This is a genomic window from Arthrobacter sp. BG3 (assembly GCF_056680185.1).
Window position 1 is genome coordinate 1,376,496 of record NZ_CM155270.1, and the last position, 115,343, is coordinate 1,491,838.

Sequence of the window (115,343 nt, forward strand, 5' to 3'; positions counted from 1 at the left end):
CCGGACCTCATTTCCCCCGGCGTGCCGGACTTCGCCGCCCTAGCCGCCCGGGCCAGCGGCCGCGTCAGCGTGCAGCGGGCCCTGGAGCGGCTCAACCGCCCGGAAATGCAGGTCCTTGAAACCCTGCACCTGTGCACCAACACGGACACCGGGCACAGCGCCTCCGCCCCCATGCTGAAGAAACTCATCAACGGCGCCACGCTGGGCTCCATTGAGAAGATGCTGCACTCGCTGCAGGAACTGGCCCTCGTCCACCGGGCGGAGCCTCCGCACGGCGCCGCGCCGGCTGCCGGCACGAAGCTGCGGTATTACCTGCCGGTGGGCAGCCTCAAGGACGTGATCGGGATCTACCCGGCCGGTCTGGGGCGCAGCTACACCGAACTCGTGCGGCTCCAGCCTGCCTTCGCGCAGCGCGTGGTCCAGCTGGTCGGTGAACTGCACCGGAACGGGGCGGCGCTCTCCCCCGCGGCCACGCCAATGGAGGCCGCCCTGTCGCTGCAGCACTGGACCGCCACGCCGGAGTCCCTCCGGCAGATCCTGGCCGGGGCTCCGGAACGCACCACGGCGCTGCTCGCACGCTTCGGCAACTGGGCCATGGGCGCCGTGCCGCAGGCGCAACGGCGCGCCTCCGTCCTGCACGAGGCCGCCGACGTCGGGCCCGTGGACTGGCTCCTGGCCCGCGGGCTGCTCGTGCCGCTGGATGCCGCCCACGTGGAACTTCCGCACAGCGTCGGGGTGTCCCTGCGCGGCGGCTTCGTCATTGAAAAGTTTGCACTGACGCCCCCGGTCCCGCGGCTGGGGTCCACGTCGGCGGCACTGCGCCGCAATGCCGCCCTGGGCGCGATCGCCGAGACCCTGCGGCTGGTCGGTGAGCTGCTCTATGCCGTCCGCGAGCAGCCCCTGGTCACCCTGCGCAGCGGCGGCGTGGGGGTCAGGGAGCTGAAGCGCCTGGCGGACGCCCTGCGGGTTGAGATGCACGACGCCGGGGTTCTGGCGGAGCTGTGCGCCCTGTCCGGTCTCATCCGGCTGGACGTGGACAGTTCCGCCTGGGTCCAGCCGCCGCAGCTGGAATGGCTGGCGCTTCCCCGGCAGGAGCAGTGGCTCTGGCTCGTCAACGCCTGGCTCGCCAGCGAACGGGCGCCCTCGCTCGTCGGACAGCCCGTCAACGGCCAGGCCACGGTCCCGGCCCTCCACCGCGGCGCAACCGGCAGCACCATCAACGCGCTCTCGGCCGAGGCCCAGCGCCCGGACGCCCCGGTGGTCCGGAAACGGATCCTGGAAATCCTTGCCGAGCTGACCGAGGAGGCCGCGGCGCCGGACGGGCAGGCCCCCGTGCTGGACGCGGCGGCAGTGCTGGAGCGGGCCGACTGGACCCAGCCCCGGATGGCACGGCGTTTCAGCTCGCTGATCCGGGGGGTCCTGGCCGAGGCGGAGCTGCTGGGTCTCATCGGCTCGGGCGCGCTCAGCCAGATCGGGGCGGCCATCGCCGCCGAACAGCCCGACGCGGCGATGGGCATCCTGGGCGAACACCTGCCGGCCGCACTGAACCACGTCCTGCTCCAGGCCGACCTCACCGCCGTGGCGCCCGGCTACCTCGCCCCGGAACTGACCGAAAAGCTCCTCACCATGGCCGACGCCGAAGGCCAGGGCCCCGCCACCATCTACCGCTTCTCAGCCTCCTCCGTCCGCCGCGCGCTCGACGCGGGCCAGGATGCCCAGGCGATGCTCGATTTCCTGGACCTGCATTCGGCCACGGCAATCCCTCAGCCGCTGAAGTACCTGATCGAGGACACCGCCGCGCGCCATGCCAGGCTCCGGGTGGGGACCGCCGCGAGCTTCATCCAGAGCGACGACGAGACCGCGCTCCTGGAGCTGCTCCACACCTCCGGCGCCGCCGGCCTCGGTCTGGTCCGGATCGCACCCACCGTGCTGATCACCCACGCGGGTGCCCGGGAAACCGCGCAGGTCCTCCGCAACCTGGGGCTGTCCCCGGCCGTCGAGGAATCCGAGGCAGGCGGGATCCGGCTGCGGCGCACCACCGCGGCGGCCGGCAGCGTGCGGCCGGTCTACAGCGCCCCGCGCACCGCCCCGCCGGATGCCGACGTCGACGCCCAGCTGGCCGTGCTGCGCAGCGAACGCCCCACCGCGGGCGGCACCGACGGGCATCCCGCGGTGGCCCCCGGCAGCGAGGAGGCAACCCAGCTGGGGCTGGAAACCCTGCAGAGGGCGATCCGGCTCAAACAGCGCGTGGTGATGAACGTCGTCGACAGCATGGGGAATGCCGTGCGGGAAACGGTTGTTCCGGTAGCTGTGAACGGTGGGCGGGTCCGGGTGTTCGATCCGGACAAGGAAACCGAACGTGTTCTGTCCATCCACCGGATTATTGACGTAGAGGCCGCAGAGGAATTGCTCCAGTGAACGATGGACCGCTGATCGTCCAGAGTGACAAAACCATCCTGCTCGAAGTCGACCACGAACTGGCCACCGAGGCACGGCACGCGATCGCCTCCTTCGCGGAGCTGGAACGCGCCCCGGAGCACATGCACAGCTACCGGCTCACCCCGCTGGGCCTCTGGAACGCCCGGGCCGCCGGCCTGGACGCCGAAAAAGTGCTGGACACCCTGCTGAAGTACTCCCGCTTCCCGGTGCCGCACTCCCTGCTGATCGACGTCGAAGAGACCATGTCCCGGTACGGCCGGCTGCGGCTCGAAAAGGATCCCCAGCACGGCCTGGTCATGCGCACCTCCGACTACCCGGTGCTGGAGGAGGTCAGCCGCGCCAAGAAGATCGCCCCGTTGCTGGGGCCGAGGATCGATGGTGAAACCGTCGTCGTGCATTCCTCCCAGCGCGGGCAGCTCAAGCAGCTGCTGCTCAAGATCGGCTGGCCGGCCGAGGACCTGGCCGGCTACGTCGACGGAACGCCGCACCCCATCATGCTCAACGAGTCCGGCTGGAAGCTCCGCCCCTACCAGCAACTGGCGATGGAGAACTTCTGGGCCGGCGGCAGCGGCGTCGTCGTGCTCCCCTGCGGAGCCGGCAAGACGCTGGTCGGTGCCGCCGCGATGGCCACCAGCTCCACCACGACGCTGATCCTGGTGACCAACACGGTCTCCGCCCGCCAGTGGAAGGATGAGCTGCTCAAGCGGACCTCCCTCACCGAGGAGGAAATCGGCGAATACTCCGGCTCCGTCAAGGAGGTCCGCCCCGTCACGATCGCCACGTACCAGGTCCTGACCACCAAGCGGGGCGGCCTCTACCCCCACCTGGAGCTGGTGGACGGCAACGACTGGGGACTCATCATCTACGACGAGGTCCACCTCCTGCCCGCCCCGATCTTCCGGATGACGGCGGACCTGCAGGCGCGACGCCGGCTGGGCCTGACCGCCACCCTGGTCCGCGAAGATGGCCGCGAGGGCGAAGTGTTCAGTCTGATCGGCCCGAAGCGCTACGACGCGCCGTGGAAGGACATCGAGGCGCAGGGCTACATCGCGCCCGCCGACTGCGTCGAGGTCAGGATCGACCTGCCCCGCGACGAACGCGTGGCCTACGCCATGGCGGAGGACGCGGACAAGTACCGGCTGTGCGCCACGTCGGAGTCCAAGACCCTGGTGGTGGAACAGCTTGTGGCCGGGCACGCCGGCGAGCAGCTGCTGGTGATCGGACAGTACATCGACCAGCTGGACGAGATCGGCGAGCGCCTGCAGGCGCCGGTGATCAAGGGCGACACCTCCGTCAAGGACCGCCAGCGGCTCTTTGACGCCTTCCGCGCCGGCGACGTGCAGACCCTGGTCGTGTCCAAGGTCGCCAACTTCTCCATCGACCTGCCCGAGGCCTCCGTCGCGATCCAGGTCTCCGGTTCCTTCGGATCGCGGCAGGAAGAGGCCCAGCGCCTTGGCCGGCTGCTGCGCCCCAAGAAGGACGGCCGCGCCGCACGCTTCTACTCCCTGGTGGCCAGGGACACCCTGGACCAGGACTTCGCGGCCAAACGGCAGCGGTTCCTGGCCGAGCAGGGCTACGCCTACCGGATCATGGACGCCAAGGACGTCGGCACCAGCTCCCCCACCGACTGATCCGCACCCCTCGCCCGGGCAGGGCGCCCCGGGGCTTCAGACTTCTGGCGATCAGTGACGGGTCCGCCGCAACCGCGGGGCGCGACCATAGGTCCTTGCCCAGGATCCCCGGGATGAAGGCGGAAGCCGCAACGCTGTCCAGGTAGAACCGCAAACCCTCGCTTGCGCGCACCGCACCTCCTGCGGGGCCGCGGTCCCGGACCTCGGGACTTCCTGCCAGCCGGCCCAGGAACCGGGCCGCGTCAACAAAGCGCTGCTCCGTCCAGGCAGCCGGCGGGGCCTCGGGCATGTCTTCCCTCCAATCGCCGTCCGCTGGGTATCGAACGCGTCCAGCCTCTCCGGCATGCGGCCGCCCGCCGGGAGCACCGAGGACAGCCCCGAAGCGTAGACCTGGGCTTCCGTTTCCCACGGAAAGTTCGCCGCCAGTTCCGCCCTCTGCCGTTCCGGAACCTGGCCGATGGCGGGCCACAGCAACGGTGACTGGATCACCTTCACGACGGTGCTGAAAGTCGCCGTGCCCACCGTCCGAAACGGAACGCAAGTGGGAAGCCGCCTTGGGCCGGAGCGCTACCGGGACTTTCGGAGCGCACTGCGTGAGGTCAGCCCGCTCGCGCCGTGAGGGACGTTCATCCAACACACATCCGCCATTCAGAAAACTCCCAGAGTCTGGGAGGATTATGGGAACCATGAAAAAGAACGGTCCCGAAGCCAAGCTGCTGGTCGTCGATGATGAACCGAACATCCGCGAGCTGCTGTCCACTTCCCTGCGCTTTGCCGGTTTTGAAGTCGTCTCCGCGTCCAACGGGCGCGAAGCCCTGGCGGCGGCCGATCTCCACGCCCCCGACCTGGCTGTCCTGGACGTCATGTTGCCGGATATGGACGGGTTCACCGTCACCCGCCGGCTGCGCGCCGCAGGCAAGCACTTCCCCGTGCTGTTCCTGACCGCCAAGGATGACACAGAGGACAAGGTCATGGGCCTGACCGTGGGCGGCGACGACTATGTCACGAAGCCGTTCAGCCTCGACGAGGTCGTGGCACGCATCCGCGCCGTACTGCGCCGCACGCAGCCCCTGCAGGATGACGATGCGGTCATCCGCGTCGATGACCTCGAGCTCGACGACGACGCCCATGAGGTGCGCCGCGGCGGCAACGTGGTCGAGCTGTCCCCCACCGAATTCAAGCTCCTGCGCTACCTCATGCTGAACCCCAACCGCGTGCTGTCCAAGGCGCAGATCCTGGACCACGTCTGGGAGTACGACTTCAACGGGGACGCCTCGATTGTGGAGTCCTACATCTCCTATCTGCGCCGCAAGGTGGACATTGATCCGGATGCCCCGGCCCTGATCCAGACCAAACGGGGCGTCGGCTACGTGCTGCGGACGGCCGAGAAGCGCTGACGTTGCTGCTGCACCGGTGGAAGTCGGCGTCGCTGCGGTCGCAGCTCGTCGCCATCATGACCGCGCTGATGCTGGTGGCCCTCACTGCCACCGGCGCCGGTACCCTTACCCTCCTGCACAGCTATCTGCAGGGGCAGGTCGACGACAAGCTCCGGGCCGCGGTCGCCTCGGTCCGCCAGCAGCAGTCCTTCAGCCAGCTGCAGGACCAGAACCAGAGCATTCCCACCGACTACTCGCTGATGCTCTTCGCCCCGGGGCAGCCTCCGTTGACGTTCGGCGGCAACAAGGAACTCCACCCGGACATCACCAGCATCACCTCGGCGGACGCCGCCGACCGCCAGCAGATCCCGTTCCAGGTCCGCGGCACGGACGGGCGCAACTGGCGGGTGGTCGCCCTCAACGTCGTGGACAGCAACGAGCGCAGCTCCGTGGTGGTCATCGGGCTCCCGCTGTGGCCGGTGGATTCGGTGATGGAACACGCCGTCCTGGTGGTGGTCGGCGTCGGGCTGCTGACCCTTGTCCTGGCCTTCTTCATCGCCACGTGGAGCATTTCCCGGTCTTTCCGGCCGCTGGCCCGGGTCGAGAAGACCGCCGCGGCAATCGCCGCGGGCGATCTTTCCCGGCGCGTCGAAATCGAAAACCCCAATACCGAGGTCGGCCGGCTGGGCAGTTCCCTGAACGCCATGCTGGCCCACATCGAGACGGCCTTCGCCGCCCGGATGGCCTCCGAGGCGCGGATGCGCCGCTTCGCGGCCGACGCCTCGCATGAACTGCGCACCCCGCTCGTGACGATCCGCGGCTTCTCGGAGCTGTACCGGCACGGCGCCCTGTCCACCCCGGAGGATGTGGCGACCGCCATGGGCCGGATCGAAAGCGAGGCGAAGCGGATGGGGACCATGGTGGAGGACCTGCTGCTGCTCGCCAGGATCGATGAGCAGCGGCCGCTCCAGCAGAAGCCTGCCGATCTGTTGCTGATTGCCAACGACGCCGTGGTGGACACCCAGGCCAGCGACCGCGGCCGCACCGTCTCGCTGACCGGGCTGGACGGCCGGCCCCCCGGACCCGCCCCGGTGCTCGGCGACGAAGCCAAGCTGCGGCAGGTCGTGGGGAATCTCGTGGGCAACGCCCTGCGCTACACCCCCGACGGCACGCCCATCGAACTGGCCGTCGGCGTCCGGACCTCCGGGGACGGCACCCGGCAGTCCATCATCGAGGTCCGTGACCACGGCCCCGGGGTCCCGGAGGAAGAAGCGGCGCGGATCTTCGAGCGGTTCTACCGCGCGGACACGTCCCGGACCCGGGAAACCGGCGGCAGCGGGCTGGGGCTGGCGATCGTCGCGGCCATCGTCGGGTCGCATTCGGGCACTGTCAGGGTTGCGAAAACCGACGGCGGCGGCGCCACCCTGGTGGTCAGCCTGCCGTTCCTGGATGAGGCCGCCGAGGACGCAGGGTCGCGTGCCGGCTCCGGCGCCGGGTCAGGAACACGTGCCGGCGCCGTCTCGGGCCACGGCCCCGGCTCGGGCTCCGGCTCGGGCTCCGGCTCGGGCTCGGGCTCGGGCTCGGGCTCGGGCTCGGGCGACACCGCCGGGGAGTAGCCTGCCGGGTCTCCCGCGGCTTTTCCACATACCGTTGACCGGCCGTTCCCCGGCTTCACCGGCCTGCCTACGCTCGGAGGGTCCGGAGATTCCGGACCAGGCACTGTCGAGAGGTCATCCCATGAGCATCATTTCCGTCGATACGGAACTTCTCCAGCTCAAGTCAGCGAACGTCAAGGCCACGGTCGACCGCATCAGCGCCGACGTCCAGTCCATGAAGCGCGGCCTGGACGAGCTGCAGGCCAGCTGGCGCGGCTCGGCCGCCACCAACTTCCAGGCGCTCGTCGCGGAGTGGGCCCTGACCCAGGGCAAGGTCGAGGCTTCCCTTGCCTCGATCAACCTGGCGCTCAACTCCGCGGCGGCGAGCTATGCCCAGGCCGAACTGAACAACACCCAGCGTTTCAGCTGACCGCCTCTCAAGGCCCCGCAGGCGGTCTCAGGCTTCGGGGGTGCCCTGGTGGAAGCGGAGCCGCCATTGGGCGCCGTCATGGACCCACAGGGAGCTGCGCAGGGCTGTTCCGGACCGGGTGTGGCTGCGGTACGTCAGGAGGACAGTGCCCGCGTCCAGCCGGTCCGCCCCAAGCATTTCCAGCTCGGTCGGCCCGCCCGGCGTCTCTTCCAGGGACATCATCACGGCATCCCGGGTCCAGATCCGGCCCGAGGTCCCGATTTCGGTGAAGTCCGGGTGCAGCAGCACCCCGGTACGTCCGAAGTCCCCACGCGTTTCCGGAAGGAGGAGTTCGCGCTCAAGTGACTCAACGATCGCTTCCGGGCTCGCGTCGGTCCCCGGCACAGGGGTGGTGTCCTCGTCGAGCTCACTGAAGAGGTCGGGTTCGTCGAAGAGTGTCGGCTCCCCGAACATCTCCTGCTGGCCGGACGGCACCGGCACCTGCGGCGCCGGATGCGCGGCGGCGGGTGCTGCCTGGGCTGCGGGAGCAAGGACGCCGGCAGCGGCGCCGAACCCGGGACCCTGGCGCACGGCAACACCCTGCTGGTAGGCCGTGGCGGCAGCCCTGGCGCGGTCATCGGCCGCCTCGTTCAGGTCATGCCCGGCGTGGCCGCGCACCCATTCGAATTTATATTTGCGCCCCACCAGCGCCTGGTCGATCTCCTTTAGGAGCTCAACGTTCATGACGGGTTTGCCGTCGGACTTGCGCCAGCCTTTACGCTTCCAGCCCGGCATCCACTTGGTGACGGAGTTGATGACGTACTGGCTGTCGCACAGGATGTGCAGGTCCTCGCCCGGCATGTGTGCGGTGGAGCGGAACAGGTCCAGCACGGCCATCAGCTCGCCCATGTTGTTGGTGCCGTGCGGCCATCCGCCGGCCCGCCAGCAGTCATCGTTCACGTACCAGGCCCATCCGGCCGGGCCGGGATTTCCTAAAGCCGAACCGTCGGCTGCTGCTGTAATCGTCACTGCACCATCCTGCCAGACCCCCGCCGCCGTTGACGCCCGTGCGGACGGTGACCGGGGGTGCCGGTGGTCTGGTGTGCGCCGGACGGAGCCCGGACAGGGGCTGGGCGGAGGGGGTTAACGCCGACGGCGGCCCCACCCGAAGGAGGGACCGCCGTCGTTGAACTGTACGTTCAGGGCTGGACTATTCAGCGCCGGAAGCCGGGTGGTTAGAAACCGCCCATGCCTCCCATGCCGCCCATGTCGTCGCCGCCGCCCATGGCCGGGGAGTTCTTCTCCGGCTTGTCGGCCACAACGGCCTCGGTGGTGAGGAACAGGCCGGCAATGGACGCCGCGTTCTGCAGGGCAGAGCGGGTGACCTTGACCGGGTCGTTGATGCCGGCAGCCAGCAGGTCGACGTATTCGCCGGTGGCTGCGTTCAGGCCGTGGCCTGCAGGCAGGCCGCGGACCTTGTCGACGACGACGCCCGGCTCGAGGCCGGCGTTGAAGGCGATCTGCTTCAGCGGGGCGTCGATGGCAACGCGGACGATGTTCGCACCGGTTGCCTCGTCGCCTTCGAGCTGCAGGTTGGCGAATGCCTTGGCACCGGCCTGGATCAGGGCAACGCCACCGCCGGCGACGATGCCCTCTTCGACAGCAGCCTTGGCGTTGCGGACAGCGTCCTCAATGCGGTGCTTGCGTTCCTTGAGCTCAACTTCGGTTGCGGCACCGGCCTTGATGACTGCAACGCCGCCGGCCAGCTTGGCCAGGCGCTCCTGCAGCTTCTCGCGGTCGTAGTCCGAATCGGAGTTTTCGATCTCGGCGCGGATCTGGGAAACGCGGCCGGCAATCTGGTCAGCGTCACCTGCACCCTCGACGATGGTGGTCTCATCCTTGGTGACAACGACCTTGCGGGCGCGGCCCAGGAGTTCAAGTCCGGCGGTCTCAAGCTTGAGGCCGACTTCCTCGGAGATGACCTGGCCACCGGTCAGGATGGCGATGTCAGCGAGCTGCGCCTTGCGGCGGTCGCCGAAGCCCGGGGCCTTGACGGCGACGGACTTGAAGGTGCCACGGATCTTGTTGACGATCAGGGTGGCCAGGGCCTCGCCCTCGATGTCTTCGGCGATGATCAGCAGCGGCTTGGACGACTGCATGACCTTCTCGAGGACCGCAACCAGTTCCTTGACGTTGGAGATCTTGGAGTTGACGATCAGGATGTACGGATCCTCAAGGACCGTTTCCTGGCGCTCGGCGTCGGTGACGAAGTAAGCGGAGATGTAGCCCTTGTCGAAGCGCATGCCTTCGGTGAGTTCCAGCTCCAGGCCGAAGGTGTTCGACTCCTCGACGGTGATGACGCCTTCCTTGCCGACCTTATCCAGGGCCTCGGCAATCAGTGCGCCAATCTCGTTGTCACCGGCAGAGATGGACGCGGTGGCGGCAATCTCTTCCTTGGTTTCGATTTCCTTGGCGGAGGCCAGGAGCTCGCGGGTGACGGCTTCGACAGCCTTCTCGATGCCGCGCTTGAGGGACAGGGGATCAGCGCCGGCCGCGACGTTGCGCAGGCCTTCCTTGACCAGGGCCTGAGCCAGCACGGTAGCGGTGGTGGTTCCGTCGCCAGCGACGTCGTCCGTCTTCTTGGCAACTTCCTTGACCAGCTCGGCGCCGATCTTCTCGTAAGGATCGTCCAGCTCGATCTCCTTGGCGATGGAAACACCATCGTTGGTGATCGTGGGGGCGCCCCACTTCTTTTCGAGGACGACGTTGCGTCCACGCGGGCCGAGGGTGACCTTGACGGCGTCGGCGAGGATGTTCAGGCCCCGCTCAAGACCGCGGCGTGCCTCTTCATCAAATGCAATGATCTTGGCCATAACGGCAGTAGTCCTTTCGGGACAGTCGTTAAGAATGAACCTTTGCTGCGGTGCCCGCGACGGACGATCCTTGCCCGGCGGCCTCTGTATGCCGCTGGGCCAGGGATCTCACCCCAGCCAGGTGTTTCTTCGCTCCCGGATCGGCTGCTGCAACTTCGCGGCCGGGCGAACCGGGCGTCGTTTTAGCAGTCAATACGCGGGAGTGCTAACTCAATAATTAGCACTCCCCCGGGGAGAGTGCAAGCAGCGGGCGTACCGGGATGCGCCGCACCGGCCTGCTGGCGGCCCGCCGGAGGACGCAATACGCTACGGGCGATTAACTGCCGCCGCTGCTGGCCGTTTCGCTGCCGCTCATGGTTGCCCGGTTGTCCGCCCCGTAGGTATAGACAACGTAGTTTGCGGCGCTGACGTCACCGTTGGAATCGAAGCCGATCCGCCCGGACTCGCCGTCGTAGTCAGGGCGCTTGCCCGCCCGGATGGCGTCGAGGCACTCCTGGTAGCTCTTGCAAACTGCGGCTTCGCCGGCGGCTCCGGCACCCCCGGACGACTGGGCCTTGCCGCCCGAGACGGCAATCAGGCCCGCCGCAACCGAGGTTCCGGCGTCGTCCTGGGCTGCGGCGGCGGCAATGGCTGCGAGGTTGACGGCGTCGTACGTCTCGGCGGCGAAGGTCATGTCCTTCAGTCCCGGATCGACGGAGACCAGCCCGGACTGGAATGCTGCGGAGGCAAAGGTTCCGGGAAGGATCCCGCGTGCACCGTCGAGGGCACTGGAGCCCAAGCCGGAACCGTACTGGCTGACCGCGCCGTCGCTGAGGATGAGCTTCTTTCCGGCAAGGCCCGCGTTGTTCAGCTCGGCGATGGCGCCTTGGGCGCCAGTGCGGGAGACCAGCACGACGGCGTCCGGGGCTGCCGCCTTCGCAGCAGCGGCCGCCTGCTGTGCCTGTCCCGGGGCGAAACCGGCGACGGTGACGGGTCCGAGGCCGGAGGCCTTGGCCGCCGCGGCGACCGCGTTGGACACGTCCTTGCCGTAGCTGCCCTCCTCGTAGACGACGGCGACGGTTGCCGCACCGTTGTCCCTGGCGAGTTTGACGAGGACGGAGGCCTGCGCGATATCCGCTGCCGAGGTACGGAAGTAGTAGCCGTTGCTCTGGTAGCTGCTGAGCCCGCTGGCGGTGTTTGCGGGGGAAATCATGGCGATTCTGGCGGCGGCGAGGACATCAATGGCGGCGGGGGCCCGGCTGGAATCCGTCGGGCCGATGACGACGTCGGCTTTGGCCGCCACGAGTGCCTTCGCCTGCGCGGCGGTGTCTGTGCTGATGGTCTCGGGGAGCAACTCCACCGGTTTGCCCTTGTGGCCGCCCGCCGCGTTGATTTCCTTGACGGCGAGCTTCGCTGCGGCCAGCTGGGGGGCATTGAGGAAGTTCTGCGGGCCGGTGTTGTCGAGGATCAGCCCGATCCTCAGGGTGCCGTCGCCGCTGGCGTCGGCCGTCTCCACGCGGGCGCCGCCTGTCGGTCCCAGGCACGCAGTCATGGTCAGCGTCGCCACAGCTGCCACTGCTGCGGCGCGGCCCAGCCGCAAAGCACCGGCCCGGCGTCCGGCGGCGCTGACGGCGGCCTGCTGGACGCAGTCAGTTTCAGCGGCATCGTTCTTGGCAGCGTTGTTCTTGGAAGGGGCCTGCGACCCAGCGGCGGCAAAGGTCACGGGGCGGGCCGGACGCTTTCGGCCTGCGGGCCCTTTTCGCCTTCGCCGACTTCGAGTTCAACGCGCTGGCCCTCGTCCAGGGCGCGGTAGCCCTCCCCTGCGATGGCCGACCAGTGCACAAAGACGTCCGCCCCGGAATCGTCCACGGTGATGAAGCCGTAGCCCTTTTCGGCGTTGAACCATTTGACGGTTCCCAATGCCATTGGTGTCCACACTTTCAGTCGGCTTACGGGGCGGCGCACCACAGCGTGCGCCGCGGACTGCAAAATGCACACGCAGTCCGCAAAATACTGTACCCACAGCCTCCGGCCGGAGCGCAGGGCGCAGGCGGCTTGGACGGTTTGGGCGGCTAATAGTTACTCAGGCGTAACCGGGAGGGACTACCGGAAGCCCGGCGCCAGCACTACGACCAGCGGCAGCTGGAATTCGGCCGAGTCAACCACCGTCGGAATGCCCAGGAGTTTTCCGAGGGCTTCAGCGTTGCCCTTTTGCACCGCGCCGCTGTAGAAAACGACGGAACGCTGCTGGGGCGCGCCGCCCCAGTTTCCGGTCGAGCCTACCGTCCAGCCGGCGGTAGTGACGGTCCCGCCCACCCGGTTCGCCAGGCCCGCGGTTGAGGTGGCGTTGAAGACCGCCACGGGCTGTGTCTTGTCGACAGCGGCGGCCGCGGCGGGGGTGGTGGCCGTGGCGGGCGTCTCGCTGGCTACCGGGACGGCTGCCGGGCTTGTTGTCGGGCTGGCCGACGCCGGGCTGGAGGCTGCGGGGCTCGAGGCTGTCGGGGCGGAGGATGCGGCGGCGCTGCTGCCGCCCTGTTCGGCCGATACCGCCTGGGTGGTTCCGGCGGAGGCGAACCCGAGCTTCGGCAGGAACAGGAAGGCCACGAGGCCGACGGCCAGGGCTGCAGCGCCAACGGCAAGGATGGGACCCAGACGGCGCCGTCGCCCGGATTCGGCGGCTGCGCGGTGGACACCCTGACGTGTGGAGGTCTCCGGGACCCGATCAAATTCATCCCGAGCGTATTTGGTCATGGTAAAACGACGTCCTTGCATATTTCTGACGATTGCCTACGCCGGCATCCGCGCGGGAGTCCGCGCGTCCGGTTGTGCTTTACGCGTCTGAGCCCAAGCGGCGGGCGGTGCGCGCACGTTGGCGTGACGTACGTAGTCTACGCAATCTCTTCACCAACATGGGATCGTGGGCCAGCGCATCCTCGGTGTCGATGAGGGCGTTGAGAATCTGGTAGTAGTGCGTCGCGGAGAGGTCGAAGAGCTCCCGGATGGCCTGTTCCTTGGCTCCGGCGTACTTCCACCACTGCCGTTCCAGCGCCAGCATTTGCTGGTCCCGGCTGCCCAGCGGCGACTCGGGGCTCGTCCCGGCGGAAACTGATTCCGCCGAAGAAAGGTGTTCTTGCGCTTGTTCGGCCACGACACACTCCCTGGCTGGATCCGGTGAAAAGTCTTCCCCCATGCTACGGGCGAATAACAGGGTTGTCATTTGGCACCCTGCGAGAATGGGCCCTGTGCACACCTCCGACCCGCCTGATTCCGATGCCCTGTTCGAGCTGGAGCCCTCACCCGCCGAAGCGGTCGGCTTCGCTGAGCTGGCACTGCGGCCCTTGCCTGAACTTGTGGCCCCCGACTGGGCCGAGGCGCTGGTCCCGGTGGAAGGGCAGCTGCGCGATGTCCTGGCGTTCCTGGGCCGGGAAGTCGCGGAGGGCAACGCGATCCTGCCGGCGCCGTCGAACGTCCTCCGGGCGTTCCGGCAACCGCTGTCCGCAGTCAGGATACTGATAGTGGGCCAGGACCCCTATCCGACGCCCGGCCATGCCGTCGGGCTGTCCTTCGCCGTGGACGGCGCCACGCGTCCCATTCCGCGCAGCCTCGCGAACATCTACAAGGAACTCGACGCCGATCTGGGTCTTCCGCCTCGGGTCCACGGGGATCTCAGCCGTTGGGCTGACCAGGGGGTACTGCTGCTCAACCGGGTCCTCAGCGTCCGGGCAGGGGAGGCAGGTTCGCACCGGAACAAGGGATGGGAGCCCATTACGGCGGCGGCTATCAGCGCCGTGGCGAACCGCGTCAGAGCCGACGGCACCCCCGCGCCGCTGGTGGCAATCCTCTGGGGCAAGGATGCGGGGGCCGTGCAGCCGTTGCTGGGCTCCACGCCGGTGATCGCCAGCGCCCATCCGAGTCCGCTGTCGGCCGCGCGCGGGTTCTTCGGCTCCCGGCCCTTCAGCCGCGCCAATACGCTGCTCCGAGAGCAGGGGGACGGCACGGTGGATTGGGAACTGCCGCCGCTTCCCTAACCGGCTTCACAGTCGGGGTCCCGCCCAGGCTTCTTGGCTAGGCTTAGCTCCATGACCTCAGTTCCCGCCGCCACCTCGGCCACCCGGAAATCACGCCCGCAGACCACCCTCACGGTGCTGCGCCGCGAGCAGCTCTCGCCCCATATGGTCCGGATCGTTGCCGGCGGCCCGGGCTTCGCCGGCTACGTCAACAACGCCTTCGTGGACCGGTACGTCAAGATCGTGTTCCCCCAGCCCGGTGTCAGCTACGGGGAGCCGCTGGATCTCTGGGAGATCCGCGAGTCCATGCCGCGGGATCAGTGGCCGCACACCCGGACTTACACCGTGCGCTGGGTCGACGAGGCAGCGGCAGAGCTTGCCATCGACTTCGTGATCCACGGCGACGAAGGCCTCGCCGGGCCCTGGGCCGCGTCCGCCCGACCCGGGGACACTCTGATCTTCACCGGCCCTGGGGGCGGCTACAACCCCGATCCGGCGGCGGACTGGTACCTGTTTGCGGGCGACGAGTCCGCGCTGCCGGCCATCGGCGCCGCCATCGAGTCCCTGCCCGCGGACGCCCGCGGCCTGGCCTTCCTCGAGGTGGACGGCTCCGCCGACATCCAGGGCATCGTCGCGCCGGCCGGTGTGGAGCTGCGCTGGATCTTCCGCGACGGGGTGCCGGCCGGGGACAGCGGGCTGCTGGTCACGGCAGTGCGCGACGCCTCCTGGCCGGACGGCCGGGTGCAGGTCTTTGCGCACGGCGAGCGTGGCTACATGAAGGGCCTGCGGGAGGTGCTTTACGCGCAGCGGAGGCTGGAGCGCTCCCAGGTCTCCCTGTCCGGATACTGGGCGAAGGGCCGCGTGGAGGACGATTTCCAGGCCGAGAAGAAGCTCCCGATCGGGACGATCTAACGGCGCACGGTCCAACGAGCCCACGAACTAGCGGTCCAACGGCCCCGCGGCGCACGAGCCAAAGGTCCACGAGCTATCGGCCTATCGGCGCCGCGCCCGCCGTCGTTCGTTGCTGGCCAGGCCGTGCGTCAGGGGACGGGCGAGCGTGTCACCGAGCACGATGCCTGCCGCGACCCCCATCACGATGGCCCCGGCATTCAGCATGCCCCCGGCTCCCAGCAGGATCTCCGATTCCTCAATCGTCAATACATACATGGACCGGAATATGGTGAGTCCGGGGAGCAGGATCAGCGCGGCCGGGACGGCCACCACCAGCTGCGGGGCGCCCATCCGGAGAGCCACCACGCGGGCCAGCAGGCCGATGGCGACGGCAGCGACTGCGGGCGAAAAGCGCGGCCCAATGCCGAGCGCCTCTCCCCCGATCAGCACCAGATAGCCCACCACGCCCACGGCGGCGGTCGGCAGGAGCAGGTTCCACCTGGTCTGTTCAGTGATGCCGATCATCAGCACCGCGACGGCGATCAGGAGGACCACCACCCCTAAGGGATACGCCGGCGGGAATGTTTCGGTGACGTCTATGGGTTGCATCCCCGTCATATCGCCCACCACGAAACCCACGGCGATTCCGGCGACGAGTGCGCCGAAGGTCAGCATCGTGGACAGGAACCGGCCCGCCGCCGTGACCGGGAATCCGTTGATCGCATCCTGGACCGACGACACGAGGCGCCCGGTGGGCAGGAGCAGCAGGATCCCGCCCACAACCACGATGGCCGGCGGGATCTCGATCCCCGCCGGGCTTCCGAACCGCCACAGCAGCAGGGCGACGAAGGTGACCAGGAACGAGCAGGATGCCGTGATGAAGAAGTCAGGGGTGCGCCAGCGGCCCAGCTGGCGGGCCAGCAGGCTGACAAGCAGGTTGGACCCGAAAGCCACCGCGGAGGCACCGGTGCCGCCGCCCAGGACTCCGACAAAGACGGCGGAGAAAACCCCGAACGCCACGGTGACCATCCAGCGCGGGAAGGGCTTGGCGCGGTGGGTGATCTCCTCCAGCCGGCGGACGGCCTCCTCGCGGCCCACACCGCCGGCGACGATTTCCGTCACCAGCTGGTGGACCTGGGAGAGCCCGGCGTAGTTGTTGGTCCAGGACCGCACGACGCGCAGCAGCGAGATCGGCGTCTGGTCCTTGGGGGCGTAATTAATGGCCACGGACTGGTTGGTGATGTCCACTTCGATGTTCTTCAGGCCCAGCGCGGCCGTGATGGCGATGATGCTGGTTTCCACTTCGAGTGCGCCTGCACCGTAACGGAACATGGATTCGGCCAGATGCAGCGCGAAGTCGATGGTCTTGCGCGCGGAGGTGTCCACACCGCCCACCTGGATCATCGGGTTGGCATAGGGGCTGCCGGCGAGACGGTCCACGATGCTCATCGGCGCGGTGGGCGGGTTCTCCCCCTGCACCAGCCGCCGCAGCATGCGTTTGGCAGCGGCGTTCTGGCGCACCTGCGTGGCCGACATCGGCTCGGTCTTGGGCAGTCCGTCGGTTTGCGGCCTGCGGCGGCCGTCTGGTGGCGTTGTCATTCGTGCGTTTTCGATTTCCCTGGCTGCCGGTCTAGTAGAACTGCTGGCCGGTGCGGCGGGTGTAGAGCTGGCGGGCAACGCGTTCCCCGGCGGCCATCCAGGCCTTGTACTTCAGCGGGCTCAGCACCTGGTCATAGCAGCCGACAAAGTCGGTCACGGTCTTGCTGAAGCTTGTCTTGAACAGGCCCAGGCCGTGGAACGGGTTGGAGGTGTCCTTGAGCTGGTCGCTCGGCGGCGTGCCGCAGAAGTCGTATTCGGTGCAGCCGAGTTCCTTGAGCTGGTTGATCGCCGTCCACTGCACCAGGTGGGAGTCACCGTACTGGTTGCGTTTCTGCAGCGAGCCGCCGTCCTTGTAGGTCGCTTTGCGGCCGTAGTTGATGACGAAGGCGCCAACCGACGGAACATCGTTTTCGTAGACGAAAAGCAGGCGCCCCTGGCCCCGGCTGATGAAGTTGGTCCAGAACTGGCGGTAGTACTCATATTCGCGGACCCGGACCTGGGACTTGGCTTCCACGGTGTTGGTCATCAACGCGTACATGGCGCGGAAGTTCTCTTCGGCGGGTTCCATGTTGCGGACCTCCACCCCTTCGCGGATGGCGCGTCGGACCGCGTTGCGGCCGCGGGAGTGCAGGTTGCGCAGCAGCTGGTTCTCTTCCGGGGAGATGTCCAGCAGTGCCGTTGAATCGTTGGGCTGGAGGTTGTGGGTTTTGACCAGGCCGGCACCTTCGATCACGCCCCTGGCCTCATCGGAGCGCACGATGTCCGGCTCAATTTTGATCGCGAAGACTCCAAGCCGTGCCCGCTTCACGAACTCGGCGTTGGCCGCGGCGATGCCGGGGATGTCCTCAACAGCAGCCACATCCGGACCCTTGATCAGGTACCAGAGCTTCCCCAGGAGCGGGAAGGACTTCTCCAGGATGAGGTTGTAGCTCGTGTAGTCGGCCGTCTCGTAGACAAGGTGCAGGGGCTTCCAGCCAAAGTGCTGTTTGACCCCGGCAAAGGCCTCCGACTGCAGGAGATTGCCGCCATTGGGATTCGCGGTGACGTGGGCGTCCCAGTTGGCGACCTCTTCGGCAGAGGCAAAACGGGCGGTGAATTCACGCAAGGGTGCGGCATCCAATCATTGCGGTACGAGCGTCGGCGGCATGCGGACATGCAGCTTCAAGTCTATCTGCCCGGCCCCCTGCTCCCGGCCGGGGAGGAGCGGCTACGCTGGAAGCATGCCGTCTGATCAGCCATCATTGACCGCAGGATCCGGACGCCCGCGGAACGCGGCCGGACAGCGCGCGGTGGGACCCCAGCTGCTGGGGCTGCTGGCCTTTCTCGCGGCCTCTGCGCTGGTTGCGGGGCTGGGCGGACTCGCCACCGCCAACAACGTCAACGGCTGGTATGCCACCGCGGACAAAGCTCCCTGGTCGCCGCCGAACTGGCTGTTCGGGCCGGTCTGGACCGTGCTCTACACCGCGATGGCCGTGGCCGCCTGGCTGGTCTGGCGCAAGCGGACCGAGGGGACCCGGCCCGCCCTCACCGCCTACGCAGTCCAGCTCGTGCTGAACCTGCTGTGGACGCCGGTCTTCTTCGGCCTCTACCCGGCGCTCGGCACACCCGCTTTGTGGACCGCTTTCGCGATCATCGCGGCCCTGGCGGTCGCTGTGGCCGTCACCGTGCTGTACTTCGGACCGATCAGCCGCACCGCCGGGCTGCTGTTGCTGCCCTACCTCACTTGGATCGTGTTCGCCTCGTCGCTGAACCTCTGGATGGCACTCAACAACTGAGTCAGCATTCGACGACGTTCACGGCGAGGCCGCCCATGGCGGTTTCCTTGTATTTGGAGCTCATGTCCTTGCCGGTTTCGCGCATGGTGACGATGACCTCGTCGAGGGACACCCGGTGGGTGCCGTCGCCCCACAGCGCCATCTTGGCGGCATTGATGGCCTTTGCCGCGGCGATCGCGTTGCGTTCGATGCAGGGGATCTGTACGAGCCCGCCGATCGGGTCGCAGGTCAGTCCAAGGTTGTGTTCCATCGCGATTTCCGCGGCGTTCTCCACCTGTTGGGGTGTGCCGCCCATGACTTCGGCCAGCCCGGCCGCGGCCATTGAGGACGCCGAGCCGACCTCGCCCTGGCAGCCGACCTCGGCGCCGGAGATCGAGGCCTGCTCCTTGTAGAGCACCCCGATGGCTGCGGCGGTCAGCAGGAACTTGACGATCGTCTCGTCGCGGTCGGCCTGGGTGGCCTTGTCCATGCCGGGGGCGAAGTGCAGGGCGTAGTAGAGCACAGCCGGGATGATGCCCGCGGCGCCGTTGGTGGGGGCGGTGACCACCCGGCCGCCCGAGGCGTTTTCCTCGTTCACGGCCAGGGCGATCAGGTTCACCCATTCCTGCCAGTACTTCGGGTCCCGGAAGTCGGGGTCCTGATCCAGGGTTTCTTTCATGAGGCGTTCGTGCCAGTCCGGTGCCCGGCGGCGGACCTTGAGCCCGCCGGGCAGCAGCCCCACGCGCTTGAGGCTGACCTGGACACAGGATTCCATCACGGAGTAGACGTGCAGGAGGCCCTCGCGGATCTGCGCCTCGGTGCGGGAGGCACGCTCGTTGACGAACATGATCTCCCCGATCGAGAGACCCTTGGACTGGCAGCGGCCCAGCAGTTCCGCGGCGGTGCGGAACGGCAGGGGCAGTTCCTTTTTGGATTCGTCGAGTTCCTTCAGGGCCGCGTCCTCCTCGCCCTCGCGGACGATGAAGCCGCCGCCGACCGAGAAGAACGTGGCCTCGTGCAGGACGGCGCCGTCGGCGTCGAACACGGTGAAGGTCATGCCGTTGGTGTGCCGCGGAAGGATGGTCAGCGGGCGCAGGACCATGTCCTGCACCCCGTACGGCAGCGCCACCCCAGTCCCTTCCCCGCCGAGCTGCAGGGTGCCGGTATCGGCGATCGCGGCGAGGCGTTCCTCCACTTCCTCGGGGAGGATCAGCTCCGGATGGAAACCTTCCAGGCCGAGCAGGATCGCGGTCATGGTGCCGTGGCCGTGACCGGTCGCGGCGAGGGACCCGTACAGGTCCACCCGCAGCGACGCCACCCGCTCCAGCACGCCGGAGGCCTGGAGCTCCCCGGCGAACACCGCCGCGGCCCGCATCGGGCCCACGGTGTGCGAACTGGAGGGCCCTATCCCGATGGAAAAAAGGTCAAAGACTCCAACAGCCATGGTTGTTCCTAACTAGCTCAAACTGTGGCCCGGCAGATGGTCCTGCCGGAGGGCGGTGCGGCCGCCGGTCTGCGGCGGTCCCGCCGGATGCACGACGCCGGGCGGCAGCATGTGGCGGCGGCCCGGCGTCGTGATCTGTGCTGCTTCTACTACCTGTAATACGGCCCCTAGGCGAGGTTGGCAACCGAGGGGTAGAGCGGGTGGGCGGCGGCGAGGGCCTCCACCCGGTGGCGCAGACCGGAGAGGTCCGCGCCGGCGTCGGCGGTCAGTGCCTCCGCGATGATATCCGCGACCTCGGCGAACGCCGCCTCGCCGAACCCGCGGGTGGCCAGGGCGGGGGTGCCGATCCGGAGCCCGGAGGTGACCATCGGCGGGCGCGGGTCGAACGGCACGGCGTTGCGGTTCACGGTGATGTCGATTTCCGCGAGGCGGTCCTCGGCTTCCTGGCCGTTGAGCTCGCAGTTGCGCAGGTCCACCAGGACCAGGTGCACATCGGTGCCGCCGGAGATCACATTGATGCCCTTGGCGGTGACGTCCGGCTGGACCAGACGCTCGGCGAGGATCCGGGCGCCGGCGAGGACACGCTCCTGGCGTTCCTTGAACTCCGGGGACGCGGCGATCTTGAAGGCAACGGCCTTGCCGGCGATCACGTGCTCCAGCGGGCCGCCCTGCTGGCCGGGGAAAACGGCGGAGTTGATCTTCTTGGCGATGTCGGCGTCGTTGCTCAGGATGATGCCGCCGCGCGGACCGGCGAGGGTCTTGTGCGTGGTGGAGGTGGTGACGTGGGCGTGCGGCACCGGTGACGGGTGCAGCCCGGCGGCGACGAGCCCGGCGAAGTGGGCCATGTCCACCATCAGGTAGGCGCCGACGGAATCGGCGATCCGGCGGAACTCGGCGAAGTCCAGCTGCCGGGCGTACGCGGACCAGCCGGCGACGATCAGCTGCGGCTTGTGCTCCTGGGCGAGGCGTTCGACCTCGGCCATGTCGATCCGGTGGTCATCCTCGCGGACCTGGTAGGGGATGACGTTGTAGAGCCGGCCGGAGAAGTTGATCTTCATGCCGTGGGTGAGGTGCCCGCCGTGCGCCAGGTTCAGGCCCATGATGGTGTCGCCCGGGCGGATCAGGGCGTGCATCACGGAGGCGTTGGCCTGCGCGCCGGAGTGCGGCTGGACGTTGGCGTATTCGGCGCCGAACAGGGCTTTGACCCGGTCGATGGCGAGCTGTTCGATCACGTCGACGTGTTCGCAGCCGCCGTAGTAGCGCTTGCCCGGGTAGCCCTCGGCGTACTTGTTCGTCAGCACCGAACCCTGCGCCTGCATCACGGCCCTGGCGGTGTGGTTCTCCGAGGCGATCATCTCCAGGCCCTCGCGCTGGCGGGTGAGCTCGTCGTCGATCTTTGCGGCGATCTCCGGGTCCAGGGCGGACAGGTCCGCGTCCAGGGATGCGGAGATAACCTGCTGGAAGCTGGTGGTTGCCTCTGCCGCGCTCACAGTTCGCCGCCGTTCTTGGATGCGTACTCCTGGGCCGAGAGCAGCGGTCCGTCGGACTCTGCGGCGACCTTGAAGAGCCAGCCGGCACCGTAGGGGTCGCTGTTGATCAGCGCGGGGTCATCGACGACGGCCGGGTTGATTTCGGTGACCTCGCCCGTGACGGGGGCGTACAGGTCGGAGACGGACTTGGTGGATTCGACCTCGCCGCAGGTCTCCCCCGCGGTCACGGTGGCGCCGACCTCGGGCAGGTCCACGTAGACGATGTCGCCCAGCGCATCCGTGGCGACGGCCGAGATGCCGATGGACACAAGGTTCCCGGCTTCCCGCGCAACCCACTCGTGCTCGTCGGAGTACTGCAGTTCAGGGGCAACTTTTGCCATGTTTTTTTCCTAAGTCTTGGAGTGGTCTTGGTGCTGAATCTTGTGGGGCACGGTTACCTGCTGGCCTTGGCCGCGGAGCCGGGACGTGCCGGGCACCGCGACGGGGCCGCCGGGCTACTTTTGGCGCTTGTAGAAAGGAAGCGCGACAACTTCGAAGGGCTCGGTCTTGCCGCGGAGGTCGATGTCCAGGGTGGTGCCGGGTTCGGTGAACTCGACGTCGACGTAGGCCATCGCGACCGGGTAGCCCAAGGTGGGGCTGGGCTGGCCGGAGGTGACTTCGCCGACGGTGTTGCCGTCCTTGAGGACCGGGTAGTGGCCGCGGCCGGCCCTGCGCCCGAGGCCCTTGAGGCCAACGAGTTTGCGTCCAGCGGTGGATCCGGCGCCAGCTTCCTTCTTGGCGGCGAGGGCCGCCTTGCCGACGAAGTCGCCCTCCTTGGAGAGCGCCACGACCGGCCCCAGCCCGGCAGCGAACGGGTCGCCGTCCACGGAGAGCTCGTTGCCGTAGAGCGGCATGCCTGCCTCGAGCCGGAGCGAGTCGCGGGACGCGAGTCCGGCGGGCGTCAGCTCGCCGTCTTCGGCGATCGCGACCAGCGCCTGCCAGAGGGCGGCGGCGTCGTCGTTGGCGACGAAGATCTCGAAGCCGTCCTCACCGGTGTAGCCGGTGCGGGCCAGCAGCAGCTCCCGGCTGGCGCCGCCGAACATCAAGGGGACGTCGACGGCGGCGTAGTACTTCAGTCCGGTGACGAGCTCGTGCTGCGCGGCCGGGACCAGGCGCAGGAGGATCTCCTGCGCCTTGGGGCCCTGCACGGCGATCAGCGAGGTGTCGGCGGAGGCGTCCTCGACGGTGACGTCGAAGCCTCCCTCCTTGCCGGACACCGCACGCTCGGCCAGGGCCGCAGCGACAACCTTGGCGTTGCCGGCATTCGGGACCACGAGGAATTTGTCCGTCCCGTCGGCCCCCGCCGGACGGCGGTAGGTGATGAGGTCATCGATGATGCCGCCGTCCTCGTTGCAGATCAGCGAGTACTTGGCCTTGCCGACCGCCATCGCCGAGATCTTGCCGACCAGGGCGTAGTCCAGGAAGGCTGCGGCGTCGGGACCGGTGACCCAGACTTCACCCATGTGGGACAGATCGTAGAGGCCCGCGGACTTGCGGACCGCGTGGTGCTCGGCCAGTTCGGAGCTGTATTTGAGCGGCATCTGCCAGCCGCCGAAGTCCGTGAAGGACGCGCCGAGCTTCTTGTGCTCTTCGTGGAGGGCCGTGTAGTTCTCAGTCATCGTTGGCTGTCCTTAGTTGGCAGAGTCGTCGGGGTGGACTGTTGTGTCTTCTTCGAAGGATTCGAGGGGAGGGCAGGAGCAGATCAGGTTGCGGTCGCCGGCCGCGCCGTCGATCCGGCCGACCGGCGGGAAGTACTTGTCCTGCTTGAGGTGGTGGACCGCGAAGACAGCCTGCTCGCGCGGGTACTCCCGCGCCCAGTCGGTGCTGATGACGGCGGCCGCGGTGTGCGGTGCGTTGCGCAGCGGGCTGTGCTCGACGGTGAAGTCGCCGTGGGCCACCTGGTCGATTTCGGCGCGGATGGAGATCATCGCGTCGATGAAGCGGTCGATCTCGCCAAGGTCCTCGGACTCGGTGGGCTCGACCATCAGGGTACCGGCCACCGGGAACGCGAGGGTGGGCGCGTGGAAGCCGTAATCGATCAGTCGCTTGGCCACATCCTCAGCGGTGACGCCGGTCTTGGCCGTGAGCTCGCGCAGGTCCAGGATGCATTCGTGCGCCACGAGCCCGCCCTCGCCGGTGTAGAGCACCGGGAAGAACTCGTTCAGGCGGGAGGCAATGTAGTTCGCCGCGAGCAGCGCGGACTTGGTGGCCTCGGTCAGTCCCTGGCCGCCCATCAGCTTCACGTAGGCCCAGGAGATCGGCAGGACACCGGCGGAGCCGTAGCGCGATGCCGAGATCGGGGTGCCGCTTTCGCCGTTGGACGGATCGGCGGCGTTGCCCGGCATGAAGGGTGCCAGGTGGGCCTTGGCCGCGACCGGGCCGACGCCGGGTCCGCCGCCGCCGTGCGGGATGCAGAAGGTCTTGTGCAGGTTCAGGTGGGAGACGTCGCCGCCGAACTGGCCCGGCTGGGCCAGTCCCACGAGCGCGTTGAGGTTGGCGCCGTCGACGTAGACCTGTCCGCCGGCAGCGTGCACGGAGTCGCAGACCTCGCGGACGTCGGCGTCGTACACGCCGTGGGTGGAGGGGTAGGTGATCATGATCGCGGACAGCGCCTCCTTGTGCAGTTCGATCTTGGCCTGCAGGTCCGCGTGGTCGATCGTGCCGTCCGCGGCGGTGGCCACGACGACGACTTTCATGCCGGCCAGCACGGCGGAGGCGGCGTTGGTGCCGTGCGCCGAGGCCGGGATCAGGCAGACGTTGCGCTGGGCGTCTCCGCGGGACAGGTGGTAGCCGCGGATTGCCAGCAGGCCGGCGAGTTCGCCCTGGGATCCGGCGTTCGGCTGGATGGACACCTGGTCGTACCCGGTGATCTCGGTCAGCTGGGCTTCGAGGTCCTCGATCAGTTCACGCCAGCCGGCGGTCTGGGATTCGGGGGCGAAGGGGTGGATGGAGGCGAACTCCGGCCAGGAGATGGCTTCCATCTCGGCTGTGGCGTTCAGCTTCATGGTGCAGGAGCCCAGCGGGATCATGGTCCGGTCCAACGCGAGGTCGCGGTCCGACAGGCGGCGGATGTATCGCAGCAGCTGGGTCTCGGAGCGGTGGGTGTTGAACACCGGGTGCTGGAGGTAGTCGGACGTGCGCTCGACGGCGGGGTCCAGGGCGAACCCTTCCGCTGAGCCGGATTCTGCGCCGGTGACGCTGGCACCGAAGGCGGCGACGACCTCGGCGACGATGGCCGCCGTCGTGGCCTCATCCGTGGAGACGCCCACGGTGTCCGCGTCGATGGAGCGCAGGTTGATGCCCTTGGCATCGGCGGCGGCGATGATCTCCGTTGCCTTGCCGGGCACCGAGACGGTGATGGTGTCGAAGAAGCTGGAGTGCAGCACGTCCAGGCCAGCGGCCTTCAGCGAGGCGGCGAGCGTCCTGGCGTGGCCGTGGGTGGTCTCCGCGATCGCCTTCAGTCCGTCCGGGCCGTGGTAGACGGCGTAGAAGGAGGACACGATCGCCAGCAGGGCCTGCGCGGTGCAGATGTTGGAGGTGGCCTTCTCGCGGCGGATGTGCTGCTCGCGGGTCTGCAGGGCAAGGCGGTAGGCCGGGACACCGGCGTTGTCCTTGGAGACGCCGACGAGACGGCCGGGCATGGACCGTTCGAGGCCCTTCTGGACGGCCATGTACGCGGCGTGCGGGCCGCCGAAGAACAGCGGCACGCCCAGGCGCTGGGTGGAGCCGACGGCGATGTCGGCGCCCTGCTCACCCGGAGGGGTGATGAGGGTCAGGGACAGCAGGTCCGCGGCGACGGTGACGAGGGCGCCGCGTTCCTTGGCGTCGGCGATCACCGCGGCGTGGTTAAACACGCGGCCGGAGACGCCGGGCTGCTGCAGCACGATGCCGTTGATGACGCCGTCGGGAAGCCCCTTGGACAGGTCGGCGACCTCGACCTCGAAGCCGAGCGCCTCGGCGCGGCCCTTGACGATCGCGATGGTCTGCGGCAGCAGGTCGGCGTCGAGGACGGTCTTGCCGTCATGGGCGGCCTTGTTCTTGTTGGCCCGGCGCATCATCAGCACGGCTTCGGCGACGGCGGTGGCTTCGTCCAGCAGGGAGGCGTTCGCAATGGGCAGGCCCACGAGGTCCTGGACCATGGTCTGGAAGTTCAGCAGTGCCTCGAGCCGGCCCTGGGAGATTTCCGGCTGGTACGGCGTGTAGGCGGTGTACCAGGCCGGGGCCTCGAGGATGTTGCGGCGGATGACGGCCGGGGTGAGGGTGTCGTAGTAGCCCTGCCCGATCATCTGGACCGCGGTCTTGTTCTTGGAGGCCAGCTTGCGCAGCTCGGTGAGGACCTCGACTTCGCTGAGGGCTTCGGCGAGCTGCAGCGGGGAATCCTGCCGGATGTCCTTCGGGACGGCCGTGTCCACGAGCGCATCGACGGTGTCGTAGCCGACAGCCTTCAGCATGGCGTCGACGTCGGCCCGGCGCCGGGCGCCGATGTGCCGGTCAACGAAGGACGTGGAGGCTGAGGTAACAGTCACAAGGAACTCCATAACTAAGGCGGCGCAGGGTACGCCGCATTGATTCGGGTTCCTCCCCGCTCTGTATTGGACCTGAGAGTTTCCGCACTGCCTTGCTCTCGCATGGCTCCGCTTGCACCGTCGGTGAGCACAGCATGTCCGGGGACAGCCTGCTACTTTCCAGAGTTGCCTTGCCGCGGCGGTACGTGGGCCTGAGAGATTCCTGGGGAGGATTTGCTCCTACGGCGCCTGCTTGTACCTACTTGCAGAACTCTCCCGCCGCAGATCAAAGGCATATTAAGTTGGCGTGACAACAGTCACAGCCTCCATTGTCCTATGTCCGGCCTGCGTCCGCAAACTAGTGACCCCGCCGTGGCCAGGGTTAAGCGCCGGCCCATTCGTCGGACGCGAATTCGCCGCAAAGCCGCGGCGTCGCGCGGACCCTCCCACGAAATCGCCGGAAAGCTGCGGCGTCGCGCGGACCCTCCCACGAAATCGCCGGAAAGCTGCGGGGTCGCGCGGACCCTCCCACGAAATCGCCGGAAAGCTGCGGCGTCGCGCGGACCCTCCCACGAAATCGCCGGAAAGCTGCGGCGTCGCCCAAACGAAACGGCGAATTCGCAGGCCTCCGGCGACTTCGGCGGCCGGGGCGGGGCGGGGCGGGGCGGCCGGGCGGGGCGGAGTGCCGCTGGGTCAGCCGCGGAGCCGCCCCAGTGCGGTGAGCAGGCTGTCGACGTCGGGGCCGACTTCCGGGAGCGGCCCGCCCGGGCCGCGTGCCAGCATGGCGTTGAAGTACAGCCCGTCCCCCATATAGAGGACGGGCTTGGCCATGGCCGGCCCGACGTCGGCGGCCAGCAGGTCCAGCCAGCTCGCCTGGACGGCGGCCATTCTCCGCAGGGTTTCCTGGTGGGCCACTTCGGCCAGCCTGGTGGCGGCAACGAAGACCCGGTCCAGCGGGGTGTCCGCCCAGACAGAGGACTTGATGAAGTACGCGGCCGCGCCCTCCGGAGCGGAGGCCATGGCCGCGAGGTCGTCGGCGAGCAGCCGGTCCAGCCGTTCCAGCAGGACCGAGATCATCGCCTCCTTGTTCGGGAAGTGGTAGAGCAATCCGCCTTTGGAGACCCCGGCCAGCCTCGCGACGGCATCCAGCGTCGCGGCACGCTCGCCCTCTTCGATCAGCAGGGATTCGAACGCGTCGAGGACGGCCTCGCGGGCGACGGGTTTTCTGGCCATGGTTCCTATCATGCCCCCAGGCGGGGGCGGGTTCTTAACGGGCAACTTCTTAACTGTACCGTCCAGACGGTACAGTTAAGCCCATGAGCAATACTTCCTTCACCCTCGGCAGCCCCGGCACTCTCTTCAGCAACGCCGCCGGAACGACGCCGAACCGGAACCCGGGCGCCCCCTGGCGCGACTGGCTGGCGCTGGCGCTGCTGATGTTTCCGGTGCTTCTGGTGGCCGTCGACAACACGGCTCTGACCTTCGCCCTGCCGGCCATCGCGCGCAGCCTCGACGCCTCCGGGGTGGAGCTGCTGTGGATCGTCGACGCCTATCCCCTGGTGCTTGCCGGCTTGCTCGTGGCAATGGGGAGCCTCGGCGACAGGATCGGCCGCCGCCGGCTGCTGTTCATCGGGAGTACGGGCTTCGCTGCCGTCTCGGCCGTCACGGCCTTCGCCCCCAGCGCCGAATGGCTTATCGCCGGACGGGCGGGGCTGGGATTCTTCGGCGCCATGCTGATGCCGTCCACACTGTCGCTGATCCGCAACATCTTCCCGGAGCCCAACCGCCGCCGGCTGGCCGTGGCCATCTGGGCCGCCGGCTTCTCCGGCGGCGCCGCGCTGGGCCCCATTGCCGGCGGCTGGCTGGTGGAGCACTTCTGGTGGGGCGCCGTCCTGCTTGTGGCTGTGCCGATCATCCTGCCGCTGCTGGCTCTGGGGCCGGCCTTGATCCCGGAATCCCGCGACCCGAACCCGGGCAAAGTGGACGTGCCCAGCATCATCATGTCCCTGCTGGTCATGGTGCCCGTGGTCTACGGCATCAAAGTCCTGGCCACGCACGGGCTGGCGCCGGAGCCGCTGGCCGCCATCGCCTTTGGCCTGCTGATGGGATATGTCTTCGTCCGGCGCCAGCGGTCCCTCCTGGCCGGAAACCTGGCACAGGCCGGCCAGGCCCCGGCCCCGGCCCCGGTCCCGGTCCAGGAAGGCCCGGCGTCGGGACACCTGGAAGAGGGCGGCCGCGGGACGGGAAACCGTGCTGCTCCCCTGCTGGACGTCAGCCTGTTCGGCAACCGGGTCTTCAGCACCGCCATCGTCGCGAACGTGCTGGCTCTGTTCTCCTTCAACGGCTTCATCCTGTTCCTGGCCCAGCACCTGCAGTTGATCGAGGGCCAGTCACCTTCGGAATCCGGCGTCGCCATGGTGCCCGCCCTCATCGCGACCGTCCTGGCGGGCCTGCTGGTAGTGCCGCTGGTGAAGAAAGTCCGTCCCGGCTTCGTGGTGGCCGGCGGGTTGCTGCTAAGCGCCGCGGGCTACTTCCTGGTGGCCTTCGGCGACCACAGCAACGGCCCCGCGCTGCTGCTGGCAGCGCTGCTGGTGCTGTGCCTGGGCGTCGGCGCCGCGGAAACCATCTCCAACGACCTGATCCTGGGCGCGGCCCCAGCGGAGAAGTCCGGGGCGGCCGCCGCCATTTCGGAGACCGGCTACGAGATCGGCTCGCTGCTGGGCACCGCCATCCTGGGGTCCATCCTCACCGCGTCCTATCAGGGCAATCTCCGGCTTCCCGCGGGGGCCGCGGAAGCGGCCCCCGCTGGGGCATCAGCACAGGCCGGCGAGACGCTCGCAGGGGCCGCCGAGCTGGCGCAGTCCCTCCCGGGACCGCTGGCGGAAGCCGTCATGGCGGCTGCCCGTACTGCCTTCGACTCGGGCGTCCACATCACGGCCACCATCGCCCTGGTGCTGATGGCCGGGACGTCGGTTCTCGCCGCCGTCGTCCTCCGGAAAGTGCCGACCGCCAAGTAATTAGGGCCGCAGAGTTAAGGCCGGGCGCCCGGCATAGTTAAAGCCGGGCGCCCGGCGCCGGGGGAACCGGAGCCGGGCGCTGAAACTGCCAGGGTAACGCTACTTGCTGTCCGGCGTGGTGACGCTGGTGTTGGCGCGCATCGTCTCCGCGTTGACCATCCAGGCGTACTGCTCAAACTTGGCGATGAAGGCGTGCAGCAGGTCCGCCGTCGTGGGGTCCTCCTCGTCCACTTCGTCGTGGACCTTGCGCATGGTGCCGACGGCCGCCTCGAGCGCCGCGACGATCCGCTCGATGGCGTCCTTGGTGTTGATCAGGCCGGCCGGGAACTCAGCGAGCGCGGTGGACTTGGACACCGTGGAGCTGCGGCCGTCCGGGAGGGCGTGGAGGGCACGCATGCGCTCGGCCAGATCATCGGCGAAGGCGCGGGCGGCATCGATAATCTCGTCCAGCTGCAGGTGCAGGTCCCGGAAATTCGTTCCGACGATGTTCCAGTGCGCCTGCTTGCCCTGAACGTGAAGTTCGATCAGGTCCACGAGCACTGCCTGCAGGTTAGTCGTGAGGGTGGGTGTTGCTTTCATGCGTCCTCCTGATTAGGTCCGGTACCGCTGCGCCCGATGCTGCCGCGTCCGGTACCGCTAGATCCGATGTCCCGACGCTACTCCAGAGCACAACGGGACCGCGACGGTCCCGCAGGAATTTCTCGGTCAGCTTACTAAGTCGGCTTACTAAGAGCGCTTTCCCTGAAAAGACGCAGGCAACCGCCGGCCGCGGATCACCAGAAATGCGCGACGTCGATCACGAGCCGTGAGCCTGCGTCCGGTCCCGCGAGGGTGAACACACGGAACGGCAGCCGGGCCCGGACCCCGAGGCCAAGGCTGGAATACCCCTCGAAGCTGCCGGCCCACGCCAGCTGCCGGAACGTCTGGTAGCCACTGACGTCGCTCAGCTCGTTCGGGTCCGCAGGGGTGTAGGTGGCGTTGCCGTTGCCGTCGTAGGCCGGGGCATTGGCCGTGACCTGGAGGAACGCCTGTCCCCGCAGCGGGACGGGCAACCCCGATCCGTCCTGCGTGACCTGCGGAACGTAGCGGACGGTGTAGCCACCCACGGGTCCGTTGAGGTCAATGACCACCCGGTCGAAGCAGTAGTGCTGCCCGGTGCGGACATTCGTCACCTGGGCCTGGCTCATCGCGGGATCCGACTTGACCAGCGACCCCCAGACCTGCCCGCAGTAGGGCGCCGCCGATGCGGGGCCGGGCGCCACCAGCCCCAATCCGACCGCCAGCAGGACCGCCATCAGCCACACCCGGAACGTTTTCATTTGGGCCGCCCCCTCACGCAATGAGATAGCTCCAGAATAGGGGTCTTTGCCGGGCGAATCGAGGGTCCGGGAGGATCGGCCCCCAACCGTTAAGGGGAGCCGCGCCCGGTTACGGGACGGTTGCACCGCCGCCGGCCGGCCGCTTGGGAAACGCGCGGGAACGGCGAAGCGCCGGCCCCTGTCGGGTTCCGGCGCTTCGTAGTGCGTTGCTGTCTGTCCAGCATGTTCTGAAGTGATGCTGCGCGGTGGAAGGTCCCCTAGCCTTCGCAGTCGCGGCAGTACTTCAGGCCGTTCTTTTCCTTGGCCACCTGGGACCGGTGGCGGACCAGGAAGCAGGAGGAGCAGGTGAATTCATCGGACTGCTCGGGTACAACGATGACGGTCAGTTCTTCGCCGGATAGATCGGCACCGGGAAGGTCAATGCCTTCAGCCGTGTCGTTCTCATCGACGTCGATGACGGCAGTCTGGGCGCCGCCGCTGCGGGACGCCTGAAGAGCCTCCAGCGATTCAGCGGGAGATTCTTCTTCTGTCTTGCGTGGTGCGTCGTAATCGGTAGCCATTTGGGGGTTCACTTTCGTTGCTGCGCAGCGCCATTTCAGGCACCTCAGTGAAGAAGTTTAGGACATTATGCAAGTTTCGAAGAATAGTGTGGTGAATCCGACAGATTGCGTCGCCCGCCCCCGCGAAGGGGACGGACCGGGTCATCGAAGTGCGTCGAAGAGCTGCTCGAAAGGTGCTCAGGCGGCAGCCGATGCGGTTGGCTGTCCGCTCAGGCGACCGGCCAAACCACGAGCGTCTTCCACTTCGCCGGGTCAGGCTCCGCGGCAGGGTCGCTGAGGTAGTACTCCCACATCGAGTTCCCCGGCGTCAGGCCTTCGGCCTGCATCTTCCCCATGATCGCCCCGTAGGTCTCGGGCAGAGTCTCGTAGGGGCCGACATGCATGGCTTCGAAGGCCTGACCGGCCGGAAGCGATCCTGCAGCCACCCCGCCTTCGACACCGCCGGGGAAGGGTGCGGCCACCGGAAAGCCAGCCTCGACGTCGACGACATCGGTGGGCATTCCCCGATACATCGCGAACGGCGGCCCGGCCACCTGGACGTGCTGTTGTTCCGCCGCGCTCATCACCGAACGATAGGCGCGGCCAAAGAACTCACGCAGTTCGTTCATCGGAACGGTTTCGCGGAGCACCGCGGTCGGTTGTTCCTGGAGTTGGTTGGACTTGATGTCCGGCGTCTTTTCCGGAGTCGTTTCGGTCATAGGGCAAGACTCCGCTGCGCGGATTTCGCGGTCTAGGGCCTAACGTCCCCCACGCCCAGGGCCCCAAGGTGCGGGGCCCGCCGACGGCGGTCAGGACGCCGGCGTGTCAGCCAGGCAAAACAAAACCGCGCCGCTGCCGGGATACTTCCCAGGCAGCGGCGCGGTTCTTTGCAGGGCCCCCTGTCGGATTCGAACCGACGACCCCCGCTTTACAAGAGCGGTGCTCTGGCCAACTGAGCTAAGGAGGCATTCCTGTGCGCGGGCCGGCACCGGACCACGATGAGGGGCCTGGCGCCTTGGCGCTAGATAAGGTTAGCCCACGGATGCCCGGTGATAAAAACAGGCCCGGCTCCGGAAGAATCCGGAACCGGGCCTGCGGTTTTGCTGTTGGGTTGTACCGCTTACTTCTTCGCGTCGATGGCGGCCTGGAGGAACTCGTTGAACGGGGTCTGGGCGCTGTCGCCCTTGCCCCACTGCTTGCCCTCAACGAGGACGGTCGGCGTCCCGGTGACCCCGATGGCCGCTGCCTGCTGCGTGGTGTATTTGACCCACGGGCGGTAGGTCTTTGAGTCCACGCAGGAATCGATGCTCTTGGCCCCGACGTCGGTGGCCATTTTCTTCAGGTCCGCATCGGAGATGCCGGCGCTGCCTTCAGCGGGCTGCTTCGCAAAAAGCAGGTTGACGAAGTCCGCGTATTTCTCCGGCGACTCGTTCACGACGCAGGCAGCCGCGTTGGCCGCGCGGGAGGAGTAGTTGGTGGTGGACCGGGAGTCCAGGAAGCCCAGCGCGCGGTATTCCACCGAGATCTTGCCCTCGTTGCGGAGGTTGGTCAGGGTCTCGTTGTACTGGGTCTCGAAGTTCTTGCACACCGGGCAGATGAAGTCGACGTAGAGGACCACCTTGACCGGCTTGCCGGCCTCAGCGTCGGCGCCGGGAGCGCTCACCTGCGCCGGCGGGGTGGCCGGAGCGGACGGAAGGTCGGCGATCTTGACGGTCGCGGGGTCGGTCTTCACCACGTCGGTGTTAGCCAGCAGGGTGACGCCGCCGTAAACGTTGCCATTGGCCGGGGTGGGTCCCTCGTCCGCGACCGGGGCGTTGTTCTGGATGTTCGAGGTCACGACCAGCGCCACCACAACAATGATGGCGACGACGGCGGCGACGATGCCCCAGCCGATGAGCAGCTTGTTGCGTTTGTCCTTCTTCAGCTGCGCCTCGCGGATTTCACGGGCTTTCTCGCGGGCCGCGGCAGTTCGCTCTGATTTGGACTGACGGGGTTCGTTTGCGGGGCTCATTAGTTCCTCGGGTCGATCGGCCTGTGGTGTCCACGGGGTGGCAATTCATCATTTTAGGCGAGAAAACTGGGAAGTTGCGCTTTCAACCTTCCTGCACACCGCCCGCCGGACGAATAGCACAGAAGATTCCGCCCCGCTAGGGTGGATACGAGCCACGAGCGAACCCCAGGGGGCACCAATGCAGGCAACCAAACACGCCGAATCGGATCCACACGCCGAGAGCGCTGCCGCACCCGGCACCAGCGACACGGATCCAGACTCACAGTATGACTTCATGGTGGTCTCCAACCGCCTGCCCGTCGACCGCTGCTCCCCGGACGAGCCCGGTTGCGAGGGCGGCTGGCGCCGCTCCCCCGGCGGCCTCGTCACCGCACTGGCACCCATGATGACCAAGACCGACGGCGCCTGGGTCGGCTGGCACGGCGCGCCGGATGAGCATGTCCAGCCTTTCAGCCACGGCGGCATCGACCTTGTTCCGGTCCAGCTGAGCACGCATGACATCGAATCCTTCTACGAGGGATTCTCCAACTCCACGCTCTGGCCGCTCTATCACGACGTGATCGCCCCGCCGGAGTTCCACCGGACCTGGTGGGACTCCTACCGCAAGGTCAACCGCCGGTTCGCGGACGCGGTCATCCACCACGCCAACCCCGGCGCCACCGTCTGGGTCCAGGACTACCAGCTCCAGCTCGTCCCCAAGATGCTCCGCGAGGCGCGTCCGGACCTGAAGATCGGCTTCTTCAACCACATCCCCTTCCCGCCGCCGGAGATCTTCGCCCAGCTGCCGTGGCGCCGCGCCATCATCGACGGGCTGCTGGGCGCCGACCTGGTCGGCTTCCAGCGCCCCAGCGACGCCGGCAACTTCATGCGCTCCGCCCGCCGCTTCCTCGGCGCCAGCGTCAAGCAGCAGCAGGTCCACGTCAAGGGCGCCACCGGCGAGACCACCCACATCGCCCGGGCCCACGCGTTCCCCATCTCAATTGATGTCCATCAGATCAGCGAACTGGCCCGGAAGCCGGAAATCATCGAGCGTTCCCGGCAGATCCGGGAGGATCTCGGCAACCCCAAGACGATCCTGCTCGGCGTCGACCGCCTCGACTACACCAAGGGCATCCGGCACCGTCTTAAGGCCTACGAGGAACTCCTGGCCGAGGGCAAGGTGACGGTGGAGGATGCCGCACTGATCCAGGTCGCCAGCCCCAGCCGGGAGCGGGTGGAGCAGTACCGCCTGCTGCGCGAAGAAGTCGAGGGCACGGTCGGCCATATTAATGGCACGTATGACACCCTGCAGAACACCGCGGTCCGCTACCTGCACCACAACTACCCGGTCGAGGAGATGGTGGCGCTTTACCTGGCGGCGGACGTTATGCTCGTCACCGCCTTGCGGGATGGCATGAACCTTGTGGCCAAGGAATACGTCACGGCCCGGACCAACAACGACGGCGCCCTCGTCCTGAGCGAGTTCGCCGGCGCCGCGGACCAGCTCAAGCAGGCCCTGCTGATGAATCCGCACGACATCGACGGCCTCAAGGACACCATCATGAGGGCAGTCAACATGCAACCTGCGGAATCCGCCCGACGCATGCGTGCGATGCGCAAGCAGATCCTGGACCACGACGTCGATCTCTGGTCCTCCGACTTCCTGAGCGCGCTGGAAGAGAAGGTGGTCCGTGATGACTCCTGAGCACGCACCCAAGCAGACACCGCTTTCGCTCTCGCCGGATCTTCTCGAGGCCCTGCGCCGCATCGCCGCCACCGAACACCTGCTGGTCGCGATGGACTTCGACGGCACCATGGCACCGCTGGTGGACCACGCCGGGGATGCCAGGGCACTGCCCCGCTCGGCAGCCGCCTTCGCCGCCCTCACCGAGCTGCCGCGGACGACGACGGCCCTCATCTCCGGGCGGGCACTGGACAGCCTGCGGGCGGTCGCTTTCCCCCCGGAGAAGACCCTGCTGATCGGAAGCCACGGCGCCGAGGTCTGGATGGGACCCGGGTCCGCGAAGCTGGAACTCGATGACGACCGACGGGAACTCCTCGCCGACGTCCGGCGCGAGCTGGAGGGCATCGTGGAGGAGGCACCGGGCACCCTGCTCGAGGACAAGCCCGCCGGCGTTGTGCTGCATACCCGGCTTGCCGCGGACGACGTCGCGGCGGACGCGGTGGCCGCCGCCCGCGCCGTCCTGCAGGACCGGCCGGGCGTCTTCCTGAAGAACGGCAACCGGGTGCTGGAGACGTCCGTGGTCCACGCTTCGAAGGGGGAAGGCATCGCCTTCCTGCGCCAGGCGGCCGGAGCCACGGCGACCATCTTCGCCGGCGATGACACCACCGACGAGGACGCCCTTGCCAGCCTGCTCCCCGGGGATCTCGGGGTCAAAGTCGGTCTCGACTTCACCCAGGCGGAGTTCCGGATCGAAGCCCCGGAGCACGTTGGCGAGCTGCTGGAGGCCCTGCTGCGGGAACGGAAGCGCGCCCTGGGCCTGTGACCCCTAGCTCATCCCATGCCGTGAGTAAGCCGAATCACGTGTGACATCCGTAACATTTTGGCCCATTAACCAAAAATCTGACATACTCTGGTTGTGATGTGGCGCACAAGAACCGTGCGGCGTCATTGGATACTCCTCGGCCTCGGCCGGGGAGTATGCGCACGATCAGGTGCGAACAACTGAATTAACAACTGAAAAATAAGACCATTCACTACGGATCGTCCGGCACGTACCTGCCGGTGAAGGGATTGATAACTGTGGCTACAGTTACTTTTGATAACGCAACACGTCTGTACCCGGGCACGGATAAGCCCGCTGTTGACAAGCTCAACATTGAAATCGCCGATGGCGAGTTTCTCGTCCTCGTTGGACCCTCTGGCTGTGGAAAGTCGACCTCCCTGCGAATGCTTGCAGGTCTTGAGGACGTAAACTCCGGCCGAATCCTGATTGGCGACCGCGACGTCACCGACGTTCCCCCCAAGGACCGCGACATCGCCATGGTTTTCCAGAACTACGCGCTCTACCCGCACATGACGGTCGCGGACAACATGGGCTTCGCCCTGAAGATTGCCGGCGTCAGCAAGGAAGAGCGCGCCGAGCGCGTCCGTGAAGCCGCCAAGCTCCTGGACCTCGAGCCGTACCTGGACCGCAAGCCGAAAGCACTCTCCGGCGGTCAGCGCCAGCGTGTTGCCATGGGCCGTGCGATCGTGCGTAACCCGCAGGTGTTCCTCATGGATGAGCCGCTGTCCAACCTTGATGCCAAGCTCCGCGTGCAGACCCGCACGCAGATTGCGTCCCTGACCCGCCGCCTGGGTGTCACCACGGTCTACGTGACCCACGACCAGGTCGAGGCCATGACCATGGGCGACCGCGTCGCCGTGCTGAAGGACGGCCTGCTGATGCAGGTCGACACCCCGCGCAACCTCTACGACAAGCCGAAGAACGTGTTCGTGGCCGGCTTCATCGGCTCCCCCGCGATGAACCTGCTCGAGCTTCCCGTCGTCGACGGCGGCGTGCAGTTCGGCGGGACCATCTACCCGGTGCCGCACGGCATCCTCGAAGAGGCCAGTGGCAAGACCGTAACGCTCGGCTCCCGGCCGGAAGACCTCGAGCAGGTCGCTGCCGGCGAAGGTCTCCAGGTTGAGGTTGACGTCGTCGAGGAACTCGGCGCCGACGCCTACGTCTACGGCCACACCACGCTGGACGGCAAGAGCCACGACATCGTCGCACGCGTCGACGGCCGCCGCCCCCCGATGAAGGGTGAGTCCATCTACGTTCGCCCGCAGTCCGGCCACGTGCACCTGTTCGACACCAAGACGGGCCTGCGCCTGGGCGACTAGTCCCCACCGGCTCCCTAGCCTCGCTCCGCGTCGGCAAGGGAACCCTGCCGGCGTGGGCCCACCCACCCACCGGCACTGCACGACTGACGGCGGTCCTCCCGACTGGAGGGCCGCCGTCGGGCTTTAACTTCCCTGGCGGCATCCTTTCGTTAGGGCCGCCAGCCTTAGTACGGAAGAATTGGTTCATGACCGAGGAAAACCCCATGATCGAGGACAACAGTGCCCGGTGGCACGACGAACCGACCGACTACGGTCAAATCGGCAAGCTGCCCCGGTTCGAAGCCGCCAGCGCTAACGACAGCAAGGGCTCTGTGGCCTCGAGCTCGCTGAGCATCACCGCCGCCGCCACCGAGCCGGAACTCCTGGACCTGCCGTGGCATATTGCCCTTGAGGACTGGCCGGCGGAAAACCTCGCCGCGCTCCCCCGCGGCATCTCCCGCCACATTGTGCGCTTTGCCCACCTCGGCGGCTCCGTCATCGCCATCAAGGAAACCTCGGAACACGTCGCCCGCCACGAGTACCACATGCTCCGCAAACTCGCCCGGCTGGACGTCCCCTGCGTGGAACCGGTCGCCGTCATCACCGGGCGCACCACGCCCGACGGCCGGCCGCTGAACCCCGTGCTGGTCACCCGGCACCTGAAGTTCTCCATGCCGTACCGCGCCCTTTTCTCCCAGATGCTGCGCAAGGACACGCTCACCCGGCTGATCGATGCCCAGGCCCTGCTGCTGGTCCGCCTGCACCTGATCGGGTTCTACTGGGGCGACGTCTCGCTGTCCAACACGCTCTTCCGCCGCGACGCAGGCGCATTCGCCGCCTACCTCGTGGACGCGGAGACCGGCGAATTGTACCCGGACCTCTCCACCGGACAGCGCGAATACGATCTGGAGATCGCCCGCGTCAACATTGCCGGTGAACTCATGGACCTGCTTGACGGCGGCCTCATCGAGGAAAAAGTGGACCCTGTGGCCACCAGCGAGCTCATCATGGACAGCTACCGGCGCCTCTGGACCGAGCTGACCGAGAAGGAATCGTTCGAGATCGGTGAGCGCTGGCGGGTGGCCGCCCGCATCCGGAAGCTCAACGAGCTGGGGTTCGACGTCGAGGAATACGCCATCAAGACAACGCAGAACGGTTCCACCATCCAGCTCCAGCCCAAGGTGGTCGACGCCGGGCACCACCAGCGCCGGCTGCTGCGCCTGACCGGCCTGGACGCCCAGGAAAACCAGGCCCGCAGGCTGCTGAACGACATGGACTCTTTCCGGGCGGACAACCACCCCGGGATGAATGAGGAATACAGCGCCCACCTGTGGGTCAGCCAGATCTTCGAACCGATTGTCCGTTCCATCCCCCGCGACCTGTCGGGGAAGCTGGAGCCGGCGGAGGTCGTGCACGAGATCCTGGAGCACCGCTGGTACATGTCCGAGAAGGAGAACCGGCACATCCCGCTGGCCGAGGCGGTGCAGTCCTACATCGACTCCGAGCTCCGCCACCGCCGCGACGAGGCAGCCATCATGCTCAACCCGGACACCGAGCTGCTCAAGATCCTCGAGGTGGAGACCGAGGAGTCCCGCTACGGCGCAGAAGAGTCCGCCGACGAATACCCGGATTCCGACGACTAGGCTTCCGACGACTAGGCTTCCGACGACCAGGCTTCCGACTGGCCAGGTCCGCGGACACCGGGTGGTGGCACAGCCGGGCTAAATAGCCTTGCCGGGGTTCAGGATGCCGGCCGGGTCGAAGAGCTCCTTGATCCGGCGCTGCAGTTCGCGCACGGGTTCCTTCTGTTCCAGCCCGAGCCAGCGCAGCTTGTACTGGCCGATCCCGTGCTCCCCCGTGATGGTGCCGCCGATCGCCAGGGCCACAGTGATGGAGTCGTCCAGCGCGGCTTCGAGGCGCGCCATGGCGTCCGCGGCCACGGTCTTGTCCACCCGGTCCACCCAGAACGTGGGGTGGAGGTTGCCGTCCCCGGCGTGCGCCACTACCTTGAGCTTGACCCGGTGCGTTGCCGCCATGGCCTCCAGGGCCTCCACATAATCGACCAGCCGGGAGCGGGGAACGGCGACGTCCTCGCCCACGCGGTATTCGTCGTCGACCTCCACCCCGCGGCTGTTGCGCCGCAGCTCCACCAGCTGTTCGGCTTCCGCGCTGGCTTCCATGGTCACCACCGCGCCGCCGGCCACGAGGACGGGCCGGATCACCGCTGCCTCCGCCGCGGCGCCGAAGCCATCGGTCTGGATCAGCAGCAGGGACCGCCCCCTGGAGGCCAGGTCCGAGCCGTGGATCTCGTCGAGCTGGGCGAGGGTGCCGCTGTCGAGCAGTTCCATGATGGCCGGCTGCACGCGCGCCTTTCCCACGGCGAGGACGCCCGCCGCGGCGCTGTGGAAGTCCGGGTAGAAGGCGGCGATCGTGTGCACGTCCTGGGGGAGGTATTTGAGCCGGACGGTGATCCCGACGACGATCCCCAACGTCCCCTCGGAGCCGACGAACAGCCCGGTGAGGTCGTAGCCGGCGACGCCCTTGAACGTCTGGTGGCCGGTGTGGATGAGCGAGCCGTCCGCCAGCACAACGTCGAGCGCCAGCACCGAGTCGCGGGTCACCCCGTACTTGGCGCAGCGCAGGCCGCCGGCATTGGTGGCCACGTTGCCGCCGATCGTTGACATCTTGAAGCTCGCCGGGTCGGGGGCGTACATGAGTCCGTGGACTGCAGCTGCTGCATTGAGATCCGCGTTGATGACCCCGGCTTCGACGGCGGCGGTCTCGTCATCGGGATTGAGGTCCAGGATGCGGTTCATCCGTTCCAGGCTCAGCACGACGCAGTCCTTGCTCGCGTGCGCACCACCGGACACGCCGGTCCCGGCTCCGCGTGCCACCAGCGGCACCCCGTGGGCGGCGCAGGCGCGGACGGCGGCCTGGACGTCTTCGACAGATTCAGCCAGAACTACGGCCTGCGGCAGCTGGAAGTCCAACACCGGCGCCTGGTCCACGGCATAGAGGGTCAGCGTGGGGGCGTCCAGTGCGACTTTCGCCCGGCCCAGGGCAGAGGTGAGCTCGTCAATGATGCTCATGCGGTCTCCAGTTCGTCGAATCCGGCCTTCAGTCTAAGGCGCGGCTGCCCCTGGCGGGCTAAGGCGGAGTGGTGCCCGGCAGCATGGCACCTGGCAGCACCCAGACAGCGGCCGCGGCGCCGCGGGTGCAGATCAGGGCGCCTGGGGCCGCGCCATCCGCCCTGATCTGCCCATCGGCGAGGTCACCCGCCCTGATCTGCCCGTTAGCGAGGTGACCTGGACTGACGTGGGCCCTGATCTGCCCGGTGCGGAACGCCGGCTCCCCTGCAAGGGCCAGCCGCTGGGAGTCGGCGAGTGTCCCCGGCGCCAGTTGTACATCCGCGGCGGCCCGGGCCACGACGACGAGAACGCAGCTACCGGCCGTTTCCCGCACAAACGCGAGGGCGTCCCCCTCCGCGTGCAGCCAGCGGATTCCGCCGCCGGTCAGCGCAGGCTGGCCCCGGCGCAGCGCAGCAAGCGCGGCGTAGTCACCCCTTAGGTCCTCAAGGACCCGTCCCGGATCGTGCCACGGCATCGGCGTGCGCGAGGCTTCCCCGTTGTGCCCCTTGAGCCCGAATTCGTCGCCTGCGAACACCACCGGGACGCCGGGCAGCGTGAACATCAGGACTGCCCCGAGCCGCTGGCCGCCGTCGATCATCACAGTCGCTGCCCGCGCGGTGTCGTGGCTGTTCAGCGCGTTCATGTTCTGTTGCCGGACGTCCCAGCTGAACGCGGCCGCCAGGTCCAGGTGGGTGGCCAGGAAGTCCTCGGCGCCGGTGCGGTTGGGCCCGGGCAACGGGGTGCCGAAGAAATTGACGTGCGGGGCGTCGCCGGCGAGCCAGGACCACAGCGGCCGGGTGAAGTTGGAGTACGTCATGGCGCCGTGCCAGTGTTCACCGCTGAAGTCCGGGGCGGCGTCGTTGGTCGCCTCGGCCAGCAGCGCCGCCTCCGGGTTGATCTCCCGGACCCGGCCGGCGATCAGCCGGGCCACGTCCTGGTTGAGGTCCGTGGCGCCGAGCCTTCCGGTCATGTTGCCGACGTCGATCCGCCAGCCGTCGAGGCTAAAGGGAGGCCTGAGCCAGCGGGCCACGGGCGAGTCGTCGGCCAGCACGAACCGCTCCTTGAGACCCTGCGAGGACCAGTTGAATTTGGGCAGCGAGGCGACCCCGTACCAGGCCTCGTACCCGGTGTGGTCGTCATTGAAGAAGTAGTAGCCCGCTTCCGCCGAATCGGCGTCGGCGAGGGCGCGCCGGAACCATTCGTGGGCGTCGCCGGAGTGGTTGGCGGTGAGGTCGCCCATCACCTTCAGACCGCGGGCGTGGGCGGCCTCCACCAGTTCCACGAGGGCCAGGTCCCCGCCGAGGAGGGGATCCACGGACGCAAACGTTGCGGCGTCATAGCGGTGGTTGGACCGCGCCGGGAAGAAGGGCGTCAGGTAGATCACGTCAGCGCCAAGCTGCTGGATGTGGTCAAGCCGTTCGGTGATGCCGCCGAGGTCACCGCCGTAAAACTGGTAGGGGGTCTGCGGGCCCGAGCCGTCCACCGGGGTGTCGTCCCAGCTGCACGGTACTGCCCAGTCGGGTGCGACGGGGTTGAGCGCCGCCGCGGTGGACAGGCGTTCTTCAGCAGCGGCGGAACGGGCAAAGCGGTCGGGAAAGATCTGGTACATCGTGCCTGACCGGAGCCATGCCGGTGCTGCCGGGAACGTGGTCAGGCGAAAGTCCGCGTAGTCGGAGACGTCCCGGCTGAACAGACCCTGCGCGTTCAGGCTCCAGTACCGGAGCTCGCCAGCCGCACCGCTCCCTGCGCCGGCCCCGTCGGACCCACCCGTGCTGTCCGCACCGCCGGGTACACCGCCGTCGGGCTCCGTCTGCACAACCGGGGCTTCCAGCAGGAATCGATACCGGGCCACCGGATTGGTGACCGCCATGGGCGCCTCCCACCAGGCCCAGCCGTCGGCCTCTCCGAGGCACGTGCCGGGCTGGTAGCGGGGCTCGCCGTCGTGGATCGAGCGGAGCCAGACCCGGGTGGCACGTCCCCAGGCGGCCGGCACCCGGACCCGCAGCACGGCCTCGTCCCCGAGCGCGGGGTGCTGCGGAGCGTGCAGGCCCGAGCCGTCGTGGTGCGGCAACGGCCCCGCGAAACCGATCCCGCCTGAGCCCAGCCTGCCTGAACCGTGCCCGCTTGAGCCACGTGCCGCCGTGCCCTGAACGGTCATGCCTAGCCCTTCACTGAGCCCTGGGTGAGGCCGCTGACGATGTAGCGCTGCAGAAACAGGAACAGCGCCATCACCGGCACCGCCGCCAGCACGGCACCGGCGGCGAAGACGCCCCAGTTCTCGGACCTCTGCTGTGCGACGAAGGAGTAAAGACCGACGGCGAGCGTCTGGCTGTCCGGATCCGTGAGCACGACGCTGGCGATCACGAATTCGCCGGAGATGCCGATGAAGGACAGCAGGCCCACGACCGCCAGGATCGGGGTGACGAGGCGCATGATGATGCCGAAGAAGATCTGGGAGTGGCTGGCGCCGTCGATCTTGGCTGCCTCGTCGAGGGACTGTGGGACGGTGTTGAAGAAGCCGTACATCAGGTAGGTGTTCACGCCCAGTGCGCCGCCGAGATACACCATGATGAGGCCCAGCTGGCTGCCGAGGCCGAGCGCCGGGATGACCTCGGAGATGCCGCTGAGCAGCAGGAAGATGGCGACGACGGCGAGCAGCTGCGGGAACATCTGCAGCAGCAGCAGGCTCAGCAGGCCGATCCGGCGGCCCTTGAACCGCATCCGGGAGAACGCGTACGCCGCCAGGGCGCCGAGGAAGACTGTCGCCGCCGACGTCACGACGCCCACCACCATGGTGTTCACAAACCAGCGGGCGTAGGGCCGGGCGGGGTTGTTGAACAGTTCGGTGAAGTTCCCGAAGTCGATCCGGCTGAACAGTGCGTTGGAGCCCACCAGCGTGCCGGTGGAGTTGAACGCCGCGGAGAGCACGTAGAGCAGCGGGAAGATCGCGAAGATGGTCACCGCGATGCCGACGAGGTGCCGCCAGCCCTTGTCCCTGAACCAGACGCCGAAGGGGCGCCGGCGCTGCAGCGCCTTGAGCTGTTCGACGTCGGTGGTGCTTCCTGTTGCGGTGTCCCCGGCGCCGGCCGGAGCCGCTGTGTTGACGGTACCTGCTGCTGAACCGTTCATGAGTTCACGTCCTCGAGTGCCTTGGTCTGCTTGAAGCTGATGGCCGAAACAGTGGCCACGATGATGAAGATGATGATGGCCAGGGCGCTGGCGAGGCCGTAGTCACGCCCCGTCCCCTGCCCGAACGCCACCTTGTAGACCAGGGTGATCAGGATGTCCGTCGCCCCGATGTCCCGATCCGTGTCCGCGAAGCGCGGGCCACCGCCGGTGAGCATGAAGATCACGTTGAAGTTGTTGAAGTTGAAGGCGAAAGAGGAGATCAGCAGCGGCGCAATCGAAACCAGCAGCAGGGGAAGCTTGATGGAACGAAAGACCCGCCACGGGCCTGCACCGTCCATCCGGGCGGCCTCGTCGAGCTCGGTCGGCAGCGACTGCAGGGCACCGGTGCAGACCAGGAACATGTACGGGAACCCGAGCCACAGGTTGACCACAAGCACGCTGACCTTGGCCAGGACCGGGTCCGTGAGCCAGCCGATGGTGGCACCGCCCAGCAGGGTCTGGTTGAGCCAGCCGAACTGCGGGTTGAGGATGCCGGACCAGACCAGTCCGGACAAGAACGCCGGGAAGGCGTAGGGAAGGATCATCAGGATCCGGTACACCTTCTTGCCGCGAAGGTCCTCGCGGTTGAACGTGATGGCCAGGAACAGGCCCATGGCGAAGGTCAGCGCAACGGAGGCGACGGCGAAGGTGAAGGTCCAGAGGATGACACCCAGCAGCGGACCGCGCAGGCTGGGATCGGTGAAGGCGCGGACGAAATTGTCCATGCCGACGTCGATTTTCCACCCGGTGGTGAGGGTCTCGCCGTTTCCTGCCGCGAAGGCACCCTTGCCGTTGTCCCGGTAGACAGCGCCGGTGTCGGTGTCGGTGAAGGTGTCTGCCGCGGCGTCGTAGGTCAGGGCCGGCTTGAACTGGTAGGCGTTGCTGCCGTCTGCGGTGCGCAACGTCCCGTCGGCCGGGTCCGCGGAAACCGGCACCGTGATGGCCAGGATGCTCTGCTGGTTCGCGACGATCTCCTGGAAGTTCAGCGTCCGGTAACCGTCCACGGCGTTGGCTTTGCCGGTGGAGTCCTTGCCGGCACCGGAGACTTCCTCCAGGGGCGCCTGCGTGTTCCCGATCGAGACCTTGCCCTGCGGATCGGTGAACAGCAGGTAGAAGGAGTTGTCCTTGGCAAGGACGGCGGCCTTGTAGGCAGGTGAATCGGGGACGCGTTTCTGCGCGGTGAGCTGGATGGCGGCGATCGCGTCATCCTTGGTGCTGTTGTGCCCGTCGCCGTAGTTGGTGAAGGCGATGTAGCCGCTGAACAGGACCACGAAGACCTGGAAGACCAGCAGGAACAGCACGCCGGGAGCGAGGTACTTCGCGGGAAGACCGCCCTTGCGCAGGTAGATCCAGTTGATCACCAGCACGACGGCGGAGGAGACTGCCAGGGCACCCCACGACTCGCTGAGGAAAAGCATCATCAGGACGTAGATGGCCAGCGCGTCCACGAGGCCCAGCAGCACGATCTTGGCAACGGTGCCCTTGGTGGTGTCCGCGCCGAAGCGGCGGCGCCCCTTGCCCGGGCCGCCTGGCCGTCCGGCGGGGCCGGAGCCGTCGGGGTCCGTTGCTGAGGCCGCGCCGGCGGCCTGGCGGAGTTCGGTATCTGTCATGGCTACAGTCCTTGGGGGCAGCTCGTGGTGGTGCAGGAACGGTCCGGGCGGCATCGCTGCCGCCCGGACCGGTGCTTACCGGCTCGTGTCCGTCCGGGAACGTCCGGAACCGGCGCGGGGACTACCCCGCGATTTTTGCCTTGATGCTGGCGGCCATCTTGGCCCAGTCGGCGGCCGGGTCGCCCTGGCCCTTGATCAGGGCAAGCTCCGTGGCTCCCCAGTCAGCCCAGACGGCGCTCATTTCCGGGATTGCCGGCATCGGGACGCCGGTGGCGCCGATCTTGCCGAAGGCTGCCACGATGGGATCGCTGGCGGCCTTCTCGAAGGATGCCTTCAGTGCCGGCGGGCGGCCTCCGGCCTTGTACATCGAGTCCTGGGCGTCCTCGGAGGTGAGGTAGTTGGTCACGAACTCGTTGGTGGCCAGCGCGTTGGCGCTCTTGGCGCTGATGAAGAAACCGTTGACGCCGATGAACGGCTGGGCCGGCTTGTCACCGGTGGTCGGCAGCGCGTCCACAGCGAACTTGATGCCTTTCTTCTGCACGTCCGGCAAGTTCCACGGACCCGTCAGGAAGTACGGGGACTCCCCGGCCAGGAACTTCTCCTTGGCAATGTCACCGGTGATGTTGGAGTTGATGATCTTGTCGCCGGCATCGCCCCAGGCGGCCAGCTTCTTGGCGAACTCAACACCCGCGGCGTCGCCGATCAGGAGCTGCTTGGGATCGTAGCCGCCGTCGGCAGCCAGGCCGAAGACCTGCGAGCCCATGGAGGCCTGCAGCGGGTACAGGTGGTACGGGTCGCCCTGCTTGGGATCCATGCCGACCAGGAACGGGAACTTGGCCTTGCCGTCGGCGACAGCCTTCTTGCCGTTCGTGATGACCTCGTCAAAGGTCTTGGCGGACGCGGGCACCAGGTCGGTGTTGCGCAGCAGCGCGATGTTCTCAATCGCGTACGGGACGCCGTAGACGGAACCGTTGAAGGTCATGGCCTTCACGGCGGAGTCCTGGAAGCCGGACTTCTTGTCGCCGAGTTCAACCGGGGCAATGACGCCGTTCTGGACGAACTTGCCCACCCAGTCGTGCGGGCCGACGATCAGGTCCGGGCCTTTGCCCGTGGGGACCTGGGTGATGAAGTCGTCGCGGACTGCGGCGAAGTCCTTGACCACGAGCTTCACTTCGATGCCGGTGTCAGCCTGGAACTTGGCGGTGATGTCCTTCAGCGCGGGTGAGCGCTCGGCATCAACCCACATGGTGATCGTGCTGGCCCCGGCCGACTTCAGGTCGGGCTTGGCCGTGGCCGTGGCGGTGGCCGGTGCCGTGGCGGCGGCGCCGCCGCAGGCGCTCAGTGCCAGCGCGGCAACTACGGAGATTGCACCGACCGAGAAAACCCGGCGGCTGGTCCCGGTGGTGAGGGTGTTCTGCACCTTCATTGGTGTCCCTTTCATAATGTCCTGCATCCATGCTGAAGGCCCTGTCGGAAAACTCCGGTGAGGAGTCCAGGGCCGGGTGGCATCATCGGTGATGTGGCTCACAACTGCAAGCGCTTCCAAAGTACACGGTGACTATGACTTTGGAAAGTCACACTACTGGCGAGTAACACCCGCGGTCGAATCAGCCCCACCAGCCCGCCTCCACAGGATGAAGCCGCACTTCAGTGCCCTGGCAGGGCACGGCAGTAGGGATTATCCAGACGCTGGCAAAAACGACGCACTGAATTCATGTCTGGAAGCGTTTTCATTTGCGGGGGTTCAGCCTTACGATTGCCGGCATGTCCGTTGATTCAGCACTCATCGCCCCCGCCGAACTGGCCGGGCCCCTGACCAGCCCCCTGACGCCGGTCCACGCCGCAGACCACCTCCCCGGCTGGTGGCGCTCGGCCGTGATCTACCAGGTGTACCCGCGCTCGTTCCGGGACCTGAACGGGGACGGCGTGGGCGACCTCGCCGGGATCACTGCGGAACTGCCGAAGCTGGCCGAACTGGACATCGACGCCGTCTGGCTCTCGCCGTTCTACCGCTCACCGCAGCGCGACGCCGGCTACGACGTCAGCGACTACTGCGACGTCGATCCCCTCTTTGGCACGCTGGCGGACTTCGACGCCATGATGGCCGAGGCCACGCGGCTGGGCCTGCGGATGATCGTTGACCTCGTCCCCAACCACTGCTCGGACCAACACGTCGCCTTCCGGGCAGCCCTGGCCGCGCCCGCCGGCAGCCCGGAACGGGACATGTTCATTTTCCGCGACGGCCGCGGGCAGTTCGGTGAGGAGCCGCCGAACAACTGGCAGTCCCACTTCGGCGGGCCGGCGTGGACGCGGATCACGGAACCGGACGGCACACCGGGCCAGTGGTACCTGCACCTTTTCGACACCTCCCAGCCGGACTTCAACTGGGACAACGACGCCGTGCACGAGGAATTCGAGCGGGTCCTGCGCTTCTGGCTGGAGCGCGGCGTCTCCGGCTTCCGGGTGGACGTCGCCCATGCCCTGGTCAAGGCCCCGGGCCTGCCGGAGTGGGGCGGCCGCGCCGACGGCAACAGCTGCGACGGCTACCCCGGCCATGACGCACCGATGTTCGGCCAGCCGGCCCTGCACGACATCTACCGCAAGTGGCGGCGGATCCTGGCCGAGTTCGGTCCGGACCGCATCCTCTGCGCAGAAGCGAACGTGGATCCGCTCCCCCGCCTGGCCGACTGGGTCCGGCCGGACGAAATGCATCAGGCCTTCAACTTCCCGTACCTGCACGCCGGCCTGGACGTCCACCGCATGCGCGGCGTCATCACCGAATCCCTGGCCGCCCTGGACTCTGTCGGCGCCCCCACCACCTGGGTGCTCTCCAACCACGATGTGGTCCGGCACGCCACCCGGTTCGGATACGACGGCCACGCACCGCGCGACGGCGACGGGATCGGCAGCTTCGATCCCCAGCCGAACGAGGCCCTCGGCCGCTCCCGGGCCGCGGCCGCTTCCATGTTCATGCTTGGCCTGCCCGGCGGCGCCTACCTCTACCAGGGTGAAGAGCTGGGGCTGCCCGACGGGATCGACATCCCGGACCAGCAGCGCCAGGACCCCACCTTCGCCCGCACCGGCGGCGAACGCTTGGGCCGTGACGGCTGCCGCGTGCCGCTGCCGTGGCGCGCCGCGGAACTTCATGCAGGATTCGGCGACGGCGCCGCCCCCTGGCTTCCGCAACCGGCAAGCTTCGTGGAACTGGCACGTGATGCCCAGGCCGCCTCGCCGTCGTCGCACCTCAACCTCTACCGGCGCATGCTCGCCGCCCGCCGCGAACTCGGGCTCGGCCAGGGGTCGCTCGCCTGGGCCGAGGAATGGTGCACGGACAGCTGCCTTGCGTACCTGAACGGGACCACCCTGATCCTGCTCAATGCGGGGCAGGACGCCATCGACCTGCCGGCCGGCCGGGTGCTGCTGCGCAGCTCCCAGGATCCCGCCGGGGAAGGACTCGAGTCATCTGGACCGGGCGGCTCCGGGCATCCGTTAGGCTCAGGGGAAACTGTTTGGCTGGAAATCTACATCTAGGACGCGGAGAGCTAAGAATGCCCGGCATCAAGGACGTCGCTGAGCGCGCTGGCCTCTCCATAGCCACCGTTTCGCGGGCCTTGAGCGGCAAAGGGAATGTCTCAACCCGCAGCCGGGAACGTGCGCAGGCGGCCGCGGCCGAACTCGGGTTCGTTCTGTCCTACCACGCATCCAGCCTGGCCTCCGGACGGAACCACAACGTCGGCCTCGTGGTTCCGTCCGTGCACCGCTGGTTCTTCTCCTCGGTGGTGGAGGGGGTCTCGGCCACCCTGCTGGACGCGGGGTACGACCTCACGCTCTACAACGTCAGCGAGGGACAGGAACGCCGGCACAGCGTCCTGAACGACTTCCTGCTGCGCAAGCGGGTGGATGCGGTGATTGCGGTCTCGCTGGAGCTCAGCGAGGCCGAAATCCAGCAGCTGCTCGCGATCCACCGGCCGATCGTCGGGATCGGCGGACCGCTGCCCGGGGCTTCGACCATCCGCATCGACGATTCGGGGATCGCGCAGGCCGCGGCCCGCCACCTGATCCAGCTCGGCCACAGCAAAATCGCCCATATGACCGGTGACGCCGCCTACGAGAAGGATTTCCGGCTGCCGGGAACCCGCCAGGGCGGATTCAAGAAAGCCATGAAGGACGCCGGACTGGCGGTCCGTCCGGATTGGCAGGTCTCCGCCGACTTCACCATTCAAGGCGCCTACGCCAGCGCCCGGCAGCTGCTGGGCGGCTCCGTGGAACGCCCGACGGCTGTCTTCGCGGCATCCGACGAGATGGCGATCGGCACGATTCTCGCCGCCCGCGACTTTGGCCTCCGGGTGCCTTACGACCTCTCCGTGATCGGCATTGACGGCCACGAACTGGGCGAGGTCTTCGGGCTCACGACGATCGACCAGGACGCCCGCGGCCAGGGTGCACTGGCGGTCCGCCGCCTGTTGGCCGGACTCGACGGAGTCGGCGACCCCGGGGCGGCCGACACCGAGTTCCCGACCCGCTTCGTCATCCGTTCCAGCACCGCCGTACCTCCCGTGGACTCAGTACCGCTCCGCTAGGCGCAGACGTTCCCACCGCTGACGCCCGCCTGCGGACCGCGGCGCGCCGCCACGCGGCCGTGCAGGCGTGCAGGCGTGCAGGCGTGCAGGCGTGCAGGCGTGCAGGCGTGCAGGCGAGCAGGGTCAGCCTGCGGTCCCCATGAAGCGCACGAAGCGGTCCAGTACCTCCGGCCAGCCGGCAGCGTATTCCGCCCGCGTGGCGGCAGGATCCTCGGCGCCTTCCCATCCGCTGTGGACAAGGCGCAGTTCCGTGCCGCCCTCGACGGCCCGCAACGCGACGCGAAGCTCCGTCGACCACACGGCCGACGATCCGGGGTGCCAGCTGGCGTGGAAGGACAACGGGGGCTGCCAGTCGTCAATGGACCCCCAGATGGCCGTCCGGCCGTCGTCCGCACTCTCCAGGATCAGATGCTCTTCGAATTCAACATAGGAGCCGGCCCCGAAGACGCTGTGCTCCTCGAGCGGCCACCAAAGGTGGGTGTGTTCGGTGAAACCGACAAAGGCGCGGGCGACGGCACCCGGAACGACAACGGTGTAGACGAGGGGGTCCAGACCGTCTGCCGCAGCCGGCTCCGGTGTCTCGGGAGCGTCAGAGGCAGCGTGGCTGAAGAGATTGTCCATGGTCATCAACTCTACCTGCGGCCCGGGGCCCCCCGCTTCCGGCGGCGTTGCGTCGCCGGAATGCCCGGGATCTGCGGGGTCTAAAAGACGGCCCTGCCGGGTTCGAAACAGGTGTTAAATGCGGGAGAGCCCCAACCTGTGGTTGGGGCTCTCGACCGTTTAATGATGTTCCGGCGGTGACCTACTCTCCCACACCCTCCCGGGTGCAGTACCATCGGCGCTGTGGGTCTTAGCTTCCGGGTTCGGAATGGGACCGGGCGTTTCCCCCACGCTATGACCGCCGTAACCCTTGCTCCGACACCCCCGCGGGGGGGGGTGTGGAAATCTGGTGTTACAACTGTGGTGTTGTTATGTTGTTGTGGTTTTGTTCCCTGGAACAAACACGCTGGTGGCGGGTTTGTTGTTTGGGAACCACATAGTGGACGCAAGCAGTCTTGTTTCTTTTTACCACCCGCTGGTGCGAACCCCTTTTGAATGGGTTCGCGGGGTGGTGTGTGGTGTAAGTTATCGGCCTATTAGTACCGGTCAGCTTCACGAGTCGTTAGTCCTCGCTTCCACATCCGGCCTATCAACCCAGTGGTCTGGCTGGGGGCCTCTCACACACAAGGTGTATGGAAATCTCATCTCGAAGCGAGCTTCCCGCTTAGATGCTTTCAGCGGTTATCCCATCCGAACGTAGCTAATCAGCGGTGCACTTGGCAGTACAACTGACACACCAGAGGTTCGTCCGTCCCGGTCCTCTCGTACTAAGGACAGCCCTTCTCAAATTTCCTGCGCGCGCAGCGGATAGGGACCGAACTGTCTCACGACGTTCTAAACCCAGCTCGCGTACCGCTTTAATGGGCGAACAGCCCAACCCTTGGGACCTACTCCAGCCCCAGGATGCGACGAGCCGACATCGAGGTGCCAAACCATGCCGTCGATATGGACTCTTGGGCAAGATCAGCCTGTTATCCCCGAGGTACCTTTTATCCGTTGAGCGACGGCCATTCCACAATGTACCGCCGGATCACTAGTCCCGACTTTCGTCCCTGCTCGAGATGTCTCTCTCACAGTCAAGCTCCCTTGTGCACTTACACTCGACACCTGATTGCCAACCAGGCTGAGGGAACCTTTGGGCGCCTCCGTTACTTTTTAGGAGGCAACCGCCCCAGTTAAACTACCCATCAGGCACTGTCCCTGACCCGGATTACGGGCCGAAGTTAGATGTCCAAAGTGACCAGAGTGGTATTTCAACGATGACTCCACCCGAACTGGCGTCCGGGCTTCAACGTCTCCCACCTATCCTACACAAGCCACTCCGAACACCAATACCAAACTATAGTAAAGGTCTCGGGGTCTTTCCGTCCTGCTGCGCGTAACGAGCATCTTTACTCGTACTGCAATTTCGCCGAGTTTATGGTTGAGACAGCGGGGAAGTCGTTACTCCATTCGTGCAGGTCGGAACTTACCCGACAAGGAATTTCGCTACCTTAGGATGGTTATAGTTACCACCGCCGTTTACTGGGGCTTGAATTCTCAGCTTCGCCTTGCGGCTAACCGGTCCTCTTAACCTTCCAGCACCGGGCAGGAGTCAGTCCGTATACATCGTCTTGCGACTTCGCACGGACCTGTGTTTTTAGTAAACAGTCGCTTCCCCCTGGTCTCTGCGGCCCCTGCACGCTCCGGACAGCAAGTGTCCATCACGATGGGGGCCCCCCTTCTCCCGAAGTTACGGGGGCATTTTGCCGAGTTCCTTAACCATAATTCTCTCGATCGCCTTAGTATTCTCTACCTGATCACCTGTGTCGGTTTGGGGTACGGGCGGCTAAAACCTCGCGTCGATGCTTTTCTAGGCAGCATAGGATCACCGAATCCCCCCTTACGGGAGTCCCATCGGATCTCAGGCATCATGAACGGCGGATTTGCCTACCGTTCGCCCTACATCCTTAGACCGGGACAACCATCGCCCGGCTCGGCTACCTTCCTGCGTCACACCTGTTAATACGCTTGCCTCCCAGGATCAGGTCCCGCGCTCCACCAAAACCCTCACACCACAAGGGCGCTCAGGCAGGCTTCGGGCAGTTAGTATCCCCTGTTCAGCATGGACGGTTTTTCGCCGGTACGGGAATATCAACCCGTTGTCCATCGACTACGCCTGTCGGCCTCGCCTTAGGTCCCGACTTACCCAGGGCAGATTAGCTTGACCCTGGAACCCTTGATCATTCGGCGGACGGGTTTCTCACCCGTCTTTCGCTACTCATGCCTGCATTCTCACTCGTGTAGGCTCCACCGCTGGTTTACACCGCGACTTCACTGCCCACACGACGCTCCCCTACCACTCCAGACGCCTGAACCAACCCACAAGGGGCGGCTTAGCAAATATCTGAAGTCCACAACTTCGGCGGTGTACTTGAGCCCCGCTACATTGTCGGCGCGGAATCACTTGACCAGTGAGCTATTACGCACTCTTTTAAGGATGGCTGCTTCTAAGCCAACCTCCTGGTTGTCTTCGCAACTCCACATCCTTTCCCACTTAGCACACGCTTAGGGGCCTTAGTTGGTGGTCTGGGCTGTTTCCCTCTCGACTATGAAGCTTATCCCCCACAGTCTCACTGCTGCGCTCTCACTTACCGGCATTCGGAGTTTGGCTGACGTCAGTAACCTTGTAGGGCCCATTAGCCATCCAGTAGCTCTACCTCCGGTAAGAAACACGCAACGCTGCACCTAAATGCATTTCGGGGAGAACCAGCTATCACGAAGTTTGATTGGCCTTTCACCCCTACCCACAGCTCATCCCCTCCATTTTCAACTGAAGTGGGTTCGGTCCTCCACGACGTCTTACCGTCGCTTCAACCTGGCCATGGGTAGATCACTTCGCTTCGGGTCTAGATCACGCCACTGCAACGCCCTATTCAGACTCGCTTTCGCTACGGCTTCCCCACACGGGTTAACCTCGCGACGTAACACTAACTCGCAGGCTCATTCTTCAAAAGGCACGCCGTCACCAGAATCAGACTGGCTCCGACGGATTGTAAGCACACGGTTTCAGGTACTGTTTCACTCCCCTCCCGGGGTACTTTTCACCTTTCCCTCACGGTACTGGTCCGCTATCGGTCATTAGGGAGTATTTAGGCTTATCAGGTGGTCCTGACAGATTCACACGGGATTTCTCGGGCCCCGTGCTACTTGGGATACTCCCCGGGCGGTACACAACATTTCGGTTACGGGGCTCACACCCTCTCTGGCCGGCCTTTCAAGACCGTTCACCTATGCCTGTACTACACACCCCACTGTCCCGGCAGAGACAGAATGGGAAGTCCCACAACCCCGACCATGCAACGCCCGCCGGCTATCACACATGGAACGGTTTAGCCTGATCCGCGTTCGCTCGCCACTACTGACGGAATCACTATTGTTTTCTCTTCCTGCGGGTACTGAGATGTTTCACTTCCCCGCGTTCCCTCCACGCACCCTATGTGTTCAGATGCGGGTCACCAGGCAACTCGCGCCCCTGGCGGGGTTTCCCCATTCGGACACCCTGGGATCACAGTCCGGTTATCGACTCCCCCAGGCTTATCGCAGATTCCTACGTCCTTCTTCGGCTCCTAATGCCAAGGCATCCACCGTGTGCTCTTAAAAACTTGACCACAAAAGATCAAAAACGCTAATTTTCGAGAGAACCACGGAAACCACCACCACCGCCCCGAAGGACAACAGCGACAGATCCAGGTTCATATTCTTGGAAATTGCTTCTTATAAAAGATGCTCGCGTCCACTATGTAGTTCTCAAACAACAACCCCAAACCACACACCCCACACACTCTTCGTGCGTGCTCGATGCAGCCAGGAAACCAGAAACAAACAAAACCCGGACCCCGCGGCCTACGCCGCGAACCCCGGCCCTGTTGCCTCAGGACCCAACAGTGTGCCAAACACTAAACCGCCCGTACCCTCCCCGCCACCGTTCCAGGACCACCCCCGAAAGGAGAGTCCGTACTGGGTGCCAGGGAAAAACCGGCGGCCGCTATTCGTTGATATTCCACCCGTGAGCACCCGCCGCAGAACTATCGTCTGCGCAACGGGCGTACTCCTGACAACCCCTCCACACCCGCATACACGGGGCAAGGTGACTGTAGGTGCTCCTTAGAAAGGAGGTGATCCAGCCGCACCTTCCGGTACGGCTACCTTGTTACGACTTAGTCCCAATCGCCAGTCCCACCTTCGACAGCTCCCTCCCACAAGGGGTTAGGCCACCGGCTTCGGGTGTTACCAACTTTCGTGACTTGACGGGCGGTGTGTACAAGGCCCGGGAACGTATTCACCGCAGCGTTGCTGATCTGCGATTACTAGCGACTCCGACTTCATGGGGTCGAGTTGCAGACCCCAATCCGAACTGAGACCGGCTTTTTGGGATTAGCTCCACCTCACAGTATCGCAACCCTTTGTACCGGCCATTGTAGCATGCGTGAAGCCCAAGACATAAGGGGCATGATGATTTGACGTCGTCCCCACCTTCCTCCGAGTTGACCCCGGCAGTCTCCTATGAGTCCCCGCCATAACGCGCTGGCAACATAGAACGAGGGTTGCGCTCGTTGCGGGACTTAACCCAACATCTCACGACACGAGCTGACGACAACCATGCACCACCTGTAAACCGACCGCAAGCGGGGCACCTGTTTCCAGGCGTTTCCGGTTCATGTCAAGCCTTGGTAAGGTTCTTCGCGTTGCATCGAATTAATCCGCATGCTCCGCCGCTTGTGCGGGCCCCCGTCAATTCCTTTGAGTTTTAGCCTTGCGGCCGTACTCCCCAGGCGGGGCACTTAATGCGTTAGCTACGGCGCGGAAAACGTGGAATGTCCCCCACACCTAGTGCCCAACGTTTACGGCATGGACTACCAGGGTATCTAATCCTGTTCGCTCCCCATGCTTTCGCTCCTCAGCGTCAGTTAATGCCCAGAGACCTGCCTTCGCCATCGGTGTTCCTCCTGATATCTGCGCATTTCACCGCTACACCAGGAATTCCAGTCTCCCCTACATCACTCTAGTCTGCCCGTACCCACCGCAGATCCGGAGTTGAGCCCCGGACTTTCACGGCAGACGCGACAAACCGCCTACGAGCTCTTTACGCCCAATAATTCCGGATAACGCTTGCGCCCTACGTATTACCGCGGCTGCTGGCACGTAGTTAGCCGGCGCTTCTTCTGCAGGTACCGTCACTTTCGCTTCTTCCCTACTGAAAGAGGTTTACAACCCGAAGGCCGTCATCCCTCACGCGGCGTCGCTGCATCAGGCTTTCGCCCATTGTGCAATATTCCCCACTGCTGCCTCCCGTAGGAGTCTGGGCCGTGTCTCAGTCCCAGTGTGGCCGGTCACCCTCTCAGGCCGGCTACCCGTCGTCGCCTTGGTGAGCCATTACCTCACCAACAAGCTGATAGGCCGCGAGTCCATCCAAAACCACAATAAAGCTTTCCACCCCCCACCATGCGATGAGGAGTCATATCCGGTATTAGACCCAGTTTCCCAGGCTTATCCCAGAGTTAAGGGCAGGTTACTCACGTGTTACTCACCCGTTCGCCACTAATCCACCAGCAAGCTGGCATCATCGTTCGACTTGCATGTGTTAAGCACGCCGCCAGCGTTCATCCTGAGCCAGGATCAAACTCTCCGTTGAAGTAAAACAGACACACCATGCGCCCCCGGGAAAACGGGATGCACACAATGCACAAAATTTGAAACCAGCTGTAAAAACCAGACCACACCACGGGGTGGCGGATCCAGTCAATTCAACCAATTCAATACAATAAATTGGTATCAACAAACTTGGCACACTATTGAGTTCTCAAACAACAGACACACCCGGCACCACCACAACCACAGGTCGCGGATCGCTCCGGAGCAACTTCACAAACTTACCGGGCTGCTTCACCCTAGTCAAATCGGCATCCCAACCCAGTCTCGCCGTGAGGCATCGTGGTGTTGGTGGCCGTTCAACTCCGGGGAGCAGCGCGGAAATAAACTCTACCACCACTTTGCCGTGGTGACAAAGGCGCCCGCGCAGCCCCTGCTGCAGGGCGGCAAAAAGCCCGGAATCACGGGGATTCCGGGCTCTTCGACGAAACCTAGGCTGCCCGTTTCCGGGCCGGCATGCCTGGCCTCAGCTCACGGGTTTGAAGTAGGCGGCACCCAGCGGAGGCAGCGTGACGGTGAGTGTGGCCGGCTGGCCGTCGGTGTCGACGTCCGTGGCCGTCAGGGCGCCCGCGTTCAGGACACCCGAGCCGCCGTATGCGTCGGCGTCGGTGTTCAGCACTTCCCGCCACTCCCCCACCGAGGGAACGCCCAGACGGAAGTCGGCGTGCGGGGCCCCCGAGAAGTTGAAGGCGCACACCAGGGGGTTGCCCGCAGCGTCCCGGCGGATGAAGGTCAGGACGTTGCGGTTTGAGTCCCCGCCGTTGATCCACTGGAAGCCGGCCGGATCGTTGTCCTGTTCGAACAGTGCCGGGGTGGAGGTGTACAGCTCGTTGAGGTCCTTGGTCAGCAGCTGGATCCCGCGGTGCGCAGGGATCTCCGCCAGCCACCAGTCCAGCCCGTGCTGCTCGGACCACTCCGCCTCCTGGCCGAATTCGGTGCCCATGAAGATCAGCTGCTTGCCCGGGTGCGCCCACTGGTAGCCCAGGAAGGCGCGCAGGTTCGCCAGCTGCTGCCAGCGGTCCCCCGGCATTTTCTTCAGCATTGAGCCCTTGCCGTGCACAACCTCGTCGTGGCTGATCGGCAGCAGGAAGTTCTCCGTGTAGGCGTAGACCATGGAGAAGGTGATGGTGCCGTGATGCCACCTGCGGTTGAACGGATCCTCGGCCATGTACTTGAGCGAGTCGTGCATCCAGCCCATGTTCCACTTGATGCCGAAGCCCAGGCCGCCCTGGCTCGTGGGCGCCGTGACACCCGGGAAAGCGGTGGATTCCTCGGCGATCATGACCGCCCCGGGGTGTGTCTTGTAGACCGTGGCGTTGACCTCCTGCAGGAAGGAGATGGCCTCAAGGTTTTCCCGTCCGCCGAAGCGGTTGGGCTGCCATTGACCCTCCTCACGGGAGTAGTCGAGATAAAGCATCGAGGCCACGGCGTCCACCCGCAGTCCGTCGATGTGGAATTCATCGAACCAGTAGAGCGCGTTCGCGACCAGGAAGTTGCGCACCTCGCTGCGGCCGAAGTCGAAGATCAGCGTTCCCCAGTCCGGGTGTTCGCCCAGGTTCGGGTCGGAGTGCTCGTACAGGGCTTCGCCGTCGAATCGCGCCAGCGCAAACTCATCCTTGGGGAAGTGCGCCGGCACCCAGTCCAGCAGCACTCCGATGCCGGCCTGGTGAAGTTCATCCACGAGGTAGCGGAACTCGTCGGGGTGGCCGAAGCGCGATGTCGGGGCGAAGTAGGACGTGACCTGGTAGCCCCACGAGCCGCCGAACGGGTGCTCCGCCACCGGCATGAACTCCACATGGCTGAAGCCGAGCCATTTGACGTACTCGACCAGTTCCTTGGCGAGTTCCCGGTAGCTGAGCCCGACCCGCCAGGAGCCGAGGTGCACTTCGTAGACGCTCATCGGGGAGTTGTGCGGGTCCCGGCCGGCGCGGGCTTCCATCCACTCCGTGTCCTTGAAGGCGTAGGAGGGCTCCACGACCCGCGATGCCGTCAGCGGCGGGACTTCGGTGCCAAAGGCCAGGGGATCCGCCTTCTCCACCCAGTAACCGTGCTTGGTACGGATCTCAAACTTGTAGCACGCCCCTGCTACAACGCCGGGGATAAAGAGTTCCCAGACCCCGGAGGAGCCGAGGGACCGCATCGAGTGCTGCCGGCCGTCCCAGCCGTTGAAGTCGCCCTTGACGCGGACTGACTGGGCGTTCGGCGCCCAGACGGCGAAGGACACACCGTCGACGTCGCCCAGGGCGGACTTGTAGTGCTGGACGTGTGCGCCGAGCACATCCCAGAGGCGCTCGTGCCGGCCTTCGCCGATCAGGTGCAGGTCGAGTTCGCCGATGGTGGGCAGGTAACGATAGGGGTCATCGGCCGGTTCCGGCGCCTGTCCCTCGTAGGTCACTTCCAGCCGGTAGTCCGGCACGTGGCCCGCCTCCAGCGGCTCCAGCACGGCAACCCATACGCCGCCGGACTCGTGTGTCATCGGGAAACTGCCGGCCGCGGTCACCACGGAGACTGCTTCGGCGAGGTGCTTGACCGTGCGGATGGTGACGTGGCCATGGTCATCGAGGTGCGCGCCCAGGACCGAGTGCGGCGCGTGGTGTTCGCCGGCGGCGACACTCGCCAGGGTATCCGCGTGCACCGGCATTGGACTTCCGGGACGGTCGATACGTGCTGAACCTGTCATTTTGTTACCTTCCGCTGCGGCTTCGGCGGGGACGCCGGAGCCTGTACTGCCGAGGAGACGACGTGATGCGTGCACCGGAATGGAGAGCCAGTCCGGCCTGTTTCGTAGTTCGTAGATGACTTCGTAGAGGGCTTTGTCGAGCCACAGCGCCACGAAGAGGGGCGAGTCGCGGTCGATGCTGCCGGGGATGACTTCCGCGTAGCCGGCCAGGAAGGCCTCCGCGCAGTCGTCCACCCAGGTTGCCGGGACGTCGGCCTCCGGGTGCTCGCGGACGGCCGCGCCGGCGGCGTAGTCAAAGGACCGCAGCATTCCGACGACGTCCCGCAGGGGGACATCCGGGAAATTTCGCTCCGAGATCGGCCGGAGCGGCTCCCCCTCGAAGTCGAGGATGGCCCAGCGCGGCGCCTTCCCGGGGCCGCCAGGAACCTGGAGGATCTGGCCGAGGTGGAGGTCGCCGTGGATCCGCTGCAGGGGCCCGGCGCTGCTGCCTTCGAGGCGCACGAGGAGCCTGTCCAGCGCTTCACCGTAAGGGCCGACGGCGGGCCCGGCCTGCGCCCAGGACTGCCGCACCCGCTGGGCCACGCCCGGCGCAATGTCGTTGCCCGGGACGGACTCGGAGGCGACGCCCAGTGCCTGGGCGAGCCGGCGGTGCACCGTGGCGGTCGCGGCGCCGAGTGCGTGCGCCTCCGCGGTGAAACTGCGGCCGCTGCTGGCTGCGTTGACGGCCAGCCGCCAGGCGTCCAGCCCGCCGGCAAGAAATTCGTGTGCCACGGCGAGTTCGCCGTGCGCGGCGCGGGGGCCCTGCTCCCCGTCCGGGGCCTGCCAGTCGCCGGTGACCCAGCCAAGGGTCGCCGGCACTTCCACGGTGCGCCCGGCGGTCAGGGCTGCACCGATCTCGACCTCGGGGTTGTGGCCGTCGGAAAGCACCCGGAAGAATTTCAGGATCGCCGCCGATTCGGCGTCGTCGACAATCACGGAACTGTTCGATTGCTCCCCGGTGAGAACCTTTACCAGGCCGGTCGCCCGGGGCAGGCGGTAGCCGGAGTCCACGAGATGCCCGGCCGCATTCCCGGCAAGGGTGGTGCCGCCGGTGCGCATGAGCTCCAGCCACGCCGCGATGAACGCCGGGTCGTGGACGCCGTCGTAAATCCACCGGGCTTCGGGTGTTCCGTCGGGGCCGGTGCCGGACATCTCCCCGATCAGTGCCGGTTCCGCCCCGGCCAGGGGTGCACGGCGGATGCTGAGCGGGACCTGGACGACGTCGGTCCGGGAGCCGTCCGGCGTCGGATAGTCCACGGCCAGCAGCAGTACCTCGAGTTCGGCAGTACCCGATGCGGCGCCGGGTGCGCCGGCGAGGCTGAGGCCTCCGGCGGCCTCAAAGCTGAACTCCGCGCTTTTGACGGGGAACCAGCGCTGGCGCGGGAGCCAGCCGCCGAGCAGGCCGCTCAGGGCGGGGGTAAGGGTCGGTCGGGTCATGTCAGCCTTCGATGGACAGGATAGGCATGGCCTGGGTGTAGGGCGACGCCGGGTTGGAGGCAGCGGAGCGGACCCGCAGCCAGAAGAAGTCGTGGCTGCCTAGGGTCAGCGTCAGGGTGCCGTCGTCGGAGATCGCCGGGAACGCCTGGCCGCCGAACACGTCCCGCAGGCCGCGGCCGGCGAACCTTGGCAACCGCAGGGTGGTGGCCACCGGATGCTGGGACAGGTTGAAGGCGCACAGGATGGTTTCGCTGTCCTCACCGGCCGGGTTGCCTTCCGGCAGTTCGCGCAGGTAGGCGAGGACCACGTCGTGGTCGGCTTCCACGTGCTCGAAACCGCCCAGCCCGAAGGCCGGGTGGTTCTTGCGGACGCTGAGGATCTGGCGGGTCCAGCGCAGCAGCGACCCCGAGTGGGCGGCTTCAGCCTCGACGTTGGCCATGCTGTAGTTGTAGACCAGCGACTGGATCACCGGAAGGTAGAGCTTGCCGGGGTCCGCGCTGGAGAACCCGGCGTTGCGGTCCGGGTTCCACTGCATCGGGGTGCGGACCGCGTCGCGGTCCTCGAGCCAGATATTGTCCCCCATGCCGATCTCGTCCCCGTAGTACAGGAAGGGGCTGCCGGGCAGCGAGAGCAGCAGGGCGTTGATGAGTTCGATCTCGGAGCGGGAATTGTCCAGCAGCGGCGCGAGCCGGCGCCGGATGCCGATGTTGGCGCGCATCCGCGGATCCGGGGCGTACCAGCCGAGCATGGCGGCGCGCTCGTCGGCGGTGACCATTTCCAGGGTGAGTTCGTCGTGGTTGCGCAGGAAAGTGCCCCACTGGGCACCCTCGGGAATGTTCGGGGTGTCCTTCATCGTCTCGATGATGGGTGCGGCCTTCTGGTCCCGCAGCGCGTAGTAGAGCCGCGGCATGATCGGGAAGTGGAAGGCCATGTGGCATTCCGGTTCCTCTTCGGTGCCGAAGTACTCGACCACTTCAGCCGGCGGCTGGTTGGCCTCGGCGATGATCACGCGCCCGGGGTAGCTTTCGTCGACCATCTTGCGCAGTTTGCGGAGGAACTCGTGGGTCTGCGGCAGGTTTTCGCAGTTGGTTCCCTCCTCTTCGAAGAGGTACGGGATGGCGTCGGCCCGGAAGCCGTCAATGCCCTGGTCCAGCCAGAACCGCACGACGTCGAAGAGGGCATCGATGACCTTGGGGTTCTCAAAGTTGAGGTCCGGCTGGTGGCTGAAGAAGCGGTGCCAGAAGAACTGCCGCCGGATCGGGTCGAAGGTCCAGTTGGACTCCTCGGTGTCCACGAAGATGATGCGGGCGTCTTCGTACTTCTCGTCCGTGTCGCTCCAGACGTAGAAGTCGCCGAAGGGTCCGTCCGGGTCCTTGCGGGACTCCTGGAACCAGGGGTGCTGGTCGGAGGTGTGGTTCAACGGAAGGTCGATGATCACGCGCACGCCGCGGGCGTGGGCCTCCGCGACGAGTCGCTTGAAGTCGCTGATGGTGCCGAATTCGTCGAGCACGGAGTTGTAGTCGGAGATGTCGTAGCCGCCGTCCCGGAGCGGGGACTGGAAGAAGGGCGGGAGCCACAGGCAGTCGACGCCAAGCCACTGCAGGTAGTCCAGCTTCTCGATCAGCCCGTGGAAGTCGCCGGAGCCGTCACCGTTGCCGTCCGCAAACCCCCGGACCAGGACCTCGTAGAAGACCGCTTTGCGGTACCAGTGCGGATCGTGCTGGAGGCCCGGCGCGTTCAACTCATAGGACCCCTTCGAGCTGTAGTGCTGGTTGGGGTTGGACGGGCTGAAACTCACTGGTGGTGCCTCCGGATGCTAAGGATGTGCGCTGGCTCGACATGGGCGTCCAGCCGAACGTAGTTGTACTCTCCCCATTCCCAGCTCTCGCCGGTCAACAGATCATCCACCATGAATCGGCCATTGTGCGTCAGGTCGTCCGGATCGAGGTCCAGTGCCGCCAAATCCAGCGTCACCGTGCTCTCACGGATGCCGTGCGGATCCACGTTCACGACGATGATCAGGGTGTCCTTCGTGCCGTCGGGGAGGGTCTTGTGTTTGGAATAGACGACAGTGGCGTTGTCGGTGCTCTCATGCAACGTCAGGTTCTGCAGGTCCCCAAGGGCGGGGTGGGCGTGACGGATCGCGTTGAGCCGGCTCAGGTACGGGGCAAGCGTCCGGCCGGATTCGGCCGCCGCGTCCCAGTCCCGGGCCTTGTATTCGAACTTCTCGTTGTCGATGTACTCCTCGGCGCCGGGCCGGGCCACGTGCTCATAAAGTTCGAAGCCGGCGTAGACGCCCCAGCTGGGGCTCGCCGTGGCGGCCAGCGCGGCGCGGATCTTGAACGCCGGCGGCCCGCCGAACTGCAGGAACTCGGTCAGGATGTCCGGGGTGTTCACGAAGAAGTTCGGCCGGAAGTAGGCCGGGGACTCGTGGCTGACTTCCTGGAAGTATTCCTCCAGCTCCTCCTTGGTGTTCCGCCAGGTGAAGTACGTGTACGACTGCTGGAAGCCGGCCCGCCCCAGGGCGTGCATCATGGCCGGGCGGGTGAACGCCTCGGCGAGGAAGATGACGTCGGGGTGCTTCTTGTTGACCTTGCCGATCAGCCATTCCCAGAACCACACGGGCTTGGTGTGCGGGTTGTCCACGCGGAAGATCTTGACGCCGTGGCTCACCCAGAGGAAGACGATGCGCAGGATCTCGTTGGACAGGCCCTCGGGATCGTTGTCGAAGTTGAGCGGGAAGATGTCCTGGTACTTCTTCGGCGGGTTTTCCGCGTAGGCGATGCTGCCGTCCACACGGGTGGTGAACCATTCGGGGTTGCTGGTGACCCAGGGGTGGTCAGGGGCGGCCTGCAGCGCAAGGTCCAGGGCCACTTCCAGCCCCAGCTCCCCGGCCCGCGCCACGAAGGCGTCGAAGTCCTCGAACGTGCCCAGGTCCGGGTGGATGGCGTCGTGGCCGCCCTCTTTGGCCCCGATGGCCCAGGGGGAGCCGGGATCGTGCGGTCCGGCCAGCAGGGTGTTGTTCGGTCCCTTGCGGTGCTGGATGCCGATCGGGTGGATCGGCGGCATGTAGATGATGTCGAAACCCATGCCCGCGACGGCGTCGAGGCGCTTGGCGGCGGTGCGGAAGGTGCCGGAGGTCCACTCTCCGGTCTCATGATTGCGGACGGCGCCTTCGGAGCGCGGGAAGAATTCGTACCAGGCACCCCGGCCGGCGAGCTCGCGCTCCACCAGCAGCGGGTAGCTCTCGGAGACGGTGACCTGCTCGCGGATCGGCTGGCGTGCGATGACGGCGGCCACGTCCGCGCTGAAGCCGGCGGCGAGGCGTTCCTCCGCGGTCTTGCTCACGTCGTTGAGCCCGACGACCGCCATCCGCAACGTCCGCCGGTCAGCGGACGGGCGGGCAGAGTCCTCGGATGCTTCGGAAAGCAGCGCGGCGCCCTCGGCCAGCATCAGCTCGACGTCGATCCCGGCTTCCACCTTGACCTCGGCGTTGTGGTGCCATGTGCCGTAGCGGTCATGCCAGGCCTCGATCACAAAGGACCAGTTGCCGGTGGCGGGCGGGGTCAGGAGACCTTCCCAGCGGTCGGTTCCCATGCCGCGCGGGCCACGTGGCGGGGCGAGCCGGACGCGCTGGCGTTCCTTCCCGCGGGGATCGAGCAGGACGGCGCTGACGCCGAGCTGGTCGTGGCCTTCCCGGAAGGCGGTGGCGCCCACCACCAGGGTTTCACCCACAGCGGCTTTGGCAGGGAATTTCCCGCCTTCGACAGAAGGCTGTACGGCGGTGATCGGAAAACGGCCAAAGTGCAGGCCCTCCGTGATCAGGGCCTTCGGCTTTTGCTTGGACACGGCACTGGTTCGCGAGTTAGTCGTCACAGCCTCGACGTTATCGACAAAACGGCCAGATTGCTAAGCCTGCTCCGCTTTTCCGCAGGTTTTTCGGATGCCGGGCCGTCATTTATGCAAAAGAAACTTAAAGCGGTTCCGAGCCTCCAACTTGTCCGTTAGTGTTTCGCAGGTGAAGGCAATCCGCAGATTTACCGTCCGAACCGTTCTTCCCGAGTCGATCCGGCCGCTGGCCCGGCTGGCCACCAATCTTCGGTGGTCCTGGCACCGGCCCACCCGGGAGCTTTTCGAGGGCCTGAACCCGAAGATCTGGGCCGAGAGTGACCACGATCCGGTCAGCTTCCTCGGCCTGGTCAGCAGGGAGGAACTGCAGCGTCTCGCCGCAGACCTGGACGTGGTGCGCCGGGTCCACGCTGCCGCTGACGATCTTGACCGGTATCTGGAGCAGCCCCGCTGGTACCAGAGCCTCGGCGACGGCGCGCCGGCGTGCATCGCCTACTTCTCCCCCGAGTTCGGCATCACCGAAGTCCTGCCGCAGTACTCGGGCGGCCTCGGCATCCTCGCCGGCGACCACCTGAAGGCGGCTTCGGACCTGGGCGTGCCCCTGATCGGCGTCGGCCTGCTGTACCAGGCCGGCTATTTCAAGCAGTCGCTGTCCCGTGACGCCTGGCAGCAGGAAACCTATCCGGTCCTGGATCCGGACGGGCTGCCGCTGACCCTGCTGCGCGAGGCCTCCCCGGACGGCAACGGCCGGCCGATCCAGATTTCCCTCCCGCTGCCCAACGGCCGCCGGCTGCTGGCGCACGTCTGGCGGGCCGACGTCGGGCGTGTCCCGCTGCTGCTGCTGGACTCCAACGTCCCGGGCAACGACGAGGCCGCCCGCGGGATCACCGACCGCCTGTACGGCGGCGGCGGCGACCACCGCCTCCAGCAGGAGCTCCTGCTGGGCATGGGCGGGGTGAAGGCCCTGCGTGTCTTCCAGAAACTCACCGGCAGCCCCGCGCCGGAAGTCTTCCACACCAACGAAGGCCACGCCGGCTTCCTGGGCGTGGAGCGGATCCAGGAGATGATGGCCGCCGCGGAGCCGCTGAGCTGGGAAGAGGCGCTGGCCGCCGGCCGCGCCTCGACTGTCTTCACGACCCACACCCCGGTCCCGGCCGGCATTGACCGCTTCGAGGTCTCGCAGATCCAGCACTTCTTCGACGCCGGGCTGGCCCCGGCCGTGCCGGTGGCCAAGATCCTGAACCTCGGCCGCGAGGACTACACCGACGGCAATCCGTTCGTATTCAACATGGCCGTGATGGGCCTGCGGCTGGCCCAGCGTGCCAACGGCGTGGCCAAGCTGCACGGTGTGGTGTCCCGCGGAATGTTCTCTGCGCTGTGGCCGGGATTCGACCACTCGGAGGTGCCCATCACCTCGGTCACCAACGGTGTGCACGTGCCCACCTGGGTGGACCCGCGCGTCACGGCACTGGCCCGGGAGCAGTTCGGCGCCGACGCGGAAGAGCAGGGCCGCTGGGACCTCGCGTACAACGTCAGCGACGAGGACCTCTGGGCCCTCCGCCGGGAGATGCGGGTGTCCCTCGTGCAGGATGTCCGGCGCCGGCTCCGTGCCGCCTGGAAGAAGCGCGGGGCGGCCGACGCCGAGCTGGCGTGGACGGATTCCGTGCTGGACCCGGACATCCTGACCATCGGCTTCGCCCGGCGTGTGCCGACCTACAAGCGGCTCACCCTGATGCTGCGCGAACCCGAGCGGCTCAAGGCCCTGCTGTTGCACAAGACGCACCCGATCCAGCTGGTCATCGCGGGCAAGTCGCACCCGGCCGATGACGCGGGCAAGAAAATGATCCAGGACCTCGTCCGGTTCACCGACGACCCGGCGGTGCGGCACCGGATCGTGTTCCTGCCCAACTACGACATCGCCATGGCCCGGACCCTGTTCCCGGGCTGCGATGTGTGGCTGAACAATCCGCTGCGCCCGCTCGAGGCGTGCGGCACGTCCGGCATGAAGGCCGCCCTGAACGGCTCACTCAACCTCTCCGTCCTGGACGGCTGGTGGGATGAGATGTTCGACGGCGAGAACGGCTGGGCGATTCCGACCGCCAACAACGACGCCTCCCCCGAGGAACGCGACGACATTGAGGCGGCTGCGCTGTACGAGTTGCTGGAGACGCAGGTGGCACCGCGCTTCTACGGGCTGACGGTGTCTAACGGCGCCGGCGCCGCGGGGCCTTCCCAGCCCGGGCGGCAGGCGGTCCCGACGCACTGGGTCTCGATGATCAAGCACACCATGTCCCATTTGGGCCCGGCCGTCTCCGCGGACCGGATGCTCAAGGACTACGTCAATGTCCTGTACCGGCCGGCCGCCGTGGCCGGCCGCCGTGCGGGGAAGGACAATTTCGCCGAGGCCAAAGCCCTCGCGGCGTGGATTTCCCGGGTCCGGGCCGCCTGGCCGCAGATCCAGGTGGAGCACGTGGACTCGGTGGGCGTCTCGGAGGACCCGCAGATCGGCGACATGTTGCAGGTCAACGCCTACGTGGCCCTGCACGACCTCGACCCGGATGATGTGTCCGTCGAGGTCGCGTACGGCAGGGCGGAAGACAGCGACGAACTGGCCGACGTCACGGTGGCCGAGTTGAAGTCGATTGAAGACTTGGGCAAGGGCCGGCACCTTTTCAGCGGAACCGTGGTGATCGACCGGTCCGGCTCCTTTGGTTACACGGTCCGGGTGCTGCCCAAACACACTGCGCTGGCATCGAAGGCGGAACTGGGCCTGATCGTCAACGCCTGATCGTCAACGCCTGAGCCCCAGCCAACGGCCAACGGCCAACGGCCAACGGCCAGAGCACCGTACAACAGCGCCGCATCCCGGAACCCCGGGATGCGGCGCTGTTGTCTCATGCGGGCCTAAAGGCAGACGGCGATGACGGCCAGGTTCTTGCCGGCGTACCGTTCGGCGTCCTGCAGGATTTCACAGATGACCCCGAACGACCGGTCGGAGCGGAAGGCGGCCGGGACTTCCCAGATGAAGGTGATCGGTGTCTGGCCGTCCTCGGTGACCGCATCGGCGAAGTCGTGCAGTGAGTCGTTGAGGGCGTCCAGGTTCACGCCGTAATCCGCCGGGAAGTCCAGCGTCTCAGCGAAGGTCTCCAGAACGCCCCGCTTGGTATCCGCGGCCGGAATCAGCACGGCGCGCCGGCCGGCGTCGTCCACCAGCGCCTGCAGTTCCTCGATGGTCCAGGTGTCTGCGGAGTAAATCTTCATGGGTTCCTACTTGCCTTCAGCGATGAATTTGAATGAGTTGTAATGGTCCGGGGTGTAGTACTTCTCGCCGGCCTGTCCGGCCACGATCCGGCGGGCCCCGCGGTCCGCTTCACCCGGGGTACTGACCGTGTATTCCTTGTAGTAGCCGGAGGACTGACGCGGCAGGATGCGCTCGAAGTTCCCGAAGGTGACGCCGTCCCTGGGATAGGGATACGGACCGCCCCGGGCGATCAGCGCCAGGGCCTGGCGGGCTTCGGCGGGAAGCTCGGAGGCCCCGACTTGCGGCAGCCCGGAGGGGTTCACGGCGGCACGCGGCGCGGCAGGGGCGGCGGACCGTGCGGGCGCGGCAGTGGTGGCACGCGGCGCGGCGCTGGCCGGGCCGGCGTCGGGCTGGCCCGTCCCGGCCTGCGGGACCCCTGCCAGGACAAACGCCAGCACCGCCAGTCCGGCCAGCAGGGCAAGCAGGGTTGTCAGCCGCGTGGCCTTCATTCTTCGCGTCCTTAGCTCTGCATCCAGGCCGGATTAAGTGCGGTAGATGTTGATGGAGTTGGCCTGCACGACGTCCCGTTCCCCCGAAGCGACCCGGACGCCCTGGCGCCGGTCATGGAGTTCGGAGGTGGTCAGGCGCAGCTCGAAGAGCCGGTTACCGGTCCCGTCCTCATTGCTGAGCAAAGGCAGCGTGACCTTGACGTCCTTGGCGCCGCCGTTGACCACCACGAGTCCGTCCACGTGGCCGTCGTCGGACCCGAGCAGGAGCTGCACCACCCGGTGACCCGGATCCTGCCAGCGCTCCCCGGCCATGGGCTCGCCGCGCTCGTCGAACCAATGGAAGTACGACTGCTTCTCGCGGGTCGGGTAGTCATGCGGCTGCCCCGCCAGAAACTCCTTCCGGAGCCGGATCACGCGCTTGGTGGTGCGCAGCATCGAGTGTGATTCCGGCGTGCTGGTCCAGTCGATCCAGGTGATGGGGTTGTCCTGGCAGTAGGCGTTGTTGTTGCCCTGCTGGGTGCGGGCGATCTCGTCGCCGGCGGTGATCATGGGCACGCCCTGGGAAATCATCAGCGAAGCCATCAGGTTGCGGCTGGACTGTGCACGCCGGGCAAGGATGTCCTCGTCCTCCGTGGGGCCCTCGAAGCCGTGGTTGTAGCTGCGGTTGTCGCCATGGCCGTCGCGGTTCTGTTCGCCATTGGCCTCGTTGTGCTTCCGGTCGTAGGCCACAAGGTCCGCCAGGGTGAAGCCGTCATGCGCGGTGACGAGGTTGACCGAGGCGAGCCGTGACCGGCCGGAGGGTTCGAAAAGGCTCGCGGACCCGGAGAGCGCGTCTGCGAGGCGGGCCACCGAGCCGCCCTGCCCGCCGGCGTCGATCGCGGCGCGGTCGGCGAGCCAGAAGGAACGGACGGCGTCGCGGAAGTGGTCGTTCCAGTCCACCCAGCCGGCCGGGAAACGGCCGGTCTGCCACCCGCCGTAGCCGACGTCCCAGGGTTCCGCGATGAGTTTGGTGGCCGACAGCACCGGATCGGCGCCGACTGCCACCAGGAACGGGTGCCGGGGGTCGAACTCGTTGGCGGCATTGCGGGCCAGTGTCACCGCGAGGTCGAAGCGGAAGCCGTCAATGTGGAACTCTGTCACCCAATAACGCAAGGAATCCAGCACCAGCTGGACCACGCGGGAATCGCCGAAGTTCAGGGTGTTGCCGCATCCGGTGGTGTCCACATACTTGCCGTGGCCGTCATTGCGGTAGTACGTCATTTCACCGAGGCCGCGGAAGCTCAGCGTCCGGCCGTCCCGGCCGCCCTCTGCCGTGTGGTTGTAGACGACGTCGAGGATGACCTCGAGGCCGGCGGCGTGCAGCAGCTTGACCATGCCCTTGAACTCGTCCTGGACGGCCTTCGGACCGGCGGCCTGCGCCGCCTCGGTGGCGTAGCCGGGGTGCAGCGCGAAGAAAGCGGCCGTGTTGTAACCCCAGTAGTTCGTCATGCCGAGGTTCTGCAGGTGCGGTTCGTCCACGTGGAAATGCACCGGAAGGAGCTGGACGGCGGTTATCCCCAGCGCGATCAGGTGCTCGATCATTGCCGGGTGCGCCAGTCCGGCGTAGGTGCCCTGGAGATTTTCCGGCACGTCCGGGTGGAGCTTGGTCTGTCCGCGGACGTGCGCCTCGTAGATGATGGTGTTGCGCCACGGAATCCGGGGACCGCGGTCGTTGCCCCAGTCGAAGTCGCCCGCCATCCGGACGCTCGTGATGAAGTCCTCGCGCTCGTCCACGGCACGGCCATAGGGATCCAGCAGCAGCGGCTGCTCACCGTTGGCGTCGAAATCCGTGGCGGGCATGGGCAGCGGGAGCGCCTCGTGGCCCGGGCTGGCCCGGAACCCGTAGCGCGAGCCGGCCGGGATGCCTTCGACGATGCCGTGGTGCACACCGTCGGTCACGTTGGGCAACGTTTTCAATTGCCAGGTGCCCCCGGGAGCCTGGTAGGCGATCTCCAGGGTTGTCACCCCCGGCGCGTAGACAGCCACATTCGCGAAGGCACTCCGAGGATCGTCCACTGCCGGCGAACCGGTGGACGGAACGCTGATTCCCAGCGGAAACGCACGCGAGGCGTCTACGGTGGAAGCTGTGTCTACGTAGGGCATAACCATTGCTTAAAGTTTAGCGGGGCCGAACAAATAGCCCCGGATTCCGTTTTCCTGACAAAGTGCAGTTTACGGAATGGCGGCGTTGCATACTGGAACAGGCGCCAAAATTGGAGGTAATAGTGCGGATTGCACTCGCTCAAATCATTACCGGACGCGATCTTGGAGCAAATCTGGGCCTCGTCGAGGACTATGCGGCGCGGGCCAGGGCCGGCGGAGCAGAGCTCGTTGTGTTCCCCGAGGCCACCATGCGCGCCTTCGGCAACTCGCTGCTGGACATCGCGGAGCCGCTGGACGGCCCGTGGGCATCGCGGGTACGCGCCATCGCGGCCGAACAGGACATCGTGATCGTCGCGGGGATGTTCACCCCGGGGGCCGCTGGCGACGCCGGTAAGGTGCGCAACACCCTCCTGGTCACGGGCCGCGGCGTGGAGGCCAGCTACGACAAGATCCACCTTTTCGATGCCTTCGGCTTCGCCGAGTCGGACACCGTGGACGCCGGCGCCGAGCCCGTCACCTTTACGTTCCACGGCGTGACGTTCGGCCTCGCCACCTGCTACGACATCCGCTTCCCGGACCTGTTCACCGAAAACGCGGACCGCGGAGCCGAGGTGAACATCGTGTGCGCCTCCTGGGGACCCGGACCCGGCAAGGCCGAGCAGTGGAAGCTCCTGGCCCGCGCCCGCGCCGCGGATTCCACCACCCTGGTCCTCGCCTGCGGCCAGGGCGACCCGGCCAGCCAGGGAATCGCGCCCAAGGGTGCGGCTCCCACCGGCGTCGGGCACTCGGTCGTCGTCTCCCCCTTCGGGGAAGTCCTCGGCGAGCTCGACGGCGCCCCGGGCCTGCTGTTCGCGGACCTGGACCCCGCCACAGTCAAGGAAGCCCGCACGAAACTCCCGGTCCTCGCCAACCGGCACAGGTTCTAGGCCCCGCCACACCAACGCGGGGTCAGATCGCGCCCATGTCGGGGCCGCGGATGGGCGCGATCTGACCCCGCGTTGCTTGTGGACGGTCGCGGCTTAAGCGCGAACGCTCCCCCACCAGATGTGAGGGAGCGTTCCACGCCCGGCTGCCCGGGACGCAACAACCGGCGCGGACTACTTGACGGCGCGCTGGCGGGAGATTTCGTAGAGGGAGATGCCGACGGCCATGGAAGCGTTGAGCGACTCCATGGCGGAGTCGATCGGGATGGAGACGATCTGGTCGCAGTTTTCCCGGACCAGGCGGCTGAGGCCCTTGCCCTCGGAACCCACAACAATGCAGACCGGCTCGGTGGCCAGGGCGAGGTCGGGCAGCGAGACGTCGCCGTCGCCGTCGAGCCCCAGAACATAGATGCCCATGTTCTTGAACGCCTTCAGCGTGTTGTTCAGGTTGGCCGCACGGGCCACGGGGACGCGGACGGCTGCACCGGCGCTGGTCTTCCAGGCCGAGGCGGTGACGCCGACGGAACGGCGCTCGGGAACGATGACGCCGTGGCCGCTGAAGGCCGAGACGGAGCGGATGATCGCGCCAAGGTTGCGCGGGTCGGTGATGCCGTCGAGGGCGACGAAGAGGGGCGCGTTGGCGACGTGGCCCTTCTTCCAGCTCGCGAGGGTCTCCTCGGCGAGCTCGTAGGCGTCCTGGTATTCGTACGGCGGGATCTGCAGCACGAGGCCCTGGTGGATGGCGTCGTCGGTCATCCGGTCCAGCTCGGGCTTGCCGGTTTCGAGCAGCGGGATGCTGCGCTCGGCAGCAAGCTTGAGGGACTCCTTGACGCGGTCGTCCATCTCGATGCGGATGGCCACGTGCAGGGCCTTGGCCGGGATGCCGGCGCGCAGGGCCTCCACGACGGAGTTCCGTCCGGTGACGACTTCCTCGGTGGCACGGCCCTTGGGCCCGGAACGGGCGCCGGCGTTGCGCGGGGCGCCCGGGCGCTTGGCCGCGGAGCGTTCCGCGAGCTGCTTGTTCTTGTGGGCCTTGTGGTAGGGGCGGTCCTCCGCCTTGGGCGTCGGCCCCTTGCCCTCAAGGGCCTTGCGGCCGTGACCGCCGGTTCCGACGGAGGGGCCCTTCTTCAGTTTGACCGACCGGCGACCGTTGTTGGCCATGAGTTCCACCCTTTTAAATACGCGATTCGTTGATACGTCTGAACTCCAGTCTACTGACTCGAGTTAAATCCTCGACCGCAGGGCATGGCGGCGCTCCGGTCCAGCACCGGCAACCGCGTCGGTTCAGCCGCGCTTGAGGCTCCAGCTGGCGCCGTCGGGGCCGTCCTCGACGACGACGCCGGCAGCGGCCAGGGTATCGCGGATGGCGTCCGAGGCGGCCCAGTCCTTGCTGGCCCGGGCCTGCGCGCGGGCCGCCAGCTGGGCTTCCACGAGGACGCCCAGTGCGGTGTTGCTTTGTTCGTCAGCTGCCGTCCCCGCGGTGTCGTTGAGACCAAGGACACGCAGCATGTCGTTGACGCTGACCAGTGCCTGCCGGGTGGCGTCGAGCTTCCCGGCGGTGAGGGCGGTGTTGCCGGCGCGGACCGTGTCGTGGAGCACCGCAAGTGCCTGCGGGACGTTGAGGTCATCATCCATCGCGGCCGCAAAGCCATCCGGAACGGACCCGTGGCTGCCGAAGTCGACTTCGCCCCCGGCCGAGGCAAGGGCCCGGGCAGCGCGGGTGGTGAAGCCCTCGATTCGTTCCACCGCGGCGGCAGCATCCTGCAGGGAGGTCGGCTGGTAGTCCAGCACCGAGCGGTACTGCGCCTGGCCCAGGTAGTAGCGGACCACCCGGGGCGGGGCAAGCTCCAGCATCTCGGCGGGGCTGACGGTGTTGCCGATCGACTTGGACATCTTTTCGCCGGCGTAGGTGACCATGCCGTTGTGCATCCAGAAGTTGGCGAAACCGTGGCCGGCGGCCTGGGACTGTGCCATCTCGTTCTCGTGGTGCGGGAACCTCAGGTCCAGCCCTCCGCCGTGGATGTCGAACTCGGCGCCGAGGTATTTGGTGACCATCGCGGAGCATTCCAGGTGCCAGCCCGGACGGCCCGCGCCCCACGGCGAGGCCCAGCTCGCCGTCGTCGGCTCCCCCGCCTTGTGGCCCTTCCAGAGGGCGAAGTCGCGGGGGTCCTTCTTCCCGCGCGGGTCGGCGTCCTGGGCACCCTGCATGTCGTCGAGTTTTTGCCGCGTCAGCGTCCCGTACTTGTCCCAGGAGCGCACGTCGAAGTACACGTCGCCGGAGTCGTCCAGGGCCGGGTAGGCGTGCCCCCGGCCGATCAGCTGCTGGATCAGGGCGTGCATTTCGGGGATGTGGCCGGTGGCGCGCGGTTCGTAGGTGGGGCGGGAGACGCCCAGGGTGTCGTAGGCCTTGAGGAATTCCTGCTCGTAGCGGTAGGCCAGTGCCCACCATTCCTCATTCCGCACGGCGCCCGGTTCGTCCTCGAAGTCCGGTCCGAAGGACGCCGCGGATTTGGCCAGGATCTTGTCGTCAATGTCGGTGACGTTGCGGACCACCGTGACGCGGAACTCCCGGTACTGCAGCCAGCGGGTGAGCTGGTCAAAGGCGATGGCGGAGCGGATGTGCCCGACGTGCGGCATGCCCTGCACCGTGGCGCCGCAGTAGTAGAGGCTCACTTTGCCCGGAACCAGGGGGACGAAGTCGCGGACTTCGGCGGATGCAGTGTCATAGAAGCGCAGGGTCACCGCTCCAGATTAGCCGATGGGGTCCCGGCCTTTGGCGTGCGGACCGCGCTCCGGGCCTACTTGCAGTACTCGCCGATTTTGTTCATCTGTTCGGTGAGCTGTTTGGTCTGCGCATCACTCTTGGCCCCGAGGGACGTGCCGGCGACCTCTTTCATGATGTCGGCCATCTTCTGGATGGGGGCCGCCACTTCGGGCGCGACCTTGTCCGCCACTTCCTGGTAGTGCTTGGAGATCTGTTCCGCCTGCTGCTGCTGGTTGCCGGTGGGGACGAAGGTGTCCTTGTTCAGGAACGCGCAGCTGTCCGGGATGCTCATCTTCGGTGTCGCGGCGCAGCCTGTGAGCAGCAGTCCGGCCAGCAGTACGACGGCGGGCAGCAGCTTTTTCACGGGGGTCTCCTGGGGTTGCGGGAAGGGATGTTCGGTTAAGCCTAGGCGACGGACTCCGGGGACCCCGAGCCGGAGCGGTAGACCAGGGCCGTGGCCGTGGCCGCAATGCCCTCGCCGCGGCCGGTGAAGCCGAGGCCGTCGCTCGTGGTTGCCGAAACGCTGACCGGGGCGCCGGCGGCCTTGCTCAGGACCCGCTGGGATTCCTCCCGGCGGGGGCCGAATTTGGGCCTGTTGGCCACGAACTGCACGGCGATGTTCCCGATCTCGAATCCCGCGGCGCGGACAATCCGGGCAGCCTCGGCCAGCAGGGTCACGCCGGAGGCCCCGGCATACTCGGGCCGGTCCGTGCCGAAATGGGTGCCAAGATCACCGACGCCGGAGGCCGAGAAGAGGGCGTCTGCGGCGGCGTGGGCGACGGGGTCGCCGTCGGAGTGGCCCGACAGCCCGCGTTCCCCGTCCCACAGCAGCCCCCCAAGCCAGAGCGGCTGGGGCGCCTCCTCGGGGGCGTAGGCGTGGACGTCGATGCCGATCCCGGTCCGTGGGATGAGCGGCGGCGGGGTGTGCTGGGTGCCGGACATGTTCAGCCTTCCACCCAGCGGGCGCCCAGCGGGCCTTCGAGGAGGCCTTCGGCGAGGATCAGGTCCAGCGGCGTTGTGATCTTCAGGGATTGGCTGGCGCCGCGCACCGCATGGACTGGCACGCCGAGAAGTTCCACCAGCATGGCGTCGTCGGTGACGGCTGCTGCCTGGCCCGCATCGAACCCAACGGCCGCCTCGTGGGCCCGTTTCAGCGTGGCCAGCTCGAAGCCCTGCGGGGTCTGCACGGCCCGGAGACTCTCCCGCGGCGCGGTTCCGGTCACGAGCTCCGGTGCGATCGCGGCGCCGTCACCGGTGGTCGGTTCCACCGTCTTGACCGTGTCCACCACGGGAAGGACCGGGATGACGGCCAGGGCGCCGGCCGCAAGGGCATGGGATACCCGGTGGAAGACGGCCTCCGGCGTCAGGGCACGGGCGGCGTCATGGACCATGACAGCTTCCGTGTCCGGCAGGAGCGCCGCCAACGCGGCCCGCACGGAATCGGCGCGGCTGGCGCCGCCGTCGACAACCGTCACGGCCGGGACCTGCACGCCGGCGGCCAGGCCGGGGGTGCGCCCGCGCTCCGCCTTGAGCTCCTGCTCGAACGCCGCACAGAGGGCGTGAAGTTCCGGGTCGCCGGGCGGGATGGCGACGCAGATCTGCCGGGCGACGCCGGCGGCGGCGACGCCCCGCAGGGCGTGGGTGAGGATGCTGTCCCCGCCCAGCGGAACCTTGGCCTTCGGCATGCCGTAGCCCAGGCGCTGGCCGGAGCCGGCGGCGACGACGATGACCGCGGTGACGGGGTTTCTCGGTGCTGAGTCCATGCGCACAAGACTACGTCCCGGCGGGGCGCCGGGCTGAAAAAAGGGCAAAGAGAAACCCCGGCAGCGATTCCGCTGCCGGGGTTCGATTCTTGTCTGTTCGACTCTTGCTAGGAAGCCAGGACCTCGTCGAGAACGCTTGCAGCCTTCTCTTCATCAGTCTTCTCGGCCAGCGCCAGTTCTGAAATCAGAATCTGGCGTGCCTTGGCCAGCATGCGCTTCTCTCCTGCGGAGAGACCCCGATCGTGATCGCGGCGCCACAGGTCGCGGACGACCTCTGCCACTTTGATGACGTCACCGGAAGCAAGCTTCTCCAGGTTTGCCTTGTATCGACGCGACCAGTTGGTGGGTTCTTCCGTGAACTCGGCCCGCAGCACTTCAAACACGTGCTCCAGACCTTCTTTGCCCACTACGTCCCGGACCCCAACTAGGTCAACGTTTTCTGCTGGAACTTCAATGGTCAGATCACCCTGAGCCACCTTGAGCTTGAGATACATCTTCTCTTCGCCCTTGACAGTGCGCATCTTGATTTCTTCAATTTTGGCTGCACCGTGGTGAGGGTAAACTACTGTCTCGCCGACCTCAAAAACCATGTGGACATTCCCCTTTCCCGCAGACCAGTTTATCACGTTTAAGGCATACAACTGCCATGGAACGTGCCCAAGAACCGCATGAATACGGGGAAAATGGCCTCAAACGGACCCTCCGGACCCCTTGACGAAAGCAGATATTAGTGCATGGCACTTCCTTTGCCAAGGGGCTGTGCCGTCCCCCCGTCATCCCCCGTCGTCCCCCGCGAGCGACCCGCCGCCGCCGGAGCCGGCGGCCTTGAGTACTGCATTGTGTACTGCCCGAATCCTCGTTTGGGGCGGATTGCCGATAGGCTATGGCTGAATAATGTTCCAAGACTCTCAAGGGGTGCGTGACGTGGGTTTCACTGCGATGAACCGGGGCCAGCGCGGCAAGCTGGCAATGGCAACGGCTGTTCTGGGCCTCGGCCTGATGTCCGTCACTGGCTGTGGCGCCGTCAACCCGCAGCAGACCTCCGTGCAGTACGCCGCTTCGGACGGAACCCAGGCCAACGTCGGCCCGTTGCAGCTGCGCAACATGATGATCATTTCCGCCGGCAAGGACAAGCCCGGCCGTGTGATCGGTGCGGTCTACAACTCGTCCTCCGAGGACGTGAAGCTGACCATCATTGGTTCCGCCGGCTCCCAGACCCAGGTCCCGGTCAAGAAGAACTCCTACACGCTGCTCAACGAATCCACGGACGAGGCAATCCTGAGCAGCACCGGCGGCGCCCCCGGCTCCCTCGTCGAGGTGAGCATCAGCGAGGACGGCACCAACCAGAGCACCAAGTTCAAGATGCCGGTGCTGGACGCAACGATCCCCGACTACAAGCAGTACCTCCCGACAGGCAGCGTGACCACTGGCTCGGCGACGCCGACGTCGACTTCGTCCTCGACGCCGACCCCGTCGCCGACGAGCAGCGCGAACCACTAGCCTTCACAGACAGCAAGGAGGGGCACCCTGCAGGGTGCCCCTCCTTTTGTGTGTGTGCGTTCTGGTTGTGCCGCCGTTCGGGCCGAAGAGCCTCCGGGCTCAGGGCTCGAACTTGTAGCCCAGGCCGCGGACCGTGATCAGGTGCCGCGGCGCCGAGGGGTCCGGTTCGACCTTGCTGCGCAGCCGTTTGACGTGGACATCCAGGGTCTTGGTGTCCCCGACGTAGTCCGATCCCCAGACCCGGTCAATCAGCTGCCCGCGGGTCAGGACCCGGCCGGAGTTCCGCAGCAGCATTTCCAGCAGCTCGAACTCCTTCAGCGGGAGCGACACCTGTTCGCCGCCGACGGTGACCACGTGCCGCTCAATGTCCATCCGGACCGGCCCTGCCTGCACGGTGCTGGACACCAGTTCCTCGGGCTCACCCTGGCGCCGCAGCACGGCCCGGACGCGGGCCACCAGCTCCCGGGAGGAGTACGGTTTGGTGACGTAGTCGTCGGCGCCGAGTTCCAGCCCCACCACCTTGTCGATCTCCGCGTCCTTCGCTGTCAGCATGATGACCGGGACGGACGAGCGCTGACGCAGCTGCCGGCAGACCTCGGTGCCCGACTGGCCGGGCAGCTGCAGATCCAGCAGCACCAGGTCGGCGCCGTTGCGGTCGAATTCGGTGATGGCGTCCAGCCCGTTGTCGACCACCTCCACCTCGAACCCTTCCTTGCCCAAAAGGTAGGACAGCGGGTCGCTGAACGACTCTTCGTCCTCGACAATCAGAATCCTGCTCAAGCGGTAGCTCCTTGCTCGTGGGCGCCAGCGGCGTCACTTCGTATGGATCGGGGGTTCTGGGACGGGGTGCGGGGCGGAGGCGGGGCGTCCACCGGTGCCGCAGGTTTGCGTGCCTGCGGAACGCCGTCGGCGTCCTGGCCTTCCAGCTCCGGAAGCCGGATGGTGAAGGTGGATCCCTGTCCGGGCCGTGACCAGAGGGTCACCTCGCCGCCGTGGTTGGCGACCACGTGCTTGACGATGCTCAGGCCCAGGCCCGTGCCGCCGGTGTGCCGGGATCTGGCGGCGTCCACGCGGTAGAAGCGCTCGAAGACGCGTTCCTGGTCCTCGGCAGAGAGCCCCTCCCCCTGGTCTGTCACTGACACCGCCACGAGGCCGTCCTTGGAACGGATGCCGATTCCGACCCGGGTGTTCTCCGGGGAATAGCGGATGGCATTGTCGATCAGGTTCCGCAGCGCGGTCACCAGCAGGTCCTGGTCGCCGTAGACCATCGCGTCCGTGTGGCCGCCAACGACGAGTTCGATGTTTTTGCTTTCCGCCGGCAGCTGGGAGCGGTCCACGGCCTCGGACACCACGGTGTTGATATCCACGGGCCGGCCCTGCTGGGTGACATTGGTGCCCTGCAGCCGGGAGAGTTCGATGATGTCCTGCACGAGGGCGGCCAGCCGGGCGGATTCCTTGTGCATGCGCTTGGCGAAGCGGCGGACGGCCTCCGGGTCATCCGCCGAGGATTCGAGCGCCTCCGCCAGCAGCGAGATCGCCCCGACCGGGGTCTTCAGTTCATGGGAGACGTTGGCCACGAAGTCGTTCCGGACCTCCTCGGTCCGGGTGAATTCGGTCCGGTCATCGGCCAGCAGGAGGATGTATTCCTCCGCCAGCATGGCGGCGCGGACCTGGACGATGATGGTGCCCTGCCCCAGCGGGCCGCGCGGCAGTTCGAGCTGCTTTTCGAGGATGACGCCGTCGCGCCGTACTTTGGCCGTCATTTCCAGCAGCTGGTCGTGGACCAGCGTGTGGCCGCGGACCAGTCCATAGGCGTATGCGGCGGGACTGGCGCGGATCACGCCGTCGATCGCGTCCACCACCACGAAGGCGCGGCCGATGGCAGCCAGCACCTGGGCGGCTCCCTCCGGGATCGACGGTTCCTCGAACTCGACGTCCACGATTTTGCGCTGCTGCTCGCTGACCCGGAATGCGAGCACGCCAAAGACGCCGAGCGACAGGCCGATCAGGCCGGCGATCACGCCGATGAGCATTGGATCCACGGCTCCAGCTTATGCTCTGCCCCGCGTCGGAAACTGAAATCTAACGCTATTCGGGTTCCGGTTCAGCTAACGTTCACCTATTGAGGCGTAACAGTTCACCGGAGGCTGGAAGACTTGAGCGTTGAAGCGCCGAGAGGTGAACCGAAAACGGACCGGCCACTGCGTTGGCTGGCAATTTCCGAGGAAAGGACGCACACGTGCGCAAGGTTTTTCAGGAAGAGCTCGCCCAAGTGGGGGAACAGCTCGTCGAAATCTCAAAGCTGGTCAGTGAGGCCATTGAGAAAGCCACGACTGCCTTCGACGGCGCCGACATCGACCTCGCCGAGGATGTCATTGCGGCCGATGCGCGGATCGACTTCCTGCAGAACAGCCTCGACGAGCGCGCCATCGACATCCTGGCCCTGCAGGGCCCCGTGGCCAGCGACCTGCGCATGCTCGTGGGCTCCCTGCGGATGAGCGCCTCCCTGGAGCGGATGGGCGACCTCGCCCGCCACCTGGCCCAGCTTGCCCGGCTCCGCTACCCCTCCACGGTGGTTCCGGCCCAGCTGCGCGAGACCTTCAGGAGCTTCGCCCAGCATGACCTGCTGATCGCCCGGAAGCTCACCGTGCTGCTGGAAACCCGGGACCTCGAAGTGGCCCGGGACATCATGAAGGCCAACGCCGCCGTGAACGACCTGCACCTGAGCGTCTTCAAGGCCATCGCCCGCAGCGACTGGCACGAGTCCCCCGCCACGACCGTCGACGTCGCCCTTGCCAGCCGTTACTTCGAGCGTTTCGCCGACCACGGTGTCTCCGTCGCGCAGAAGGTCACCTACCTGGTAACCGGCGCCTGGCAGCCGAGCGGCATCGAACACAGCTAGCCTTCCCGTCCGGCCCACAGCGCCGGGCAGCGGAACGTACGACGCCGGCCGGTCACCTTGCGAGGTGGCCGGCCGGCGTCGTTCATTCCGGGGTGTGCTTTCCGGAGCGTGCTATTTCTTGCCCTGGTTCGCGACTGCCTGGATGGCCTCGGCAGCGGCCTCGGGATCGAGGTAGGTGCCGCCCGGGTTCAGCGGCTTGAAGTTCTCATCCAGTTCGTAGACCAGCGGGATGCCGGTGGGGATGTTCAGTCCTGCGATGGCTTCGTCGCTGATGCCGTCCAGGTGCTTGACGAGGGCGCGCAGGGAGTTGCCGTGTGCGGTGACCAGGACGGTCTTGCCGGCCTTGAGGTCTTCCTTGATGTCCGATTCCCAGTAGGGCAGCAGCCGGACCAGCACGTCCTTCAGGCACTCGGTGCGGGGCAGCGCGTCGCCGAGGTCCGCGTAGCGCGGATCGCGTGCCTGGGAGAACTCGGAATCGTCGGCCAGGGGCGGCGGCGGGGTGTCGTAGGAGCGGCGCCACGTCATGAACTGCTCCTCACCGTATTCGGCGAGCGTCTGGGCTTTGTCCTTGCCCTGCAGGGCGCCGTAGTGGCGCTCGTTGAGCCGCCAGTCCCGCTTCACCGGGATCCAGCCGCGGTCGGCCTTGTCGAGGGTGATGTTGGCGGTGTTGATGGCCCGCCTCAGCAACGACGTGTACAGGATGTCCGGGAGGATGTTGTGCTCCACGAGAAGCTCACCGCCGCGGATCGCCTCGGCACGGCCCTGGTCGTTGAGGTCAACGTCCACCCAGCCGGTGAACAGGTTCTTGGCGTTCCATTCGCTGTGGCCGTGGCGCAGCAGAATCAGCTTGTAAGTCATGGTTTTCATCCTAGCGGAGCGATCCGGGCCGGTGCCGAGCGTTACATCCCCGCCCCGCCACTGCAACGCGGGGTCACTTCGCGCCCGTCCCGGGGCGCCGCATGGGCCGGAGGTGACCCCGCGTTGGAGGATGGCGTTGGGGGATAGGGTTGGCTTGTGGTGCAGAAGGCTGAGCGGGTGGCGCCCCCGCATACCCATTTCATGGAAAAAGGCGGCGTGGAAAAACGCGGCGCGGCGAAAAGCGGACCGCGCGCCGGGCGGCCGGTGGGCAACATTACCCGCGGCACCACCAACCCCAACAGGATGCGGCGGCTGGACCGCTGGCTGACCGGCCCGCAGGCCTGGCGGCTGCGCGGGGCGGCCGATCCGCTCGTGGTCGATCTGGGCTACGGCGCATCCCCGGCCACCGCCGTCGAACTCTTTGAACGGCTGTCCGCGGTCCGGCCCGACGTACGGGTGGTGGGCATTGAAATCGAGCCCGCGCGGGTCCGGCTGGCCAAGGAACTGGAGCGGCCCGGTCTGAGCTTCCAACTGGGCGGCTTCGAACTGCCCGTGTCCGGCCGGCCCGTCCTGGTGCGGGCGTTCAACGTGCTGCGGCAGTACGAGGAAGCCGACGTCGCGGCGATCTGGCGGCTGGTGCAGGGTCGGCTGGGGCCCGAAGGACTGTTCATTGACGGCACCTGCGACGAGATCGGCCGTCGGGTCACCTGGGTGGCGCTGGACGCCGAGCGACCGCTGAGCCTGAGCCTGTCCATGCGGTTTGGGAGTTTTGCGCTGCCCTCCGAAGTGGCCGAGCGGCTGCCCAAAGCCCTCATCCACCGGAACGTGCCGGGCGAGAAAATCCAGGCCTTCCTGCAGGCAATGGACCAGGCCTGGCTGGAAGCTGCCCCGCTGGCCTCATTCGGGAACCGGCAGCGCTGGACGGCCATGTGCCGGGCCCTGCGCGACGGCGGCTGGCCGGTCCAGGACGGCCCGTCCCGGTGGCGGCTCGGCGAGCTGACGGTGGGCTGGGAGGCCGTGGCCCCGGGGCCTTAGGGGGCCGTGGGGATCACCAGGGGCCGTAGGGGCCCATGTTGCGGTTGCCGCCGCGGCCGGCGTCTTTCACGGCCGGGCGGACGTCGGCGAGGTAGACGGATGCTGCCGTCACGGCAGCGAGGCCGAACAGTCCCAGCGGACCCAGCAGGCCCCCGCCTCCGCCGCCGACCAGGGAGAGCAGCCCCACGGCCAGGGCGCCGCCGGTGACGGCCAGCCAGAAAGTCTTGGTGCGCTTGGACACCGCTTCAAAGACGTTCGCCTTGTGCCGCAGGCAATCGAAGAACGCCCACACCTCAAGGGCAAGGGCTACGAGGGCCAAGAGAAAGTAGACCCCGGTTTCGACATAGTAAATAAGCGCTCTTCCGTCCATCCCCCCAGCCTAGCGGCCCAGACTCGACAGGGCCTGCTCCAAATCGGCCCAGAGGTCCTCGACGTTTTCGATCCCCACGCTCAGCCGGACCAGGTTGTCCGGCACGCTGGCAGGTTCGGCGGTATGCCGGCGCCGCCGCTCAATCAGGGACTCCACGCCTCCCAGTGAGGTCGCCGGAAGCCATAGCTTCAGGGCCCGGATCATGCGGTCCGCGGCGTCTGCTCCGCTGAGGCTGCCGCTGCCCCCGGCCACCGGGGCCATCTCAATGCACAGCACCGACCCGAAGCCCTTCATCTGGCTCTTGGCCCGTTCGTGGCCGGGATCCGAGGGAAGTCCCGGGAAACGGATGCTGCCGACCCTGGGGTGCATGCTCAGCCGCTCGGCCAGTACCGCCGCGGAAGCCTGCGAGCGCCCGACCCGCAGGGCCAGGGTGCGCAGGCCGCGCAGTGCCAGCCAGGCCTCGAAGGGCCCGGCGATGCCGCCGTGGATGGTTCGGTGGTGCAGCAGCGCGGCGCGGAGTCCGGCGTCGGACGTCACCAGGGCGCCCAGCACGACGTCGGAATGGCCGGAGAGGTACTTGGTCACCGAGTGAAGGACGACGTCGGAGCCCAGCGCGAGGGGCTGCTGGACCAGCGGGGTGGAGAACGTGTTGTCCGTGACGACGACCGCGCCGGCGTCATGGGCCGCGGCCGTCAGCGCGCGGATGTCCGCGATGCCAAGCATCGGGTTGGTGGGGCTTTCCAGCCAGAGCATGCTGGCGGGGCGTCCGTCCGCCGGCGCGAGCTGGGCCAGCACGGCGTCGGTGTCCGCGATGTCCACGGTGCGCAGTTCCAGGAAACCCTTCTGGGCCAGTTCGGTGGCCATTACGAGGGAACCCGCATAACTGTGGGACGGCATGACCAGCACTCCCCCGGCAGGAACCAGAGAGAGGGCTGAACTGACCGCGGCGAGGCCGGAGGCGTAGAGGAGACCCGGAAGTCCGGCGCCCTCAAGCTGGCCGAGGGCCTCTTCGAACGGGTCCCAGGTGGGGTTGGAATACCGCCCGTAGCCGCGGTCGCCGTCGCCCAGCGGTCCGGTGCCGAAATAGGTCGAGGAGAGCACCAGCGGGGGGTTGACCGGCTCGTCGCGCGCACGCGGCGGCCGGCCCGCCGCCACCACGACTGTTTCTGCGGAAAGCGCGGCTGCCTGTTCTTCTGAAAGACTCATGGTCACAGGGTACTTTGGCGCCCCGCAGGGCTGCCAAGGCGTTACGTCCGGGGGCATTGCTGTCAGGGATTGTCGGTAGTCTAGAGCAGTGACCACCCAACATCCCGGACTCTTTATCGCCTTCGAGGGCGGCGACGGCGCCGGCAAGTCCACGCAGGCAGCCGAACTCGCTGCCGCCCTTGAATCGCGCGGCCTCACGGTGCTTCGCACGCGTGAGCCGGGCGGCACCCCGATCGGCGAAAAGCTGCGTTCCCTGGTCCTCGATCACGGCCACGGCCACATCGATGCGCACACGGAGGCCCTGATCTTCGCAGCCTCGCGCGCCGCCCACGCCAGCCAGGTCATCCGCCCCGCCCTGGACCGCGGCGAGATTGTCCTCAGCGACCGCTACATCGACTCCTCGGTCGCCTACCAGGGTGCCGGCCGGGACCTGGGCACCGAGGCGGTGCGCGACCTGAACGACTGGGCCACTTCGGGGTTGCAGCCGGACCTCACGGTGCTGCTCGATGTTGACCCCGAGGTCGGCCGCCGCCGGCGTACTGCGGGCGACGCTGCCGAGGACCGGCTGGAATCCGAGGCGGACGAGTTCCACGCCAGAATCCGGACCGCCTTCCTGGACCTCGCCGCAGCCCGGCCGGAACAGTACCTTGTCCTCCCCGCACACCTCCCGGTCGACCAGTTGGCCGCCCGGATCCTGGACCGGGTCGGATCGCTGCTGGCCCTCCCCCGGGGCGTGAGCGCATGAGTGTCTGGGACGACCTCCAGGGCCAGCCCGCCGTCGTCGCGCAACTGCGCCAGGCCGCGCAGGGCGAGGGCCTGACCCATGCGTGGCTTTTCACCGGCCCGCCGGGTTCCGGCCGGTCCAACGCGGCGAAGGCCTTCGCCGCCGCCTTGAACTGCGACCAGGACGACGTCAGCCTGCGCGGCTGCGGCGAATGCGCAGCCTGCCTGACCATCCTGGGCGAAACACACTCCGATGTGGCCTTTGTGCGCACCGAAAAGGTCACCATCACCATCGACGAGGCCCGCGAACTGGTCTCCACCGCCGGGAACCGGCCGTCCTCAGCGCGCTGGCGCATCATCGTCGTCGAGGACGCGGACCGGATGGCGGAACGCACCACCAACGTTCTGCTCAAAGCGATCGAGGAGCCCACCCCCCGCACCATATGGATGCTGTGCGCGCCCTCCCCCGCCGACGTTCTGGTCACGATCCGCTCCCGGTGCCGCGCGGTGGCGCTGCGGCTGCCGCCCGCGGCCGACGTCGCCGCCCTGTTGGTCAAGCGCGACGGCGTCGACCCCGCCGTCGCCGAACGTGCGGCCCGTGCAGCGCAAAGCCACGTCGGGATCGCACGCCGCCTGGCCCGGGACCCGGAAGCCCGCGAGCGGCGCCTCGAAACCGTGCGGTTCCCGTTGGGGCTCCGGGGCGTGACTGCAGCGGTACTGATGGCGGAAAAGCTTGTCAAGATCGCTACGGACGAAGCCAACAGCTCCAACGATGAACGCGATGCGGCGGAAAAGGCCGCGCTGCTTGCCACCCTTGGCGCGCCGGAAACCGGCACGCTGCCGCCGGCCATGCGCGGCCAGGTCAAACAGCTCGAGGACGACCAGAAGCGCCGCGCCAAGCGTTCGGTGACCGATTCGCTGGACCGCACACTGACCGACCTGCTGTCCTTCTACCGGGATGTGCTGATCATCCAGATGGGTAACGCCGTGGAACTGGTCAACGTTGAACTCAGGAGCGAACTCACTGAATTCGCGCGCCATTCCTCCGCCGAAACCACGCTGGCCCGCATGGACGCCATCAACAAAGCCCGCAAACGGATTACGACTTCCAACGTGGCCCCGCTGCTGACGATCGAGTCGATGGCGGCCAGCCTCATCTGAGGGATCATTAACTAACCCGACCCGGGTGAACACCCCTCCCCAGTCGCAACCGCCACCCGGTGTGAAGCGGCAGCCGCTCCGCCCAGTTCCTATCCTCCAAGGAGAACCGCATGAAGTCTGCACGAGCAGTGCCCGCCAGATCCCGATCCGTGGCGATCGGCGTGCGGGCAGCAGGCGCCATGGCCCTGGCCCTGGTGCTTTCCTCGTGCACCTTGTTGGGCGGCGGCAGCGGGGCCAACAACCCCAGCACACCCAAGCCGGAGATCGCGTCCTCGGCGCCCGCCGAGCTCAAGAGCTATTACACACAGCAGGTCGACTGGACCCCCTGCGAAACCGACTTCAAATGCGCCAAGGTCAAAGTCCCGCTGGACTACAGCAAGCCGGACGGCGGCAGCATCGAAATCGCGGCGATCAAGCTGCCCACGAAGGGCACCAGCAAAGGCAGCCTGCTCATCAACCCGGGCGGACCCGGCGGCTCGGGCTATGACTTCGTCAGGGACGCCGGCGCCACCCACTTCTCGGAAAAACTCCGCGCCAATTATGACATCGTGGGCTTCGACCCGCGCGGCGTGCAGCGTTCCGCCCCGGTCACCTGCCTGACGGATCAGGAACGCGACGCCGCCCGGGCGAAGATCTACGACATGGACACCGACGCCGGCGTGGCCGAGACCCTGGCTGACAACAAGGTGATCGCCGCCAAGTGTGCGGAAAAGACCGGAGCGGTCCTGGGCAAGATCGACACGATCAGTTCCGCCAGGGACCTCGACATCCTGCGGGCAGCCGTCAACGACACGAAGCTGAACTACATGGGGTTCTCCTACGGGACGTTCCTCGGCTCGACGTACGCCTCGCTGTTCCCTGACAACGTCGGCCGGATGGTCCTGGACGGCGCGATGGACCCGTCCCTCAGCAATGAGGAGCTCACCAGCGGCCAGGCCAAAGCCTTCGAAAAGGCACTCCGTTCCTACGTGGAACACTGCCTCCAGACCGACGGCTGCCCGCTCAGCGGCAGCGTCGACGACGGGATCCGGCAGATCCAGGACGTGATCGCCGCCGTGGACGCGAAGCCCATGCGGGCAAAGGACGGCCGGATGGTTTCGGCGTCCACCCTGGTCACCGGCATGATCGTCCCGCTGTACAACAACGACAACTGGCCGTTGCTCACGCAGGCCTTCGGCGCGATCATGAAAAACGATCCGACCCCGTTCCTCCGGCTGGCCGACTTCAACGCCGAACGGGAACCCGATGGCACCTACTCCTCGAACAGCACCTTTGCCTTCACTGCCATCAACTGCCTGGACTACCCCATGGTGACGGACACCGCAGGGATGCGCGCGGACGAGCAGCAGTTGCGCCTGGAGTCGCCCACTTTCGGGAAGTACTTCGCCTTCGGCGGCACCAACTGCAAGGACTGGCCGTACAAAAACGTCCGGACCCCGGCACCGGTGGAGTACAAGGGTTCGACCGACATCCTCGTGGTGGGCACCACGGGCGACCCGGCCACCCCGGTGGAATGGGCGGCCTCCCTGCGCAAGCAGCTGGGCCAGGCCTCGCTGCTGACGTGGAAGGGCGAGGGCCACACGGCCTACGGCCGCTCCAACGACTGCATCGGCAGCGCCGTGGACGGCTATCTGGTCGACGGCAAGACCCCGGCGGACAACACCGTCTGCTGAGGCGTTTGCCCCTCATTTTGACCCGGGCCGGAGGACTCTACTACAGTTGTCTCTGGCATGAAGCGACCGGGTCACCGGAAACTTCAGGCGGTTGCTTCCTTAGCTCAGTTGGTAGAGCGTCTCACTCGTAATGAGAAGGTCGCCAGTTCGATTCTGGCAGGAAGCTCTGGTCTCTATCTATCGGCCCCGGCGCAGTCGCCGGGGCCGTTCTTTTTTGCCCTCCTGCGGGTTCAGCCCCGCCATGGGTGACGCCTGCGCCAAAGGCGCACGAGAAGGCACATCGCTGCCTGGATGAGTTACGCGGCCACATCTCTGGCGCGCCGGTGAATCTCCCTCGGTGCGGCCATGAACAATGGCGCATTCCGTCCTGCCCCAGCGCCTTGGCGCTGCGCGGGAGGGCGCCACCAACTGAGCGTGAGCTCCAGGAGTAGTACATGAAGAAACGCACAACTTTGTTTTCCGGTGCGGCTGTAGCAGCCGTGCTTTCCCTCACCGCTTCCCTCGGCGCTGTTGCGGCCCCCGGAGCAGCCCCGGCAGCCGCCGGGACTGGCACCTACACGTGCACCCTGAACACCAAAGACGGCGTGCCTCCCTGCACACTGCACGCGGCGCCCGCATCCGCGCCAGCGCCCGCGCCGGCCGCCGCAGTGGCGGCGGCAGCACCGGCGGTTGAGCCTGTTCCGGCGGCGGCAGCACCCGCGCCTGCGGCAGCACCCCTGACGGTCCTGCCGGCCTCGACCGGCTCCGGGCTGGCGCCTTTGGGGGTCCCCGGCGCGTGGTCCCAGACTTTCAGCGATGACTTCAACGGAACCGCACTGGACACCAGCAAGTGGTCCAGTTCCTGGTTCGGCGGCGGCACGATGAACAAGGTCAAGACCAGCCCGGCGAACGTCTCCGTCGGCGGCGGAAACCTCTCGCTGAAACTTTCGGACGCCGGCACCGGCGCCCTTGTGTCGTCAAACCCGAACGACGCCGCCACAACCGGCTACGCGTTCCGCACCGGCTACACCGAGGCCCGCATCTCCTTCCCCGGCAACGGAACCGTGCTGCACAACTGGCCCGCGTGGTGGACCACCGGCCAGTCCTGGCCGGCCACCGGTGAGAACGACATCGCCGAAGTGCTCCAGGGAAAGATGACGTCCAACTACCACTCCGGCTCCGGAACCCACAACCAGGGCACCATCGCCGGCAGCTGGGGGAACGAGTACCACACCTACGGCTTGTGGCGTAAGGCCAACGTCTCCGAGGTCTATGTCGACGGCGTCAAGGTCAAGTCCTTCCCGACCGACGACGGCAATGCCGCCCAGTACCTCGTGCTGAATGTCGGCAAAGCCGGCACCAGCACCACGTACGGGCCGGCCTCCGAGATGAAGGTCGACTACGTCCGGGCCTGGCAGTAGCCCGGACCCGGCACGGCCATTCGGGCGGCGGCGGCCTTGCCTCCGCCGCCCTGCCAGGATCGCCCCTGCCCAGGTCCCGGCCTGACAACGGCCGCGCCCCTACGATGGATCGGGTGAAGACCACAAAAGCGGCCGGCTACACCATCACGGCAGCGCTGATGCTGGCATTACCTCTGCTGGTGCCTGCACTGCCGGCCGCCGCCGCTCCCTGCGATCCCAACGGAGGGAGCGCGGCGGCACGCACCTGCCCGACGCCCCCGAACCGGCCAGGCCCCAACCCGGAGCCTGCCCCGACAGCCAGCGCCACCATCGTGCCGGCGCCCCCGCCGATCCCGTCCGGAAATCTCCCCGCCCCGCGGACTGCCAGGGCGCCCGCCCCGGCCCCCGCCCCGGAAGAGAAACCCACCGGCGACCCCGGCGCCGTGCCACCGGCGGAGGTTCCTCCGACCACCGGCGCCCCCGCCGTTGGCGCACTGATACCGGACCCGACAGGTCCCGCACCCACAGCGACGCAGACGCCCGACGACCGGGACGGCCGCGGCGTTCCGGGCGCGATCCTGCTGGCGTTCGGCGGCCTGTTAGTCGCGGGGTGGGCGTTCCTGACCATCCGGAAAACCGTCTAGCAAAAAGCAGGCTCCCCGGCCTCTTGTCCTTCCACGGGCCGTCCGCGAGTCTTGGGAAATGGGCCTGCCCCACCGAAACTTGTCAGCCCGCGAGCGGGAGAATCGATCCGCCCTGCCCGGGGCCAGCCGGCGGTTCGTCTGGGGTCCGGTGATCGGCTTTGGGCTCGTCAGCCTGGCCGCCGACGCGGTCTCCGACGGGGCCCGGCCGCTGGCGGGCCCCCTGCTCGCCCAACTGGGTGCCTCGGCGCTGCTCGTCGGCCTCGTCACGGGCGCCGCCGAAGCTGCGGCGCAGGGGCTCCGGCTGGTGTTCGGGCCCTGGGCCGACCGGACCCGCAGGTACTGGACCTTCACGATCGCAGGTTATGCGCTCACGGCGGTCTGCGTGCCCCTGCTGGCCGTGGCGTCCTGGGCGGGAGCAGCCGGCCTGGTCCTCGCCTCAGTGCTCATCATCGGGGACAGGGTCGGGAAAGCCGTGCGCAGCCCGGCCAAGACCGTGCTGCTGGCCGCAGTCGCCAAGCCGGTGGGCCGCGGCCGCGGCTTTGCCGTCCATAAATCCCTCGATCTCCTCGGAGCCCTGCTGGGGCCGGTACTGGTTGCCGCGGTCCTCGCGGCCACCGGAAACCTCTCGGTTGCCTTCGCGGTGCTGTCCGTTCCGGCCGCGGCGGCCATGTTCCTGCTGTTCCGGCTGCGCCGCCGGGTGCCGGATCCCGGCGCCGGTCCGCTGGCCCCGCCCGACGCCGCCGCTGGTCCGCCGGATCCGGGCACCGGTCCACTGGCCCCGCCCGACGCCGTCGCCGGTCCGCCGGCCGCCGTGGACCCGGCACGGCCAGGCGCCGCCGGCCGTCCGGCGTCGTTGTTCACGGGGAGCTTTGCCCTGTTCGCTGTCGCGGCGTTCTTCTGGAGCGCCGGGCTGGTTGCCTTCGGTGTCATCTCCTACCACCTCACGACGACGGCGGCCGTTCCGGTGGCCGTTGTCCCGCTGCTGTACGCCGGCGCTATGACGGCGGCGGCCCTGGGTGCGCTCGCCACCGGCGTCCTCTATGACCGTTCCGGCGCCCGGGTGCTCCTCGCGCTTCCGCTGCTGACTGCGGCCGTCCCGGTCCTGGCCCTGGCGCCGGCGGCCGGGCTGGCGTTTTCCGGTGTCCTCATTTGGGGTACCGCCGTGGGCATCCAGGATTCGACCGTCAAGGCGCTGGTCGCGGATCTGGTGCCGGCCCGGCGCCAGGGGACGGCGTACGGTGTCTTCGCCGCTTTCGAAGGGGCGGGCGCGCTGGCGGGCGGGGCCCTGTACGGCGCGCTTTATGGCACCCGCCCGCTGTTGATCGTGGCGGTGGCGGTGCTGCAGCTGGTCGCGTTCGTGGTGCTGGTTCTCGCGCTCCACAGCACCCGCAGCGCCTCGGGGCAGACTTAGGGCCGGGACCCGGCGCCCGTCATCGGACTGCCTGCGCGTTCCGGCGCCGCCCGCCCAGCCGGAGGGCGGCCTTGCGGAGCTCGTCGAACCACAGGACGGTCGAGGCCATGGCCACGCAGACGGCCCACTGGCCGGGGTCCAGGGACGCGGTCCCGAAGGCCCGCTGCAGGAGCGGCAGCTCGACCACAGCAACTTGAAGCACCGTGGCCAGGAGGACGGATCCCCAGAGCCATCTGTTCACGAAGAGCCGGCGGAAGGCCGTCGTCGTCTCCGATCGGGAGTTGAAGGCGTTGAACAGCTGGGCGAACACGAGGGTGGTGAAACCGGCGGTCCGTGCGACGTCGAGCGGTTCGGTGCCGCCCGGGACCAGCCCGCCCGGCAGGAAGATGTCGATGGTCAGCAGCGACGCGACGCCCATGACCAGGCCGATGCTCAGGATGCCCAGCCACATCCGCGGGCCGAGGATGCGGTCGCTGCGTTTCCGGGGCCCGCGTGCCATGACGTCGTCAGTTTCCGGGTCAACGCCCATCGCGAGCGCGGGGCCGGAGTCGGTCACGAGATTGATCCACAGAATCTGGGTGGCCAGCAGCGGCACCGCGACCTCACCGGCGCTCGCTCCGGCCAGCCCCATGGCGCCGGCGAACACGACGCCGAGGAACACCGTAAAGACCTCGCCCATGTTCGAGGACAGCAGGTAGCGCAGGAATTTTTCGATGTTCTCGAAGATGACCCGGCCCTGGTGCACCGCCGAGACGATCGTGGCGAAGTTGTCATCGCCCAGGATCATGTTCGAGGCTTCCTTCGTGACCTCGGTGCCGGTGACGCCCATGGCGATGCCGATGTCCGCCCTCTTCAGCGCCGGCGCGTCATTGACGCCGTCGCCGGTCATTGCCACCACGTTGCCCTGGGCCTGCAGGGCGGTGATGATCTGCAGTTTATTCTGCGGCGCCACCCGCGCATACACCGAGGTGTTCAGGGTGAGCGCCCGCAGACCGTCCGCGTCCAGTTCGTCCAGTTCGGCGCCCGTGACTGCCCGCTCCCCCGGCCCGGAGATTCCCAGATCGCCGGCGATCCGCGCCGCGCTGAGCGGGTGGTCCCCGGTGATCATCACTACGCGGATGCCGGCCCGCCGGGCCTCAGCCACCGCGGTTGCCGCTTCGGCCCGGGGCGGGTCCAGGATTCCAACGACGCCGACGTACACGAGCGTGCTCTCGTCTTCCTCATCGAGCACGTCCGTTTCGTGACGGTCCGCTTCGGTGTACTGGCGGTAGGCCACCCCCAAGGTTCGGAAGGCCTGGGCCGAGAGTTCCTCGACGTCGGCCAGGGCCCGGGCGCGGCGGCCGGCGTCCATCGGTACGACGTCCCCGCCGAGCTGCAGGCCGGTGCAGCGTTCCAGCAGGACGTCCGGAGCGCCCTTCGTGACCAGGGACAGGGTGCCACCCTCCCGGTGGTGGGCCAGCGCGGACATCAGTTTCCGCTCCGAGGTAAACGGGATTTCGCCGTGCCGTTCGAACTCCCCCACGCGGTCCGTGACGCCGCCCAGCTTCCTGGCGGCGACGAGGAACGCCGCTTCCGTCGGGTCGCCCTGGATCTCCCATTCGCCGTCGCGTTCCCGAAGTTGCGCGTTATTGGCGAAGGAACCGCCGGCCAGCACCATGCGTGCTTCCTGGAGCAGGGCCGGATCCCGCACTTCCTGGCCGTCGCGGAGCACGCCGCCCTCCGGCCGGTAGCCGACACCGGTGAGCTCGACCCGGCCGGAGGCGGTGGTGATCCTGCAGATGGTCATCTCGTTGCGCGTGAGCGTTCCGGTCTTGTCCGAAGCGATGACCGATGCGGAGCCGAGGGTTTCCACGGAGTGCAGCTCTTTGACGACGGCCTGGCGTTTGGCCATATTCTGGACGCCGATGGCGAGCACCACGGAAAGGATGGCAGGCAGTCCCTCGGGAACAGCCGCCACCGCGAGCGAGACCCCCAGCAGCAGGACAGCGACGAGCCCGCTCAGCGAGGACACGCCGTTGACGACAATGATCGTGGCCATCACCACGACGGCGATCGCGATCACCGTGATGCCGAGCATCTTGCTCACGCCCGCGATCTCACGCTGCAGCGGGGTAGGGGCAGCCTCGGCGGCGGCCAGCATCCCGGCGATCGCGCCGACCTCCGTGTCCATCGCGGTCCCGGTGACCACGGCGCGTCCCACGCCCCGGGCGACGGCCGTCCCCTTGAAGACCATGTTGAGCCGGTCGCCGAGGGCGACGACGCCGCTCAGGGTGCTGGGGTCCTTGAAGACAGGCGCGCTTTCGCCAGTGAGGGAGGACTCGGCAACCCCCAGGGAACTTGCCGTGATCAGGCGGGCGTCTGCACCGACGGAATCGCCCTCGTTGAGGACCAGGATGTCACCCTGCACCAGCTCCGCGGAGGGAACAGTTCTGAGCTCGCCATCCCGCAGCACCATGGAGGTCGCTGCCGTCATCAGCCGCAGCGCGGCGACGGCGCTTTCAGCTTTGTTCTCCTGGACGAAGCCGAGGACGCCGTTGAACAGGACCACGGCCGCAATCACCAGCGCGTCAATCGGTACGCCGGCAGCACCCTCCACCGCCCAGGCCAGAACCGAGATGCCGATGGCGGCCAGCAGCAGGTAGATCAGCGGGTCCTGGAACTGCCGCAGAATTTTCCGCCACAGCGGCACGGGCGGTGCGGAGCGGAGTTCATTGGCGCCGTAGAGTTCGAGCCGCCGGGCCGCCTCGTCCGAATCCAGACCGGTGTCCGGGTTGACCTCGAGCGTGTGCAGGGCCTCGGTGGCACGGCGGACGTGCCATGGGAGGGCGCGGGGCCCGCCCGCGGCTGCGCCGGGCCCCGTGTTGGCTGGCCTCTGCGGGGTGTCGCAGGGTCCGTCGCCGCGTGGCGGTCCGGTCAACGGGCCCAGACGGAAGCAGCGCCGGAATGGCCGGTGATGATGCTCTGGTAGACGAAGAAAGCCCCGGCAGCCGCCGCAACGACCAGAACGGCTATCTGGACGGCGCGGTTGGTCCGCAGGTGCCCCAGGAAGGCGAATCGCCGGCCGATGGGCTCATAGCTCACGATCAGCGTCGCGGCGATGACGACGAAGAACACCACGGAAACGGCCTTGAGCACGTCCCCCTGTTCCGCATGTTCATGGATCAGGGCGGAGGCAGGGCGGGCCTTCTGGAGCTGCTCCCCGGCCTCCGCCGTGAGCAGGGACACCGGGACCAGCGCCAGGGACAGCACTCCCAGCGGCCAGGCCAGGTAGCTGCGCCAGCGTGGCGCCGCGGCATATACGATCGCGGCGAGGCCGGCGATCGGCGCCAGTACAACGACGGCGTGGATGAGCAGGATGTGGGCCGGCAGCCCAGCTAGTTCGATCATGGTGCCCTTTTCTCCGGGGTAACTGCCCGCTGGCGGCGTCGCCGCCGGGGCCGGGCTTCTATGATTCTTGCATGGGAGAGCAGTGGCTGGCGGATGTTGCGGCACGACTCTATGCCCTCCCGTTCGATGACTTTATTCCCGCCCGGACTGCTGCCGCCAAGGATGCCGCCGCCGCTGGAGACCAGCCGTCCCGCGCTGCCGAGCTGCGTTCCCTGACCAAGCCGTCTGTGGCGGCGTGGACAGTGAACATGCTCGTCCGCCGGCGGCCGGGGACCCTCCGGGAACTCGCCGGGCTGGGGCAGTCCATGCGGACCGCGCAGTCCTCCCTCGACGCCGCGGAGCTCCGCCGGCTGGGACAGGAACGGCGCCAGCTCCTCGGCAGCGCGGTCAAGGCCGCGCGGGAGGTGGCCGAGCAGCAGGGCCGGAAGATCAGCGCCGCGATCGCGGCGGAAGTGGAAGCGACGCTGCGGGCGGCAACAGCGGATGCGGGGGCCGCGGCAGCCGTGCAGTCCGGGCGCCTGCTCCGGGGGCTGTCCGCCGACGGCGTCGACGTGGTGGATCTTGCCGGTGCCGTTGCGCTTCCCGGGCTGGAGCCCATGGCCTCGGCACCAGCCGTTTCCCCGACCGGCCCGCCCGTGAAGTCTGTGCGGGTCGGAGTCTCTGCCCGGACCGGGGCCGGGGCCGCACCCACGGAGGAGCCGGCGCGGCCCCGTCTGCGGGCTGTCCGGCAGGAGCCGCGGAGATCCACACCGTCCGCGCTGGAACGGGCCCGGGCGGCGTTCAGGGATGCGGAAGAGGCCGCCACGGCAGCCGCAGCGGACGCCCGGCAGCACGAGGAGGAGCTGGCCTCGACCACCGCCCTGACCACGGAGCTTTCCGAGACCGTCCGGGAGTTGCGGGAGCAGCTTGCCCGGCGCGAGCAGGAATTGAAGGCCGCCAGAAAAGAGCGTGAACTGGTCACTGCCCAGGCGCAACAGGCCGCACGGGCTGCGGAGAAGGCCCGCCGCACTGAGGATCTGGCCCGGGAACGCGTGCTGCGGCTTGGCAACACGCCGGAGTGATGGCCAAATAGTGTCGGAGGCCGGCCGCACACTTAAATCATGGACACCAACCAGTACTTTGAAGTCACCTACCTGGACACCGACTGCGGCCGGATTCGCACCGAGACCTTCGACGACGTCTCCGACGCCGAACGCTTCGCCAGCCGCCGGGTCGCTGACGAGCAAGGCTGGGCGATCATCGACGCGGTACCGGTGCAGGAAGGCCGGAAGGCCGCCTAGCCCGGACCGCTAATGTCACCAGGCAGCAGAAAGGCCCCCACCCGGTCCGGATGGAGGCCCTGCTGCTGACTAGGCCGCCGGCGGTTGCCCCGGCCTCGGCCTATGCGAAGTCGGAGACCGCCGGGTCGGCGCCGATGCGGCCTGCGCCCTCCGCCGAGTTGTCCAGGCCGTTGATGGCCTGCACATCGGTCTCATCCAGGCTGACATCCAGCGCGGCGTAGTTCTCCCGGATGCGGGCCTCGGTGACGGACTTGGGGATGACCACGTTGCCGATGGACAGGTGCCAGGCGATGACAACCTGCGCCGGTGTGGCGTTGTGCTTTGCCGCGATCTGGCCGATGACCGGGCTCTCGAGCAGCTCGCCGCCCTGGCCAAGCGGAGACCAGGCCTCGGTGAGGATGCCCTTGGAGGCGTTGAATTCCCGCAACGCTGCCTGGTTGAAGAACGGGTGCAGTTCGATCTGGTTGATGGCCGGTACGACGCCGGTCTCATCGATCAGTCGCTGCAGGCCTTCCTTGGTGAAGTTGGAGACGCCGATGGTCTTCACCCGGCCCTGCTTCTGCAGCTCGATCAGAGCCTTCCAGGTGTCGACGTATTTGTCCTGCTTGGGCTGCATCCAGTGGATCAGGTACATGTCCAGTGTCTCCAGGCCCAGGCGCTCCATGGATTCCTCGAAGGCCTTCAGCGTGGATTCGTAGCCCTGGTCCGCGTTCCACAGCTTGGTGGTGATGAAGATTTCCTCGGGCCGGAGACCGGAGCGCTGGATCGCGCGGCCGACGCCCGCCTCGTTCCCGTAGATCTTGGCGGTGTCGATGTGGCGGAACCCTGCCTCGAAAGCCTGGACGACCACCTTCTCGGCGACGTCGTCTTCAACCTGCCAAACGCCGTAGCCAAGCTGGGGAATGGTGTTGCCGTCATTGAAAGTCAGTACCGGTGAGAAAGTCATCCCGCAATCCTGCCAATGCGCGGGCCGGATCGCCAGTGAATCAGAGGCGGCTAAGCTAGGCGCTTAACCGGGAATAACCGGGAATAACCGCCCAGGCGGGCGCCTGCCCGGACCTCTCACTCCGCGGCGGCCGCCTCGGCAAGCCGCCGCTCGGCGTCGTTGACCTGCTCGAGTACCGACGCGGCACGGCGCCGCACCGACTCCGCGCCGGCCGGGGCCGGCCCGAGGGCGAGCCGCAGCATCGCGGCTGCTTCGGCCGTGGTGGCCAGGGAGTTGCCGGCCGTTGAGAGTGCGCGGTGGACTCCGGTCAGGCTCCCCGGAATGTCGAGTCCCTCGCTGGGTGCGCGCCGCTGGGCTTCCACGCAGACCTGCCGGACCCGCCCGGAGAGCGCGGAAAGCTCGTTGGCGATCTCAAGGAGCTCGGCATAGAGGGCCTCGTCCTCCACCCCCTCAAGGATCTGGTGGTAGCGGTCGAGCCCCCGGGTGAAGCGGTCGTAGGCGCGCCGCCAGAGGCCTTTGCCGAGTTCGGCGTCGTCTTTGCGTCCCTGCCGGGCGGAGCTGAAAAATCCCAACGTTGCCTTACAGGTACTGGCCGGGACCGTGGTCCGGGCTTGCGGGTTCGGGAGGCTGCGAGGGATCCGCACCGGGTCGGGGCACGGCGGCGCGCTGGGGCTCGCCGTTCTCGCCGATGATCACCCCGGGGGCGATCATGGTCCCGGGCGGCAACTGGCGGAGCTGTGCCTGCGCGGCGGCGTGCTGCCGGGCGGCTTGCTGGGCTGCAAGGGCGGTCTGGATTCCGTGGAAGAGGCCCTCCAGCCAGCCGACCAGCTGCGCCTGGGCGATCCGCAGCTCCGCATCCGACGGGGTTCCGTCCTCGGGGAAGGGAAGGGTGATCCGTTCCAGCTCCTCGACCAGTTCCGGCGCCAGGCCGTCCTCCAGCTCCTTGATCGAGCGTTCATGTATTTCGGCCAGCCGGACCCGCGCGGCCTCGTCGAGGGGTGCGGATTTCACTTCGTCGAGGAGCTGCTTCATCATGGTGCCGATCCGCATCACCTTCGCGGGTTCGTCAACGAGGTCCTGGAGCTGGCTGGATTTGGCCCGCGCACCGGCCGTGGCTGCGGGCTGGCCGCCCGGCGCCGCCTGCCTGCCGTCGCCGGCCGGCGGCGAGTTCAGGGGGGTGGCTTCGACCGGGAAACCGACGGCGGACTGAGTGTCATGTGGATCGCTCATGGCTTCATACTCTCACGAGCCCGGAGCCGCGCACCGGCCAATCTGCGGCCAACGCTGCGCGGCCCAGCAGTCGGCGCGGATCGGAGGCCAAACAACGACGGCGGAGGGCGCCGTCGAGCACTGATGTGCCCGGCGGCGCCCTCCGTAGCGGCAGCGCTCATCAGTCGAAACCGATCAGCAGCAACGGCCCTGCGGGTTGGCTTCCTGACGGTCAGTCTGGTCCCGCCAGAATTCCTTTTCGGTCATCGGTGCGGCACCGTGACCGGCCTCAGCGTGGTGCGCCAGGTACTTTGCGTACGCATCCGCACCCATCACACCACCCAGGTACCGGGTGAATCCCCGGAAGCCTGCCACTACAGCGTTCATTTGTGCCTCCGCATTATTGGTGGGTTGCCTTGGCGGTCCGGTGGTCCGCCGGCAGCTGGTTCCACTTCGCGAGCAGCTCGCGCTCTGCCGGAGTGGGAGCTGGTCCAGCCGGGGCAAAGACCCGGGACGGCAGGGCCGGATCCTCGTTGTCGGTGTTGATCACACCGGCTTTGGTGTTGCGGAACGCCTTGTAGGTGGCGATCAGCGCGGCCACGATGACGATGATGCTGAGCACCACGAAGATGACCGAAAGCCAGCCCTGGATCGCGGTGTTCCGGATGACGGCTTCCATGGCCGGGACGGTCTTCGCCGTGCCGAAGGAGGTCTTGCCGTCCGCGAGTGCCTTGGAGAAGGCCGCGTTGTTGGCGAAGTAGCCGACCGCCGGAGTGGAGGAGAAGATCTTCTGGTAGCTGGCCGTGATGGTCACGACGGCCGCGAAGGCCATCGGGACCGCCACGATCCAGAGGTACTTGAAGGAGCCCCTCTTGGCCGCGATGGCCAGGCAGACGGACAAGGCGATGGCTGCCAGCAGCTGGTTGGCGATGCCGAACAGCGGGAACAGCGTGTTGATGCCGCCCAGCGGATCCGTGACGCCCATGATCAGCACGGCGCCCCAGGCCGCGACCATTACGGCGGTGGCAAGCCACGCGCCGGGACGCCAGGAGTGTTCCTTGAACTTCGGGATGAAGTTGCCGATCGAGTCCTGCAGCATGAAGCGAGCAACCCGGGTGCCGGCGTCGACCGCGGTGAGGATGAACAGGGCCTCGAACATAATGGCGAAGTGGTACCAGAAGGCCATCATGGCGGTGCCGCCGATGAACTGCTGCATGATGTGGGCAAGGCCCACGGCGAGGGTCGGTGCTCCGCCGGTGCGCGAGATGATGCTGGTCTCGCCGACATTGGCAGCCGTCTCGGCAAGCATGTTCGGGCTGATGTTCACGCCGGACAATCCCAGGCTGTTGACCCAGGCGGCCGCCGTTTCCACGGTGCCGCCGGTGAGTGCGGCCGGGGAGTTCATCGCGAAGTAGAGCCCGCGGTCAATGGAGATCGCCGCGACGAGGGCCATGATGGCCACGAAGGACTCCATCAGCATTCCGCCGTACCCGATGAAGCGGGTCTGGCGTTCCTTCTCGATCAGCTTCGGCGTGGTGCCGGAGGCGATCAGGGCGTGGAATCCCGAAAGCGCACCACAGGCGATGGTGACAAAGAGGAACGGGAACACCGCGCCCGGGAAGACGGGCCCGTTATCGCGGCTGGCGAATTCGCTGAAGGCCGGGACGGAGATTTCCGGGCGGACCACGATGACTGCCACGGCCAGCATCGCGATGACGCCGATCTTCATGAAGGTGGAGAGATAGTCACGCGGGGCCAGCAGGAGCCAGACGGGGAGAATCGCTGCGATGAAGCCGTAGATGATGAGCGCCCACGCGATGGTGACCTTGTCCAGCGTGAAGAAGGCATGGCCCCAGTCAGTGGCGGCAACGGCGCCGCCGCCGATGATGGCGGCCATCAGCAGCACGAACCCGATCAGGGAAACTTCCATGATCTTGCCGGGGCGGATGAAGCGCAGGTAGATGCCCATAAAGAGGGCGATCGGGATGGTCATGCCGACGGAGAAGACGCCCCACGGGCTTTCGGCCAGGGCGTTGACGACGACGAGGGCCAGGATGGCGACGATGATCACCATGATCAGCAGGGTGGCGACCAGGGCGGCGGTGCCGCCGATGACGCCGAGTTCCTCGCGGGCCATCTGGCCCAGGGAGCGTCCGCCGCGGCGCATGGAGAAGAACAACACGACGTAGTCCTGGACGGCTCCGGCGAACACGACGCCGAAGATGATCCAGATGGTGCCCGGGAGGTAGCCCATCTGGGCTGCGAGGATCGGGCCCACCAGGGGACCGGCACCGGCGATGGCGGCGAAGTGGTGGCCGAACAGGACGTTGCGGTCCGTGCGGACGTAGTCCTTGCCGTCAGCTTTGTACTCCGCGGGCGTGGCCCGGCGATCGTTCGGCTTGAGCAGGTAGCGCTCGATGACCTTGGAGTAGAAGCGGTAGCCGATCAGGTAGGTGCAGACCGCGGCGAACACGAACCAGATGGCGTTGACCGTTTCACCGCGGACAATCGCGAGCATGAACCATGCCACGGCGCCCAGCAGGGAGATCGCCACCCAAAGCGCAATCTTGGCCGGCGTCCATTTGCGCTCTTCGGCTTCGAGCACGGAGACGTCCACGGACGTGGGCGGCAGAGCCGGATCCGGCGTGATGCCGTCGTCGACTACTAAGTTTTTTGGCGTGCCATCTGGCATTGTGCCCATGTCTCCTCCTTGAGAAACCCCAACCGGGCAAATCCACTCGACAGATGTGCCCCAAGGCACCCTACCAACAGCGGCGAATCTTGGGTATGGCTTTGCGCCAGAAGGGCCGGTGGAGTCGATGAACGGCCGACCAAACGCGCCCAACGGCGGAATCATTACCGGCGGGTGTTACTTGCGGGTAGGCCTTAGGTGTCGGGCCGGCGGGCCTCGGGGGTCAGGCGGGCGGGCCGGCCAGCTGCATGAGCCGGGCCTCACAGAGGTCCAGCCATCGCACCTCGGCTTCGGTCTGGAAGATGAGGGAATCCAGGACCAGCAGCCGGGCGGTGTCCGCGGAACGGTGCTGCGACGCCGTATCCCTGCGCGCCTTGGTGTAGTCCTGGAGGGCCCGGATGGAGACGGCGCGCTGGGCGTGGATGGCGGCGCCGACGTCCACACCGGGAAGCGTCAGCGCCAGCGCGAGCTTGATGGCCAGTTCGTTCCGCGGAGGGCGGGTCCGTGGAACAGGAGAAGTAAACCAGTGGCGGACTTCCGCGCTGCCCTCGGGGGTGATGCTGTAAACCACGTGCCCCTCGCCGTCGGCGCCGTCCTTGGTGACAAGGCCGTCGCGTTCCAGGCGATCGAGGGTGGTGTAGACCTGCCCGATATTGAGGGGCCAGGAGGATCCGGTGCGGTCTTCGAATTCGATCCTGAGCTGGTAGCCATAGCGTGGCCGGTCCTGCAGGAGTGCGAGGAGGCTGTGACGGATGGACATTATGCTCCCGGAGGGTAGCGGGACGACAGCATACACGCGCCCCAAGACGCGTGTATACCGCGTATGGAATTACACTACAGTGATTCGGTATGCCGAAGCAATTCTGATATGCCAAAACTGGAATATGTGTGCTACATAACCAGCAGGATTTTCCCCACGTGGTCGCCGCTGTCGAAGTACCGGTGCGCGGCGCTGACCTGCTCCAGCGGGAAGGTCTTTGCCACCAGCGGGCGGATCCGGCCATCGCTGATCAGCGGCCAGACCGCCTCGCGGACCGCATCCATGATCACGGTCTTCTCCTCCACGGGCCGCGGGCGCAGCGCCGTGGCAATGATCGCGGCACGCTTGCTCAGCAGCTTGCCGAGGTCCAGTTCACCTTTCGTGCCACCCTGCAGGCCGATCACCACCAGCCGCCCGTAGTCGGCCAGCGCGTCGAGGTTCTGGGTGAGGTACTTGGCCCCGACGACGTCGAGAATGACATCCGCGCCTTTGCCGCCGTTCTGCGCGCGAAGGCTCTCCGGGAAGTCTTCCTCGGCGTAGTTAATCGCGATGTCCGCGCCAAGGAACGCCTTGGCGGTGCCGACTTTTTCTGCGCTGCCCGCCGTGGCGGCCACCACGGCTCCGAAGGCCTTCGCGAGCTGGATGGCCATCGTGCCGATGCCGCCGGTTGCCCCGTGGATGAGCACAGTCTCTCCCGGCTGCAGCTGCGCCGTCATGATCAGGTTGGAGTACACCGTGGCCGCAACTTCCGGCAGTGACGCGGCAGTGACGAGGTCGACGCCGTCCGGGACCCTCAGAACCTGTCCCGCCGGGACGGCCACCTGTTCGGCATAGCCGCCGCCGGCCAGCAGGGCGACCACCTTGTCGCCCACAGAGAACGGCTTGGCTACGCCGGGTCCGAAGCCGGCAATCCGGCCGGAGACTTCCAGCCCGGGGATCTCCGAGGCGCCGGGCGGGGGCGGGTAGTAGCCCTTGCGCTGCTGGACGTCCGCACGGTTGAGCCCCGCGGCGACGACGTCGATCAGCACCTCGCCGGTTCCGGGCACCGGGGACGGGACCTCGCGGACCTCCAGGGCCTCGGGTCCGCCCGGCTTTGAGATATAGACAGCCTTCATGGAGAACTCCCGGTTCGTAACTGGCTTCGTGCAGACTTCTTGCAGGCTTCTTGCGGGCATGCGCTGTGCACCCCACGCCCGGAGCCCATTCTTCCAGTCTTCCAGAGTAGGCGGAGGAGTTGCCCCCGGCCGCGGGCGCACCGCGTTTTTGTTGCACCGACCGCCTATGAAACACTACTCCGTAGGGAAGGTTGTCCGAGCGGCCGATGGAGCTGGTCTTGAAAACCAGTGTGCGGTAACCCCGTACCAAGAGTTCGAATCTCTTACCTTCCGCGAATAATGCCCCTGCTTCAGCGCTTGCCGCGAAAGCAGGGGCATTTTTGCGTGGCTGCCCGGGCCTGCCGTGCGCCGATGGCCCGGGCGCGGGCGCGGGCGGCTTGGACCTGGGCGATGCCCTGGCCTGGGCCTGGGCGGTAAAAACAGCTGGGTGTACAAATGGGCCGCCGGTGGGCAGATCAGGGCGAATGCCGGGCGCGGATACGCCCTGATCTGCTCCCGCGGCGTACCACTGCCCGGCAGAGCCTGGGTTTGGGCGGTAACAGCTGTGCGCAAACAAATGGTCGGCGGCAGGCAGAGGCAGACATACTCATCAGGCGGGCGGGATCATCCTGGCCATCCCTGTGCCCGCAGGGCCTGCCGCACACGCGCCAGCACCCAGCTCTCGCCATTCCCGACGTCGAGTTTGTTGATGACCAGCTGTCGCCAGCCCGCGCCGACGGTGCGTTCGTTGCGCAGCGCATCGGCCAACTGCTGCTCGGGCGTGAGGTGATGGCCGCCGTCGTACTCCACCGCCAGCCGGAACTCGGGGCAGGCGAGATCGATCCACAGCGGAGCGCCCTGTTCATCCAACAGCACGTGGTTCGGCTCGAAGGCCGGCAGCGCGGAGCGGCCAAAGAGCAGCCGGAGCCTGGTTTCCGGTGGCGAGTCGACGCCCACGCGGACCAGCCCGAGCGACTTCCTCAGCAGGCGAAGACCCGACACCGGTTTGCGGCTCCCGGCATAGCGCAGGAGCTCCTCCAACGTCATGCGTGCGGTCCGCGGGTGCTGGTAGCGCACATGCTCGCAGACGAGGTCGTCGGCGATGACGACGAGGTCCTCAAGAGTCAGGGCACCCGTCCCGGCGAGGTCCAGCAGGGTCCGGGGAATCGAAGTGACCGGGACACCCTGCAGCATGACAATATCGGCGGGCTCCAGCATGGCGCGGTGGCCGATGACGCCCTTACGGCGGGGAGCGGCGGACCCCGGCCTGGTCAGGTGCAGCAGACCTGCCATGGGCGTCGGACTCCCCTGCGCCAGGCTGCCCGGGAGCTTCAAGGCGTGAAGGGCGGCCGCGGAGTAGTAGCTGACAGTGTCGGGCGTCCCCAATTCCGTATATGGCCGCACCCGTTCCAGCAGGGACTGCTGCCGACCGATCGGCACGCGGATGCCGCGGCTCGGCACATGGATGTCCTTGGCTTTGGCCCGCCACGGGGAAATGCCACCCAGCCGGCCCTCGCTGATAGTGAAGGACCTCGCCGCCAGCTCCGCCGGAAGGGGTTTCGCGGTTGCCATGGGCCTATTAGGCCACAACGCGGTGCGGACTACGCCGGGTTATCCACAGCCTCAGCGCCGGAGAGGGTGGAACCTGCGGGGATGGCGTAGGAGGTTCCGGTGGACGGGGTAGGCGCTGGCGGCCGGAAGTGCCGGTCGATGCGGGCAGGCTCGGACCGCCGCGTGTGCAGATCAGGGCGGATGCGGGCAGGCTCGGACCGCCGCGTGTGCAGATCAGGGCGGATGCGGGGGGCGGATGCGCCCTGATCTGCACCCGCGGCGCCGAAGCACCCGATCGGGCGCGCGGCGGGGGCACGCGGCGGGGGCACGCGGGGGCGGGGCCGGGCCGGGCCACAGCAAACCATTGAAACCGTCGGTGCGCCGGAATAGTCTCACTGTGTCTTCACCTCCCATAAGAATCCGGCCGCCCGGCGGCACCACAATGGCCGCAGCACAGAGCAGGAGCCCACCATGCCAACACCCCAACACACCAACGGAGCGCCGTGCTGGATCGACCTGATGACCTCCGACCCGGAAAAGGCCAAGGCGTTCTATGGCGAACTTTTTGGCTGGACCTTCGAGACGGGCGACCAGGAAAAATACGGCGGCTACATTACGGCCCGGAAGAACGGCAGGCCCGTGGCCGGAATGATGCAGAAACAGGAAAGCCAGGCGAACTTCCCGGACGTCTGGTCCACCTACCTGCGCACGGACGACGCCAGGACGACGGTCAAGGTCGCGGCGGAGCACGGCGGCCAGGTCTACCTGGAACCTATGGACGTGCCCGAGCAAGGAAGCATGGCCATGATCGGCGACGCTACCGGCGCGGCCGTCGGCATCTGGCAGCCCGGTGAGATGAAGGGCTACGAACTCGCCGCCGAAGCCGGAACGCCGGCGTGGCACGAGCTTCACACCAAGGACTATGCCACGGCGGTCAAGTTTTACGAGGACGTTTTTGGCTGGGACACCGAGGTCATGAGTGACACCCCTGACTTCCGCTACACCACGCTGGGCGCTGGCGACGCCGCCAAGGCAGGAATCATGGATGCCTCGGGCTATCTCCCCGCCGAGGCCCCTTCCCACTGGCAGGTCTACTTCGCCGTTCAGGACGCGGACGCCTCCGCCGAGAAGGCCGTGTCCCTGGGCGCCACGGTGATCGACGGGCTCGCCGATACCCCGTTCGGACGGCTCGCCACGCTCACTGACCCCACCGGGGCGATGTTCAAGATCATTGCGGAGACCGCACCGCAGGGCGCTGACATCCCGGCACAGGGCAACTGAGCCCCGCCGCTGACCCGAGGGGAAGCTGCGGAAAAACTTCACAAGTCCTTGCGCAAAACTGCTCTGGGAAATACCGGCCAGCCACTTCCACGTGGGCTACTGGCCGGTATTCTCTTTGGCATGCCGGCCCCGAGTGGCCCGGCAAGGTCCACCCGGCCCCGGTCGGGAGCAACACCAACTCCGTCGCTGGGGAGCACCGTTGGTGGCCCCGTGTCGGCTGAGACGCGTTCCGCTGGGGGACGTCTCGCCGAATGCACATGCCGGACACGCGGCGTTCATTCACACCTGTTTTGATGTGCCGGGCATTACTTGACCAGGAGTAAAGACCGGCCGGTCCGCGGGCATCACCCGGGCACATTCCACCAGCCCCACCGGGCACCTAATGAGAGTTAGAGCGGATGAAACACATACCTTGGAAAACCGCGCTGGGCACAGCGCTGTCCGCGGGGCTCATCGCAGCCCCGCTGGCCGCTGTGCCGGCGTTCGCCGTGGAGGTCTCCCCGGCAGCGGCCGGCACCTCGCCGGTCATCATCAACGAGGCATACCTCAGCGGCGGCAGCGCGGGAGCCGCCTACAAGAGCAAGTTCGTCGAGCTCTACAACACCTCCGAGGCCCCGGTCCAACTGGACGGCTGGTCACTCCAGTACCGGTCCGCGACAGGTACGGGCGTTCCCGGAAACGTCGTACCGCTGACCGGCAGCATTGCTGCCAAGAGCTTCTACCTGATCAAGGCAACCGGCAACAATCCGACGACGTCGACGGCGCCGGAACTCCCCGCCGCAGATCTGGATGCAGGCAGCAAATTCGCGCCCAGCGGCACCACCGGCACCATCGTGCTGGCCAGGCAGGCGACGGCAGTCAACCCGCTGGCCTCCGGGTCGGTCATCGAGGCCGCCAACGTTGCCGATCTGTTCGGGTACGGAACCTCCAACACCTACGAAACCCAGGCAGCCACCGCACCGACGAGCAACACCGACGTCAAGAGCCTGAACCGCACCAACGGCGTTGACAGCAACAACAACTCCGCCGACTTCACCCTGAACGCCACGGTCACCCCCGGGGCAGCCAACGGGGCAGCTGCGCCCGTCGGTCCTCCGGTCGATCCGGGCCCCGGCACTCCCCCGGCAGCCAAAACCATCGCAGAGATCCAGGGCAGCGGCACCGCGAGCCCGCTCGTGGGGACCTCGGTCACCACCCGCGGCAAGGTCACCGCGACGTTCCCCACCGGCGGGTTCGCCGGCTACTACATCCAGACCCCCGGCACCGGCGGCGATCTGACGCCGGCCAACCACCCGGCGTCGGACGCCGTCTTCGTCTTCTCGGCCGCCACGGCCGGTTCCGTCCAGATCGGCGACTACGTCGAGGTGACCGGCGCGGTCAGCGAATACTTCGGCATGACCCAGATGAGTGTTGCCGCCGCGGCGGACCTCAAGAAGCTCACCGAGGCCGCCCCCGAGGTCAAGGCCACCGGCTTTGCGCTCCCGGCCGGGGAAGACTTCCGCGAATCGCTCGAAGGCATGCTGCTGACCCCGCAGGGACCTCTGACCGTCGCTGACAACTTCTCGCTGAACCAGTACGGCGAAATCGGCCTGGCCGGAGGCACCACCCCGCTGGAGCAGCCCACCGCCGTCGCGCCGTTCGGCTCGGCCGAGTACACCGCCACCGTCACCGCCAATGCCGCCCGCGGCATCAGGCTCGACGACGGCGCCACCACCAACTTCCTCAAGGACGCCGCCAGCAAGGCCCTGGGGTTGCCGTACCTGACCACGGCGGAACACGTCCGCGTCGGCACACCGGTGAACTTCAAGACCAACGTTGTGCTCAGCTACACCAACAACTCCTGGAAGTTCCAGCCGCTGACCCAGCTGACCCCCGCAAACGCGGACACGGTCCAGCCGGCAACCTTTGGCGCCACCACCCGCACGGACGCTCCGGCGGCCGTCGGGGGCACCCTCAAGATCGCCTCGTTCAACGTGCTCAACTACTTCCCCACCACGGGCGACCAGCTCACCGGATGTACCTACTACACGGACCGTGACGGCAACCCGATCACCGTCCGTGGCGGCTGCGACGCCCGCGGCGCGGCCAACGCCGCCAACCTCCAGCGCCAGCAGGACAAGATCGTCGCCGCCATTTCCAAGTCCGGCGCCGACGTCGTGACCCTCATGGAGGTCGAAAACTCGGCTCAGTTCGGCAAGAACCGTGACGATGCCCTGGCCAAGCTGGTCGACAACCTCAACATCGCCACGCCGGGGATCTGGGACTACGTCCGCACGCCCGCCAACGCACCCCCGCTGGCTGACGAGGACATGATCCGCACCGCCTTCATCTACAAGTTGGCCGCAGCAGAGCCGGTGGGCGAATCCATCATCCACAACGACACTGTCGCCTTCGCCACCGCCCGCAAGCCGCTGGCACAGGTCTTCAAGCCGGTCGGCGCCTCCGATGACAAGAAGTTCATCGCGATCGCCAACCACTTCAAGTCCAAGGGCTCAGCCGCCACGCCGGACGACACCGACAAGGGCCAGGGCGCCTCGAACCTCGCCCGCACCGCCCAGGCCCAGTCGCTGCTGGCGTTCTCGGACGAACTGCAGAAATCCAAAGGCACCGACAAGGTCTTCCTGATCGGTGACTTCAACTCCTACGCCAAGGAGGACCCGATCAACGTCCTCACGGGCGCCGGGTACGTCAACCAGGACGAGAAGGCCACGAACGCCGACGGGTCCGCGAAGCACTCCTACCTGTTCGGCGGCCTCGTGGGCTCGCTGGACCACATCCTCGCCTCGCCGGGTGCCAACGCCGTCGTCACCGGCGCCGATATCTGGAACATCAACTCCGTGGAGTCCGTCGCCCTGGAGTACAGCCGGTACAACAACAACGTGACCGACTACTACGCTCCGGACCAGTTCCGGGCGAGCGACCACGATCCGGTGGTGGTGGGCCTGAACCTGCCGTCCACCCCCGCCAGCGTTGAACTGAACCTCCTCGGCATCAACGACTTCCACGGCCGCATCGATTCCAACACCGTGTTCTTTGCGGGGACCATCGAGAAGCTGCGGGCCGCGGCTGCCCCCGGCGCCACGGCATTCCTCTCCGCGGGCGACAACATCGGCGCCTCGCTGTTCGCCTCGGCCGTGGCCAAGGACCAGCCGACCATCGATGTGCTGAACGCCCTGGACCTGCGCACCTCGGCTGTGGGCAACCACGAGTTCGACGGCGGCTGGGCGGACTTGCGGGACCGTGTCATCGCCGGCGGCAGCAACGCCAAGTTCCCGTATCTGGGCGCCAACGTCTACAAGAAGGGCACCACCGAGCCAGCCGTGCCGGAGTACACCGTGCTCGATCTGAACGGCGTCAAGGTCGCCGTGATTGGCACCGTCACGCAGGAAGTTCCCTCGCTGGTGACCCCCGCCGGCATCGCCGAGCTCGAGTTCGGTGACGCCGTCGACGCCATCAACCGGGTCGCCGCGAGGATCAAGGCGGAGAAAATCGCCGACGTGATCATCGTGGAGAACCACGACGGCGCCGGTTCCGGCACGCCCGAAGGTTCCACCCTGGCGCAGGAAGTCGCCGCCGGCGGCCCCTTCGCCAAGATGGTCACCGGGGTCACCCCGGACGTTGCGGCCATCTTCAACGGCCACACCCACAAGCAGTACGCCTGGGATGCCCCGGTCCCCGGCATCGAGGGCAAGACCCGCCCGATCGTCCAGACCGGCAACTACGGCGAGTACATCGGCCAGATCCAGCTGACCATCGACACCAAGACCATGTCGGTGACCAGCTACAAGGCCGGCAACGTCAAGCGCACTACCTCCGCTGACCAGCCGGCAGCCGACCTCGCGGCCGCCTACCCGCGGGTCGCCGCCGTCAAGACCATCGTTGACAAGGCCCTCGCCGACGCAGCAGTGGACGGCAACCAGCCGGTCGGAGCGGTGACGGCGGATATCACCACCGCGTTCACCCCTGCCACCACCACCACACCGGCGTCACGCGATGACCGTGGCAGCGAGTCCACCCTGGGCAATCTCGTCGCGGATTCCCTGGTTGACTCGCTCCAGACCCCGGACCTCGGCGGCGCCGAGATCGGCGTCGTCAACCCGGGCGGGCTGCGCAACGAGCTGTACTACGCGCCGGACGGGACCATCACCTACGCCGAGGCCAACGCGGTCCTGCCGTTCGTGAACAACCTGTGGACCACCTCGCTCACCGGCGAGCAGTTCAAGACCCTGCTGGAACAGCAGTGGCAGACCAACCCGGACGGCACGGTTCCCAGCCGCGCCTACCAGCAGCTGGGCCTGTCCAAGAACGTCAACTACACCTACGACGCCGCCCGCGCCGCCGGTGACCGGATCACCTCGATCCGGGTCAACGGCGCGCTGGTCGATCCGGCGAAGTCCTACCGGATCGGGACGTTCAGCTTCCTGGCAACGGGCGGGGACAACTTCCGCATCTTCACCTCCGGCACCGGCACCAAGGACTCCGGGCTCGTGGACCGCGACGCGTGGATCAAGTACCTCCAGGCGCACACCCCGGTCTCGCCGGACTTCGCCCGCCGCTCCGTCGTCGTGGTCAACACCACGGCCGCCGAGGTCAGGGGCGGGGAGGCCATCACCCTGGCGGTCTCCAAGCTGGATCTCACCTCGCTGGGCAGCCCGGTGAACACCTCGCTGCGCGCCGAGTTCACCGACGCCAACGGCACGCTCACGGCGCTCGGAACGGTTCCGGTGTCCGCCGGCGCCGCCACGGTGGATGTGTTGGTTCCGGCCGGCGCAGCGGCAGGCGCCGGCACCCTGGTGCTCACCGCCGTCGAGTCCGGCACCGTGGTGAAGGCGGGCGTCCTGGTCGCGGCCAGCGTTCCGGTTCCGCCCAAGTGCACCGCTCCGGTCAAGCCGCCGCGGCCCGCGGACATCGTGGGCCAGGCGAACTACGGCAAAGCGATGGCCGCCTACCGCCAGTGCCTCAAGGGCTGACCTCGTAGCCCTGCACCAGTGAGCATGCCCTCCCCCGGCCGGAGCAATGGACATATAGCCAATATGTCCATTGCCCAGCCCGGCCGGAGGGCATGCTCACTTTTCGGGGGAACCCACGGAGAACATGCTCATTTTTCGGAGGAACCACGGAGGGCATGCTCGGTTCTTGGCGGCGCGCCCGCCCTGCCCGGCTACTGCCCGAGGATGGCCCGGGCGATCTCGTCGGCGTCCCGAAGTGTGCGCTGGCCGCTGCGATACACGGGCCCGCTCTTTGGCCGGGCCTCGGCCGCGATGGCGGTGCCCCACTGCACAGCGGACAACTGCAGCCCCAGAACAAACAGGCCTTCGGTCACCGAGCCGTTCGCGCCCAGCGGCCGGTAGGGATGCGGTGCCACGTCCAGCCCGGACGTGGGCACCGGGGCGCCCTCGACCGTCATCATGATCCGGGGGCGGACCAGGCCTTCGGCCAGCAGCTGCTGCAGCAGGGGCGAGTCATTGACCGCGACCTTGTTGGCGGGCGCCAGAGCCTCCACCATGGCCACGGACGTCACGACGTCGGCGCCGCCGTCGTCCGGGCCGTTCCCCACCCAGGGCGACACCGCCGTGAACGTCCCGGCTTTGCGGTCCACCCCGAATTTCGGGTCCGGCCCGACGAACCGCACGACGCCGGCACTGACCAGGGCCGCGAGCTGTTCGGCGCGCAGCGCGGGAGGCCCGCTGGCGAGGCCTTCCACAAACGATTCGAACCAGCCGCGGAGCCCGGCGACCCACGACTCATCGGTGATGCCGCCGTCCGCGACCGCCGTCTTCAGGACCGCGCGGCCGTGGTGCAGGGCGCCGATGGTCATCTTCACCGGGTCGTTCTCCCCGAGCGCGGAGCGCCGGGCGTCGTCGAGCAGGTAGTCGACGACGGCGGCGTCGAGTTCCGCCCGGGAGTCGAATGACCGTCCGGCCAGCGGAGCCGCGAGCCCCAGCAGGTTCAGCCGGTGGGCCGCCCGGACGTGCACGCCAAGGACGGAGTCCACCAGCTCCTCCCATTTCGCGGAGGAGTGCGCGTGCGGGTGCAGGGATTCCTCCAGCGCCTTCAGGAACTCCTTGGGCTCCGTCAGAATGGCCGCCGGCTGCGAGCGCGCAAGCGTGGAGTAATAGGCCCAGAGCGCGTCGCGGTGCAGGAGGGGCCAGAGATCATGGTCGAAGGCGGGCCGGATTCCTGCCTCCGCGAATTTCGCCACGGCGCTTTCGGTGCAGTACCTCAGTGTCACCGCTTCGGGGTAATAGCCGGCGAGGCTCGCCTTGGCCCGGTACGGGGTGCCGCGCCGGGAAGCGGCGATGATGAGGGGTTCACGGCCGGAGGGAAGGTAGCTGAGCCGGCCGTCCTGGCCGGGCACGAACCGCCCGCCGCGGCCTTCGGTCAGCTGGCCCATGGCATCAAAGAAGTTCAGGCCCATGCCGCGCACCAGCACCGGCTTGACGGCCGGCACCAGCGACCAGTCGACGTCGGCCGGAGCAGCCGGAGGCAGGTACAGCAGCCCGAGCTCCTCCGCCGCCGCCTGGAGCCCGCGCTGTTCGGGGTTGAGCCGTGATTCGAGGTGGCCGAGGGCCAGCACCACGGAATCGACGGTGAGGACCGCGCCGTCCGCCAGTCCGACGTCGAACCTCACCCGGCCGTCGTCACCCCCGGCTCCCGGCGCGGCGTGCCGGACCGACGTCGCCGTCGTGTCGTGGAAAGCGACCGTGGCGCCGGCGGGAAGGCGGGAGAGCAGCTCCTCCAGGGTGGAGCGGAGGTAGCGCCCGTACAGCGCCCGGCTGGGGAAGTCGGCGGAGCCCAGCACGGAGAGTTCGGCGCGCTCCTCGGCGGTGAGGGAGGGGTGGGGACGGTCCCGCTGCAGTTCCCGCCAGCGGTCGAACGTGTGGCCGGCCAGCGGCGGCGCGAGGTCCGGTTCCTCGGGGATGACCGTGGGGTAGAACGACTGCGTGTTCATCAGGTAGAGCCGGGACTGTCCGGGCTGCCAGACGTGCCCCGGTCCGGCCGGATAGGGGTCAATGACATCAACGTGCAGGGTGGTGTCCGGGCCGGCCTGCGCCCAGTTGGCCAGCAGCCGTTCCAGCACGCTTGTGCCCCGGGGACCGGCGCCGATCAATGCCGTCCGGATGCTCTGCGATATGCCCACAGCATCCAGCGTATCCGCTGCCGGCCCGCAGCCCGGACCGGACCGGCGCACCGGCAGCACCTTCCGCGCGGCCCCGGTGTGACTTGCTACTGGCACGCCGATGTTGCTTGGATGGAAAAATGACCACCTCCCCAGCTGCTCCCCCTCCCGCGCCCGGCCGCCCCGCCCCGGACACCGCGTCCGCCGCCGCGGGAACGTCACCCGAACCCGTCGACGAGAACATCTGGCTTGAGGAGATCTACGGCGAGGAACCGCTCGCCTGGGTCCGCGAACAAAACGCCCGCACCGAGGAACTGCTCGAGGGCCCGGAGTACACCGCGCTGGAGTCCAGCATCCTCGAGGTGCTGGACTCCACCGACCGGATCGCGATGGTGGGCAAGCACGGCGAGTGGTACTACAACTTCTGGAAGGACCGGGAGAACCCCAAGGGCCTGTGGCGACGGACCAGCTGGGACAGCTACCGCGGCGGATCACCCGAGTGGGACCTCCTGCTGGATGTGGACGCGCTGGCCGCCGCGGAAGGCGAGGAATGGGTCTTCCACGGCGCCAATTTCCTGCGCCCCGCCGAGGGCGAACCCTACCGGCGGGCCCTGCTGGCGCTCTCCCCCGACGGCGGCGACGCGAACCGTTACCGGGAGTTCGACGTCGAATCCCGCAGCTTCGTGGACCCGGCGGCCGGCGGCTTTGACCTGCCGACCGCGAAGGGCAACGCCTCCTGGCTCGACGCCGACACCCTGCTGGTCTCCTCGACCGCAGCGGGCCTGCCCAGCACCACCTCCTCCTACGCCCGGACCGGCGTCAAGCTGCGCCGCGGCGGGTCGCTGAGCACGGCGGAGCGGCTGTTCGAAATCCCGGAAGACCACATGATGGCGCTCGTGGCGCACGACTCCACCCCGGGCTTCGAGCGGACCTTTGCCGTGGACTGGCTCAGCTTCTTCGAGCGGACCACTGCGGTGCTGCGTGACGGACAGTGGGTGCAGATCGACGTCCCGACGGACGTGAACCTCAGCGCGCACCGCGGCTGGCTCTTGTTCCGGCCGCAGAAGGACTGGACCGTCGGCGGAACGAACTACCCGGCCGGATCCCTGCTCGCCGCCGGCTTCGAGGACTTCCTGGCCGGCGGCCGGGAACTGTCCGTGCTGTTCGCCCCGGATGAGCACACCTCCCTGCAGTCCTGGAGCTGGACCCGGGACTTCCTGCTGCTGAACCTGCTGCGCGACGTCTCCTCGGAGATCCGGGTCCTCGATCCGCTGCAGCCCGGGACGGACACTGCCTGGGCCTCCACCGTGCTGGACGCCTGCCCGCCGCTGCACGACGTCACGGCCTACGCCGTCGACGAGGAGGACACCGCCGAGGACTCGGACGATGACGGGACCGACGGCGCCGCACCGGTTGCCGAGGGCGAGGCCCCCGGCGCGGGGAACGACTTCTGGCTTGTGGCCACCGGCTTCACCACGCCCAGCACGCTCACCCGCGGCACCCTGAAGCGTGCCGGCGGGGGCGGCGTGGACAGCACCCACGAGGTGGTCCGGTCCTCGCCGTCGTTCTTCAATGAATCGGCCTATGAGGTCCAGCAGCACTTTGCCGTGTCCGAGGACGGCACCCGGGTGCCGTATTTCCAGGTGGCATCCAAGGATCTCGTGCTGGACGGCCAGAACCCCACCCAGCTGTCCGGCTACGGCGGCTTCGAGATCTCGCGGACCCCGGCCTACAGCGGCGCGATCGGGCGGGCGTGGCTGGAACGCCGCACCGGGGAATCGGCCGGGCACCAGGGGGACTCCCCGCACACCCGCGGCGGGGTCTACGTGGTGGCCAACATCCGCGGCGGCGGCGAATACGGCCCCGCGTGGCACCGCGCGGCCCTACAGGAGAAGCGGCACCGGGCCTACGAGGATTTCGCGGCCGTGGCGGCGGACCTGATCTCCCGCGGTGTGACGTCCCGCGAGCGGCTCGGCTGCGTGGGCGGCTCCAACGGCGGCCTGCTGGTGGGGAACATGCTCACCCGCTACCCGGAGCTCTTCGGCGCCGTGTCCTGCGGGGTCCCTCTGCTGGACATGCGCCGCTACACCAAGCTTTCCGCCGGCCACTCCTGGATCGCCGAGTACGGCGACCCCGACGTGCCCGAACAGTGGGAGTTCATCAGGACGTTCTCCCCGTACCACCTGCTCCGGGACGGGGTGGACTACCCGGAGACGTTCATCTGGACGGCGACCTCCGATGACCGCGTGGGTCCGGTGCAGGCGCGCAAGATGGCCGCCCGCATGCAGGCGATGGGCATCCCCAACGTCTGGTTCCACGAGGCGTTGGAAGGCGGCCACGCCGGGGCCTCCGACAACCGCCAGGCTGCGGCCCTGCAGAGCCGCAGCCAGCACTTCCTGTGGCGCGCCCTGGCCGGCCGGGGCGCCTGAGCCCCGGGCCCGGCCGGGGGGCTCCCCATCCCCAGGGCAACGCGGGGTCACTTCGCGCCCATGTCCGGGCCCGACATGGGCGCGAAATGACCCCGCGTTGCTCGTTTTGCACTGCATGGCCGCTTCTGCGTATCCTTGGTTGGCTAGTTCATAGCAATTGGAGACGTGCCAGAGCGGCCGAATGGGCTTCACTGCTAATGAAGTGTGGGGCACAACTCCACCGGGGGTTCAAATCCCCCCGTCTCCGCGTTTGGCCCCGGTCCCTGGACCGGGGCCTTTTGCGTACCCGGGCGCCGCCGGCTTCGCGGGACCGCCTCCGCGCCGAGTCCGGGTGCCGGACACCGGGCGCCTTCCCGCCAGCCCGGGTGGCAGGATAGGCGCATGTCGAGCACCAGCGCGTTTGACGCGATCATCGTTGGCGGCGGCCACAACGGCCTGGCCGCAGCCGCGTACCTGTCCAAAGCCGGCCGGAAGGTCCTGCTGCTGGAGAAGCTTGAGCATCCCGGCGGCGCCGCCGTGTCCGCCCAGGCGTTCGACGGCGTCGACGCGCGCCTCTCGCGGTATTCCTACCTCGTGAGCCTCCTCCCGCAGCAGGTCATTGACGACCTGGACCTGGACATCCGGCTGGCGCGGCGCCGGTATTCGTCGTACACGCCCGACCCGCGCGACGCCGGCAAGGCCCTGCTGATCGATAATGGGGACGCCGCGGCCACCGCAGCATCCTTTGCCGCGGTCGGGGCACCCGACGGCGAATTCGGGGCCTTTGACCGTTTCTACGCCGGCTGCCGCCGACTCACCGGAGCCCTCTGGCCCACCATGACTTCGCCGTTGCCGACCCGCTCCGCGGCGCGGAACCTCGCGGCCCGGGCCGGAGCGGAGGAGTCGTGGGAGGCCATGATCGAACGCCCCATCGGGGACACCATCGCCCGGGAACTCCGGCACGACCTGGTCCGCGGCGTGGTGCTTACGGACGCCCTGATCGGGACCTTCGCCCGGGCCGGCGACCAGGATCTGCAGCAGAACATCTGCTTCCTGTACCACCTGGTCGGCGGCGGAACAGGCGACTGGGACGTGCCGGTCGGCGGCATGGGCGCTGTCTCCGGGGAACTGGAGCGGGCCGCCCGCGGCGCCGGGACGACGATTCTGACGTCTGCGGAAGTCACCGCGGTCCGCCCGGGAGGCGTGGTCAGCTACCGCCACGACGGCGCGGAGCACACGGCCACCGCTTCATGGGTCCTCGCCAACGTGGCCCCGCTGGTGCTGGACCGGCTGCGGAGCTCCGACGCCGGCGACGCAGCCACGCCCGCCACACCCGCCACACCGAACCCGAACCACCTCCGGGAGGGTGCCCAGGTCAAGGTGAACCTGCTGCTGACCCGCCTGCCCCGGCTGCTCGATCAGGGCGTCAGCCCAGAAGCTGCCTTCGGCGGGACGTTCCACATCAACGAGACCTGGTCGCAGCTCGACGCCGCCTACCTCGCCGCCGCGGGCGGTTCCATCCCCGACCCGCTGCCCTGCGAGATCTACTGCCATTCCCTCACCGATCCCAGCATCCTGTCCCCGGAACTGCAGGCCGCGGGCGCGCAGACCCTCACCGTGTTCGGCCTGCACGTCCCGGACCGGCTGATCACGGCGGAGAACAATGAGCAGCGCCGGACGGAACTGCAGGCGGCAGTCCTGAAATCGCTGAACTCGGTCCTGGCCGAACCCATCGAGAAGCTGCTGCTGACCGGCCCTGACGGACGGCCCTGCATCGAAACCAAGACGACCCTGGACATCGAGCGGGCGGTCGGCATGCCGCGCGGCAACATCTTCCACGGCGGCCTCGACTGGCCGTTCGTGGAGGACGATGCGCCGCTCGACACCCCGGCGCAGCGCTGGGGAGT

At 67.2% G+C, this 115,343-nt stretch carries 85 protein-coding genes, 4 tRNA genes, 3 rRNA genes and 2 riboswitches (2 of these 94 cut by a window edge); of the genes, 35 read left to right on the forward strand and 57 right to left on the reverse strand.

The features are described 5' to 3' along the window. The 5 genes from AC1MFL_RS06045 to AC1MFL_RS06065 all read left to right on the forward strand — a co-directional run. A protein-coding gene (locus tag AC1MFL_RS06045) for a helicase-associated domain-containing protein (protein ID WP_479814037.1) crosses the window boundary here: on the forward strand, window positions 1-2,418 show its 3' portion. It extends 78 nt beyond the left edge of the window; the window shows 2,418 of its 2,496 coding nt (coding positions 79-2,496); its start codon lies beyond the left edge, outside the window; it ends in the stop codon at window positions 2,416-2,418. Then, complete coding sequence (locus AC1MFL_RS06050) at window positions 2,415-4,070, forward strand: DNA repair helicase XPB (protein ID WP_479814038.1); 1,656 nt, start codon at window positions 2,415-2,417, stop codon at window positions 4,068-4,070. Before AC1MFL_RS06045 ends, AC1MFL_RS06050 begins: the two co-directional genes overlap by 4 nt. Before the next feature lie 686 nt (window positions 4,071-4,756). Continuing rightward, window positions 4,757-5,467 carry a response regulator transcription factor gene (locus tag AC1MFL_RS06055; RefSeq protein WP_479814039.1) on the forward strand — a complete coding sequence of 237 codons (711 nt, stop codon included), beginning with the start codon at window positions 4,757-4,759 and terminating at the stop codon, window positions 5,465-5,467. 5 nt (window positions 5,468-5,472) lie between these two features. Then, window positions 5,473-7,062 carry a sensor histidine kinase gene (locus tag AC1MFL_RS06060; protein ID WP_479815340.1) on the forward strand — a complete coding sequence of 530 codons (1,590 nt, stop codon included), beginning with the start codon at window positions 5,473-5,475 and terminating at the stop codon, window positions 7,060-7,062. Window positions 7,063-7,183: 121 nt separating this feature from the next. Next, entirely contained in the window at window positions 7,184-7,471 is a 288-nt protein-coding gene (locus AC1MFL_RS06065; RefSeq protein WP_226758626.1) for a WXG100 family type VII secretion target, read from the forward strand. Window positions 7,472-7,498: 27 nt separating this feature from the next. On the opposite strand, the gene AC1MFL_RS06070 is transcribed toward AC1MFL_RS06065, so the two are convergent. The 6 genes from AC1MFL_RS06070 to AC1MFL_RS06095 form a co-directional block, all read right to left on the reverse strand. Then, window positions 7,499-8,479 carry an RNase H family protein gene (locus AC1MFL_RS06070; RefSeq protein ID WP_479814040.1) on the reverse strand — a complete coding sequence of 327 codons (981 nt, stop codon included), beginning with the start codon at window positions 8,477-8,479 and terminating at the stop codon, window positions 7,499-7,501. Window positions 8,480-8,685: 206 nt separating this feature from the next. After that, window positions 8,686-10,323, reverse strand: coding sequence for a chaperonin GroEL (groL, locus tag AC1MFL_RS06075; RefSeq protein ID WP_160667642.1), 1,638 nt, complete (start codon window positions 10,321-10,323; stop codon window positions 8,686-8,688). A gap of 316 nt (window positions 10,324-10,639) precedes the next feature. Then, the gene (locus AC1MFL_RS06080) at window positions 10,640-11,854 is read right to left on the reverse strand and encodes an ABC transporter substrate-binding protein (RefSeq protein WP_479815341.1); all 1,215 of its coding nucleotides are present in this window, start codon (window positions 11,852-11,854) and stop codon (window positions 10,640-10,642) included. A 167-nt stretch (window positions 11,855-12,021) separates the two neighbouring features. Continuing rightward, window positions 12,022-12,228 carry a cold-shock protein gene (locus AC1MFL_RS06085; protein ID WP_226760976.1) on the reverse strand — a complete coding sequence of 69 codons (207 nt, stop codon included), beginning with the start codon at window positions 12,226-12,228 and terminating at the stop codon, window positions 12,022-12,024. Window positions 12,229-12,405: 177 nt separating this feature from the next. After that, on the reverse strand, window positions 12,406-13,053 hold the full coding sequence (locus tag AC1MFL_RS06090; RefSeq protein WP_479814041.1) for a LytR C-terminal domain-containing protein: 648 nt from the start codon (window positions 13,051-13,053) through the stop codon (window positions 12,406-12,408). A 79-nt stretch (window positions 13,054-13,132) separates the two neighbouring features. Further along, window positions 13,133-13,450 carry a DUF3263 domain-containing protein gene (locus AC1MFL_RS06095; RefSeq protein WP_479814042.1) on the reverse strand — a complete coding sequence of 106 codons (318 nt, stop codon included), beginning with the start codon at window positions 13,448-13,450 and terminating at the stop codon, window positions 13,133-13,135. Window positions 13,451-13,535: 85 nt separating this feature from the next. On the opposite strand from AC1MFL_RS06095, the gene AC1MFL_RS06100 reads away from it, so the two are divergent. After that, a complete protein-coding gene (locus tag AC1MFL_RS06100; RefSeq protein ID WP_479814043.1) occupies window positions 13,536-14,330 on the forward strand; it encodes a uracil-DNA glycosylase in 795 nt (264 codons plus the stop codon). Between the two features lie 51 nt (window positions 14,331-14,381). Next, a complete protein-coding gene (locus AC1MFL_RS06105; protein WP_479814044.1) occupies window positions 14,382-15,221 on the forward strand; it encodes a siderophore-interacting protein in 840 nt (279 codons plus the stop codon). 81 nt (window positions 15,222-15,302) lie between these two features. On the opposite strand, the gene AC1MFL_RS06110 is transcribed toward AC1MFL_RS06105, so the two are convergent. After that, the gene (locus AC1MFL_RS06110; RefSeq protein ID WP_479814045.1) at window positions 15,303-16,799 is read right to left on the reverse strand and encodes a threonine/serine exporter family protein; all 1,497 of its coding nucleotides are present in this window, start codon (window positions 16,797-16,799) and stop codon (window positions 15,303-15,305) included. 31 nt (window positions 16,800-16,830) lie between these two features. Further along, window positions 16,831-17,904: a lipid II:glycine glycyltransferase FemX gene (locus AC1MFL_RS06115; protein ID WP_479814046.1), complete on the reverse strand. Its 1,074-nt coding sequence runs from the start codon at window positions 17,902-17,904 to the stop codon at window positions 16,831-16,833. A 115-nt stretch (window positions 17,905-18,019) separates the two neighbouring features. On the opposite strand from AC1MFL_RS06115, the gene AC1MFL_RS06120 reads away from it, so the two are divergent. Then, entirely contained in the window at window positions 18,020-18,574 is a 555-nt protein-coding gene (locus tag AC1MFL_RS06120) for a TspO/MBR family protein (RefSeq protein WP_479814047.1), read from the forward strand. Between the two features lies 1 nt (window position 18,575). Here AC1MFL_RS06120 and AC1MFL_RS06125 read toward each other — a convergent pair whose 3' ends face one another. The 6 genes from AC1MFL_RS06125 to AC1MFL_RS06150 form a co-directional block, all read right to left on the reverse strand. Further along, window positions 18,576-19,997, reverse strand: a complete 1,422-nt coding sequence (locus AC1MFL_RS06125) for an L-serine ammonia-lyase (protein ID WP_479814048.1) — start codon at window positions 19,995-19,997, stop codon at window positions 18,576-18,578. Between the two features lie 167 nt (window positions 19,998-20,164). Next, complete coding sequence (gene glyA, locus AC1MFL_RS06130) at window positions 20,165-21,487, reverse strand: serine hydroxymethyltransferase (protein WP_479814049.1); 1,323 nt, start codon at window positions 21,485-21,487, stop codon at window positions 20,165-20,167. Further along, window positions 21,484-21,867 (reverse strand): glycine cleavage system protein GcvH, encoded by a 384-nt coding sequence (gcvH, locus tag AC1MFL_RS06135; protein ID WP_226760968.1) that lies wholly within the window; start codon window positions 21,865-21,867, stop codon window positions 21,484-21,486. The genes glyA and gcvH overlap by 4 nt, the downstream gene beginning before the upstream one ends. 114 nt (window positions 21,868-21,981) lie before the next feature. Then, entirely contained in the window at window positions 21,982-23,145 is a 1,164-nt protein-coding gene (gene gcvT, locus AC1MFL_RS06140; protein WP_479814050.1) for a glycine cleavage system aminomethyltransferase GcvT, read from the reverse strand. A 12-nt stretch (window positions 23,146-23,157) separates the two neighbouring features. Then, window positions 23,158-26,064, reverse strand: coding sequence for an aminomethyl-transferring glycine dehydrogenase (gene gcvP, locus AC1MFL_RS06145; RefSeq protein ID WP_479814051.1), 2,907 nt, complete (start codon window positions 26,062-26,064; stop codon window positions 23,158-23,160). Window positions 26,065-26,103: 39 nt separating this feature from the next. Continuing rightward, window positions 26,104-26,220: riboswitch (glycine riboswitch) on the reverse strand. A 1-nt stretch (window position 26,221) separates the two neighbouring features. Then, window positions 26,222-26,320, reverse strand: a riboswitch (glycine riboswitch). 404 nt (window positions 26,321-26,724) lie between these two features. After that, window positions 26,725-27,264 carry a TetR/AcrR family transcriptional regulator gene (locus AC1MFL_RS06150; RefSeq protein ID WP_479814052.1) on the reverse strand — a complete coding sequence of 180 codons (540 nt, stop codon included), beginning with the start codon at window positions 27,262-27,264 and terminating at the stop codon, window positions 26,725-26,727. Between the two features lie 83 nt (window positions 27,265-27,347). Between AC1MFL_RS06150 and AC1MFL_RS06155 the strand changes: the two genes are divergently transcribed. Further along, a complete protein-coding gene (locus tag AC1MFL_RS06155; protein WP_479814053.1) occupies window positions 27,348-29,048 on the forward strand; it encodes an MFS transporter in 1,701 nt (566 codons plus the stop codon). Between the two features lie 99 nt (window positions 29,049-29,147). Here the strand turns inward: AC1MFL_RS06155 and AC1MFL_RS06160 are convergent, their stop codons facing one another. From AC1MFL_RS06160 to AC1MFL_RS06185, 6 genes are all read right to left on the reverse strand, one after another. Then, window positions 29,148-29,627 (reverse strand): Dps family protein, encoded by a 480-nt coding sequence (locus AC1MFL_RS06160; RefSeq protein ID WP_301224660.1) that lies wholly within the window; start codon window positions 29,625-29,627, stop codon window positions 29,148-29,150. Between the two features lie 194 nt (window positions 29,628-29,821). Beyond that, complete coding sequence (locus AC1MFL_RS06165; protein ID WP_479814054.1) at window positions 29,822-30,367, reverse strand: AMIN-like domain-containing (lipo)protein; 546 nt, start codon at window positions 30,365-30,367, stop codon at window positions 29,822-29,824. A 257-nt stretch (window positions 30,368-30,624) separates the two neighbouring features. Further along, window positions 30,625-30,927, reverse strand: coding sequence for a DUF4193 domain-containing protein (locus tag AC1MFL_RS06170; RefSeq protein WP_310061627.1), 303 nt, complete (start codon window positions 30,925-30,927; stop codon window positions 30,625-30,627). A 209-nt stretch (window positions 30,928-31,136) separates the two neighbouring features. Next, window positions 31,137-31,625, reverse strand: a complete 489-nt coding sequence (locus AC1MFL_RS06175; protein ID WP_479814055.1) for a GyrI-like domain-containing protein — start codon at window positions 31,623-31,625, stop codon at window positions 31,137-31,139. Window positions 31,626-31,799: 174 nt separating this feature from the next. Beyond that, window positions 31,800-31,873: transfer RNA gene (locus AC1MFL_RS06180), tRNA-Thr, on the reverse strand. Window positions 31,874-32,026: 153 nt separating this feature from the next. Beyond that, window positions 32,027-32,917: a DsbA family protein gene (locus AC1MFL_RS06185; RefSeq protein ID WP_479814056.1), complete on the reverse strand. Its 891-nt coding sequence runs from the start codon at window positions 32,915-32,917 to the stop codon at window positions 32,027-32,029. A 274-nt stretch (window positions 32,918-33,191) separates the two neighbouring features. Between AC1MFL_RS06185 and AC1MFL_RS06190 the strand changes: the two genes are divergently transcribed. The 4 genes from AC1MFL_RS06190 (at window position 33,192) to AC1MFL_RS06205 (ending at window position 38,365) form a co-directional block, all read left to right on the forward strand. Further along, window positions 33,192-34,601 (forward strand): alpha,alpha-trehalose-phosphate synthase (UDP-forming), encoded by a 1,410-nt coding sequence (locus tag AC1MFL_RS06190; RefSeq protein ID WP_479815343.1) that lies wholly within the window; start codon window positions 33,192-33,194, stop codon window positions 34,599-34,601. Then, window positions 34,591-35,403 carry a trehalose-phosphatase gene (otsB, locus tag AC1MFL_RS06195; protein WP_479814057.1) on the forward strand — a complete coding sequence of 271 codons (813 nt, stop codon included), beginning with the start codon at window positions 34,591-34,593 and terminating at the stop codon, window positions 35,401-35,403. Before AC1MFL_RS06190 ends, otsB begins: the two co-directional genes overlap by 11 nt. Window positions 35,404-35,660: 257 nt before the next feature. Next, window positions 35,661-36,743, forward strand: coding sequence for an ABC transporter ATP-binding protein (locus AC1MFL_RS06200; RefSeq protein WP_301224740.1), 1,083 nt, complete (start codon window positions 35,661-35,663; stop codon window positions 36,741-36,743). Window positions 36,744-36,946: 203 nt separating this feature from the next. Beyond that, window positions 36,947-38,365 (forward strand): DUF4032 domain-containing protein, encoded by a 1,419-nt coding sequence (locus tag AC1MFL_RS06205; protein WP_479815344.1) that lies wholly within the window; start codon window positions 36,947-36,949, stop codon window positions 38,363-38,365. Between the two features lie 78 nt (window positions 38,366-38,443). On the opposite strand, the gene AC1MFL_RS06210 is transcribed toward AC1MFL_RS06205, so the two are convergent. The 5 genes from AC1MFL_RS06210 to AC1MFL_RS06230 form a co-directional block, all read right to left on the reverse strand. Next, entirely contained in the window at window positions 38,444-39,811 is a 1,368-nt protein-coding gene (locus tag AC1MFL_RS06210; protein ID WP_479814059.1) for an FAD-binding oxidoreductase, read from the reverse strand. A 58-nt stretch (window positions 39,812-39,869) separates the two neighbouring features. Then, window positions 39,870-42,008: a glycoside hydrolase family 13 protein gene (locus tag AC1MFL_RS06215; RefSeq protein WP_479814061.1), complete on the reverse strand. Its 2,139-nt coding sequence runs from the start codon at window positions 42,006-42,008 to the stop codon at window positions 39,870-39,872. A 2-nt stretch (window positions 42,009-42,010) separates the two neighbouring features. Beyond that, complete coding sequence (locus tag AC1MFL_RS06220; RefSeq protein WP_479814063.1) at window positions 42,011-42,979, reverse strand: sugar ABC transporter permease; 969 nt, start codon at window positions 42,977-42,979, stop codon at window positions 42,011-42,013. Beyond that, complete coding sequence (locus AC1MFL_RS06225; protein ID WP_479814065.1) at window positions 42,976-44,628, reverse strand: ABC transporter permease subunit; 1,653 nt, start codon at window positions 44,626-44,628, stop codon at window positions 42,976-42,978. Before AC1MFL_RS06225 ends, AC1MFL_RS06220 begins: the two co-directional genes overlap by 4 nt. Before the next feature lie 121 nt (window positions 44,629-44,749). Continuing rightward, a complete protein-coding gene (locus AC1MFL_RS06230) occupies window positions 44,750-46,054 on the reverse strand; it encodes a sugar ABC transporter substrate-binding protein (protein WP_479814067.1) in 1,305 nt (434 codons plus the stop codon). 338 nt (window positions 46,055-46,392) lie between these two features. On the opposite strand from AC1MFL_RS06230, the gene AC1MFL_RS06235 reads away from it, so the two are divergent. Then, complete coding sequence (locus tag AC1MFL_RS06235) at window positions 46,393-48,159, forward strand: glycoside hydrolase family 13 protein (RefSeq protein ID WP_479814068.1); 1,767 nt, start codon at window positions 46,393-46,395, stop codon at window positions 48,157-48,159. A gap of 17 nt (window positions 48,160-48,176) precedes the next feature. Next, window positions 48,177-49,208 carry a LacI family DNA-binding transcriptional regulator gene (locus tag AC1MFL_RS06240; protein ID WP_479814070.1) on the forward strand — a complete coding sequence of 344 codons (1,032 nt, stop codon included), beginning with the start codon at window positions 48,177-48,179 and terminating at the stop codon, window positions 49,206-49,208. 123 nt (window positions 49,209-49,331) lie between these two features. On the opposite strand, the gene AC1MFL_RS06245 is transcribed toward AC1MFL_RS06240, so the two are convergent. The 7 genes from AC1MFL_RS06245 to AC1MFL_RS06275 form a co-directional block, all read right to left on the reverse strand. Beyond that, complete coding sequence (locus tag AC1MFL_RS06245; protein ID WP_479815346.1) at window positions 49,332-49,829, reverse strand: SRPBCC domain-containing protein; 498 nt, start codon at window positions 49,827-49,829, stop codon at window positions 49,332-49,334. Window positions 49,830-49,997: 168 nt separating this feature from the next. Then, window positions 49,998-50,114 (reverse strand): 5S ribosomal RNA (gene rrf / locus AC1MFL_RS06250). Window positions 50,115-50,323: 209 nt separating this feature from the next. Then, a 23S ribosomal RNA gene (locus tag AC1MFL_RS06255) occupies window positions 50,324-53,458 on the reverse strand. A 500-nt stretch (window positions 53,459-53,958) separates the two neighbouring features. Then, window positions 53,959-55,482, reverse strand: a 16S ribosomal RNA gene (locus AC1MFL_RS06260). Together the 16S, 23S and 5S rRNA genes form the textbook arrangement of a ribosomal RNA operon. Before the next feature lie 483 nt (window positions 55,483-55,965). Beyond that, the gene (locus tag AC1MFL_RS06265; protein WP_479814071.1) at window positions 55,966-59,655 is read right to left on the reverse strand and encodes a 1,4-alpha-glucan branching enzyme; all 3,690 of its coding nucleotides are present in this window, start codon (window positions 59,653-59,655) and stop codon (window positions 55,966-55,968) included. A 1-nt stretch (window position 59,656) separates the two neighbouring features. Continuing rightward, window positions 59,657-61,453 carry a maltose alpha-D-glucosyltransferase gene (gene treS / locus AC1MFL_RS06270; RefSeq protein WP_479814073.1) on the reverse strand — a complete coding sequence of 599 codons (1,797 nt, stop codon included), beginning with the start codon at window positions 61,451-61,453 and terminating at the stop codon, window positions 59,657-59,659. After that, window positions 61,450-63,531: an alpha-1,4-glucan--maltose-1-phosphate maltosyltransferase gene (locus AC1MFL_RS06275; protein WP_479814074.1), complete on the reverse strand. Its 2,082-nt coding sequence runs from the start codon at window positions 63,529-63,531 to the stop codon at window positions 61,450-61,452. Before AC1MFL_RS06275 ends, treS begins: the two co-directional genes overlap by 4 nt. 142 nt (window positions 63,532-63,673) lie before the next feature. On the opposite strand from AC1MFL_RS06275, the gene glgP reads away from it, so the two are divergent. Beyond that, window positions 63,674-66,292, forward strand: coding sequence for an alpha-glucan family phosphorylase (gene glgP, locus AC1MFL_RS06280; RefSeq protein WP_479814075.1), 2,619 nt, complete (start codon window positions 63,674-63,676; stop codon window positions 66,290-66,292). A 116-nt stretch (window positions 66,293-66,408) separates the two neighbouring features. Here glgP and AC1MFL_RS06285 read toward each other — a convergent pair whose 3' ends face one another. From AC1MFL_RS06285 to glgX, 3 genes are read right to left on the reverse strand one after another with little or no spacing between them, the layout of a single operon-like run. Further along, window positions 66,409-66,765, reverse strand: a complete 357-nt coding sequence (locus AC1MFL_RS06285; RefSeq protein WP_479814076.1) for a barstar family protein — start codon at window positions 66,763-66,765, stop codon at window positions 66,409-66,411. A gap of 6 nt (window positions 66,766-66,771) precedes the next feature. After that, the gene (locus AC1MFL_RS06290; RefSeq protein WP_479814078.1) at window positions 66,772-67,254 is read right to left on the reverse strand and encodes a guanyl-specific ribonuclease; all 483 of its coding nucleotides are present in this window, start codon (window positions 67,252-67,254) and stop codon (window positions 66,772-66,774) included. 33 nt (window positions 67,255-67,287) lie between these two features. After that, window positions 67,288-69,402: a glycogen debranching protein GlgX gene (gene glgX, locus AC1MFL_RS06295; RefSeq protein ID WP_479814080.1), complete on the reverse strand. Its 2,115-nt coding sequence runs from the start codon at window positions 69,400-69,402 to the stop codon at window positions 67,288-67,290. Between the two features lie 116 nt (window positions 69,403-69,518). Between glgX and AC1MFL_RS06300 the strand changes: the two genes are divergently transcribed. After that, the gene (locus tag AC1MFL_RS06300; protein WP_479814082.1) at window positions 69,519-70,322 is read left to right on the forward strand and encodes a carbon-nitrogen hydrolase family protein; all 804 of its coding nucleotides are present in this window, start codon (window positions 69,519-69,521) and stop codon (window positions 70,320-70,322) included. 171 nt (window positions 70,323-70,493) lie between these two features. On the opposite strand, the gene rlmB is transcribed toward AC1MFL_RS06300, so the two are convergent. From rlmB to AC1MFL_RS06330, 6 genes are all read right to left on the reverse strand, one after another. After that, window positions 70,494-71,480 (reverse strand): 23S rRNA (guanosine(2251)-2'-O)-methyltransferase RlmB, encoded by a 987-nt coding sequence (rlmB, locus tag AC1MFL_RS06305; protein WP_479814084.1) that lies wholly within the window; start codon window positions 71,478-71,480, stop codon window positions 70,494-70,496. A gap of 123 nt (window positions 71,481-71,603) precedes the next feature. After that, window positions 71,604-73,061: a cysteine--tRNA ligase gene (cysS, locus tag AC1MFL_RS06310; RefSeq protein ID WP_479814086.1), complete on the reverse strand. Its 1,458-nt coding sequence runs from the start codon at window positions 73,059-73,061 to the stop codon at window positions 71,604-71,606. Between the two features lie 56 nt (window positions 73,062-73,117). Further along, on the reverse strand, window positions 73,118-73,447 hold the full coding sequence (locus AC1MFL_RS06315; protein ID WP_479814088.1) for a hypothetical protein: 330 nt from the start codon (window positions 73,445-73,447) through the stop codon (window positions 73,118-73,120). Between the two features lie 41 nt (window positions 73,448-73,488). Further along, the gene (gene ispF / locus AC1MFL_RS06320) at window positions 73,489-74,025 is read right to left on the reverse strand and encodes a 2-C-methyl-D-erythritol 2,4-cyclodiphosphate synthase (protein WP_479814089.1); all 537 of its coding nucleotides are present in this window, start codon (window positions 74,023-74,025) and stop codon (window positions 73,489-73,491) included. Between the two features lie 2 nt (window positions 74,026-74,027). Further along, window positions 74,028-74,846, reverse strand: coding sequence for a 2-C-methyl-D-erythritol 4-phosphate cytidylyltransferase (gene ispD, locus AC1MFL_RS06325; RefSeq protein WP_479814091.1), 819 nt, complete (start codon window positions 74,844-74,846; stop codon window positions 74,028-74,030). A 107-nt stretch (window positions 74,847-74,953) separates the two neighbouring features. Then, the gene (locus AC1MFL_RS06330) at window positions 74,954-75,436 is read right to left on the reverse strand and encodes a CarD family transcriptional regulator (RefSeq protein WP_024367191.1); all 483 of its coding nucleotides are present in this window, start codon (window positions 75,434-75,436) and stop codon (window positions 74,954-74,956) included. 349 nt (window positions 75,437-75,785) lie between these two features. Between AC1MFL_RS06330 and AC1MFL_RS06335 the strand changes: the two genes are divergently transcribed. Continuing rightward, window positions 75,786-76,346, forward strand: coding sequence for a hypothetical protein (locus AC1MFL_RS06335; protein ID WP_479815348.1), 561 nt, complete (start codon window positions 75,786-75,788; stop codon window positions 76,344-76,346). Between the two features lie 99 nt (window positions 76,347-76,445). On the opposite strand, the gene AC1MFL_RS06340 is transcribed toward AC1MFL_RS06335, so the two are convergent. Further along, complete coding sequence (locus tag AC1MFL_RS06340) at window positions 76,446-77,126, reverse strand: response regulator transcription factor (protein WP_226759077.1); 681 nt, start codon at window positions 77,124-77,126, stop codon at window positions 76,446-76,448. After that, a complete protein-coding gene (locus AC1MFL_RS06345) occupies window positions 77,123-78,379 on the reverse strand; it encodes a sensor histidine kinase (protein ID WP_479815349.1) in 1,257 nt (418 codons plus the stop codon). The genes AC1MFL_RS06340 and AC1MFL_RS06345 overlap by 4 nt, the downstream gene beginning before the upstream one ends. A gap of 206 nt (window positions 78,380-78,585) precedes the next feature. Here AC1MFL_RS06345 and phoU point away from each other — a divergent pair, with 206 nt between their 5' ends. Continuing rightward, window positions 78,586-79,248 carry a phosphate signaling complex protein PhoU gene (gene phoU / locus AC1MFL_RS06350; protein WP_479814094.1) on the forward strand — a complete coding sequence of 221 codons (663 nt, stop codon included), beginning with the start codon at window positions 78,586-78,588 and terminating at the stop codon, window positions 79,246-79,248. A gap of 111 nt (window positions 79,249-79,359) precedes the next feature. On the opposite strand, the gene AC1MFL_RS06355 is transcribed toward phoU, so the two are convergent. Next, window positions 79,360-80,106: a phosphoglyceromutase gene (locus tag AC1MFL_RS06355; RefSeq protein ID WP_479814096.1), complete on the reverse strand. Its 747-nt coding sequence runs from the start codon at window positions 80,104-80,106 to the stop codon at window positions 79,360-79,362. Between the two features lie 201 nt (window positions 80,107-80,307). On the opposite strand from AC1MFL_RS06355, the gene AC1MFL_RS06360 reads away from it, so the two are divergent. Continuing rightward, window positions 80,308-81,141, forward strand: coding sequence for a class I SAM-dependent methyltransferase (locus AC1MFL_RS06360; RefSeq protein ID WP_479815351.1), 834 nt, complete (start codon window positions 80,308-80,310; stop codon window positions 81,139-81,141). Between the two features lie 13 nt (window positions 81,142-81,154). Here AC1MFL_RS06360 and AC1MFL_RS06365 read toward each other — a convergent pair whose 3' ends face one another. Next, window positions 81,155-81,511 (reverse strand): DUF2516 family protein, encoded by a 357-nt coding sequence (locus AC1MFL_RS06365; RefSeq protein ID WP_479814098.1) that lies wholly within the window; start codon window positions 81,509-81,511, stop codon window positions 81,155-81,157. A gap of 9 nt (window positions 81,512-81,520) precedes the next feature. Further along, window positions 81,521-82,717 carry a trans-sulfuration enzyme family protein gene (locus AC1MFL_RS06370; protein WP_479814100.1) on the reverse strand — a complete coding sequence of 399 codons (1,197 nt, stop codon included), beginning with the start codon at window positions 82,715-82,717 and terminating at the stop codon, window positions 81,521-81,523. 88 nt (window positions 82,718-82,805) lie between these two features. Between AC1MFL_RS06370 and tmk the strand changes: the two genes are divergently transcribed. From tmk to AC1MFL_RS06405, 7 genes are all read left to right on the forward strand, one after another. Next, on the forward strand, window positions 82,806-83,462 hold the full coding sequence (tmk, locus tag AC1MFL_RS06375; protein WP_479814102.1) for a dTMP kinase: 657 nt from the start codon (window positions 82,806-82,808) through the stop codon (window positions 83,460-83,462). Further along, window positions 83,459-84,601 carry a DNA polymerase III subunit delta' gene (locus tag AC1MFL_RS06380; RefSeq protein ID WP_479814104.1) on the forward strand — a complete coding sequence of 381 codons (1,143 nt, stop codon included), beginning with the start codon at window positions 83,459-83,461 and terminating at the stop codon, window positions 84,599-84,601. Before tmk ends, AC1MFL_RS06380 begins: the two co-directional genes overlap by 4 nt. Window positions 84,602-84,711: 110 nt before the next feature. Beyond that, on the forward strand, window positions 84,712-86,274 hold the full coding sequence (locus AC1MFL_RS06385) for an alpha/beta hydrolase (protein ID WP_479814106.1): 1,563 nt from the start codon (window positions 84,712-84,714) through the stop codon (window positions 86,272-86,274). 93 nt (window positions 86,275-86,367) lie between these two features. Then, window positions 86,368-86,440 (forward strand) — tRNA-Thr (locus AC1MFL_RS06390). A 268-nt stretch (window positions 86,441-86,708) separates the two neighbouring features. Further along, complete coding sequence (locus AC1MFL_RS06395) at window positions 86,709-87,674, forward strand: glycoside hydrolase family 16 protein (RefSeq protein WP_479814108.1); 966 nt, start codon at window positions 86,709-86,711, stop codon at window positions 87,672-87,674. Window positions 87,675-87,787: 113 nt separating this feature from the next. Further along, window positions 87,788-88,297: a hypothetical protein gene (locus tag AC1MFL_RS06400; RefSeq protein ID WP_479814110.1), complete on the forward strand. Its 510-nt coding sequence runs from the start codon at window positions 87,788-87,790 to the stop codon at window positions 88,295-88,297. Window positions 88,298-88,355: 58 nt separating this feature from the next. Then, window positions 88,356-89,708, forward strand: a complete 1,353-nt coding sequence (locus AC1MFL_RS06405) for an MFS transporter (RefSeq protein WP_479814111.1) — start codon at window positions 88,356-88,358, stop codon at window positions 89,706-89,708. Between the two features lie 19 nt (window positions 89,709-89,727). On the opposite strand, the gene AC1MFL_RS06410 is transcribed toward AC1MFL_RS06405, so the two are convergent. Beyond that, window positions 89,728-92,625 (reverse strand): cation-translocating P-type ATPase, encoded by a 2,898-nt coding sequence (locus AC1MFL_RS06410; RefSeq protein WP_479814113.1) that lies wholly within the window; start codon window positions 92,623-92,625, stop codon window positions 89,728-89,730. Next, on the reverse strand, window positions 92,622-93,095 hold the full coding sequence (locus AC1MFL_RS06415; RefSeq protein ID WP_479814115.1) for a hypothetical protein: 474 nt from the start codon (window positions 93,093-93,095) through the stop codon (window positions 92,622-92,624). The genes AC1MFL_RS06410 and AC1MFL_RS06415 overlap by 4 nt, the downstream gene beginning before the upstream one ends. Before the next feature lie 71 nt (window positions 93,096-93,166). On the opposite strand from AC1MFL_RS06415, the gene AC1MFL_RS06420 reads away from it, so the two are divergent. Next, the gene (locus AC1MFL_RS06420) at window positions 93,167-94,156 is read left to right on the forward strand and encodes a hypothetical protein (RefSeq protein ID WP_479814117.1); all 990 of its coding nucleotides are present in this window, start codon (window positions 93,167-93,169) and stop codon (window positions 94,154-94,156) included. 39 nt (window positions 94,157-94,195) lie between these two features. Further along, window positions 94,196-94,375 (forward strand): hypothetical protein, encoded by a 180-nt coding sequence (locus AC1MFL_RS06425; RefSeq protein ID WP_479814119.1) that lies wholly within the window; start codon window positions 94,196-94,198, stop codon window positions 94,373-94,375. A gap of 100 nt (window positions 94,376-94,475) precedes the next feature. On the opposite strand, the gene AC1MFL_RS06430 is transcribed toward AC1MFL_RS06425, so the two are convergent. The 7 genes from AC1MFL_RS06430 to AC1MFL_RS06460 form a co-directional block, all read right to left on the reverse strand. Next, complete coding sequence (locus AC1MFL_RS06430; RefSeq protein WP_479814121.1) at window positions 94,476-95,321, reverse strand: aldo/keto reductase; 846 nt, start codon at window positions 95,319-95,321, stop codon at window positions 94,476-94,478. Window positions 95,322-95,437: 116 nt separating this feature from the next. Beyond that, window positions 95,438-95,893, reverse strand: coding sequence for a hypothetical protein (locus AC1MFL_RS06435; RefSeq protein WP_479814123.1), 456 nt, complete (start codon window positions 95,891-95,893; stop codon window positions 95,438-95,440). Between the two features lie 7 nt (window positions 95,894-95,900). Then, window positions 95,901-96,551, reverse strand: a complete 651-nt coding sequence (locus tag AC1MFL_RS06440) for a bacterial proteasome activator family protein (RefSeq protein ID WP_479814125.1) — start codon at window positions 96,549-96,551, stop codon at window positions 95,901-95,903. A gap of 174 nt (window positions 96,552-96,725) precedes the next feature. Next, complete coding sequence (locus tag AC1MFL_RS06445; protein WP_301225496.1) at window positions 96,726-96,917, reverse strand: YbdD/YjiX family protein; 192 nt, start codon at window positions 96,915-96,917, stop codon at window positions 96,726-96,728. 13 nt (window positions 96,918-96,930) lie between these two features. Next, on the reverse strand, window positions 96,931-99,231 hold the full coding sequence (locus AC1MFL_RS06450; RefSeq protein ID WP_479814127.1) for a carbon starvation CstA family protein: 2,301 nt from the start codon (window positions 99,229-99,231) through the stop codon (window positions 96,931-96,933). A 214-nt stretch (window positions 99,232-99,445) separates the two neighbouring features. Next, entirely contained in the window at window positions 99,446-99,982 is a 537-nt protein-coding gene (locus AC1MFL_RS06455) for a PadR family transcriptional regulator (RefSeq protein ID WP_479814129.1), read from the reverse strand. Between the two features lie 131 nt (window positions 99,983-100,113). After that, a complete protein-coding gene (locus tag AC1MFL_RS06460) occupies window positions 100,114-101,097 on the reverse strand; it encodes an NAD(P)H-quinone oxidoreductase (protein ID WP_479814131.1) in 984 nt (327 codons plus the stop codon). Window positions 101,098-101,282: 185 nt separating this feature from the next. Here AC1MFL_RS06460 and AC1MFL_RS06465 point away from each other — a divergent pair. Then, window positions 101,283-101,370 (forward strand) — tRNA-Ser (locus AC1MFL_RS06465). 330 nt (window positions 101,371-101,700) lie between these two features. Here the strand turns inward: AC1MFL_RS06465 and AC1MFL_RS06470 are convergent. Then, window positions 101,701-102,648 carry an endonuclease domain-containing protein gene (locus tag AC1MFL_RS06470; RefSeq protein WP_479814133.1) on the reverse strand — a complete coding sequence of 316 codons (948 nt, stop codon included), beginning with the start codon at window positions 102,646-102,648 and terminating at the stop codon, window positions 101,701-101,703. 450 nt (window positions 102,649-103,098) lie between these two features. Here AC1MFL_RS06470 and AC1MFL_RS06475 point away from each other — a divergent pair, with 450 nt between their 5' ends. Together AC1MFL_RS06475 and AC1MFL_RS06480 are read left to right on the forward strand one after the other, a co-directional pair. Next, a complete protein-coding gene (locus AC1MFL_RS06475; RefSeq protein WP_479814135.1) occupies window positions 103,099-103,908 on the forward strand; it encodes a VOC family protein in 810 nt (269 codons plus the stop codon). Window positions 103,909-104,306: 398 nt separating this feature from the next. After that, a complete protein-coding gene (locus tag AC1MFL_RS06480; RefSeq protein WP_479814137.1) occupies window positions 104,307-108,878 on the forward strand; it encodes an ExeM/NucH family extracellular endonuclease in 4,572 nt (1,523 codons plus the stop codon). A 191-nt stretch (window positions 108,879-109,069) separates the two neighbouring features. Here the strand turns inward: AC1MFL_RS06480 and AC1MFL_RS06485 are convergent, their stop codons facing one another. Next, a complete protein-coding gene (locus tag AC1MFL_RS06485) occupies window positions 109,070-111,049 on the reverse strand; it encodes an FAD/NAD(P)-binding protein (protein WP_479815353.1) in 1,980 nt (659 codons plus the stop codon). Window positions 111,050-111,168: 119 nt separating this feature from the next. Between AC1MFL_RS06485 and AC1MFL_RS06490 the strand changes: the two genes are divergently transcribed. From AC1MFL_RS06490 to AC1MFL_RS06500, 3 genes are all read left to right on the forward strand, one after another. Then, window positions 111,169-113,457, forward strand: a complete 2,289-nt coding sequence (locus tag AC1MFL_RS06490; protein WP_479814139.1) for a prolyl oligopeptidase family serine peptidase — start codon at window positions 111,169-111,171, stop codon at window positions 113,455-113,457. Window positions 113,458-113,616: 159 nt separating this feature from the next. After that, window positions 113,617-113,704, forward strand: a tRNA-Ser gene (locus tag AC1MFL_RS06495). Between the two features lie 134 nt (window positions 113,705-113,838). After that, window positions 113,839-115,343, forward strand: the 5' portion of a protein-coding gene (locus AC1MFL_RS06500; protein WP_479814141.1) for a phytoene desaturase family protein. 136 nt of this gene lie beyond the right edge of the window; only the first 1,505 of its 1,641 coding nucleotides appear in the window; its start codon is at window positions 113,839-113,841; the stop codon falls past the right edge of the window.

Excerpts from the sequence above, each read along its gene's own strand:
- AC1MFL_RS06055 (WP_479814039.1), top strand. The coding sequence starts at position 4,757 with ATGAAAAAGAACGGTCCCGAAGCCAAGCTGCTGGTCGTCGATGATGAA.
- AC1MFL_RS06065 (WP_226758626.1), top strand. The coding sequence starts at position 7,184 with ATGAGCATCATTTCCGTCGATACGGAACTTCTCCAGCTCAAGTCAGCG.
- groL (WP_160667642.1), bottom strand. The coding sequence starts at position 10,323 with ATGGCCAAGATCATTGCATTTGATGAAGAGGCACGCCGCGGTCTTGAG.
- AC1MFL_RS06080 (WP_479815341.1), bottom strand. The coding sequence starts at position 11,854 with ATGACTGCGTGCCTGGGACCGACAGGCGGCGCCCGCGTGGAGACGGCC.
- AC1MFL_RS06085 (WP_226760976.1), bottom strand. The coding sequence starts at position 12,228 with ATGGCATTGGGAACCGTCAAATGGTTCAACGCCGAAAAGGGCTACGGC.
- AC1MFL_RS06090 (WP_479814041.1), bottom strand. The coding sequence starts at position 13,053 with ATGACCAAATACGCTCGGGATGAATTTGATCGGGTCCCGGAGACCTCC.
- AC1MFL_RS06100 (WP_479814043.1), top strand. The coding sequence starts at position 13,536 with ATGGGCCCTGTGCACACCTCCGACCCGCCTGATTCCGATGCCCTGTTC.
- AC1MFL_RS06105 (WP_479814044.1), top strand. The coding sequence starts at position 14,382 with ATGACCTCAGTTCCCGCCGCCACCTCGGCCACCCGGAAATCACGCCCG.
- AC1MFL_RS06110 (WP_479814045.1), bottom strand. The coding sequence starts at position 16,799 with ATGACAACGCCACCAGACGGCCGCCGCAGGCCGCAAACCGACGGACTG.
- AC1MFL_RS06120 (WP_479814047.1), top strand. The coding sequence starts at position 18,020 with ATGCCGTCTGATCAGCCATCATTGACCGCAGGATCCGGACGCCCGCGG.
- AC1MFL_RS06125 (WP_479814048.1), bottom strand. The coding sequence starts at position 19,997 with ATGGCTGTTGGAGTCTTTGACCTTTTTTCCATCGGGATAGGGCCCTCC.
- gcvH (WP_226760968.1), bottom strand. The coding sequence starts at position 21,867 with ATGGCAAAAGTTGCCCCTGAACTGCAGTACTCCGACGAGCACGAGTGG.
- gcvT (WP_479814050.1), bottom strand. The coding sequence starts at position 23,145 with ATGACTGAGAACTACACGGCCCTCCACGAAGAGCACAAGAAGCTCGGC.
- gcvP (WP_479814051.1), bottom strand. The coding sequence starts at position 26,064 with ATGGAGTTCCTTGTGACTGTTACCTCAGCCTCCACGTCCTTCGTTGAC.
- AC1MFL_RS06150 (WP_479814052.1), bottom strand. The coding sequence starts at position 27,264 with ATGGCCAGAAAACCCGTCGCCCGCGAGGCCGTCCTCGACGCGTTCGAA.
- AC1MFL_RS06155 (WP_479814053.1), top strand. The coding sequence starts at position 27,348 with ATGAGCAATACTTCCTTCACCCTCGGCAGCCCCGGCACTCTCTTCAGC.
- AC1MFL_RS06160 (WP_301224660.1), bottom strand. The coding sequence starts at position 29,627 with ATGAAAGCAACACCCACCCTCACGACTAACCTGCAGGCAGTGCTCGTG.
- AC1MFL_RS06165 (WP_479814054.1), bottom strand. The coding sequence starts at position 30,367 with ATGAAAACGTTCCGGGTGTGGCTGATGGCGGTCCTGCTGGCGGTCGGA.
- AC1MFL_RS06170 (WP_310061627.1), bottom strand. The coding sequence starts at position 30,927 with ATGGCTACCGATTACGACGCACCACGCAAGACAGAAGAAGAATCTCCC.
- AC1MFL_RS06175 (WP_479814055.1), bottom strand. The coding sequence starts at position 31,625 with ATGACCGAAACGACTCCGGAAAAGACGCCGGACATCAAGTCCAACCAA.
- AC1MFL_RS06185 (WP_479814056.1), bottom strand. The coding sequence starts at position 32,917 with ATGAGCCCCGCAAACGAACCCCGTCAGTCCAAATCAGAGCGAACTGCC.
- AC1MFL_RS06190 (WP_479815343.1), top strand. The coding sequence starts at position 33,192 with ATGGTGGTCTCCAACCGCCTGCCCGTCGACCGCTGCTCCCCGGACGAG.
- otsB (WP_479814057.1), top strand. The coding sequence starts at position 34,591 with ATGACTCCTGAGCACGCACCCAAGCAGACACCGCTTTCGCTCTCGCCG.
- AC1MFL_RS06205 (WP_479815344.1), top strand. The coding sequence starts at position 36,947 with ATGATCGAGGACAACAGTGCCCGGTGGCACGACGAACCGACCGACTAC.
- AC1MFL_RS06210 (WP_479814059.1), bottom strand. The coding sequence starts at position 39,811 with ATGAGCATCATTGACGAGCTCACCTCTGCCCTGGGCCGGGCGAAAGTC.
- AC1MFL_RS06215 (WP_479814061.1), bottom strand. The coding sequence starts at position 42,008 with ATGACCGTTCAGGGCACGGCGGCACGTGGCTCAAGCGGGCACGGTTCA.
- AC1MFL_RS06220 (WP_479814063.1), bottom strand. The coding sequence starts at position 42,979 with ATGAACGGTTCAGCAGCAGGTACCGTCAACACAGCGGCTCCGGCCGGC.
- AC1MFL_RS06225 (WP_479814065.1), bottom strand. The coding sequence starts at position 44,628 with ATGACAGATACCGAACTCCGCCAGGCCGCCGGCGCGGCCTCAGCAACG.
- AC1MFL_RS06230 (WP_479814067.1), bottom strand. The coding sequence starts at position 46,054 with ATGAAGGTGCAGAACACCCTCACCACCGGGACCAGCCGCCGGGTTTTC.
- AC1MFL_RS06235 (WP_479814068.1), top strand. The coding sequence starts at position 46,393 with ATGTCCGTTGATTCAGCACTCATCGCCCCCGCCGAACTGGCCGGGCCC.
- AC1MFL_RS06240 (WP_479814070.1), top strand. The coding sequence starts at position 48,177 with ATGCCCGGCATCAAGGACGTCGCTGAGCGCGCTGGCCTCTCCATAGCC.
- AC1MFL_RS06245 (WP_479815346.1), bottom strand. The coding sequence starts at position 49,829 with ATGGACAATCTCTTCAGCCACGCTGCCTCTGACGCTCCCGAGACACCG.
- AC1MFL_RS06265 (WP_479814071.1), bottom strand. The coding sequence starts at position 59,655 with ATGACCCGACCGACCCTTACCCCCGCCCTGAGCGGCCTGCTCGGCGGC.
- AC1MFL_RS06285 (WP_479814076.1), bottom strand. The coding sequence starts at position 66,765 with ATGAAGATTTACTCCGCAGACACCTGGACCATCGAGGAACTGCAGGCG.
- AC1MFL_RS06290 (WP_479814078.1), bottom strand. The coding sequence starts at position 67,254 with ATGAAGGCCACGCGGCTGACAACCCTGCTTGCCCTGCTGGCCGGACTG.
- glgX (WP_479814080.1), bottom strand. The coding sequence starts at position 69,402 with ATGGTTATGCCCTACGTAGACACAGCTTCCACCGTAGACGCCTCGCGT.
- rlmB (WP_479814084.1), bottom strand. The coding sequence starts at position 71,480 with ATGGCCAACAACGGTCGCCGGTCGGTCAAACTGAAGAAGGGCCCCTCC.
- ispF (WP_479814089.1), bottom strand. The coding sequence starts at position 74,025 with ATGTCCGGCACCCAGCACACCCCGCCGCCGCTCATCCCACGGACCGGG.
- ispD (WP_479814091.1), bottom strand. The coding sequence starts at position 74,846 with ATGGACTCAGCACCGAGAAACCCCGTCACCGCGGTCATCGTCGTCGCC.
- AC1MFL_RS06330 (WP_024367191.1), bottom strand. The coding sequence starts at position 75,436 with ATGGTTTTTGAGGTCGGCGAGACAGTAGTTTACCCTCACCACGGTGCA.
- AC1MFL_RS06335 (WP_479815348.1), top strand. The coding sequence starts at position 75,786 with ATGAACCGGGGCCAGCGCGGCAAGCTGGCAATGGCAACGGCTGTTCTG.
- AC1MFL_RS06345 (WP_479815349.1), bottom strand. The coding sequence starts at position 78,379 with ATGCTCATCGGCGTGATCGCCGGCCTGATCGGCCTGTCGCTCGGCGTC.
- AC1MFL_RS06355 (WP_479814096.1), bottom strand. The coding sequence starts at position 80,106 with ATGACTTACAAGCTGATTCTGCTGCGCCACGGCCACAGCGAATGGAAC.
- AC1MFL_RS06360 (WP_479815351.1), top strand. The coding sequence starts at position 80,308 with ATGGAAAAAGGCGGCGTGGAAAAACGCGGCGCGGCGAAAAGCGGACCG.
- AC1MFL_RS06365 (WP_479814098.1), bottom strand. The coding sequence starts at position 81,511 with ATGGACGGAAGAGCGCTTATTTACTATGTCGAAACCGGGGTCTACTTT.
- AC1MFL_RS06370 (WP_479814100.1), bottom strand. The coding sequence starts at position 82,717 with ATGAGTCTTTCAGAAGAACAGGCAGCCGCGCTTTCCGCAGAAACAGTC.
- AC1MFL_RS06380 (WP_479814104.1), top strand. The coding sequence starts at position 83,459 with ATGAGTGTCTGGGACGACCTCCAGGGCCAGCCCGCCGTCGTCGCGCAA.
- AC1MFL_RS06385 (WP_479814106.1), top strand. The coding sequence starts at position 84,712 with ATGAAGTCTGCACGAGCAGTGCCCGCCAGATCCCGATCCGTGGCGATC.
- AC1MFL_RS06395 (WP_479814108.1), top strand. The coding sequence starts at position 86,709 with ATGAAGAAACGCACAACTTTGTTTTCCGGTGCGGCTGTAGCAGCCGTG.
- AC1MFL_RS06405 (WP_479814111.1), top strand. The coding sequence starts at position 88,356 with ATGGGCCTGCCCCACCGAAACTTGTCAGCCCGCGAGCGGGAGAATCGA.
- AC1MFL_RS06415 (WP_479814115.1), bottom strand. The coding sequence starts at position 93,095 with ATGATCGAACTAGCTGGGCTGCCGGCCCACATCCTGCTCATCCACGCC.
- AC1MFL_RS06420 (WP_479814117.1), top strand. The coding sequence starts at position 93,167 with ATGGGAGAGCAGTGGCTGGCGGATGTTGCGGCACGACTCTATGCCCTC.
- AC1MFL_RS06425 (WP_479814119.1), top strand. The coding sequence starts at position 94,196 with ATGGACACCAACCAGTACTTTGAAGTCACCTACCTGGACACCGACTGC.
- AC1MFL_RS06430 (WP_479814121.1), bottom strand. The coding sequence starts at position 95,321 with ATGACTTTCTCACCGGTACTGACTTTCAATGACGGCAACACCATTCCC.
- AC1MFL_RS06440 (WP_479814125.1), bottom strand. The coding sequence starts at position 96,551 with ATGAGCGATCCACATGACACTCAGTCCGCCGTCGGTTTCCCGGTCGAA.
- AC1MFL_RS06445 (WP_301225496.1), bottom strand. The coding sequence starts at position 96,917 with ATGAACGCTGTAGTGGCAGGCTTCCGGGGATTCACCCGGTACCTGGGT.
- AC1MFL_RS06450 (WP_479814127.1), bottom strand. The coding sequence starts at position 99,231 with ATGGGCACAATGCCAGATGGCACGCCAAAAAACTTAGTAGTCGACGAC.
- AC1MFL_RS06455 (WP_479814129.1), bottom strand. The coding sequence starts at position 99,982 with ATGTCCATCCGTCACAGCCTCCTCGCACTCCTGCAGGACCGGCCACGC.
- AC1MFL_RS06460 (WP_479814131.1), bottom strand. The coding sequence starts at position 101,097 with ATGAAGGCTGTCTATATCTCAAAGCCGGGCGGACCCGAGGCCCTGGAG.
- AC1MFL_RS06470 (WP_479814133.1), bottom strand. The coding sequence starts at position 102,648 with ATGGCAACCGCGAAACCCCTTCCGGCGGAGCTGGCGGCGAGGTCCTTC.
- AC1MFL_RS06475 (WP_479814135.1), top strand. The coding sequence starts at position 103,099 with ATGCCAACACCCCAACACACCAACGGAGCGCCGTGCTGGATCGACCTG.
- AC1MFL_RS06480 (WP_479814137.1), top strand. The coding sequence starts at position 104,307 with ATGAAACACATACCTTGGAAAACCGCGCTGGGCACAGCGCTGTCCGCG.
- AC1MFL_RS06490 (WP_479814139.1), top strand. The coding sequence starts at position 111,169 with ATGACCACCTCCCCAGCTGCTCCCCCTCCCGCGCCCGGCCGCCCCGCC.